At 71.7% G+C, this 112,181-nt stretch carries 101 protein-coding genes and 4 pseudogenes (2 of these 105 cut by a window edge); 71 read left to right on the forward strand and 34 right to left on the reverse strand.

All coding sequences use genetic code 11. The annotated features are described in order from the left end of the window. The 12 genes in view from ACIHFE_RS27545 to ACIHFE_RS27600 are tightly spaced (at most 8 nt apart) and all read left to right on the forward strand, a layout consistent with a single transcriptional unit that may run on beyond the window. Window positions 1–321 carry the 3' end of an O-antigen ligase domain-containing protein gene (locus ACIHFE_RS27545; RefSeq protein WP_400110679.1) on the forward strand. The gene continues 945 nt to the left of window position 1, outside the view, so the window shows 321 of its 1,266 coding nt (coding positions 946–1,266); its start codon lies beyond the left edge, outside the window; the stop codon is at window positions 319–321. An 8-nt stretch (window positions 322–329) separates the two neighbouring features. Beyond that, window positions 330–1,571 carry a glycosyltransferase gene (locus tag ACIHFE_RS27550; protein WP_400110681.1) on the forward strand — a complete coding sequence of 414 codons (1,242 nt, stop codon included), beginning with the start codon at window positions 330–332 and terminating at the stop codon, window positions 1,569–1,571. Continuing rightward, the gene (locus tag ACIHFE_RS27555; protein ID WP_400110683.1) at window positions 1,568–2,803 is read left to right on the forward strand and encodes a class I SAM-dependent methyltransferase; all 1,236 of its coding nucleotides are present in this window, start codon (window positions 1,568–1,570) and stop codon (window positions 2,801–2,803) included. The genes ACIHFE_RS27550 and ACIHFE_RS27555 overlap by 4 nt, the downstream gene beginning before the upstream one ends. Beyond that, window positions 2,800–3,594, forward strand: coding sequence for a glucose-1-phosphate cytidylyltransferase (locus ACIHFE_RS27560; protein ID WP_400110685.1), 795 nt, complete (start codon window positions 2,800–2,802; stop codon window positions 3,592–3,594). Before ACIHFE_RS27555 ends, ACIHFE_RS27560 begins: the two co-directional genes overlap by 4 nt. Further along, window positions 3,591–4,238 (forward strand): PIG-L deacetylase family protein, encoded by a 648-nt coding sequence (locus ACIHFE_RS27565; protein WP_400110687.1) that lies wholly within the window; start codon window positions 3,591–3,593, stop codon window positions 4,236–4,238. The genes ACIHFE_RS27560 and ACIHFE_RS27565 overlap by 4 nt, the downstream gene beginning before the upstream one ends. 3 nt (window positions 4,239–4,241) lie before the next feature. Continuing rightward, on the forward strand, window positions 4,242–5,267 hold the full coding sequence (locus ACIHFE_RS27570; protein ID WP_400110689.1) for an NAD-dependent epimerase/dehydratase family protein: 1,026 nt from the start codon (window positions 4,242–4,244) through the stop codon (window positions 5,265–5,267). After that, window positions 5,255–6,538 carry a DUF4910 domain-containing protein gene (locus ACIHFE_RS27575; protein ID WP_400110690.1) on the forward strand — a complete coding sequence of 428 codons (1,284 nt, stop codon included), beginning with the start codon at window positions 5,255–5,257 and terminating at the stop codon, window positions 6,536–6,538. The genes ACIHFE_RS27570 and ACIHFE_RS27575 overlap by 13 nt, the downstream gene beginning before the upstream one ends. Further along, entirely contained in the window at window positions 6,535–7,836 is a 1,302-nt protein-coding gene (locus ACIHFE_RS27580; RefSeq protein ID WP_400110692.1) for a hypothetical protein, read from the forward strand. Before ACIHFE_RS27575 ends, ACIHFE_RS27580 begins: the two co-directional genes overlap by 4 nt. After that, window positions 7,833–8,780, forward strand: a complete 948-nt coding sequence (locus ACIHFE_RS27585; RefSeq protein ID WP_400110694.1) for a glycosyltransferase family 2 protein — start codon at window positions 7,833–7,835, stop codon at window positions 8,778–8,780. The genes ACIHFE_RS27580 and ACIHFE_RS27585 overlap by 4 nt, the downstream gene beginning before the upstream one ends. Beyond that, on the forward strand, window positions 8,777–9,997 hold the full coding sequence (locus ACIHFE_RS27590; RefSeq protein ID WP_400110695.1) for a polysaccharide pyruvyl transferase family protein: 1,221 nt from the start codon (window positions 8,777–8,779) through the stop codon (window positions 9,995–9,997). Before ACIHFE_RS27585 ends, ACIHFE_RS27590 begins: the two co-directional genes overlap by 4 nt. After that, window positions 9,994–10,545, forward strand: coding sequence for a dTDP-4-dehydrorhamnose 3,5-epimerase (rfbC, locus tag ACIHFE_RS27595; RefSeq protein WP_400110697.1), 552 nt, complete (start codon window positions 9,994–9,996; stop codon window positions 10,543–10,545). Before ACIHFE_RS27590 ends, rfbC begins: the two co-directional genes overlap by 4 nt. Before the next feature lie 7 nt (window positions 10,546–10,552). Next, a complete protein-coding gene (locus ACIHFE_RS27600) occupies window positions 10,553–11,887 on the forward strand; it encodes a glutamate-1-semialdehyde 2,1-aminomutase (protein ID WP_400110699.1) in 1,335 nt (444 codons plus the stop codon). A 7-nt stretch (window positions 11,888–11,894) separates the two neighbouring features. Here the strand turns inward: ACIHFE_RS27600 and ACIHFE_RS27605 are convergent, their stop codons facing one another. Both ACIHFE_RS27605 and ACIHFE_RS27610 read right to left on the reverse strand, forming a co-directional pair. After that, a complete protein-coding gene (locus ACIHFE_RS27605; RefSeq protein ID WP_400110702.1) occupies window positions 11,895–12,551 on the reverse strand; it encodes a phosphatase PAP2 family protein in 657 nt (218 codons plus the stop codon). A gap of 40 nt (window positions 12,552–12,591) precedes the next feature. Continuing rightward, complete coding sequence (locus ACIHFE_RS27610; RefSeq protein ID WP_400110703.1) at window positions 12,592–13,014, reverse strand: secondary thiamine-phosphate synthase enzyme YjbQ; 423 nt, start codon at window positions 13,012–13,014, stop codon at window positions 12,592–12,594. 99 nt (window positions 13,015–13,113) lie between these two features. Between ACIHFE_RS27610 and ACIHFE_RS27615 the strand changes: the two genes are divergently transcribed. Further along, entirely contained in the window at window positions 13,114–14,346 is a 1,233-nt protein-coding gene (locus ACIHFE_RS27615) for a cytochrome P450 (protein ID WP_400110705.1), read from the forward strand. Window positions 14,347–14,366: 20 nt separating this feature from the next. Here ACIHFE_RS27615 and ACIHFE_RS27620 read toward each other — a convergent pair whose 3' ends face one another. Then, entirely contained in the window at window positions 14,367–21,689 is a 7,323-nt protein-coding gene (locus tag ACIHFE_RS27620) for an SDR family NAD(P)-dependent oxidoreductase (protein WP_400110707.1), read from the reverse strand. Window positions 21,690–21,897: 208 nt separating this feature from the next. Between ACIHFE_RS27620 and ACIHFE_RS27625 the strand changes: the two genes are divergently transcribed. The 5 genes from ACIHFE_RS27625 to ACIHFE_RS27645 all read left to right on the forward strand — a co-directional run bounded on the left by ACIHFE_RS27625 (window position 21,898) and on the right by ACIHFE_RS27645 (window position 26,615). After that, window positions 21,898–22,449: a gamma carbonic anhydrase family protein gene (locus ACIHFE_RS27625; protein WP_400110709.1), complete on the forward strand. Its 552-nt coding sequence runs from the start codon at window positions 21,898–21,900 to the stop codon at window positions 22,447–22,449. 29 nt (window positions 22,450–22,478) lie between these two features. Further along, window positions 22,479–23,195: a (Fe-S)-binding protein gene (locus ACIHFE_RS27630; RefSeq protein ID WP_400110710.1), complete on the forward strand. Its 717-nt coding sequence runs from the start codon at window positions 22,479–22,481 to the stop codon at window positions 23,193–23,195. A gap of 23 nt (window positions 23,196–23,218) precedes the next feature. Next, window positions 23,219–24,667: a lactate utilization protein B gene (locus tag ACIHFE_RS27635; protein WP_400110895.1), complete on the forward strand. Its 1,449-nt coding sequence runs from the start codon at window positions 23,219–23,221 to the stop codon at window positions 24,665–24,667. Beyond that, window positions 24,664–25,317 (forward strand): lactate utilization protein C, encoded by a 654-nt coding sequence (locus ACIHFE_RS27640; protein ID WP_400110711.1) that lies wholly within the window; start codon window positions 24,664–24,666, stop codon window positions 25,315–25,317. Before ACIHFE_RS27635 ends, ACIHFE_RS27640 begins: the two co-directional genes overlap by 4 nt. A gap of 119 nt (window positions 25,318–25,436) precedes the next feature. After that, window positions 25,437–26,615: an SGNH/GDSL hydrolase family protein gene (locus tag ACIHFE_RS27645; protein WP_400110714.1), complete on the forward strand. Its 1,179-nt coding sequence runs from the start codon at window positions 25,437–25,439 to the stop codon at window positions 26,613–26,615. A gap of 19 nt (window positions 26,616–26,634) precedes the next feature. Here the strand turns inward: ACIHFE_RS27645 and ACIHFE_RS27650 are convergent, their stop codons facing one another. Beyond that, window positions 26,635–28,440, reverse strand: a complete 1,806-nt coding sequence (locus ACIHFE_RS27650) for an ABC transporter ATP-binding protein (RefSeq protein ID WP_400110715.1) — start codon at window positions 28,438–28,440, stop codon at window positions 26,635–26,637. A 214-nt stretch (window positions 28,441–28,654) separates the two neighbouring features. Here ACIHFE_RS27650 and ACIHFE_RS27655 point away from each other — a divergent pair, with 214 nt between their 5' ends. After that, window positions 28,655–29,110 carry a MarR family winged helix-turn-helix transcriptional regulator gene (locus ACIHFE_RS27655; RefSeq protein WP_400110717.1) on the forward strand — a complete coding sequence of 152 codons (456 nt, stop codon included), beginning with the start codon at window positions 28,655–28,657 and terminating at the stop codon, window positions 29,108–29,110. 21 nt (window positions 29,111–29,131) lie between these two features. On the opposite strand, the gene ACIHFE_RS27660 is transcribed toward ACIHFE_RS27655, so the two are convergent. Together ACIHFE_RS27660 and ACIHFE_RS27665 are read right to left on the reverse strand one after the other, a co-directional pair. Continuing rightward, on the reverse strand, window positions 29,132–30,754 hold the full coding sequence (locus tag ACIHFE_RS27660) for a peptide-N4-asparagine amidase (RefSeq protein WP_400110719.1): 1,623 nt from the start codon (window positions 30,752–30,754) through the stop codon (window positions 29,132–29,134). A 131-nt stretch (window positions 30,755–30,885) separates the two neighbouring features. Beyond that, window positions 30,886–31,094, reverse strand: a pseudogene (locus tag ACIHFE_RS27665) (metal-dependent hydrolase); the annotation flags it as partial. 108 nt (window positions 31,095–31,202) lie between these two features. Here ACIHFE_RS27665 and ACIHFE_RS27670 point away from each other — a divergent pair. Continuing rightward, on the forward strand, window positions 31,203–33,716 hold the full coding sequence (locus tag ACIHFE_RS27670; protein ID WP_400110721.1) for a DEAD/DEAH box helicase: 2,514 nt from the start codon (window positions 31,203–31,205) through the stop codon (window positions 33,714–33,716). Here ACIHFE_RS27670 and ACIHFE_RS27675 read toward each other — a convergent pair. The 3 genes from ACIHFE_RS27675 to ACIHFE_RS27685 form a co-directional block, all read right to left on the reverse strand. Then, the gene (locus ACIHFE_RS27675; protein ID WP_400110723.1) at window positions 33,688–34,068 is read right to left on the reverse strand and encodes a DUF5825 family protein; all 381 of its coding nucleotides are present in this window, start codon (window positions 34,066–34,068) and stop codon (window positions 33,688–33,690) included. The genes ACIHFE_RS27670 and ACIHFE_RS27675 overlap by 29 nt on opposite strands. Window positions 34,069–34,132: 64 nt before the next feature. Next, window positions 34,133–34,495, reverse strand: a complete 363-nt coding sequence (locus ACIHFE_RS27680) for a roadblock/LC7 domain-containing protein (RefSeq protein WP_400110725.1) — start codon at window positions 34,493–34,495, stop codon at window positions 34,133–34,135. An 88-nt stretch (window positions 34,496–34,583) separates the two neighbouring features. Further along, window positions 34,584–35,369, reverse strand: coding sequence for an alpha/beta fold hydrolase (locus tag ACIHFE_RS27685; RefSeq protein WP_400110727.1), 786 nt, complete (start codon window positions 35,367–35,369; stop codon window positions 34,584–34,586). A 131-nt stretch (window positions 35,370–35,500) separates the two neighbouring features. Between ACIHFE_RS27685 and ACIHFE_RS27690 the strand changes: the two genes are divergently transcribed. The 4 genes from ACIHFE_RS27690 (at window position 35,501) to ACIHFE_RS27705 (ending at window position 39,445) form a co-directional block, all read left to right on the forward strand. Beyond that, window positions 35,501–36,028 (forward strand): PadR family transcriptional regulator, encoded by a 528-nt coding sequence (locus ACIHFE_RS27690; RefSeq protein WP_400110729.1) that lies wholly within the window; start codon window positions 35,501–35,503, stop codon window positions 36,026–36,028. Window positions 36,029–36,304: 276 nt separating this feature from the next. After that, complete coding sequence (locus ACIHFE_RS27695) at window positions 36,305–37,144, forward strand: alkaline phosphatase family protein (protein WP_400110897.1); 840 nt, start codon at window positions 36,305–36,307, stop codon at window positions 37,142–37,144. A 1-nt stretch (window position 37,145) separates the two neighbouring features. Further along, window positions 37,146–38,429, forward strand: a complete 1,284-nt coding sequence (locus tag ACIHFE_RS27700; protein WP_400110730.1) for an MFS transporter — start codon at window positions 37,146–37,148, stop codon at window positions 38,427–38,429. Further along, on the forward strand, window positions 38,426–39,445 hold the full coding sequence (locus ACIHFE_RS27705) for a TolB family protein (protein ID WP_400110732.1): 1,020 nt from the start codon (window positions 38,426–38,428) through the stop codon (window positions 39,443–39,445). The genes ACIHFE_RS27700 and ACIHFE_RS27705 overlap by 4 nt, the downstream gene beginning before the upstream one ends. Window positions 39,446–39,508: 63 nt before the next feature. On the opposite strand, the gene ACIHFE_RS27710 is transcribed toward ACIHFE_RS27705, so the two are convergent. After that, entirely contained in the window at window positions 39,509–39,691 is a 183-nt protein-coding gene (locus ACIHFE_RS27710; RefSeq protein ID WP_400110734.1) for a hypothetical protein, read from the reverse strand. Between the two features lie 183 nt (window positions 39,692–39,874). Between ACIHFE_RS27710 and ACIHFE_RS27715 the strand changes: the two genes are divergently transcribed. Then, window positions 39,875–42,670 carry an SNF2-related protein gene (locus ACIHFE_RS27715; protein WP_400110736.1) on the forward strand — a complete coding sequence of 932 codons (2,796 nt, stop codon included), beginning with the start codon at window positions 39,875–39,877 and terminating at the stop codon, window positions 42,668–42,670. Window positions 42,671–42,686: 16 nt separating this feature from the next. Here the strand turns inward: ACIHFE_RS27715 and ACIHFE_RS27720 are convergent, their stop codons facing one another. Beyond that, on the reverse strand, window positions 42,687–43,538 hold the full coding sequence (locus ACIHFE_RS27720; RefSeq protein WP_400110738.1) for a phosphatidylinositol-specific phospholipase C/glycerophosphodiester phosphodiesterase family protein: 852 nt from the start codon (window positions 43,536–43,538) through the stop codon (window positions 42,687–42,689). Between the two features lie 222 nt (window positions 43,539–43,760). Here ACIHFE_RS27720 and ACIHFE_RS27725 point away from each other — a divergent pair, with 222 nt between their 5' ends. Continuing rightward, window positions 43,761–44,984 (forward strand): phosphodiester glycosidase family protein, encoded by a 1,224-nt coding sequence (locus tag ACIHFE_RS27725; protein WP_400110899.1) that lies wholly within the window; start codon window positions 43,761–43,763, stop codon window positions 44,982–44,984. A gap of 161 nt (window positions 44,985–45,145) precedes the next feature. After that, window positions 45,146–46,552 carry a family 2B encapsulin nanocompartment shell protein gene (locus tag ACIHFE_RS27730; protein ID WP_400110740.1) on the forward strand — a complete coding sequence of 469 codons (1,407 nt, stop codon included), beginning with the start codon at window positions 45,146–45,148 and terminating at the stop codon, window positions 46,550–46,552. 7 nt (window positions 46,553–46,559) lie between these two features. On the opposite strand, the gene ACIHFE_RS27735 is transcribed toward ACIHFE_RS27730, so the two are convergent. After that, the gene (locus ACIHFE_RS27735) at window positions 46,560–46,754 is read right to left on the reverse strand and encodes a hypothetical protein (RefSeq protein WP_400110742.1); all 195 of its coding nucleotides are present in this window, start codon (window positions 46,752–46,754) and stop codon (window positions 46,560–46,562) included. Window positions 46,755–46,905: 151 nt separating this feature from the next. Between ACIHFE_RS27735 and lysX the strand changes: the two genes are divergently transcribed. Both lysX and ACIHFE_RS27745 read left to right on the forward strand, forming a co-directional pair. Then, window positions 46,906–50,247 (forward strand): bifunctional lysylphosphatidylglycerol synthetase/lysine--tRNA ligase LysX, encoded by a 3,342-nt coding sequence (gene lysX, locus ACIHFE_RS27740; RefSeq protein WP_400110744.1) that lies wholly within the window; start codon window positions 46,906–46,908, stop codon window positions 50,245–50,247. Further along, the gene (locus tag ACIHFE_RS27745) at window positions 50,244–50,561 is read left to right on the forward strand and encodes a DUF6000 family protein (protein WP_400110746.1); all 318 of its coding nucleotides are present in this window, start codon (window positions 50,244–50,246) and stop codon (window positions 50,559–50,561) included. Before lysX ends, ACIHFE_RS27745 begins: the two co-directional genes overlap by 4 nt. Before the next feature lie 47 nt (window positions 50,562–50,608). Here ACIHFE_RS27745 and ACIHFE_RS27750 read toward each other — a convergent pair. Both ACIHFE_RS27750 and ACIHFE_RS27755 read right to left on the reverse strand, forming a co-directional pair. Continuing rightward, window positions 50,609–50,707: pseudogene (locus ACIHFE_RS27750) on the reverse strand (IS5/IS1182 family transposase); the annotation flags it as partial. A gap of 11 nt (window positions 50,708–50,718) precedes the next feature. Continuing rightward, window positions 50,719–51,783, reverse strand: coding sequence for a LacI family DNA-binding transcriptional regulator (locus tag ACIHFE_RS27755; RefSeq protein ID WP_400110748.1), 1,065 nt, complete (start codon window positions 51,781–51,783; stop codon window positions 50,719–50,721). A gap of 149 nt (window positions 51,784–51,932) precedes the next feature. Here ACIHFE_RS27755 and ACIHFE_RS27760 point away from each other — a divergent pair, with 149 nt between their 5' ends. From ACIHFE_RS27760 to ACIHFE_RS27800, 9 genes are all read left to right on the forward strand, one after another. Beyond that, window positions 51,933–53,222, forward strand: coding sequence for an ABC transporter substrate-binding protein (locus ACIHFE_RS27760; RefSeq protein WP_400110750.1), 1,290 nt, complete (start codon window positions 51,933–51,935; stop codon window positions 53,220–53,222). Next, window positions 53,222–54,121 carry a carbohydrate ABC transporter permease gene (locus ACIHFE_RS27765; protein WP_400110752.1) on the forward strand — a complete coding sequence of 300 codons (900 nt, stop codon included), beginning with the start codon at window positions 53,222–53,224 and terminating at the stop codon, window positions 54,119–54,121. The genes ACIHFE_RS27760 and ACIHFE_RS27765 overlap by 1 nt, the downstream gene beginning before the upstream one ends. After that, the gene (locus ACIHFE_RS27770) at window positions 54,121–54,945 is read left to right on the forward strand and encodes a carbohydrate ABC transporter permease (RefSeq protein ID WP_400110754.1); all 825 of its coding nucleotides are present in this window, start codon (window positions 54,121–54,123) and stop codon (window positions 54,943–54,945) included. Before ACIHFE_RS27765 ends, ACIHFE_RS27770 begins: the two co-directional genes overlap by 1 nt. Before the next feature lie 16 nt (window positions 54,946–54,961). Further along, complete coding sequence (locus tag ACIHFE_RS27775) at window positions 54,962–56,185, forward strand: glycosyl hydrolase (protein WP_400110756.1); 1,224 nt, start codon at window positions 54,962–54,964, stop codon at window positions 56,183–56,185. Between the two features lie 305 nt (window positions 56,186–56,490). Beyond that, the gene (locus ACIHFE_RS27780; RefSeq protein ID WP_400110758.1) at window positions 56,491–56,979 is read left to right on the forward strand and encodes an RICIN domain-containing protein; all 489 of its coding nucleotides are present in this window, start codon (window positions 56,491–56,493) and stop codon (window positions 56,977–56,979) included. 116 nt (window positions 56,980–57,095) lie between these two features. After that, complete coding sequence (locus ACIHFE_RS27785) at window positions 57,096–57,641, forward strand: hypothetical protein (protein WP_400110760.1); 546 nt, start codon at window positions 57,096–57,098, stop codon at window positions 57,639–57,641. A gap of 24 nt (window positions 57,642–57,665) precedes the next feature. Continuing rightward, on the forward strand, window positions 57,666–59,651 hold the full coding sequence (locus tag ACIHFE_RS27790; RefSeq protein WP_400110762.1) for an endo-beta-N-acetylglucosaminidase: 1,986 nt from the start codon (window positions 57,666–57,668) through the stop codon (window positions 59,649–59,651). Window positions 59,652–59,701: 50 nt separating this feature from the next. Further along, on the forward strand, window positions 59,702–62,692 hold the full coding sequence (locus ACIHFE_RS27795) for an alpha-mannosidase (protein ID WP_400110763.1): 2,991 nt from the start codon (window positions 59,702–59,704) through the stop codon (window positions 62,690–62,692). Window positions 62,693–62,714: 22 nt separating this feature from the next. Beyond that, window positions 62,715–63,224, forward strand: coding sequence for a DUF523 domain-containing protein (locus tag ACIHFE_RS27800; protein ID WP_400110765.1), 510 nt, complete (start codon window positions 62,715–62,717; stop codon window positions 63,222–63,224). On the opposite strand, the gene ACIHFE_RS27805 is transcribed toward ACIHFE_RS27800, so the two are convergent. Continuing rightward, a complete protein-coding gene (locus ACIHFE_RS27805; RefSeq protein ID WP_400110767.1) occupies window positions 63,221–64,159 on the reverse strand; it encodes a glycoside hydrolase family 25 protein in 939 nt (312 codons plus the stop codon). The genes ACIHFE_RS27800 and ACIHFE_RS27805 overlap by 4 nt on opposite strands. Window positions 64,160–64,438: 279 nt before the next feature. Here ACIHFE_RS27805 and ACIHFE_RS27810 point away from each other — a divergent pair, with 279 nt between their 5' ends. Together ACIHFE_RS27810 and ACIHFE_RS27815 are read left to right on the forward strand one after the other, a co-directional pair. Beyond that, window positions 64,439–65,152, forward strand: a complete 714-nt coding sequence (locus ACIHFE_RS27810; RefSeq protein ID WP_400110769.1) for a hypothetical protein — start codon at window positions 64,439–64,441, stop codon at window positions 65,150–65,152. Window positions 65,153–65,332: 180 nt separating this feature from the next. Further along, window positions 65,333–66,259, forward strand: a complete 927-nt coding sequence (locus ACIHFE_RS27815; protein ID WP_400110770.1) for a MurR/RpiR family transcriptional regulator — start codon at window positions 65,333–65,335, stop codon at window positions 66,257–66,259. Between the two features lie 219 nt (window positions 66,260–66,478). On the opposite strand, the gene ACIHFE_RS27820 is transcribed toward ACIHFE_RS27815, so the two are convergent. Then, window positions 66,479–67,042: a CGNR zinc finger domain-containing protein gene (locus ACIHFE_RS27820; protein ID WP_400110772.1), complete on the reverse strand. Its 564-nt coding sequence runs from the start codon at window positions 67,040–67,042 to the stop codon at window positions 66,479–66,481. A 99-nt stretch (window positions 67,043–67,141) separates the two neighbouring features. On the opposite strand from ACIHFE_RS27820, the gene ACIHFE_RS27825 reads away from it, so the two are divergent. Further along, complete coding sequence (locus ACIHFE_RS27825; protein WP_400110774.1) at window positions 67,142–67,330, forward strand: hypothetical protein; 189 nt, start codon at window positions 67,142–67,144, stop codon at window positions 67,328–67,330. A 74-nt stretch (window positions 67,331–67,404) separates the two neighbouring features. On the opposite strand, the pseudogene tnpA reads toward ACIHFE_RS27825, so the two are convergent. Further along, window positions 67,405–67,814 (reverse strand): annotated as a pseudogene (tnpA, locus tag ACIHFE_RS27830) (IS200/IS605 family transposase); the annotation flags it as partial. A 28-nt stretch (window positions 67,815–67,842) separates the two neighbouring features. On the opposite strand from tnpA, the gene ACIHFE_RS27835 reads away from it, so the two are divergent. Together ACIHFE_RS27835 and ACIHFE_RS27840 are read left to right on the forward strand one after the other, a co-directional pair. Further along, on the forward strand, window positions 67,843–69,090 hold the full coding sequence (locus ACIHFE_RS27835; RefSeq protein ID WP_400110776.1) for an RNA-guided endonuclease InsQ/TnpB family protein: 1,248 nt from the start codon (window positions 67,843–67,845) through the stop codon (window positions 69,088–69,090). 59 nt (window positions 69,091–69,149) lie between these two features. Then, window positions 69,150–69,383: a carboxymuconolactone decarboxylase family protein gene (locus tag ACIHFE_RS27840; protein WP_400110901.1), complete on the forward strand. Its 234-nt coding sequence runs from the start codon at window positions 69,150–69,152 to the stop codon at window positions 69,381–69,383. On the opposite strand, the gene ACIHFE_RS27845 is transcribed toward ACIHFE_RS27840, so the two are convergent. Next, window positions 69,367–70,365: a zinc-dependent alcohol dehydrogenase family protein gene (locus tag ACIHFE_RS27845; protein ID WP_400110778.1), complete on the reverse strand. Its 999-nt coding sequence runs from the start codon at window positions 70,363–70,365 to the stop codon at window positions 69,367–69,369. The genes ACIHFE_RS27840 and ACIHFE_RS27845 overlap by 17 nt on opposite strands. 126 nt (window positions 70,366–70,491) lie before the next feature. Here ACIHFE_RS27845 and ACIHFE_RS27850 point away from each other — a divergent pair, with 126 nt between their 5' ends. Continuing rightward, the gene (locus ACIHFE_RS27850; protein ID WP_400110779.1) at window positions 70,492–70,875 is read left to right on the forward strand and encodes a tautomerase family protein; all 384 of its coding nucleotides are present in this window, start codon (window positions 70,492–70,494) and stop codon (window positions 70,873–70,875) included. Window positions 70,876–70,946: 71 nt separating this feature from the next. On the opposite strand, the gene ACIHFE_RS27855 is transcribed toward ACIHFE_RS27850, so the two are convergent. Genes ACIHFE_RS27855 through ACIHFE_RS27865 form a run of 3 tightly spaced genes read right to left on the reverse strand, consistent with a single transcriptional unit; the run spans window position 70,947 to window position 73,227 of the window. Further along, window positions 70,947–71,408, reverse strand: a complete 462-nt coding sequence (locus tag ACIHFE_RS27855) for a GNAT family N-acetyltransferase (RefSeq protein ID WP_400110781.1) — start codon at window positions 71,406–71,408, stop codon at window positions 70,947–70,949. Beyond that, complete coding sequence (locus tag ACIHFE_RS27860) at window positions 71,405–72,100, reverse strand: Clp protease N-terminal domain-containing protein (RefSeq protein ID WP_400110783.1); 696 nt, start codon at window positions 72,098–72,100, stop codon at window positions 71,405–71,407. Before ACIHFE_RS27860 ends, ACIHFE_RS27855 begins: the two co-directional genes overlap by 4 nt. A gap of 53 nt (window positions 72,101–72,153) precedes the next feature. After that, window positions 72,154–73,227 carry an alpha/beta hydrolase gene (locus ACIHFE_RS27865; protein ID WP_400110785.1) on the reverse strand — a complete coding sequence of 358 codons (1,074 nt, stop codon included), beginning with the start codon at window positions 73,225–73,227 and terminating at the stop codon, window positions 72,154–72,156. A gap of 68 nt (window positions 73,228–73,295) precedes the next feature. On the opposite strand from ACIHFE_RS27865, the gene ACIHFE_RS27870 reads away from it, so the two are divergent. Genes ACIHFE_RS27870 through ACIHFE_RS27880 form a run of 3 tightly spaced genes read left to right on the forward strand, consistent with a single transcriptional unit; the run spans window position 73,296 to window position 77,454 of the window. After that, entirely contained in the window at window positions 73,296–73,835 is a 540-nt protein-coding gene (locus tag ACIHFE_RS27870) for a DUF1697 domain-containing protein (protein ID WP_400110787.1), read from the forward strand. Between the two features lie 53 nt (window positions 73,836–73,888). Next, on the forward strand, window positions 73,889–76,597 hold the full coding sequence (locus ACIHFE_RS27875) for an alpha/beta fold hydrolase (RefSeq protein ID WP_400110789.1): 2,709 nt from the start codon (window positions 73,889–73,891) through the stop codon (window positions 76,595–76,597). Next, a complete protein-coding gene (locus ACIHFE_RS27880) occupies window positions 76,594–77,454 on the forward strand; it encodes an ABC transporter permease (protein WP_400110791.1) in 861 nt (286 codons plus the stop codon). The genes ACIHFE_RS27875 and ACIHFE_RS27880 overlap by 4 nt, the downstream gene beginning before the upstream one ends. A 229-nt stretch (window positions 77,455–77,683) precedes the next feature. Here the strand turns inward: ACIHFE_RS27880 and ACIHFE_RS27885 are convergent, their stop codons facing one another. Next, a complete protein-coding gene (locus tag ACIHFE_RS27885; protein WP_400110793.1) occupies window positions 77,684–78,148 on the reverse strand; it encodes an RICIN domain-containing protein in 465 nt (154 codons plus the stop codon). 450 nt (window positions 78,149–78,598) lie between these two features. Here ACIHFE_RS27885 and ACIHFE_RS27890 point away from each other — a divergent pair. Next, window positions 78,599–78,772: pseudogene (locus ACIHFE_RS27890) on the forward strand (SAM-dependent methyltransferase); the annotation flags it as partial. Window positions 78,773–78,827: 55 nt separating this feature from the next. On the opposite strand, the gene ACIHFE_RS27895 reads toward ACIHFE_RS27890, so the two are convergent. Beyond that, a complete protein-coding gene (locus ACIHFE_RS27895; protein ID WP_400110795.1) occupies window positions 78,828–79,748 on the reverse strand; it encodes an SDR family oxidoreductase in 921 nt (306 codons plus the stop codon). Window position 79,749: 1 nt separating this feature from the next. Beyond that, window positions 79,750–80,508 carry an SDR family oxidoreductase gene (locus ACIHFE_RS27900; RefSeq protein WP_400110797.1) on the reverse strand — a complete coding sequence of 253 codons (759 nt, stop codon included), beginning with the start codon at window positions 80,506–80,508 and terminating at the stop codon, window positions 79,750–79,752. Window positions 80,509–80,596: 88 nt separating this feature from the next. Here ACIHFE_RS27900 and ACIHFE_RS27905 point away from each other — a divergent pair, with 88 nt between their 5' ends. The 5 genes from ACIHFE_RS27905 to ACIHFE_RS27925 are packed head-to-tail and all read left to right on the forward strand — an operon-like array spanning window position 80,597 to window position 84,819. Further along, window positions 80,597–81,355, forward strand: a complete 759-nt coding sequence (locus ACIHFE_RS27905) for an enoyl-CoA hydratase family protein (protein WP_400110799.1) — start codon at window positions 80,597–80,599, stop codon at window positions 81,353–81,355. Then, window positions 81,352–82,206, forward strand: a complete 855-nt coding sequence (locus tag ACIHFE_RS27910) for a CoA transferase subunit A (protein WP_400110801.1) — start codon at window positions 81,352–81,354, stop codon at window positions 82,204–82,206. The genes ACIHFE_RS27905 and ACIHFE_RS27910 overlap by 4 nt, the downstream gene beginning before the upstream one ends. After that, on the forward strand, window positions 82,203–82,904 hold the full coding sequence (locus tag ACIHFE_RS27915) for a CoA-transferase subunit beta (RefSeq protein ID WP_400110802.1): 702 nt from the start codon (window positions 82,203–82,205) through the stop codon (window positions 82,902–82,904). Before ACIHFE_RS27910 ends, ACIHFE_RS27915 begins: the two co-directional genes overlap by 4 nt. Before the next feature lie 11 nt (window positions 82,905–82,915). Further along, entirely contained in the window at window positions 82,916–83,989 is a 1,074-nt protein-coding gene (locus tag ACIHFE_RS27920; protein ID WP_400110902.1) for an NAD(P)H-dependent flavin oxidoreductase, read from the forward strand. Further along, window positions 83,986–84,819, forward strand: a complete 834-nt coding sequence (locus ACIHFE_RS27925) for a hypothetical protein (RefSeq protein ID WP_400110804.1) — start codon at window positions 83,986–83,988, stop codon at window positions 84,817–84,819. The genes ACIHFE_RS27920 and ACIHFE_RS27925 overlap by 4 nt, the downstream gene beginning before the upstream one ends. Window positions 84,820–84,967: 148 nt before the next feature. On the opposite strand, the gene ACIHFE_RS27930 is transcribed toward ACIHFE_RS27925, so the two are convergent. Both ACIHFE_RS27930 and ACIHFE_RS27935 read right to left on the reverse strand, forming a co-directional pair. Then, a complete protein-coding gene (locus ACIHFE_RS27930; RefSeq protein ID WP_400110805.1) occupies window positions 84,968–85,690 on the reverse strand; it encodes a class I SAM-dependent methyltransferase in 723 nt (240 codons plus the stop codon). A 160-nt stretch (window positions 85,691–85,850) separates the two neighbouring features. Continuing rightward, window positions 85,851–86,177, reverse strand: coding sequence for a PCC domain-containing protein (locus tag ACIHFE_RS27935; RefSeq protein WP_400110807.1), 327 nt, complete (start codon window positions 86,175–86,177; stop codon window positions 85,851–85,853). Between ACIHFE_RS27935 and ACIHFE_RS27940 the strand changes: the two genes are divergently transcribed. The 3 genes from ACIHFE_RS27940 (at window position 86,134) to ACIHFE_RS27950 (ending at window position 88,650) form a co-directional block, all read left to right on the forward strand. Further along, window positions 86,134–86,628: a hypothetical protein gene (locus tag ACIHFE_RS27940; RefSeq protein WP_400110809.1), complete on the forward strand. Its 495-nt coding sequence runs from the start codon at window positions 86,134–86,136 to the stop codon at window positions 86,626–86,628. The genes ACIHFE_RS27935 and ACIHFE_RS27940 overlap by 44 nt on opposite strands. A 206-nt stretch (window positions 86,629–86,834) precedes the next feature. Next, window positions 86,835–88,043 carry a helix-turn-helix domain-containing protein gene (locus ACIHFE_RS27945; RefSeq protein ID WP_400110811.1) on the forward strand — a complete coding sequence of 403 codons (1,209 nt, stop codon included), beginning with the start codon at window positions 86,835–86,837 and terminating at the stop codon, window positions 88,041–88,043. Between the two features lie 370 nt (window positions 88,044–88,413). Then, window positions 88,414–88,650, forward strand: coding sequence for a hypothetical protein (locus tag ACIHFE_RS27950; protein ID WP_400110813.1), 237 nt, complete (start codon window positions 88,414–88,416; stop codon window positions 88,648–88,650). Between the two features lie 97 nt (window positions 88,651–88,747). On the opposite strand, the gene ACIHFE_RS27955 is transcribed toward ACIHFE_RS27950, so the two are convergent. From ACIHFE_RS27955 to ACIHFE_RS27970, 4 genes are read right to left on the reverse strand one after another with little or no spacing between them, the layout of a single operon-like run. Continuing rightward, window positions 88,748–89,530 (reverse strand): aminotransferase class IV family protein, encoded by a 783-nt coding sequence (locus tag ACIHFE_RS27955; protein WP_400110903.1) that lies wholly within the window; start codon window positions 89,528–89,530, stop codon window positions 88,748–88,750. After that, the gene (locus ACIHFE_RS27960) at window positions 89,530–90,717 is read right to left on the reverse strand and encodes an acetyl-CoA C-acetyltransferase (RefSeq protein WP_400110815.1); all 1,188 of its coding nucleotides are present in this window, start codon (window positions 90,715–90,717) and stop codon (window positions 89,530–89,532) included. Before ACIHFE_RS27960 ends, ACIHFE_RS27955 begins: the two co-directional genes overlap by 1 nt. A 13-nt stretch (window positions 90,718–90,730) precedes the next feature. Further along, entirely contained in the window at window positions 90,731–91,348 is a 618-nt protein-coding gene (locus tag ACIHFE_RS27965) for a TetR/AcrR family transcriptional regulator (RefSeq protein WP_400110905.1), read from the reverse strand. 17 nt (window positions 91,349–91,365) lie between these two features. Further along, entirely contained in the window at window positions 91,366–92,160 is a 795-nt protein-coding gene (locus ACIHFE_RS27970; protein WP_400110816.1) for an SDR family oxidoreductase, read from the reverse strand. A 45-nt stretch (window positions 92,161–92,205) separates the two neighbouring features. On the opposite strand from ACIHFE_RS27970, the gene ACIHFE_RS27975 reads away from it, so the two are divergent. The 6 genes from ACIHFE_RS27975 to ACIHFE_RS28000 all read left to right on the forward strand — a co-directional run bounded on the left by ACIHFE_RS27975 (window position 92,206) and on the right by ACIHFE_RS28000 (window position 99,775). After that, window positions 92,206–93,030: an enoyl-CoA hydratase gene (locus ACIHFE_RS27975; RefSeq protein ID WP_400110818.1), complete on the forward strand. Its 825-nt coding sequence runs from the start codon at window positions 92,206–92,208 to the stop codon at window positions 93,028–93,030. Then, window positions 93,030–94,154 carry an acyl-CoA dehydrogenase family protein gene (locus ACIHFE_RS27980; protein WP_400110820.1) on the forward strand — a complete coding sequence of 375 codons (1,125 nt, stop codon included), beginning with the start codon at window positions 93,030–93,032 and terminating at the stop codon, window positions 94,152–94,154. The genes ACIHFE_RS27975 and ACIHFE_RS27980 overlap by 1 nt, the downstream gene beginning before the upstream one ends. Continuing rightward, on the forward strand, window positions 94,151–95,191 hold the full coding sequence (locus ACIHFE_RS27985) for an acyl-CoA dehydrogenase family protein (RefSeq protein WP_400110822.1): 1,041 nt from the start codon (window positions 94,151–94,153) through the stop codon (window positions 95,189–95,191). The genes ACIHFE_RS27980 and ACIHFE_RS27985 overlap by 4 nt, the downstream gene beginning before the upstream one ends. Window positions 95,192–95,224: 33 nt before the next feature. Then, window positions 95,225–96,739, forward strand: a complete 1,515-nt coding sequence (locus ACIHFE_RS27990; RefSeq protein WP_400110824.1) for an FUSC family protein — start codon at window positions 95,225–95,227, stop codon at window positions 96,737–96,739. A 116-nt stretch (window positions 96,740–96,855) separates the two neighbouring features. Continuing rightward, complete coding sequence (locus ACIHFE_RS27995) at window positions 96,856–97,362, forward strand: MarR family winged helix-turn-helix transcriptional regulator (RefSeq protein WP_400110826.1); 507 nt, start codon at window positions 96,856–96,858, stop codon at window positions 97,360–97,362. 151 nt (window positions 97,363–97,513) lie between these two features. After that, window positions 97,514–99,775, forward strand: coding sequence for a heavy metal translocating P-type ATPase (locus ACIHFE_RS28000; RefSeq protein ID WP_400110828.1), 2,262 nt, complete (start codon window positions 97,514–97,516; stop codon window positions 99,773–99,775). A 283-nt stretch (window positions 99,776–100,058) separates the two neighbouring features. Here the strand turns inward: ACIHFE_RS28000 and ACIHFE_RS28005 are convergent, their stop codons facing one another. Genes ACIHFE_RS28005 through ACIHFE_RS28015 form a run of 3 tightly spaced genes read right to left on the reverse strand, consistent with a single transcriptional unit; the run spans window position 100,059 to window position 102,792 of the window. After that, window positions 100,059–100,553 carry a hypothetical protein gene (locus ACIHFE_RS28005; protein WP_400110830.1) on the reverse strand — a complete coding sequence of 165 codons (495 nt, stop codon included), beginning with the start codon at window positions 100,551–100,553 and terminating at the stop codon, window positions 100,059–100,061. Then, complete coding sequence (locus ACIHFE_RS28010) at window positions 100,550–102,100, reverse strand: ATP-binding protein (RefSeq protein WP_400110832.1); 1,551 nt, start codon at window positions 102,098–102,100, stop codon at window positions 100,550–100,552. The genes ACIHFE_RS28005 and ACIHFE_RS28010 overlap by 4 nt, the downstream gene beginning before the upstream one ends. Beyond that, entirely contained in the window at window positions 102,097–102,792 is a 696-nt protein-coding gene (locus tag ACIHFE_RS28015) for a response regulator (protein WP_400110834.1), read from the reverse strand. The genes ACIHFE_RS28010 and ACIHFE_RS28015 overlap by 4 nt, the downstream gene beginning before the upstream one ends. 155 nt (window positions 102,793–102,947) lie before the next feature. Between ACIHFE_RS28015 and ACIHFE_RS28020 the strand changes: the two genes are divergently transcribed. From ACIHFE_RS28020 to ACIHFE_RS28060, 9 genes are all read left to right on the forward strand, one after another. Continuing rightward, window positions 102,948–104,594 (forward strand): acyl-CoA dehydrogenase family protein, encoded by a 1,647-nt coding sequence (locus ACIHFE_RS28020; RefSeq protein WP_400110836.1) that lies wholly within the window; start codon window positions 102,948–102,950, stop codon window positions 104,592–104,594. A gap of 215 nt (window positions 104,595–104,809) precedes the next feature. Next, window positions 104,810–105,568, forward strand: coding sequence for a hypothetical protein (locus tag ACIHFE_RS28025; protein WP_400110838.1), 759 nt, complete (start codon window positions 104,810–104,812; stop codon window positions 105,566–105,568). A gap of 226 nt (window positions 105,569–105,794) precedes the next feature. Beyond that, entirely contained in the window at window positions 105,795–107,078 is a 1,284-nt protein-coding gene (egtA, locus tag ACIHFE_RS28030) for an ergothioneine biosynthesis glutamate--cysteine ligase EgtA (protein ID WP_400110840.1), read from the forward strand. Window positions 107,079–107,089: 11 nt separating this feature from the next. Continuing rightward, the gene (gene egtB / locus ACIHFE_RS28035; RefSeq protein ID WP_400110907.1) at window positions 107,090–108,400 is read left to right on the forward strand and encodes an ergothioneine biosynthesis protein EgtB; all 1,311 of its coding nucleotides are present in this window, start codon (window positions 107,090–107,092) and stop codon (window positions 108,398–108,400) included. Next, the gene (gene egtC, locus ACIHFE_RS28040; RefSeq protein WP_400110842.1) at window positions 108,400–109,140 is read left to right on the forward strand and encodes an ergothioneine biosynthesis protein EgtC; all 741 of its coding nucleotides are present in this window, start codon (window positions 108,400–108,402) and stop codon (window positions 109,138–109,140) included. Before egtB ends, egtC begins: the two co-directional genes overlap by 1 nt. 63 nt (window positions 109,141–109,203) lie before the next feature. Continuing rightward, window positions 109,204–110,178: an L-histidine N(alpha)-methyltransferase gene (gene egtD / locus ACIHFE_RS28045; RefSeq protein WP_400110843.1), complete on the forward strand. Its 975-nt coding sequence runs from the start codon at window positions 109,204–109,206 to the stop codon at window positions 110,176–110,178. Beyond that, the gene (locus ACIHFE_RS28050) at window positions 110,175–110,657 is read left to right on the forward strand and encodes a universal stress protein (RefSeq protein WP_400110844.1); all 483 of its coding nucleotides are present in this window, start codon (window positions 110,175–110,177) and stop codon (window positions 110,655–110,657) included. The genes egtD and ACIHFE_RS28050 overlap by 4 nt, the downstream gene beginning before the upstream one ends. Before the next feature lie 86 nt (window positions 110,658–110,743). Continuing rightward, window positions 110,744–110,959, forward strand: coding sequence for a dodecin (locus ACIHFE_RS28055; RefSeq protein WP_400110846.1), 216 nt, complete (start codon window positions 110,744–110,746; stop codon window positions 110,957–110,959). 1 nt (window position 110,960) lies between these two features. After that, entirely contained in the window at window positions 110,961–111,332 is a 372-nt protein-coding gene (locus tag ACIHFE_RS28060) for a VOC family protein (RefSeq protein WP_400110848.1), read from the forward strand. Window positions 111,333–111,391: 59 nt separating this feature from the next. Here ACIHFE_RS28060 and ACIHFE_RS28065 read toward each other — a convergent pair whose 3' ends face one another. After that, window positions 111,392–112,181, reverse strand: the 3' portion of a protein-coding gene (locus ACIHFE_RS28065) for a bifunctional cytochrome P450/NADPH--P450 reductase (protein WP_400110850.1). The gene runs 2,357 nt beyond the window's last position; only the last 790 of its 3,147 coding nucleotides appear in the window; its start codon lies off the right edge, out of view; the stop codon is at window positions 111,392–111,394.

Consider the following 112,181-nt stretch of genomic DNA (forward strand, 5'->3'; position numbering starts at 1 on the left):
CTGCCGATCGACAACAGCTGGCTGGCCGTCTACAACGAGCAGGGTCTGACCGGCGTCGGCCTGGTGGCGGCGATCATCATCGTGCTGGGCGGGATCGCGTTGCTGCGGCCGCCGTCGCTGTCGAGGGCCTGCGCGATCTTCCTGATCAGCTACTGCGCGATCGCGTCCTACACCGAGGCAGGGCTGGGCGATGCCTCGCCGTATCTGCTGCATCTGGCCGTGGCCGCCTCGCTGTTGGCGGCACCCGCCGAGGCCGCGCCCCTGCCGACGCCCGCAGTCCCTGGACGACAACTCCCGCGCTGGGCCAAGGACCGGAGGTGACCTCAACCATGCACGTTCTCGTGGTGCACAACCGCTACTCCTCGGCACAGCCGAGCGGGGAGAACAAGGTCGTCGACCAGGAGGTGGAGCTGCTGCGCGCGGCCGGCCACCGGGTCGAGGTGTTCGAGCGGCGCAGCGACGACATCGCCGCCCGGTCCCTGCCGGGCAAGGCCGCGGTGCCCCTGCTGGTGCCATGGAACCCGGCGGTCCGCGCGGAGCTCGCCGCCCGGCTCCGGACCGAGCGGCCGGATGTGGTGCATATCCACAATGTCTTTCCGCTTCTGTCGCCCGCGGTGCTGGCCGCCTGTGCCGACGCCGGCGTGCCCGCCGTGGCCACGCTGCACAACTACACCCAGGTCTGCCCGCCCGGCACGCTGCAGCGGGACGGCCGGCCGTGCACCGAGTGTGTCGGGGCGGCGCCGCTGCCCGCCGTCCGGCACGGCTGCTACCGGAACTCCCGGCTGGCGACGGTGCCGCTCGCGGTCAGTCTGTCGGTCAACCGGCGGCGGTGGTGGTCCGGCGTGGAGCGGTTCTTCTGCATCTCCGCGGCGCAGCGCGATGTCCTGGTGCGAGCCGGTATGCCGGCCGAACGGCTGGCGGTGAAGCACAACTTCGTGCCCGAACCGGGAGTCCGCCGAGCGGGCCCCGGCGAGCATCTGCTCTATCTCGGCCGGCTCGCGGAGGCCAAGGGCGTGCGGCTGCTCATGGCCGCGTGGGACGAGATCGCCGCGAGCGGCGGTGTAGGCGTGCCGCTGGTGATCGCCGGCGCGGGGCCGCTGGAGCGCAAGGTGACCGCCTGGGCGGCGGGCCGGGACGATGTGCGCTACGTCGGCCTGTACGACCAGGACCGGTGCCGCCGGGCCATCGCGCAAGCGGTCGCCGTGGTGGCCCCCTCAACCTGGCTGGAGGCGTTCGGCCTGGTGGTCGTGGAGGCGATGGCGGCCGGGGTCCCGGCCGTCGCCGCCGATCACGGCGCCTTCACCGAACTCGTCGAGGACGGGGTGACGGGACTGCTGCACCGGCCGGGCGAGCCCGCCTCGCTCGCCTCCTGCCTGCGCCGGATCACCACCGAGCCGGCCGCCGGCCGGGAGATGGGCCAGGCGGCCCGGCACCGTTACGAACAGGCCTTCAGCCCGGCCGTCGGGCTGGAGCGCCTGGTGAAGGAGTACCGCACCGCGATCGCGGGGCGGTCGGCACTGGCTCGCGGCGGGGACACCCTCGCGAGCAGGGGGGACAGGAACAGCAGATGACAGCATGCAGACTCTGCGGCTCGGAAGCGATGGCGAGCGTGGTCGACCTCGGGGCGACCCCGCCGTGTGAGAGCTTTCTCGCCGCGGACCAACTGGACCGGCCGGAACCGGCGTACCCGCTGCACCTGCGGGTCTGCACCGACTGCTGGCTCGCGCAGATCCCTCCGCTGATCACCCCGGAGGAAACGTTCACGCAGTACGCGTACTTCTCCTCCTACTCGACCTCCTGGGTGGAGCACGCGCGCACCTTTGTCTCCGACGCCGTACAGCGGGTGGGTCTTGGCCCCGACGCCTTTGTGGTCGAAGTCGCCAGCAATGACGGGTACTTGCTGAAGCATGTGGTGGACCGCGGGATCCGCTGCCTGGGCATCGAGCCGTCGGTGAACGTCGGTGCCGCCGCGCGGGACGCGGGTGTGCCCACGCTCACGGAGTTCCTGTCCCCGGCCACCGGCTCGGCCGTCCGCGCCGAACACGGCCCGGCGGACCTGGTCGTGGCCAACAATGTGTATGCGCACATCCCCGATGTGGTCGGGTTCACCCGGGGACTGCGTGCCCTGGTCGCCGACGACGGCTGGGTCTCCATCGAGGTGCAGCACCTGCTGACCCTGATCGAGGAGAACCAGTACGACACCATCTACCACGAGCACTTCCAGTACTACACGGTCGCGTCCGCGGCCCGGGCGCTGGCAAGTGGCGGACTCGCCCTGGTGGACGTCGAGTTGCTGCCCACCCACGGCGGCTCCATCCGGCTGTGGGCCCGTCCGGCCGAGGTGGCCGGCGAGCCGGCCCGGCAGGTGTCATATGTGCTGGACCGGGAGAAGGCCGCCGGGCTGCAGGAGCTGTCCGGGTACACCGAGTTCTCCGCCCGGGTGGCCAAGGTCCGCCGGGACCTCCTGCGATTCCTTGTCGAGGCGGCCGAGCGCGGCGAGACGGTGGTCGGCTATGGCGCCCCGGGCAAGGGCAACACCCTGCTCAACCACTGCGGCATCCGGCCCGATCTGCTGCCGTACACGGTCGACCGCAACCCCTACAAACACGGCAGGTTCACCCCGGGCACCCGCATCCCGATCCTGCCGCCCGAGCGGATAGCCGCCGACCGACCGGACTACATCCTCGTCCTCCCCTGGAACCTCCGGGCCGAGCTGGTCGAGCAGTTGTCCTTTGTGCACGCCTGGGGCGGCCGGCTGGTCTTTCCCATCCCGGAACTGAGCATTGTCGAGGTCAAGCGATGAAGGTCGTTCTGTTCTGCGGCGGTTATGGGCTGCGTATGCGCAACGGAGCCTCCGACGACATGCCCAAACCGATGGCGATGGTCGGCCCGCGGCCGCTGATCTGGCATGTGATGCGCTACTACGCCTACTTCGGGCACACGGAGTTCATCCTGTGCCTTGGATACGGGGCTCACCACATCAAGAACTTCTTCCTCAACTACGAGGAGACGACCTCCAACGACTTTGTGCTGCGCAACGGGCGGACCGAGCTGCTGTCCACCGATATCGCCTCCTGGACGATCACCTTTGCGCAGACCGGCATCGAGTCACCGATCGGGGAGCGGCTGCGCCGGGTGCGGCATCATCTGGACGGCGACGAGATGTTCCTGGCCAACTACGCCGATGTGCTCACCGACGCCCCGCTGCCGGAGATGATCGACCGGTTCGCCCGGCGCGACGCCGGTGCGTCGATGATGGTGGTGCCGCCGCAGTCCTCGTTCCACTGTGTGGACCTGGGCGATGACGGTCTGGTGGGGGGCATCACCGCGGTGAGCGAACTGCCGCTGTGGGAGAACGGCGGCTACTTTGTGCTCCGCCAGGAGGTCTTCGACCATATCCCGGAGAACGGGGACCTGGTCGCCGACGGATGCGCCCAACTGGCCAAGCGCGGCCGGCTGGTGGCGCACCGGCACCGTGGCTTCTGGAAGCCGACCGACACCGTGAAGGAGCGGGCCGCGCTCGACGCCGCCTACGCCCGGGGCGACCGCCCATGGGCCGTGTGGGAACGGGACAGCGCCGGAGCGCGGGCATGATCCGGCTCGGGGCCGGACGCCTGGACCGGATCGTCGCGGTGGGCGCGCACTGCGACGACATCGCCATCGGCGCCGGCGGCACGCTGCTGACCTTGTGCCTCGCGCGGCCGGGCATCCGCGTCGACGCGCTGGTGCTCTCCGGCGGCGGCAGCGGGCGGGAGCAGGAGGAGCAGGCCGCCCTCACCGCCTTCTGCCCGGGCGCCGAACTGCGCCTGACCGTACTCAAGTTGCCGGACGGCCGGCTGCCCGCGCACTGGGAAGAGGCCAAGGGCGCGGTCGAGGAGCTGCGTGCGGGGACCGAGCCGGATCTGGTGCTGGCCCCGCGCACCGAAGACGCGCACCAGGACCACCGCGGCCTGGCGCGGCTGATACCCACCGCGTTCCGCGACCACCTGGTACTCGGCTACGAGATCGTCAAGTGGGACGGCGATCTCGGCCGTCCGGTGGCCTACCAGCCGCTGTCGCCCGAGATCGCCGAACAGAAGGTGCGGCTGTTGCAGGAGCACTACCCCTCGCAGCGGCACCGGCCCTGGTACGACCGCGAGGCCTTCCTCGGGCTGGCGCGGATCCGCGGCATCGAATGCCAGGCGCGCTACGCCGAGGCCTTCGCCGTCACCAAACTCACTCTCAGTCTGGGGGAATGAACCTTGCGCGTGCTACTGACCGGACACCAGGGCTACCTGGGCACCGTGATGGCCCCGGTGCTCACGGCCGCCGGGCATGAGGTCGTCGGTCTCGACGCCGGCCTGTTCGCCGACTGCCTGCTGGGCCCGACGCCCGCGGACCCGTCCGGACACCGGGTGGATCTGCGCGACATCACGGCCCAACACATGGCCGGGGCGGACGCCGTGATCCACCTGGCCGCGCTGTCCAACGACCCGCTGGGATCGCTGGCGCCGGAGCTCACCTACGACATCAACCACCACGCGTCCGTGCGGCTGGCCCAACTGGCCCGCGACGCCGGAGTACGGCGCTTCCTGTACGCGTCGACCTGCTCGGTCTACGGCGCCGCCGGCGGCGACGACCTGGTGGCCGAGGACGCCCCGCTGCGCCCGGTGACGCCGTACGCGGAGTCCAAGGTACGGGTGGAGGACGACCTCCACGCGCTGTCCGACGGCGACTTCAGCCCGGTGTTTATGCGCAACGCCACCGCCTTCGGCTACTCGCCCCGGCTGCGCGCCGACATCGTGCTCAACAATCTGGTGGGCCACGCGCTGCTGTCCGGCGAGGTGCTGGTGCTCTCCGACGGCACTCCCTGGCGTCCGCTGGTGCACGCCGCCGACATCGCACGGGCCTTCGCGGCCGCGCTGACCGCGCCCCGGGAAGCGGTGCACGACCGGGCGTTCAACATCGGCAGCGAGGTCAACAACGTCACGGTCGCCGAGATCGCCGAGCAGGTCGCCGAGGCGGTCTCCGGCGCGAAGGTGGTGATCACCGGGGAGACCGGTGCCGATCCCCGCTCGTACCGGGTGGACTTCTCCCGGTTCCGTGCCGCGATACCCGGCTTCGACTGCGAGTGGACGGTACAGCAGGGCGCGCTTGAACTCGCCGACGCCTACCGGAAGTTCGGGCTGACCCGGGAGGACTTCGAGCGACGCTTCACCCGCCTCGCCGTACTGCGCGCGGCATCCGAGGCCGGCACCGTCGACGACACCCTGCGGTGGCGCCGGTGACCGCGGTCGGCGAAGAGATGCATGCCCTGGTGGAGCGGCTGTACCCGCTGTGCCGGAGCATCACCGGCGACGGTGTGCGCGCCACCCTGGAGATCGTCGACGAGTACATCCCGCTGCGGGTGCATGAGGTGCCGACCGGGACCCAGGTGCTCGACTGGACGGTGCCCCAGGAGTGGAACATCCGGGACGCGTATATCGCCGACACCGCGGGCAACCGGGTCGTCGACTTCGCCGCGTCCAGTCTGCATGTACTGGGCTACAGCGTGCCGGTGTCGGCGACCATGCCGCTGGCCGAGCTGCGCGCCCATCTGCACACGCTCCCGGACCACCCGAACTGGGTGCCGTACCGCACCAGTTACTACCAGCCGGAATGGGGGTTCTGCCTGGCGCAGGAGACCCTGGACGCGCTGCCGGACGGCGAGTACGAGGTGCGCATCGACTCCACCCTCGCGGATGGCCACCTCACCTACGCCGAGCACCTCGTCCCCGGGCAGGTCGCCGACGAGGTGATCGTCTCCTGCCATGTCTGCCACCCCGCGCTGGCCAACGACAACCTGGCCGGCATCGTGGTGGCGACATTCCTGGCGCGGGAGTTGGCGCAGCGGACGCCCTGGTACACCTACCGGTTCATCTTCGCGCCCGGCACCATCGGGGCGATCACCTGGCTGGCCCGCAACGCGGAGCGGATCGACCGGGTCAAGCACGGCCTCGTGCTGGCCTGCGCCGGCGACCCGGGCCGGCTGACTTACAAGCAGAGCAGGCGCGGCGACGCGGAGATCGACCGGGTGCTGCGGCATGTGCTGCACGCCTCCGAACGCCCGCATCACATCGCCGAGTTCACTCCTTACGGCTATGACGAGCGGCAGTTCTGCTCGCCCGGGTTCGATCTCGGCGTGGGCTCGCTCAGCCGGACCCCGTACGCCGGCTATCCCGAGTACCACACCTCGGCGGACAACCCGGCCTTTGTCTCCCCGGAGGCGATGGCGGACACGCTCGCCGTCTGCCGCGAGGCCTTCGCCGTGCTGGACCGCAACCGGCGGTACACCAACCTCAGCCCCTATGGCGAGCCGCAGTTGGGCCGGCGCGGGCTGTACGACTCGCTCGGTGGCCGCAGTGACGCCAAGCAGGCCGAGATGGCCATGCTCTGGGTGCTCAGCCTCTCCGACGGCGAGCACAGTCTGCTGGATGTCGCCGAGCGGTCCGGGCTGCCGTTCGACACCGTCGCCGCCGCGGCCGACGCCCTGCACGGCGCCGGACTGATCAAGGCATGACACCGATGACCACCAGGAGGGAGACCCGGGCCGGACACGCCCGGCCGACCGGCAAGCGGGCCATGGTCGGCCGGCTGTCCTGGGGACTGGCCGACCAGGCGGCCTCCAGCATGAGCAACTTCGCGGTGGGGATCTATGTGGCACGCTCGCTCGGGCCGGCCGCGTTCGGCGCGTTCAGCCTGGCCTGGGTGACCTACGGCGTGGTGCTCAATGTCTCCCGCGGGCTGGCCACCGACCCGCTCGTGGTGCGCTTCAGCGGCGTGCCGGACGCCTCCTGGCGCTCGGCGGCGGCCCGGTCCTCGGGTACTGCGCTCGGCGTCGGTGCCACCATCGGCGCGGCATGTCTGCTGGCCGGCCTTGCCCTGGGCGGCAGCGTGGGGCCCGCGTTCGCCGTCCTCGGCGTGGTGCTGCCGGGGCTGCTGCTGCAGGACGCCTGGCGGTTCGCCTTCTTCGCCGCCGGCACCGGGCGGAAGGCGTTCGTCAATGACCTGGTGTGGGGCGTCGCGCTCGTTCCGGCCCTGGTGGCGGCGGCCCAGGTGGGCAGCGTGGCCGCTTTCGTACTGGCCTGGGGCGTGTCCGGCGCGGTGGCCGCGGGGCACGGCTGCTTCCAGTCCGGCATCCGGCCCCGGATGAGCGGAGCGCGCGGGTGGCTGCGCGAGCAGCGCGACCTCGGGTACCGGTACCTGGTCGAGAACGTCAGCCTCAGCGGCGCGAGCCAGCTGCGGGCGTATGGGCTCGGCGTGATCGTCGGGGTCAGCGCGGTGGGCGCGGTGCGCGGCGCCGAACTGCTGCTCGGCCCCTTCCTCGCCCTGCTGATGGGGCTGTCGCTGGTCACCGTCCCGGAGGCGGCCCGGGTGCTGCGGCGGGCCCCGCATCAACTGGGCAGGTTCTGCCTCCTGCTGGGCGGCGGGCAGGCCGTTGCCGCGCTGCTCTGGGGCGGGGCTCTGCTGCTGGTGCCGGACCGGCTCGGCGAGCTGGTCCTCGGCAGCGTCTGGCACTCCGCCTCGCAGCTCATCGTGCCGGTCACGTTCTCCGTCACGGGCGCCGGCCTGGGCACCGGCGCGGCGGCCGGGCTGCGCGCGCTCGGCGCGGCCCGGCGCAGCCTGCGCAGCCAGCTGTTCGCCTCCACCTGCTATGTCGGCGGCGGGCTCGGCGGGGCCGCCGTGGCCGGCACGGCCGGCTCGGCCTGGGGCGTCGCCACCGCGACCGTCTGCGGCTCGGCCGTGTGGTGGCTGCAGCTGCGGTCCGCCCTGCGCGAGCGCCACCGGAACCCCATCCCCGAAGTGAGGACGTCATGACCGCCCACCCCCGGCTGAGCATCGGCCTGCCCGTCTACAACGGCGAGGAGTACCTCGCCGAGGCGCTCGACGCCCTGCTCGGCCAGACCTACCAGGAGTTCGAGCTGGTCATCTCCGACAACGCCTCGACCGACGGAACGCAGGACATCTGCCGCGAGTACGCCGCGCGGGACCCGCGCATCCGGTACCTCCGGCTGTCCCGGAACATCGGCGCCGCGCCGAACCACAACTATGTGTTCACCCAGTGCCGTGGCGAGCTGTTCAAGTGGGCCTCGCACGACGACCTGTACGCCCGGGACCTGCTGCGGCGCTGTGTGGAGGCGCTGGACGAGCGGCCGGAGGTGATCCTCGCGCACTGCGGCCAGGCGGTCATCGACGGCGACGGCCGGCTGAAGGTCCCCTACGAGTACGGGCTCGCCACCGACTCGCCGCTCGCACCGGAGCGCTTCCGCAGTTTCCTGTTCGAGCCCGGTGGCGACGACTTCTACGGGGTGATGCGGGCCGACATGCTGCGCCGGGTGAGGCCGCACAACAGCTACCACCACGCGGACCGCACCTTCGTCGCCGAGATCGTCCTGCACGGGCCCTTCCACCAGGTGCCGGAGCTGCTGTACTTCCGCCGCGACCACCCCACCCGCGCCGAGCGGGCGAACCCTTCCAAGCGCTCCCGGTGCGTCAACCTGGACCCGCGCCGGGCAGGCCCGCTGCACCCGACGCCCCGGCTGCTCGCCGAGTATGTCTGGGGCTTTGTCGCGGCGATCCGGCGGGCGCCGTTGTCCCCGGCCGACCGGCGCGCGTGCTTCCGGCACCTGGCCGCCTGGATGGCCAGCCGCGCCCGGCCGGGCGCCGGCGAGCGGGTGGAGGACCGCGCCCCCGTCGACCCGGGCCGGCTCACCGTCTCCGTCGACGCCCTCGTCGCGGGCCGTGAGGGGCGGAGGGCATGAAGACCGCGACACATGTGGGGGTGTTCGGCCTGCTCGGCTCCGGCAACCTCGGCAACGACGGGTCCCTCGAGGCGGTGCTCGACTACCTCCGCGCCGAGCACCCGGAGGCGGTCGTGGACGCGCTGTGCGGCGGACCTGAGGCCGTCACGGCCCGGTACCGGATCCCCGCGACGCGGCTGCACTGGTACCGCGGGGAGTACCGGACCGCGTCACATGCGGGCGCGATCGCCGCCAAGGGCCTGGGCAAACTCGTCGACGCCGTCCGCACCGCGGCCTGGGTGCGCCGGCACGATGTGGTGATCGTGCCGGGGATGGGCGTCCTGGAGGCCACGCTGCCGCTGCGGCCATGGGGCTTTCCCTATGCGCTGTTCCTGCTCTGCGCGACCGGCCGGCTGTTCGGCACCCGGGTCGCGCTGGTCGGCGTCGGCGCCGCCCCGATCGGCGACCGGCCGACCCGGGCCCTGGTGCGCTGGTCGGCGCGGCTGGCCGCGTACCGGTCGTTCCGGGACGCCCCATCCCGTGACGCGATGCGGGAGATGGGCGTGGACACCGCGCGCGACAAGGTCTACCCGGATCTCGCCTTCGCCCTGCCGACGCCGCCGGCGAGCCCGCACTCGGACTCGCCGGACCCGGTCTGTGTCGGCGTCATGGACTTCCACGGTGGCAACGACGACCGCGCCCGGGCCGAGGAGATCCACCGGCGCTACCTCGACGGGACAACTCGCCTCGTCCGCGCGCTGGTCGAGGACGGCAGGCCGGTCCGGCTGGTCACCGGCGACGCATGCGATGCGCCGGTGGTCGCCGCGATCCTCGACGCGGTGGACTCACCGCTGGTCACCGCCGCCGAGGCGGCCTCGCTGGCCGACCTGATGAAGGAGATGGCGGCCGCCGGCACCGTGGTGGCGACCCGCTACCACAACCTGGTCTGCGCGCTGAAGGCCGGCACGCCGACGCTCGCCCTCAGCTATGCGGCGAAGAGCGACGCGCTCATGGCCCGGATGGGGCTGGGCGCGTACTGCCACCCCGCCCGCGAGGTCGACGCCGACCGGCTGCTGGAGCAGTTCCGCTCGCTGGAACAGCGATCGGCGAAGCTGCGACAGACCCTCACCGAGCGGAACCTCACCGCCACCCGGCAACTGGAGCACCAGTTCACCGCCTTGACCATGGCCCTGTTTCCGACAACCGACCACGCCCACCATGGGCAGGAGGCTCGATGAAGGCGACCGAAGTCCCGGAGATCGACGGCGCATACCTCTTCGAGCCGACGCCCTACGCCGACGAACGCGGCTTCTTCTGCCGCACCTTCGACGCCGATGTGATCCGCTCGGTGGGCCTCGACCCGGACACCTTCATCCAGGACAGCCTGTCCCGCTCGGCCCGGGGCGTGCTGCGCGGCCTGCATCTGCGCTCCGGCGCCGGCGAGGCCAAACTGGTGCGGTGCTCCTACGGGAGGATCTTCGACGTTGTCGTGGATCTGCGGACGGACTCTCCGACCTACCGCAACCGGGCCTTCTTCGAGCTGTCCGGCGAGACACAGCTGACCCTGTACATCCCGGCGGGGTGCGCGCATGGCTTCCAGGCCCTGACCGAAACCGCCGACACCTCGTACCGGATCGACCGCCCGCACGATCCGGCCGAGGATGTGACGATCGCCTTCGACGACCCGGAGCTCGCCATTCCATGGCCGCTCCCGGTCACATCGATGTCCCAGCGGGACCGCGAGGCGCCGAGCCTCGCCAAGGTCCTTCCATATATGGAGAGTTGAGGTCGGCGTGGCCACCCAAGACACCGAAGAGCTCAGCCTGCCCCGGTCGCGGCAGGCGAACGAGCGGCTGCACGCCCTGATCCCCGGGGGCGCGCACACCTACGCCAAGGGCGACGACCAGTACCCCGAGAACCTGGCCCCGGTCATCAGCCATGGCCGCGGTGCCCACGTATGGGACATCGACGGCAACCGCTATATCGAGTACGGCTCCGGCCTGCGGTCGGTCAGCCTCGGCCACGCCCACCCACGGGTGGTCGAGGCGGTGCGGCGGGAACTCGACCGTGGCAGCAACTTCGTCCGGCCGTCCATCGTGGAGGTCGAGGCCGCGGAACGCTTCCTGGCCACGGTGCCGACCGCCGAGATGGTGAAGTTCGCGAAGAACGGCTCCGACGCCACCACCGCCGCGGTGCGCCTCGCCCGCGCCGCCACCGGGCGCCCACGGGTGGCCATCTGCGCCGACCATCCGTTCTTCTCCGTCGACGACTGGTTTATCGGCAGCACGCCGATGTCCGCCGGCATCCCGGCGGCGACCACCGAGCTCACCGTGGCGTTCCCTTATGGGGACCTGGCCGCCACGGAGGAGCTGCTCACCCGCTACCGGGACGAAATCGCCTGCCTGATCCTGGAACCCGCCTCCCACACCGAGCCTCCGCCCGGATACCTCGCCGGCCTGCGCGAACTGGCCGACCGGCACGGCTGCGTACTGATCTTCGACGAGATGATCACCGGCTTCCGCTGGTCCGAGGCGGGCGCCCAGGGCCTGTACGGCGTCGTCCCCGACCTCTCCACATTCGGCAAGGCGCTGGGCAATGGATGCGCCGTCTCCGCGCTGGCCGGGCGCCGCGATCTGATGGAGCGGGGCGGGCTGCGTCACTCCCACGACCGGGTGTTCCTGCTGTCCACCACACACGGTGCGGAAACGCACTCGCTGGCAGCCGCGATGGCCGTGCTCACCACCTACGCCGAGGAGGGCATCACCGCACGGCTGCACGCCCTCGGTGAGCGGCTGGCCGCCGGTGTCCGCGACGCCGCGGCCGCCATGGGCGTCGGCGACCACATCGTCGTCCGGGGCCGGGCCAGCAACCTGGTCTTCGCCACCCTCGACGAGAACCGGCAGCCGTCGCAGCGGTACCGCACCCTGTTCCTGCGCCGGCTCCTCGCGGGCGGAGTGCTGGCCCCGTCGTTCGTGGTGAGCAGCGCGCTCGGCGATGCCGACATCGATCAGACCGTGGAGGTGGTGGCCCAGGCATGTGCGGTGTACCGGAAGGCACTGGACGCCGCCGACCCCACTCCCTGGCTGGCCGGCCGACCGGTGAAGCCCGTCTTCCGCCGCCTGGCATGACCTGACATCAGCGACCCTTCCGCCAACCTGCATCAGCCATCCGGTCGACCAGCCACGCGGTCCCCGGTACCACCGCCAGCGCGGTGCACCAGCCGCCGAGGACGTCGGTCGGGTAGTGCGCGCCCAGGGCGACCTGCGTCCAGCCCATGGCGGCGCCGGCGACCAGCGCCACGGCGAGCACCAGCAGTGTGCCGGCCGTCCTGCCGAGGCCGAGCCGGCCGGTCGCCGGCAGCGCCACCGCCAGGGCGAGCGCGGTGACAAAGGCGGTGTGCCCGCTCGGGTAGGACAGGTACCCGCCGTGGATGGTGCGTCCCGCCAGGTGCTTGAGCAGCGTCGCCGTCCCCACGGTCATACCGACGCCGACCACGGTGAGCACCGCCGCGCGAGGATGCCGAAGCAGCAGGCAGCCCGTCACAGTGGCCACGACCACCACCACCGACCCGGCGGGCTCTCCCAAGTAGTCCATGGCCAGGGCAACTTGCCGCCATGGCGACCGCACCCCGTCCACCGCCGGCTGGATCCACCCGTCCACCATGCCGGGCTTGCCGTCGCCGGCATACCGCAGCCCCAGCACGACGACCACCAGCGCGGCGAGGCCCGCGATCAGCCCGAATCGCGCACGCAGCGACGGGGACAGCACCGCGGTCCCCGGCCGTCCGGTCATCCGCCCACCACCACCGCCAACACCGCATGACACAAGGCAGTCATGCCAGGAAGCTCAACCGCACCTGACGGTCCGGATTATCGACATTCGTGTCGACCAGACAGACCGACTGCCAGGTGCCCAGCTCCAGCCGCCCGCCCACCACCGGCAGCGTCGCATGCGGCGGCACCAGGGCCGGCAGGACGTGGTCCCGGCCGTGGCCGGGGCTGCCGTGGCGGTGGCGCCACCGGTCGTCGGCCGGCAGCAGTTCATGCAGGGCGGCCAGCAGGTCCTCGTCGCTGCCCGCGCCGGTCTCCAGCACCGCCACCCCGGCCGTGGCATGCGGGACAAACACATTGAGCAGCCCGTCCCGGCCCCCGGCCGCCTCGTGCAGGAAGGCCTCGCAGTGCCGGGTCAGGTCGTAGACGGTCTCGGCGGATCCGGTGGTGATCCGAAGTACCCGTGTGTGGAAGGTGTCGCTCATGCCGCCATTGTCATACGAGGTCACCCGACGGGGTGAGAGGTGGGCACCGGAGTTCGCCCCGGGTAGGTCTTGATGGGGGGCCTGGAAGGGAGTACGGCCATGACCATCGGTTCCACGCCGGCGGAGGTGATCGCGGTCGATGTGGCCCGGGACTTCTGGGACCGGCTTCCCTTCGACGTCCGGGGTGCGGAGTACCACGCCGACCCCTACCGGTTCCAGGAGCGGTTGCGGGCCGATGGCCCGGTGCTGCGGCTGGCCGGGGAGGTGGTGGTGGTCACCGGCTACCGGGAGTGCCTGGCGGTGCTGGGCGATGAGCGCTTCGGCTTCGGGGCGCTGAACACCGGCGCCCAGTCGTTCCTGATGGTGGATCCGCCCGAGCACCGGCGGCTGCGCACCCGGATCGCCGCACCGTTCACCGCCCGGGCGGTGGCGCGGCTGCGGCCGGCCATCGAGCACCGGGTGGCCGGGCTGCTGGCCGGCGTCGACCGCTCCGGCGAGGTCGATGTGATCGCCGGGCTGGGCGCACCGCTGGCCCTGGATGTGATCTGTGCCCTGGTGGGCGTTCCGCTGGATGAGCGCCCGCAGTGGATCCAGGCGCTGTCGATGATGGCGGCCGGCTTCGACCCGGAGGCCCTTCGGGACGCCGCCACCAGTGACCGGGTCAACTGCGCCCGGCTGGACTTCGCCCGCTATCTGCGCGGGCTGATCGAGCAGCGGCGGGCCGCCCCGGCCGGCGACCTGGTCAGCGCCCTGGTCCGGCCGGGCCCGGACGGCTCGGTGCTGACCACCGAGCAAGTGACCACCGCCGTGGGGCAGTTGGTGGTGGCGGGCTATGAACCCGCGGTCGACCTGATCGCCAATGGGCTGTACGCGCTGCTGTGCCACCCCGGCCGGCTGGCCTGGCTGCGGGCCGGGCCGGAGCACACCGCGGCGGCGGTGGAGGAACTGCTGCGCTATGACCCGCCGATCCAGCTGCTGACCCGGGTGGCGCTGCGCGACGCGGTCATCGCTGACCTGCCGGTGGCCGAGGGCACGGTGGTGGGCCTGCTGACCGGAGCCGCCAACCGCGACCCCCGTCTGCACACCGAGCCCCACCGGCTGGATCTGACCCGGGCGCCCCAGCATCTGTCACTGGGCTGGGGCGAGCACTTCTGCCTGGGGGCCAAGCTGGTGCGCGTCCAGGCGGAGGCGATGCTGGGCGCCCTGGTGCGCTGCCACCCGGTGGCCACCGGGGAACCGGTGCGCCACAAGCCCACGCTGATCAGCCGTGGGCTGGAGCGGCTGCCGGTGGTGCTCACCGCGGATCCGGCGGAGGACGGCCGCTGGTTCTAGCGGCCGTCCCGCCGGCCGGGCTACCGGGCCCCCGCCCCCAGCCGGCGCACACACCGCTGGGCCAGGTCACCGACCGTGGCACTGTTGATGATCTCCACGGCGGGCAGGTTGCAGCCCAGCCGCCGGTGGATCGCCGTCATCAGCTCGGCCCCCATCAGGGAGTCCAGGCCCAGCTGGGCCAACGGCCGCTCGGCGGTGAGGAGTTCGGGCGAGGTCTGCAGAATGCCGGCCAGGATCTCCACCAGCACCCCGGTCACCGCGGCCAGCGCCTCCTCGGGGGTGGCCCGGGCCAGCAGCAGCGCCAGTTCCCGCTCGCCCGCTCCGTCTCCGTCCTCGCCCTCCGGCCGTACCAGGGCGAAGCGGGGCGCGGCCACCGCGCCGCTGCCGTGCCGGACCTGGGCCCAGTCGATGCCGGCCAGTGTCACCACCCCGCCGGCCCCCTCGGCCAGCAGCCCCTCCAGGGCGTCCAGCGCCTGCCCGGCGGGCACCGGGGCGAGCCCGATCCGGGTCATAAAGGCGTCCAGCCGGTTGCGCGCCACATGCCCGGCGTCGCCCAGTGCTCCCCAGGCCACCGCCAGGGCCGGGCGTCCCGCCCGGCGGCGGGACCGCACCAGGGCCTCCACCATCAGGTTGGCGGCCGCGTAGTTGGCCTGGTTCTGGTTGCCGAACAGAGCGGAGACCGAGGAGTAGACCACGAAGAAGTCCAGCTGCCGCTCCCGGGTGAGCCGGTCCAGCAGCAGCGCTCCCCCGGCCTTGGGGTCCAGGCTGCGCCGCAGCGCCGGCTCGTCCAGGCCGGTCAGCGGCCGGTCGTCGAAGACCGCCGCGGCGTGCACAATGCCGCGCAGCGGGTGCTGCTCGGTGTCCGCCGAGGCCAGCAGCGCGGCCATGGCGGCCTCGTCGGTCACATCGGCCGCATGGGCGGTGGCGGTGACGCCCAGGCGGTTCAACTCCTCCAGCAGCGCGGGGGCTTCGGGGCTGTCCGCGCCCCGCCGCCCCACCAGGCACAGCCGGCGGGCGCCGCGCTCGGCCAGCCGGCGGGCGGTGGCGGCGCCGAAGCCGCCCAGCCCTCCGGTGACCAGATAGGTCGCCCGGGGGTCCAGCCGCAGTGGGCCGGGCTCCCGCCGCACCGGCGGGGCGGTGGCCAGCGAGATCACCACCTTGCCGATGTGCCGGGAGTGCTGCAGCGCCTCGAACGCCTCGGCCACCCGTGCCGCGGGGTAGACATGGTGGGCGATGGGGCGGTGGACCCGCTCCCGTACCCGCTCGGCGACCTCGGCGAACTCGGCCGCCACGGTGCCCGGCCGTTCCCTGGCCAGCTGGGCCAGGTCCGCCGCACAGAAGGTGAGGTTGTTGAGGAAGGGGCCCATGGGCAGCCGGCTGTCGGCATACAGGTCGCGCTTGCCCAGTTCGATGAAGCGGCCGCCGGGCCGGAGCACCTCCAGTCCCCGGCTGATGGCCTCGCCGGCCAGGGAGTTGAGCACCACATCGACGCCGCGGCCGCCGGTGAGCTCCCGGATCCGGTCGGCGAAGCCCAGGGTGCGGGAGTCCAGGACGTGCCGGACGCCCAGCAGGCGCAGCAGTTCGCGCTTGGCGGGGGTGCCGGCGGTGGCGATGACCTGGGCGCCGGCCTGCCGGACGTAGTGGACGGCGGCCAGTCCCACGCCGCCGGCGCCGCCGTGCACCAGCACCGTCTCGCCGGGCGCCAGCCGGGCCAGGTGGTGCAGGGCGTGGTGGACGGTGAGCAGCACCACCGGCAGGGTGGCGGCGGCGGTGAAGTCCAGTTCGCCGGGGATGCGGCCGACGGTGGCGGCGGGCAGTGCCACATGGGAGCGCAGGGTGCCGGAGCCAAAGGCGAACACCCGGTCGCCAACGGCGAGTTGGGTGACCCGGGAGCCCACGGCGGTGATCACTCCGGCGCATTCCATCCCGGCCCGCTGCCCGCCGTCCTCGGGGTCCAGCGGTACGGACCCCAGTGCCTGGAGGACATCCCGGTAGTTGAGGCCGGCCGCGCGGACCTCGACCACCACCTCCTCCGGTCCCGGTTCGGGCACCTTTGCGGGGACCCAGTCCAGGCGGTAGGAGCGCCCGGGGTCGCTCAGCCGCAGGGCGAACGCCGGTGCGCCGGCGGCGGGCCGGGGGTCGTGTCCGGGGCGGAGCCGGGTGACGAACCGTCCGGCGGCGCCCAGCAGGACTTCATCCTCCTCGTCCGGGCCGGTGAGTTCGGCGGCCAGCCGGTCCGCGTCCGTCTCCACCCGGCCGGCGGGCTCCAGGGAGATCCGGCGGACCCGGATGTCGGGGTGTTCGGCGGCCAGGCAGCGGGCCACGCCCCAGGCCGCGGCGGTCGCCGGGGCGGTGGGCGGTTCGGGGGCGGGCAGTGCGCCGGTGGGCGGGGTGACCAGCCAGAGGGTGAGTCCGGTGCGGGGCCCGGCGGCCATGGCCAGCGCGCGCAGCAGCGCGGTGTGGCCGGCCGGGTCGTCGGCGCCCAGCAGCAGGAGTACGTCCGGCCCTTCGGGGGCCCTGGCCAGCTGGGTGGACCAGTAGTCGGCGTCGGTGCTCGGCGCGACCTGGTGCACCCGGCCGCCGGCCGCGGCCAGCCGTTCGCCGACCACGGAGGCCAGGGCGGCCCGGGACGGCTCGGCGGCGATCAGCCAGCCGCCGGACAGTCCGGGCGGCTCGTCGGCCGGCCGGTCGTGTTCCGGCCGTCCGGCCAGCAGCACCGTGCCGCCCGCCTGTTCGCCAAGGACCACCGGGTCCTGCCAGCCGCCCTCGGCCAGCAGCCGCCGCCAGCCGTCGGCGGTGGGCAGCGGTCCGTCGGGGCGGGCGCCGGTGTCCTGGCGTTCCCAGTAGGCGGGCGGCAGCGCGGTGAGCAGGGCGAGCGGTGCGGGGTCGTGGGGGGCCACGGCCAGCAACTGTCCGCCGTCGTCCAGCAGTCGGGCCAGGTGGCCCAGGGCGCGCGGCAGGTCGCGGGTGGCGGTCAGCGAGCCCACCGCGATCACCAGGTCGAAGTCGCCTTCGGTCCAGCCCTGTTGGGCCGGGTCGCGGTCGGGGTCCAGGACCCGGTAGGAGATGAAGTCATGGCCGGTGAAGCGGCGTTGGGCGCGGGGGAAGCGGGCGGCGGAGCGGTCCGCGTAGACATAGCGGGTGCGGTCCGGCGGCAGCAGGGGCAGCAGGCAGGAGGTCGCGCCGCCGGTGCCGGCGCCCAGTTCCAGGACGCGCAGCGGCCGGCCGGCGGGCCAGTGGCGCAGCAGCCGGTCCAGTACCGCGGCGGCGGCCCGGTTGGCGTAGCCGCTGAGGGGGCCGTCGGTGCGCAGTTCCTCCAGCAGCGGCCGGTTGGTCTCGGCGGCCAGCAGTTCGGCCGGGTCACGGTGGCCGCGGAGCACTTCGACCAGCTGGACGGTGACGGCGGCGAGCAGGGCGAGTTCCACGCCGAGGCCGGGGCACTCCTCGGCGGCGGCCCGGAAGCGCTCCAGTGGTGCGGCCCGGCGGAGCAGCCGCCAGCCGCCGTCCACGGGTTCGGCCAGGCCGTGCTCGTGCGCGGTGCGCAGCAGCAGTTCCAGCAGTTCGTCATAGCCGGGCGCGGTGTGCAGGTCGGCGACGGTGAAGGTGCCGGTGCGGTCGTCGCCCAGCAGGGCGGCCACGGCGGCGGCGCCGAAGTGGGCGGTCAGCTCGCGCAGGACGGCCGGTGCCCGGTGGTCCGCGTCCAGCCGGGCGAGTTCTCCGGCGCAGGCCGCGGCGGTTTCGGCGGGCGGGGGCAGCGGTGCGGGTGTGGTGGCGGGTCCGGGGCGGGGGGCGGCGCGGGCCACGGTGGTGTGGAGCAGGCCGCGGCGCGCGTCCTGCTCGAAGCGGCGCAGCCGGCAGCCTTCCATGCTGAGGCAGACCAGTCCGCTGGGGGCCAGCACGGTGATGTCCCACAGGACCTCGCGGTCGGAGCGGGCGCGGGAGCGGACATGGATATGGCCGCCGGCCGGCATCCGCCGCCAGGCGCGCAGCCGGGCCACGGACACCGGTACGAAGGGCACCCCGTCCTCCGCGATGTCCTCCAGCAGTGCGGCACCGGCCTGCAGGGCGCCGTCCAGCAGCGCGGGGTGGGCTTCATAGCCGGTCTCATAGCCGGTCTCAGGCCCGCCCGGGGAGGCGGTGGCGGCGTATTCGGCGAGCACTTCGCCGTCGCCGGTCCGCAGTCCGCGCAGCACCTGGAAGGCGGGGCCGTAGCGCAGGCCCGTGCGCCGGGTCAGCCGGTAGTGTTCCTCGGCCGTGCGGCGGCGGGGCAGGCCGGCGGTGATCCGGTCCAGGTCGGCGAGTTCGGGCACCGGTGCGTACAGGCGGCGCAGCCGGGCGCGGGCGTGCTGCTGCCAGGGGGCGTCCGGCTCGCCCCGGCCGGCGATATGGATCAGGCCGTCGTCGGTGGACAGGGCGGTCTGCAGCTGGACTTGGCGGTCCTCCTCGCCGAAGGGCAGGACCAGAGGGGTGGTCACGGTCAGGTTGGTGATCTCCAGGGCGGCGTCCATCACCCGCCGTCCGGCGGCCAGCATCATCTCGATATAGCCGGCGGCGGGCATCACCGCGCTCTGCCCGATCCGGTGGTCGGTGAGATAGGGCGCCCGCGCGGGGTCGAAGGGGCCGTGCCAGACGGGTTCGGCGACCGCGGCCCGCTCGCCGAGCAGGGGGTGGTCCACGGTGCCGTCACCGCAGCCGCCGGCCCAGGCGGTGGGGGCGGCGTTCCAGTGGGCCTCGCGCTGCCAGGGGTAGGGGGGCAGGTCCACCACCCGGCCGGGGCGGGGGAAGAAGGCCCGGTGGTCATGGCGTACGCCGCCGGCCAGCAGCCGGGCCGCGGCGGTGTGCACCGCCTGCTGTCCGGGGTGCTCCCTGGAGAGCGTGGGCAGGACCAGGGCCTTGCCGGTGAGGCGTCTGAGGTAGCCACAGAGCACCGGGTGCGGGCCGATCTCCAGGTACATGTCGCAGCCCAGTTCGGTGAGTTGGGCCACGGCGGCAGCGAACAGCACCGGGCGGCGGAGGTTGTCCCACCAGTAACGGGCGTCCAGTTCGGTGCCGGAGAGCACGGTGCCGGTGGTGGCGGAGGCGTACGGCACCTGGGCGCGGCGTGCCTTGAGGTCGGTGAGGTCGGCCAGCAGGGTGTCCTCCAGGCCGTCCATGGCGCGGCTGTGGAAGGCGTGGTCCAGGGCGAGCCGGCGGAAGAACAGCCCGTGTTCCGCGCAATATTCGCCCAGTTCGGCCAGGGCGTGCCGGTCTCCGCTGATGGTGACGTCCCGGGCGCTGTTGATGCCCGCGATCTCCAGCCGGCCGTGGTGGGGTTCCAGCAGACGCTGGGCGTGGGCGGGGTCCGTGCCCAGCGCGGCCATGCCCCAGTCGCCCACGGTGGTGGCCTGGGCCCGGGAGCGGGCCACCACCACCCGGGCCGCGGTGGCCAGGCCGAGCGCGCCGGCCGCCCAGGCGGCGGCCATCTCGCCGGAGCTGTGGCCGGTGACGGCGGCCGGGGTGATGCCCTGGGCGCGCAGCATGGCCACCAGGCCCACCTGGACAGCGAACTGCAGCGGCTGGGCCACATCGGTGGTGTCCGGCCTGCCGGGGGTGGCCAGTTCCTGCCGCACCGACCAGCCGAGCAGGGGCCGCAGCGCCGCGTCGGCCTCGGCCACGCCGGTGCGGAACTCCGCGTCCTCCCTGAGGAGTTCGGCTCCCATGCCGGTCCACTGGGCGCCGTTGCCGGAGAAGACGAAGGCCACCGAGCCGCGCGGGGCGGCGGGGGTGGCCTCGGCGGGCTCCCGGGCGGCCAGTTCGCGCAGCCGCCGGGCGGCGGTGGCCGGGTCGGGGGCCAGGACCGCGATGCGCTCCTGATGGCGGCCCCGCCGGCGGCCGGCGGTGTAGGCCAGGTCGTAGAACTCCTCGGGCGGGCAGCCCTCCAGCCGGTCGGCCAGCCGCCGGGCGGCCTCGGCGGCGGCCTGCTTGGTACGGCCGGAGACCAGCACCGGCAGCGCCTGGCCGGGCGGCGGCTCGGCGGGCGTGGCCACCGGGGGCGGGGAGGCCAGGACCACATGGGCGTTGGCGCCGCCGAAGCCGAAGGAGTTCACTCCGGCCACCGCCCGGCCGTTGGCGGTCGGTTCCAGGGGGCGGGTGTCGGTGGCGGGGGCCAGGCCCAGCGCCTCGAAGTCGATGTCCGGGTTCAGCGGCAGGGCGTGCAGATTGCCGGGCAGCCGGCGGTGGCGCAGCACCTGCAGGGTTTTGAGCAGGCCGGCCATGCCGGAGGCGGGTTCCAGGTGGCCGAGGTGGCTTTTGACCGAGCCCACCGGCAGCGGCCGGCCGGGGGTGCGGCGGCTGCCCAGGGCGCGGCCGACCGCGCCGCACTCCACCGGGTCGCCCACCGGGGTGCCGGTGCCGTGCATCTCCAGATAGACCAGTTCGTCCGGCTCGATGCCGGCGGCCGTGTAGACCTCGCGGAGCAGGGCCTCCTGCGCCTCGGGGCTGGGCTGGGCCAGGCCGGGGGTGTGTCCGTCAGTGTTGACGCCGCTGCCCAGGATGAGGGCCTGCACCCGGTCGCCGTCCGCCAGTGCCGCCGCCAGGGGTTTGAGCACCACCAGGCCGCCGCCCTCGGCCCGTACATAGCCGTCGGCCCCGGCGGAGAAGGGGCGGCAGCGGCCGGTGGGCGAGAGCATGGACGCCTTGGCGAAGCCGACGAACTCGAAGGGGCTCAGCAGGATGTTGACGCCGGCGGCCAGGGCGAGGGGGCTGCGGCCGGTGCGCAGTGCCTCGCAGGCGTGGTGCAGGGCCACCAGCGAGGAGGAGCAGGCGGTGTCCACGGCCAGGCTGGGTCCGCGCAGGTCGAGGAAGTGCGAGACCCGGTTGGCGATATTGCAGGAGGCGCCGCCGGTCATGGTGTAGGCGTTGGCCGAGCGGGGGTTGAGGCCCTGCAGGAAGGCGAAGGACTGGCTGGAGGCGCCCACATAGACCGCGGCCGGTGAGCCGGCCAGGGTGGCGGGGTCGATGCCGGCGTTGTCCAGGCCCTCGACGGCCATCTCCAGCAGCAGCCGCTGCTGGGGGTCCATCCGCACCGCTTCGCGGGGGGAGAGGTTGAAGTAGCCGGCGTCGAAGCCGCGCACATCGTCCAGAAAGCCGCCGGCGAGGGAGTATGCCTTGCCCGGGCGGCGGGGGTCGGGGTCGAGCCAGCGGGCCGCGTCGAAGCGGTCCGGTGGTACCTCACCGATCAGGTCGCGGCCCGCGCACAGGGCCTGCCACAGCTCTTCCGGGCTGGTGATCCCGCCGGGGAGCCGGCAGGCGGCTCCGACGATGGCGATGGCATCACTGGCGCTGGCATCAGAGGAGGGCAGCATGGAAAGACTCCTCACGGTGGAATGCCGATATTTCGCTTTCAGGGGCTCATGCTAGGGGCGACTGTCGGAATATTCGGCCGAATGTCCGCAACACGGCACGGACAGCCCAAAGAACGTGGCCAGAGAACTTGGCACTCCATTAGCCCGGGGAATCGGTACGACCATGAAAAGTATTTCCGCACAAGAGATTTCCGCGGCGCGGATTCCGGTGCCGGCGCTTGCGGGCGTCCTGGTGGTTCCGGTTCTGGGCCGCCGGCCGGAGACCGACCCGTCGGCCTTTGTGGCGCCGACCGCCGTACTGGTGGGCCCGGTTCTGCTGGCGGCGCGTTCCAGCGTCTGGTACCAGGCGGTGCTGCGGGCCGATGGCGACGAGATCCGGGTGGGCGAGTCCAGCAATGTGCAGGACGGGGTGGTGGTGCACACCGATCCGGGGGTTCCGGTGCGCATCGGTGCCCGGGTGACGGTCGGCCATCACGCCACCCTGCACGGCTGTGTGGTCGAGGACGATGTGCTGATCGGCATGGGGGCCCGGGTGCTCAACGGTGCGCGCATCGGCGCGTTGAGCGTGGTGGCGGCGGGCACCGTGGTGCCGGAGGGGCGTGAGGTGCCGCCGCGCTCGCTGGTCGCCGGTCCGCATGGCGCGGTGGTGCGGCCGGTGACCGAGGAGGACATCGCCCTGATCGGGGTGCACGCCCAGAACTACCTCGGCCTGGCCAGAGTGCACCGATCTTCCCTGGCGCCGGAGCCTGCGACAGGATGACGGCGGCCGGTCACCACCGAGGAGGGCCGATGCGCGTCGCGCTGTTCGTCACCTGTGTCAATGACACGCTCTGCCCGGGCACCGGGCGGGCGACGGTGGCGCTGCTCAACCGCCTGGGCGTCACCGTGGAGTTCCCGCCGGAGCAGAGCTGCTGCGGCCAGCCCTTCCTCAACAGCGGATACCGCAGCCGCACCGGGCCGCTGGTGCGCCGGTACACGGAGGTCTTCGGCGGCTATGACCACATCGTCACCCCTTCCGCTTCCTGTGCCGCCATGGTCCGTGAGCAATTCCCGCGGCTGGCCGGTGACTTGACGGCCCGGGTGGCGGCCCGGACCCATGAGCTGTCCGAATTCCTGGTCGATGTGCTGGGGGTGACGGAGGTCGGCGCGTATTTCCCGTACCAGGTCACCTATCACCCCACCTGTCATGGCCTGCGCGCCCTGGGTCTGGGCGACCGGCCGCGGCGGCTGCTGGAGAAGGTACGGGGCCTGGAACTGCGGGAGTTGTCCGGAGCGGAGGAATGCTGTGGATTCGGCGGCACCTTCTCGGTGAAGAATCCCGCGGTGTCCGCCGCGATGGGCGCCGACAAGGCGCGGGCCGTCACCGCCACCGGGGCGGGCGCGGTGTGCGCGGTGGACAACTCCTGTCTGCTGCACCTCGGGGGCACCCTGGCCCGCCAGGGCTCGGCGGTGCGCCCGGTGCACCTGGCCGAGATCCTGGCGAGCACGGAAGGAGATCTGTGGTGAGGACCCAGCGGACCCACCTGGGCATGCCGGCCTTTCCCGAGGCCGCCGAGCATTCCACCCGGGACCTGCGGCTGCGCGCCAACCTCCGGCACGCCACCGGCCTCATCCGCGAGCGGCGGGCCCGGGCGGTGGCCGAACTGGCCGACTGGGAGCGGCTGCGGGCGGCCGGCGCCGCCATCAAGGACCGCACCCTGCGCCATCTCGACCACTATCTGCTGCGGCTGGAGGAACGGGTCACCGCCGCCGGCGGCACCGTGCACTGGGCGGCCGACGCCGCCGAGGCCAACCGCATCGTCACCGGCCTGGTACGGGCCACCGGCGAGCGCGAGGTGGTCAAGGTCAAATCCATGGCCACCCAGGAGACCGGCCTCAATGAGGCGCTGGCCCGGGCGGGCATCCGGGCGTACGAGACCGACCTGGCCGAGCTGATCGTGCAGCTCGGCGATGACACCCCCTCCCACCTCCTGGTGCCCGCGGTACACCGCAATCGCACCGAGATCCGGGACATCTTCCGGGAGCGGATGGGCCATTGGGGCCGCCCGGCACCCGAGGGACTCGGCGACCGGCCCGCCGAACTGGCCGAGGCCGCCCGGCTGCACCTGCGGGAGAAGTTCCTGCGGGCCAGGGTGGGCATCTCCGGGGCCAACTTCATGGTCGCCGAGACCGGCACCCTGGTCGTGGTGGAGTCCGAGGGCAACGGCCGGATGTGCCTCACCCTCCCGGAGACCCTGATCTCGGTGGTGGGCATCGAGAAGACCGTGCCCACCTGGCAGGACCTGGAGGTGTATCTGCAACTGCTGCCGCGCTCCTCCACCGCGGAGCGGATGAACCCCTACACCTCCATGTGGACCGGCACCACCGAGGACGACGGGCCGCGCCACTTCCATCTGGTGCTACTGGACAACGGGCGCACCGACACCCTCGCCGACCGGGTGGGGCGGCAGGCCCTGCGCTGCATCCGCTGCTCGGCCTGCCTGAATGTCTGCCCGGTCTATGAGCGGGCCGGCGGCCATGCCTACGGCTCGCCCTACCCGGGGCCGATCGGCGCCATCCTCACCCCCCAACTGCGCGGCCTGGCCTCCCCATTGGAGGAGTCGCTGCCCTTCGCCTCCACCCTCTGCGGGGCCTGCTACCAGGTGTGCCCGGTGGCCATCGATATCCCCCAGGTGCTGCTGCATCTGCGGGAGCGGGTCGCCGAGGGCGGGGAGGCCACGGTGCGGGGCACCCGTACCGTGATCAGGCCCGCCCGCCGGCACGCCCTGGAACGGAGGCTGATGGAGACCGCCGCCTGGACGCTGGACCATCCCGGGCTGCTGCGCCGGGGCCAGCGGCTGGCCGCCCGCACCCGGCGGCTGCACCCCAGGCGGCTGCCCGGCCCCGGACGGGCCTGGACCGAGAGCCGGGAACTGCCCACGGTGCCACCGGAGTCCTTCCGCGACTGGTGGGCGCGCACCCGGGGCGGTGCCCGGTGAGCGGCTATGGCAGCCGGGAGCGGATCCTGGCCCGGGTGCGGCGGGCGCTGGCGGATGTGCCGGCCCATGAACGGCCCGGCGACCACCCGGTGCCCCGGGACTACACCACCGTGCACGGCACCCGGACCCCCGAGGAGACCGTCGACCTGCTGGCCGGGAACCTGGCAGACTACCGCGCCCGGGTGCACCGCACGGACACCGCGGGACTCCCCGCGCTGCTGGCCGCCCTGCTGGCCCGGCGCGGAGCCCGCCGAGTGGTGGTACCGGCCGGGCTGCCGCCCCAGTGGCTGTCCAGGGCGGTGGTGGAACCGGTCACCGACTCCCCCGCCCTGACCCCCCGGGAACTGGACGCCATGGACAGCGTGGTCACCGGCTGCGCCCTGGCCATCGCGGAGACCGGCACCGTGGTCCTGGACGCCGGCCCGGACCAGGGGCGGCGCCGGATCACCCTGATCCCCGACCACCATCTGTGTGTGGTGCGGGTTCCCGACCAGGTGGTGGACTCGGTGCCGCAGGCGCTGCGCCGGCTGTCCCCCTCCCGGCCGCAGACCTGGATCTCGGGCCCCTCGGCGACCAGCGACATCGAAATGGACCGGGTCGAGGGGGTGCACGGTCCGCGCACCCTGGAGGTGCTGCTGGTCAACCCCTGAGGGTGACCCCGCCGTTGGTACGCACGGCCCGCGTACGCGGCACAGGTGTCTGGGTGGGGCATCCGCGCACCGGCAGGCTGAAGCCGACAACGCAGTTGAGGCGAAAGAGGCTTCGGACGATGACGGTCAACACGGTGGACGCGCTGAACTGGTCAAGTGCCTGGTCAGCGGCGGTGCAGCGGCCCAGCAGCGGCTTTGCGGAGAACTGGGCGGAGCGCGGCTTTGACCACCACTCGGTACGGCAGGTGGTACGGCTCACCGGCGGCGGTACCGCGCTGCGCATCCGGCTCTCCAACCGCTATGGGGCGGAGCCGCTGACGGTCCGGTCCGCGACCGTGGCCCTGAGCGCCGGCGGCGCGGCCGTGAAGCCAGGCACGGTAAGGGAGTTGGCCTTCGCCGGTGACGCCTCGGTATGGATACCGGCCGGGGCCGAGACCATGACCGACCTGGTGGAACTCACGGTGGAGCCCTTTGCCTCGGTGGCGGTGACGCTCTACTTCGACGGCCCCACCGGCCCGTCGACCTTCCATGCCCAGGCGTGGACGGACAGTTACCGGGCGGCCGGTGATCACACGGCGGACCCGGGCGGGGAGCACTTCGCCGAGGTCACTCGCTCCTGGTACTACCTCTCCGATGTGGAGGTGGCGGACGTGGGGCCGGTCCAGGAGGCGGTGGTGGCCTTCGGTGACTCCCTCACCGATGGCTTTGGCAGCACGGTGGGCACCAACCACCGTTATCCGGATGCCCTTGCCGAGCGGCTGGCCGCCTCGGGACGGCGGTGGGCGGTGCTCAACCAGGGCATCGGCGGCAATCTGACGCTCCATGACTCCCCGTGGTTCGGGGAGCGGGGACTGGGCCGCTTTGAGCGGGACGTCCTGGCCAAGCCGGGGGTTCGCTCGGTGATTGTGCAGCTGGGTCTCAATGACATCGGCTTCAGCGAGGTCGATCTGCCGACCTACCGGCCCAACCCCGAGGTGTCCCCGGAGCAGTTGATCGCCGGGTACCGGGAACTGATCGAGCGTGCTCATGCCCGTGGGGTCCGGGTGATCGGTGCCACCATCACTCCTTTCAAGGGCTCGGAGTACTTCACGGCCCGGGCCGAGGCCAAGCGCCTGGCGGTCAATGAGTGGATCCGTACCTCGGGTGCCTATGACGCGGTGGCCGACTTCGCCGCGGTGCTGGCCGCCCCCGGTGACCGCGAACTGCTGAACCCCGCCTATGACTTCGGTGACCGCAAGCACCCCGGTGACGCGGGCTTCCGGCTGATGGCCGAGGCGGTGGACCTGGCCGCGCTCTGATCCAGGCCCCGGCGGCCCGCTATCCCACCGTGGCCAGTTGGGCATCCCGGCGCAGCAGCGCGGCATAGCGTCCGTCCTCGGCGAGCAGTTGGTCATGGGTGCCGGACTCGGCGATCCGTCCGGCGTCCAGGACCACGATCCGGTCGGCATCGCGGATGGTGGAGAGCCGGTGGGCGATGGTGAAGGTGGTGCGCCCGGCGGAGAGTGCGTCAATGGCCTGCTGGACGGCGTACTCGGTGCGGGTGTCCAGGGCGGAGGTGGCTTCGTCCAGGATGAGGATGGGCGGGTCACGCAGGATGGTGCGGGCTATGGCCAGGCGCTGTTGCTCTCCGCCGGAGAAGCGGTGGCCGCGCTCTCCGACCAGGGTGTCATAGCCCTGGGGCAGGGCGGCGATCCGGTCGTGGATCTGGGCCGCCCGGGCGGCGGCCCGGAGTTCCTCGTCGGTGGCGTCGGGTTTGGCGAAGCGCAGGTTGTCGGCGACCGAGGCATGGAAGAGGTAGGTCTCCTGGGAGACCACGCCGACCGCCCGGGAGAGGGTGTCGAAGTCCAGCCGGCGCACATCCACCCCGTCGATCAGCACCCGGCCCCCGGTGACGTCATAGAGCCGGGGAACCAGATGGCTGAGGGTGCTCTTACCGGATCCGGTGGGCCCGACCACGGCCAGGCTGCCGCCGGCCGGGACGGTCAGGTCGATCCCGGTGAGGGTGGGCGCGGCGGATCCTTCGGGGTCATAGCTGAACTCGACGTCCTCGAAGCGGACTTCGCCACTGATCCGTTCCAGCCGCACCGGCCGCTCGGGTTCGGCGATCTCCACCGGGAGGTCCAGATATTCGAAGATGCGCTGGAAGAGGGCGAGCGAGGTCTGGATGTCCACTCCGGTGCTCAGCAGGCCCACCGTGGGCCGCAGCAGGCCCTGTTGGAGGGAGACAAAGGCCACCAGCGTGCCCAGGGAGAGTCCGGGGCCGCCGAAGGTCAGGGCCATGCCTCCGGACCAGTAGAGGACGGCGGGCATGGCGGTCATCACGATGCCGATGACGGACATCCGCCAGCGGCCGGCCATCCCGGCCCGCACCTCCAGACCGGCCAGCCGGTCGGACTCCTCGGCGAACCGGGCGGTCAGCGAGTCGGCCCGGCCCATGGTGCGGCCGAGCACAATGCCGCTGACCGACAGCGACTCGGCGACCATGGTGGCCATCGCGGCCAGCTGCTTCTGCCGCTGCGAGGTGATCTTCTTGCGTTCCCGCCCCACCCGGTGGCTCAGCCAGCAGAACAGCGGCAGAAGCAGCAGGGAGACCGCGGTCAGCCGCCAGTCCAGGGCGAGCATCGCCGCGATGGTGGCCACCACGCTGGTGAGGTTGGAGACCAGTGAGGTGGCGGTGGAGGTCACGGTGGACTGCATGCCGCCGATGTCATTGGCGATTCGTGACTGGATCTCCCCGGAACGGGTGCGGGTGAAGAAGGCCAGCGGCATGCTCTGCAGCCGGGCGTAGACCCCGGTGCGCAGGTCGTGCATCACCCGCTGGCCGACGGTGGTGGAGATCAGCGTCTGGAGCACGCCGAAGACGCTGTTGACCACGGCGGCGGCGATCATGCCCAGGGCGAGCAGGGTCAGCAGCCCCGTACGGCGGTGCGGGATGGCCGTGTCCAGGATCTCGCGCAGCAGGAACGGCGAGGCCAGGCTCACCAGCGAGGAGGCGGCGACCAGCGCCCCCACCAGGGCGAGCCGGCCTCGATAGGGGCGGAACAGCCGGAGAATCCGCCGCACCTGGGCGGGCCGCTCCGGATCGGCGCGGGTGGGAGTGGAGTCGGTGGAATGAGGGCGCATGGCTCCTTCAATGCGATCGGGTTCAACGCGTGGGGTTCAACGCGTGGGTTCAACGTGGGTTCAACACGGTGGGGTTCAACGCGGTCGGGTTCAACGCGGTCGGGCAGCTTCCATCGGGCGGCGGGCCCACGGAACCCCTGAGCATCGAACCATGCAGAGCATAGCTCACTGTTACCTATACTCACAATGGACTTGGTCCTGATAGCCTGGGCCCATGACCGTCCCCGACCCGTCCGCCCAGGTGGCAGAGCAGTTGCTGCGGCTGACCCGCAAGCTCCACCGGGCCCAGAAGCGCTATCTGGACCCGATCGGCATCACTCCCGCCCAGTCCCGGCTGTTGCGCGCGGTGTCCCATCACGATCAGGCGAGCGGGGCACCGCGGATGGCCGATCTGGCCGAGCGCCTGGAGGTGGTGCCCCGGGCGGTCACCACCCTGGTGGACGCCCTGGAGGCGAACGGCGCGGTGCGCCGGGTGCCGGATCCCGCCAACCGCCGGGTGATCCGGGTGGAGCTCACCGAGGACGGCCGGCGCACCCTGCGGGCGCTGCGCGAGGCGCGCCGCTCGGCCGTGGAGGAGATCCTGGCGCCACTGACCGCCGAGCGCCGTGCCGCGCTCGGCGGTCTGCTGACCGAGTTGCTCGGGGGTGGGCCGGTTCCGTGCGGTGACTGATGCCGCCGGGCCCGCCCGCCGTCAACAGCCCCGGCGGTCCTCCGTCAGCTGCCCCTGGACGGTGGCCAGGGTCCGGTCGTAGCAGGCGCCGGGGCCGAGCAGCCGGTAGCGCTCCTGGGAGACTCCCCTGGCGTGCCGCTGCTCCCGGGGGACGTTCTGCATATAGGACGCGTTACCGGCATAGGTGTCGTCCAGCCGGCTCCAGTCGAGGCGCTTCCCCGCCCGCATGGTGCGCAGGTCCGCCTGGTCCCCCATGGTCAGCACGGTGCGCAGCCGGTTGTCCGGATCCACGGTGGTGACGCCCTCCATGCGGTACTCGCGGTGGGCGGTGCTCACCGTGGCCGGTCCGCGGCCGGCGACGGTGACGGTCTGGTCGTCCGTCCAGCGGGCTCGCAGTCCGTCCGTGGTCTCGCCGTCCTTCCAGCGGTGCAGCGAGGTGTCGCTGACCCGGCGGCCGACCGTGGTGGTGACCCGGCCGTGCGAGGTCTTGAGGTATCCGCTGACGGTAAGCGCGTGCTCGGCGCCGGCCGTCACCCGGTGCCGGGGGCCGGCCCGATAGTCGGCGGTGTCGCGCGGGGCGGTCTCCTGGTGGCCGGTGAGCGCACCGGTGACCACGGCGGCCTTGGCGTCCTGCCAGACCAGGACATTGACCGGGGTGTCCCAGCCGCTCTGCCCCTTGGGCACGCCGGCCACCGACACCGATATCCGGTGCGGCTTGCCGTCGTTCAACTGGCCGGCGAACGGGGTGAGATCGAACTCCACCGGTTTGACATCGAAGGCCCGCGGGCCCGGGACGACGTACCACAGGAAGGGGTTGGACCAGCCGCCGGTCCACACCGTGGGGTAGGGGGCGGCGATCCCGGCCAGCCGTCCGTCCACCGAGACCCGCACCTCACGGTGCGGGCCGTCCTGGGACTTGCAGGAGTAGGGCGCGTTCTCCGGCACGGCCAGGTACCAGAACTCCTCGCAGCCGCCGCCGGATCCGGTGGCATAGACCTCGGCGAGGATCCGCTCGCTGTTCCGCGGGGTGCTCAAGGTGCCCTCGTAGGACGCCCCTTCGCTGTGCGCGCTGCCCAGGGTGAGTACCCGGTCCGGCGTGTGGGCGGGCCGGGTCCGGCCCTCGGCGGCGTAGAAGGTCAGGGTGGCCTTGACCTTGATGACCCCGGTGTAGGTGGCGTCCACGACGTTGCCGATCAGCATCTCCACAGGCTGTGCGGAGCGCAGGGTGGGCGCGTAGCGGGTGACGTCCTTCTCCACATGCCAGGCGACGCCCTTGGGCGAGGGCTCGGGCGTGGAGGTGCGCAGCACTTCCACGCCGCCGATGTGCAGATAGCCCAGCCGGTCGTACTGCCGCCCGGCGACCGAGCCGTCCAGCCGCAGCACGACCTTGTTCCAGTGGTCGCCGCAGCCCTTGGGCGGGGTGTAGGTGGCGCGGTAGGGGGTGTAGTCGCGGAACTCGGTCTGCGCCACGGTGACTTGGCAGGAGGTGGTGTGCGGTACGGACACCGGCGGGCCGGCGGTGACCGGGTCGTGCCAGGAGGTGCCGAACTCCGTGGGTGGCGGCGGGGTGGCGGCGGCCGCCGGGTGGATGCCCAGCGCCAGCCCGAGGGCCAGGGTGCTCAGCGCGATCAACAGTCGTCTCATGCGCCAGGAGTGAACCGCGTTACGCCGCGCCCTGCTAGAGCGACTCTTGGCCAGCCGGGCGCCCCATGCCTCGGACCAGGTCCAGCGCGCCCAGCCCGCACACGGCGCCGAGCACGATGAACACCGGGGTGAGCACCTTCGCCGGCACCGATCAGCAGGGCCCAGAGCGCGGTGTGCGTCAGGGTGCGGTGGCCGCCATTGCGCCGTGGATCGCCATGACCCGGGTGGCCCGGTAGACGGCGAGCGAGAGCCGGTCCACGATAGCCAGGCCGCCGCGCCGGACAGCGAGTGCGCCGGTCCCATCATGGTGGTCCACCCCTTTTGCCGGCTTGTGCCGTATGGCGTCCCATGTTTCTGACGCCGGTTCGGCAACTCAGCGTAACCCCCGATGATCATCGACTGACCGGCCGGTTGTCCGACCGGGGGGCGGGCCAGGCAGTATGGAGGCGTGACCCTTATCGATCAGATGCCGAGCCATGCCGACCCCGATGCCCTCTTCGAGGCATTCTCGACCTGGGCCGAGGAGCGGGGCATCTCGCTGTACCCCGCGCAGGAGGAGGCGCTGATCGAGGTGGTCTCCGGGGCGAATGTGATCCTTTCCACACCGACCGGTTCCGGCAAGAGCCTGGTGGCGGCCGGCGCCCACTTCACCGCGCTCGCCAACGACCAGGTGACCTTCTACACCGCCCCCATCAAGGCGCTGGTCTCGGAGAAGTTCTTCGACCTGTGCAAGCTGTTCGGCACCGAGAACGTCGGCATGCTCACCGGCGACGCCTCGGTCAACGCGGACGCCCCGGTGATCTGCTGCACCGCTGAGGTGCTGGCCTCCATCGCGCTGCGGGACGGCAAGGACGCCGATATCGGCCAGGTCGTGATGGACGAGTTCCACTTCTATGCCGAGCCGGACCGTGGCTGGGCCTGGCAGATCCCGCTGCTGGAGCTGCCCCAGGCGCAGTTCATCCTGATGTCCGCCACTCTGGGCGATGTCTCCCGGTTCGAGGAGGACCTCACTCGCCGTACCGGGCGGCCCACTTCGGTGGTGCGCTCGGCCACCCGTCCGGTGCCGCTGTCCTATGAGTACCGCAGCACCCCGCTCACCGAGACCCTCACCGAGCTGCTGCAGACCCGCCAAGCCCCGGTCTATATCGTGCACTTCACCCAGGCGGCCGCGGTGGAGCGGGCGCAGGCGCTGATGAGCATCAATATGTGCTCGCGCGAGGAGAAGGACGAGATCGCCAAGCTGATCGGCAACTTCCGGTTCACCACCAAGTTCGGCCGGAACCTGGCGCGTTTCGTCAAGCACGGCATCGGGGTGCACCACGCCGGCATGCTGCCCAAGTACCGCCGCCTGGTGGAGCGGCTGGCCCAGGCCGGTCTGCTGAAGGTGATCTGCGGCACCGACACCCTGGGCGTGGGCGTCAACGTCCCCATCCGCACGGTGCTGTTCACCGCGCTGACCAAGTACGACGGCCAGCGGGTGCGCACCCTGCGGGCGCGGGAGTTCCACCAGATCGCGGGACGGGCCGGCCGGGCCGGCTTCGACACCGCGGGCTTTGTGGTGGCCCAGGCCCCGGACCATGTCGTCGAGAATGAGAAGGCACTGGCCAAGGCGGGCGACGACCCCAAGAAGCGGCGCAAGGTGGTGCGCAAGAAGGCGCCCGAGGGCTTTGTCAACTGGACCGAGAACACCTTCGAGAAGCTGATCGCCTCCGAGCCCGAGCAGCTCACCTCCCGCTTCCAGGTGACCCACGCCATGCTGCTGTCGGTCATCGCCCGCCCGGGCAACGCCTTCGAGGCGATGCGCCGGCTGCTGGAGGACAACCACGAGCCGCGCCGGAACCAGCTGCGGCACATCCGCCGGGCCATCGCCATCTACCGCTCGCTGCTGCACGGCGGCGTGGTGGAGCGGCTGGACAAGCCGGACGCCGAGGGCCGTATCGTCCGGCTGACGGTGGACCTGCAGTCGGACTTCGCGCTCAACCAGCCGCTGTCCACCTTCGCCCTGGCCGCCTTTGAGCTGCTCGACCCCGAGTCCCCGTCCTACGCCCTGGACATGGTGTCGGTGGTGGAATCCACCCTGGACGACCCCCGGCAGATCCTGGCCGCCCAGCAGAACAAGGCCCGGGGCGAGGCGGTGGCGGCGATGAAGGCCGAGGGGGTGGAGTACGAGGAGCGCATGGAGCGGCTGCAGGACATCGGCTACCCCAAGCCGCTGGAGGAGCTGCTCACCCACGCCTATGACGTCTACCGCAAGAGCCACCCCTGGGTGGGCGACCATCCGCTCTCCCCCAAGTCGGTCATCCGCGATATGTACGAACGCGCCATGACCTTCACCGAGTTCACCTCCTTCTACGACCTGGCGCGCACCGAGGGCATCGTGCTGCGCTATCTGGCCAGTGCCTACAAGGCCCTGGACCACACCGTGCCGGCCGACCTGAAGTCCGATGACTTCGAGGACCTGATCGCCTGGCTGGGCGAGATGGTGCGCCAGGTGGACTCCAGCCTGCTGGACGAGTGGGAGCAGCTGGCCAACCCGGAGGAGGAGACCGCCGAGCAGGCCCAGGAGCGCGCCGACCAGGTCAAGCCGGTCACCGCCAACGCCCGGGCGTTCCGGGTGCTGGTGCGCAACGCCCTGTTCCGCCGGGTGGAGCTGGCCGCCCTGGACAACCTGGCCGAACTGGGCGAGATGGATGCCGAGTCCGGCTGGGACGAGGAGCGCTGGGCCGAGGCCATGGACGCGTACTGGGAGGAGTACGAGGACCTGGGCACCGGCCCCGACGCCCGCGGCCCCAAGCTGCTGCGCATCGAGGAGCACCCGGAGGACGGCCTGTGGCGGGTCCGCCAGACCTTCGCGGACCCCAATGGCGACCATGACTGGGGCATTTCGGCCGAGGTCGACCTGGCGGCCTCGGATGAGGAGGGGCGTGCCGTGGTCAAGGTGACCTCGGTGGGGCAGCTGTAGCGTCCGGCCCGGAGCGGCCCGGTCCCGCGCGGTCCACCGTGTAGCGGCGCAGTTCGCCCCAGCGCCGGTCACGGATCTGGATGAATCCCGGGCCCTGCCGCCAGACGCACCGGCCCAGATAGTGGTCGTGGCGCCGGCGGGCCGGCAGTTCCGCGCCGTCGGGCGGGCCCAACAGCTCACCCGGCGGCTGGAGATGGCCCAGGGACCGGGCGGACGGGGTGCCGGGTCCCAGCCGTACGCGCCAGTCGACGCAGATGGCGTGTGCGGTCAGCTCCCTGATCAGACAGGGCGTCCGGACGGCGGCCTCGGGGCGGGAGTGGTCGGTGAGGTCGGTCAGGCCGGGGAACTCCACCCCGGCCCGCCACCGGCCGCCAGTTGAGAAATCGGCTTCCGTATTCCCTGTTCTGCCGCCCGGATCATTCCTCGCCCGGGTCCACCAGCACGGTCATCTCAAAGGCGATCTGCCCGATGTCCGCCCCGGAGCCGCCGAGTACGCACAGACAGCTTCCATCGCCGGCCGCGGTGACCAGCAGCACTCCCCCGTCGAACTCCACCATCGTCTGCCGCACCCGTCCCGCCCGGAACTGCCGCCCGGCACCCTTGGCCAGGGCCTGCAACCCGGAGGCGACGGCGGCCAGATGCTCGGCGTCCTCGCGTTCCAGGCCGGTGCTGGCGCCGGTCACCAGACCGTCGTCGGACAGCACCAGTGCGTGGCGTATCCCCTCGATCCGCCGGGTCAGATCGTCGAGCATCGGACCGAGTTCCCTGTCGAGCGCCATACGTCGCCGCCTCCCCGTTTCGCGGTTCCCGAACTGCCGTGCAAGCCTTGCTCACCGGCGACCCGTCGGCAACCCGGCCACCGGCCGGTCAGCCCGCCGGCACCGCCGATGCCGCCGGCACCGCCTCTCCCCGCACGGCGGCGGCAAAGGCCTCGGGATTGTCGAACATCACGTTGTGGCGGGCTCCCGGCACGGTCTCCACCTCCACTCCCGCCGCCACCAGCTCCCGCCGGCCGCGGAGTTCACCGCTGAGCTCGCCCTGCAGATACCGCCGGGGTATCCGGGTCCGCAGCAGCATCTGCCGCATCGTGGGCCGGGTCGCCCGCACCAGGTGCACCGCGCTGCGGTGCAGGGCCACCGGGGCGGCCAGCCGCATGGTGGCCCGCCACAGCGGCCCCACCCGCTCCAGGGTCCGCGCATAGCCGTCGCGCAGGAACTCCTCCTCGGAGTACGCCGCGATCCCGCTGCTGCCCGAGGTCACGGCCGGGTTGGGGTCCAGATTGGCCTCCGCCAGCAGCAGGCGGGCGACCAGTTCGGGCCGCCGGTGGGCCAGCACCATGGCCACCGCCCCGCCCATGCTGTGCCCGATCAGCTCGGCGCCGCGCACCCCGGCCGCGTCCAGGGCCGCCGCCAGCGCGTCGGCGTGTTCCTCCAGGGAGTAGCCGAAGTCAACCGGCCGGTCGCTGATGCCATGACCGGGCAGGTCGACAAAGAGCGAGCGCCGCCCGGCCAGTTCGGGGCGCGCCGCGATATGGGCGAAGTACACCGGCGAGGAGGAGCCCAGTCCATGGACGTACACCCGGGCCGGCCCCTCCCCCGCCGTCTCGGTCCACCGCACACAGGCCCCCTCGGGGCCGAACTCCGCCTGGTACACGCCCGCTCTCCTTCCGGTGATGTCCCGCTGATGTCCTGCTGACGTCCCGCTGATGTTGCGCGCCGCCACAATACATCGATGTCGATGTATTCCGATGGCGAGGTACCACGGGCCTGAGGTTGAATACCGGCATGCTGGAACTCGCCATCCTGGGCTTCCTCTACGAGACCCCGCTGCACGGCTATGAGCTGCGCAAGCGCATCGCCGCCCTCACCGGGCACGTCAAGCCGGTGGCCGAGGGGTCGCTCTACCCCGCCGTCAAGCGGCTGGAGAAGGCCGGGCTGCTGGCGCGGGAGACCCAGCCGGGAGCGGGCGCGGCGCCCCGGCATGTGCTGAGCCTGACCGAAGCCGGCCGCGCGGAGCTGCGCCACCGCCTGGCCCGGCCCGCCGAAACCGACATCTCCGATGAGAACCGCTGGTTCACCGTGCTGGCCTTTCTGCGCCACCTGGCGGACCCGGACGCCCAGGCGGCCGTACTGGAGCGGCGGCTGGCCTTCCTCAGTCAGCCCGCCAGCTTCTTCTACGCCGGTGACCGCCCGCTGCGCGCCGAGGAGATCGAAGACCCCTTCCGGCGCGGGGTGCTCACCATCGCCCGTGCCACCAGCCGCGCCGAACTCACCTGGCTGCGTACCACTTTGGAGACCCTGCGGGCGCGGTGACCCGGCGCACCGGTGTGCGCCGCGGGTCCGGCTCCCGGGCGCCGGGCACACTTGGACAACCGCGAAGGCGTGTCACCAACCGCTCGGCCACCCTTTCCCTTTCCGTCACCCTGAAGTCGTGTACATGCCAGTCCAGCCGCCCTACGCTGCCAGCGCACCACACGGAGAGACACCCCGGAAGAGCTGCCGCCCACCCCCACGTACGGAGGACCCGTGCCCGCCGCAGCCATCGACCACCCCGCCCCGCGCAGACCTCGCCGCCGCCGGATCGGCGCCATGGCCACGGCCCTGGGACTCGCCGCCACCTCGCTGGGCCTCTGGGCCTCCAGCTCCTCGGCATCCCCGGCCGCGGCCGTCCCCACCCCGGACCATGTGGTGGTGGTCGTCTTCGAGAACCACGCCTATGACCAGGTCGTCGGCTCCTCCAGCGCCCCCTACATCAACTCCCTGGTCAAGGGCGGCGCCAACCTCACCCAGTCCTTCGCCGAGACCCACCCCAGCCAGCCCAACTACTACGCGCTGTTCTCCGGCGACACCCAGGGCGTCACCGACGACAGCTGTGTGGACATAGGTTTCAGCGACGCCCCCAACCTGGCCTCCGAACTGGCCGACGCCCACCAGAGCTGGGGCAGCTACAACGAGTCGCTGCCGTCGGAGGGTTCCACCACCTGCCGCAGCGGCAACTACGCCCAGAAGCACAACCCCTGGTTCGGCTTCAGCAATGTACCGCTGCAGAGCGCGCACACCTTCGACGCCTTCCCCAGCGACTACAGCCAGCTGCCGACGGTGTCCTTCGTCGTCCCCAACCTCTGCAACGACATGCACGACTGCTCGGTGTCCACCGGCGACAACTGGCTCAGGAACAACCTCAAGAGCTATGCCGACTGGGCGCAGAACCACAACAGCCTGCTGCTGCTCACCTTCGACGAGGACAACCGGCTGAGCGGCAACCGCATCCCCACCGTCCTCTACGGCCAGCCGGTCAAGGCCGGTTCGTCCACCGACACCACCTACAACCACTACGACGTGCTGCACACCCTTGAGGACATGTACGGCACCGCGCATGCCGGAAACGCCGCCAACGGCCAGGACATCACCGGCATCTGGAACAACTGACGTGTATCTCGCGGACAGCCGCGGCACCCCTGACAGCCCCGACACACCTGACACCCCTCATACCGCCGGCCGGGCCGCTGGGCCCGGCCGGCGGGCCGTCGTCCCGGGCGCGGTGCTGGTGCTGGGCACCGTCAGCCTGGTCACCGATGTCTCCTCGGAGATGGTCACCGCCGTCCTGCCGCTCTACCTGGTCGGCGAACTGGGCCTGACCCCACTGGGGTTCGGCCTGCTGGACGGCGTCTACAACGGCGTCAGCGCCCTGGTGCGACTGCTCGGCGGCCGGCTCTCCGACCGCCGCGGCGGCCACAAGGCGGTGGCGGCGGTGGGCTACGGCCTGTCCGCGCTGTGCAAACCACTGCTGCTCACCGTGCACAGCCTGCCGCTGATCGGCGCGGTGCTGGCCGCCGACCGCACCGGCAAGGGGCTGCGCACCGCGCCCCGGGACGCCCTGATCTCACTGTCCTGTGCACCCGCCGCCCGGGGCCGGGCCTTCGGCGTGCACCGGGCCATGGACACCGCGGGCGCGCTGCTGGGCCCGCTGGCCGCCTTTGTGATCCTGCGCATCGCGGCCGGCGGATATGACGCCGTCTTCACCGTCAGCGGCTGCGTCGCCGCGCTGGGCGTGCTCATCCTGCTGCTCTTCGCCCCGGGGCGCACCGCCCGGACCGGTCCCGTCCCGGAGTGCCAACCCCGGCCGGTACGGGGCCTGTTGCGCCTGACGGCCGTACGGCGGCTGACCGGCTGCGCGATGCTGCTGGGGCTGACCACGGTCAGCGACTCCTTCCTCTATCTCACCCTGCAGCGCCGGCTGGAGCTGTCGGAGTCCTGGTTCCCGCTGCTGCCGCTGGGCACCGCGGCCGCCTTTCTGCTGCTGGCCGTGCCGCTGGGCGTGGTCGCCGACCGGATCGGCCGGCGCCGGCTGTTCCTCGCCGGCCATCTGGCCCTGCTGGCGGCCTACGGCCTCCTGATCACCTCTCCCGGCGGCTCTCCCGTGCTGGCCGGCGCGGTGCTCACTCTGCACGGCGCCTTCTATGCCGCCACCGATGGAGTGCTGGCCGCCGCCACCGCCGACGCGGTGCCCGAGCAACTACGCGGCAGCGGCCTGGCGGTGGTGCAGACCGGGCAGGCGGCGGCCCGCTTCCTGTGCTCCCTCGCCTTCGGCGCGGCCTGGACCGCCTGGGGCGACCGCACCGCGCTCACCACGGCGGCGGCGGGCCTGGCGCTGTCCGCCGCGCTCAGCATCCCGCTGCTGCGCCCCAACCCCACACCGGAGCAGGCCCGTTGACCCGAACCCACCGCATCCTGATCCTGCTGACCGCGGTCCTCGTACTGGGCGCGGTGGCCATCGGCGCCACCCTGCACGCGGCCGGGCGGGCGGCCGAGAAGGACCGCCCCCAGGCGGGCGGCCCCGAGGTCCGTTCCGGCGCGGTGGTGCTGGACGCCCCGGGCCGCGCCGTCTTCCGCAATATGGCCTGGGGCCCGCACCGCGACCAGCTGACCTCGGTCCCGGCCGGTGATCCGGGCGGGGTGCGCACCGCCTCCGGGGTGCGCTGTCTGCGCTTCCACTCGGCCGGCGGGACCGGGGTGTGCCTGCAGGCGGTGCACGGCAAGCTGCGGGACGGCTACCGCGCGCTGGTGCTGGACGCCCGGTTGCGCACCACGCACCGCTACGGCCTGTCGGGCATCCCCACCCGGGCCCGGGTCTCGCCCAGCGGCCGCACCGTCGCCTGGACGGTCTTCGTCAGCGGCGACTCCTATGCGGGCACCTCCTTCTCCACCCGGACCTCCATCGCCGACGCGCGCTCCGGGGACCTCGACCGCGATCCGGAGAGCTACCGCTTCCTCCTGGACGGCCGCCCGCACCACGCCCCGGACCTCAATGTCTGGGGCGTCACCTTCGCCGATGACAACCGGTTCTTCGCCACCGTGGCCACCGGCGGACAGACCTATCTGGTGCGCGGCGACCGGCGGCAGCGGACGCTGAGCTCGCTGCACCGGAATGTGGAGTGCCCGTCCCTGTCCCCGGACGGAACCCGGGTGGCGTACAAGAAACGGGTGGCGGGCGCCTCCTCGGACGCCCCCTGGCGGCTGTACGTCCTGGACCTGCGCACCCTGCGGGAGACGGCCACCGCCGAGGGGCGCAGCGTGGACGATCAGGCGGTGTGGCGGGACGGCCGGACCCTGGTCTACTCCCTGCCCGGCGCCTATGGCTCCGATCTGTGGACGGTGCCGGCGGACGGCTCCGGCCGGCCCCGCCTGCTGACCAGGGCGGCGCTTGCCCCGGCCTTCCCGGCCGGCTGAGCGGCTATGGCCGGTCCGACAACGAGAACCGGCAGGAACCGGCGAGAACCGGCAGGCGACGCGCTACCGGTCCAGCTCCTTACGGGCCACCCTGCGCAGCCGCTTGCGCTGCGAGGGATCCAGCAGCAGATAGGCACCCACCGGTACGCCCACCATCACCAGCAGTCCCACCCAGAAGCCCACCAGCCATATCAGCACCACGCCCGCCGTCACGCCCGCGACGGCGACCTTCGCCCCATTGCTCATCGGACCGCACCTCCTCGCACGACCGCGCACCGCGCTCTCGCTCTTCCCCAGCACAACGCCGGGCCGCCGCGCCCGGTTCCCGGCCGGCCCGGGGCCCGGAGCGGGCAGGGCGGTCGGGTACCCTCGACCGCCCCGGCCCCGGCCAGTCGAGTTCGAGGATCGCTTCGAGGATTGCGCAGCACCGTGACACCACCCCCTGCCGCAGCGCCCTCCGACCTCGCCCGCCTCGCCCGCTCCTCGGCCACCTTCCTGCCCGGCGACCCCACCCGTACCGGCCGTATCGCCTTCTGGCGTGCCGATGGGCAACCGCCACTCCCCGGCGGACCCTCCGAGGAGCTGACGGTGGTGGTGCCGGACGGCACCCCGGTCACCACCATCGCCGTGCCGGCCACCGTGCTGCCGGTGCGCGAGGCGCTGCCCGTGCTCACCCGCGCCCGCGCCGTCGGCGCCGGCGCCGACGAGGCGGCCGTCTTCTGGGGCACCGTGGCCGTCCTCGCCCTGCAGCTCGCCGCCCGTGGCCGGCTGTTGCCCGCGACGCCGGCGGAGCTGCGCCGGATCCGCGAACTGGCCGAGGCCATGCCGCCCGCCGCGCACGCGGTTCCGCTGCCGGACAGCGACCCGCCGCTGCTGCCCGAGCCGGAGCCGCTGGTACGCGCCTTCCTGGACGCGGTGACCGGCGGCCTGCCACGCGGTTCGGCCACCCAACTCACCACGGCGGGCCGGGCGTTCACCGCACCCGAGCCCCGTCGGCTGCCCGAGCAGCGCCCCCGGGCCGGCAGCCCGGCCACCGGTGCCAGGGTGCGCCTGTCCCTGCGCATCGAGGCCCTGGGCCCGGACGGTGACCGGCCGCGTCTGCGGGCCGTGGCGCAGGTGCACAGCCTGGCCGACCCGGCGCTGGTGGCGGACGCCGCCCTGGTGTGGTCCGGCCGCACCATCCTGGGGCCCGGCGCGCGGGCCGGCGCCCTGTCGGCGCTGCGCCGTGCGGTACACGCCTGGCCGCCGCTCGCCCCGCTGCTCTCGGCCGCGGTGCCCGACGCCCTGGAACTGGCCGACGAGGAGGTGGGCGAGCTGCTCGGCCCGGCGGCCGCCGCCCTGGACGCGGTGGGCGTGGAGGTGCACTGGCCCAGGGAGTTGGTCCGGCCGTTGACCGCCCGGGCGGTGGTCGGCTCGCCCGGGGACGACCGGGAGCCCGGCCGCCCCGCTCTGCTGTCCGCCGATGCCCTGCTCACCTTCCACTGGCGCTTCGCGGTCGGCGGACTGGAGCTGACCCGCGCCGAGCTGGACCGGCTCGCCGAGGCGGGCCGGGCGGTGGTGCGGCTGCGCGACCAGTGGGTGCTCCTCGACCCGGCCGCACTGCGGCGCGCCCGCGCCCGCAAGGAGCGCAGGCTCACCCCGGTGGAGGCACTGCGGGCCGCGCTCACCGGCCATGCGGAGACCGAGGACGGCCGGCTGGTGGCGGTGGAGGCGACCGGCCGGCCGGCCGCCCTGCGCGATCTGATCGCCGACCCCGCCGGCACCCGCCGGCCGGTGCCGCCGCCCGCCACGCTGGCCGCCACCCTGCGCGACCACCAGCTGCGCGGCCTGTCCTGGCTGCACCGGATGACCTCGCTCGGCCTGGGCTGCTGCCTCGCCGACGAGATGGGCCTGGGCAAGACGGTCACCCTGATCGCCCTGCATCTGCACCGCCAGAACCTGCCGGACGCGGCGGGGCCCACCCTGGTGGTCTGCCCGGCCTCGCTGCTGGGCAACTGGCAGCAGGAGATCGAACGATTCGCCCCCGGCACCCCGGTGCGCCGCTTCCATGGCACCGCGCGCACCCTGGACGGCCTGGCCGACGGCGAGTTCGTGCTCAGCACCTATGGCACCATGCGGCGGGACGCCGAACGGCTGGCGGGCGTCGAGTGGGGCCTGGTGGCCGCCGACGAGGCCCAGCACATCAAGAACCCGCACTCCGCGACCGCCCGGCGGCTGCGCACCATCCGGGCCGGGGCCCGGGTGGCGCTCACCGGCACCCCGGTGGAGAACAACCTCTCCGAACTGTGGGCCATCCTGGACTGGACCACCCCAGGGCTGCTGGGCACCCTGGACTCCTTCCGCCGGCGCTACGCCCGGGCCGTGGAGAGCGGCGCCGACCCCGCCGCGGCCGGTCAACTGGCCGCGCTGGTCCGCCCGTTCCTGCTGCGCCGCCGCAAGAGCGACCCGGGCATCGCCCCCGGACTGCCACCCAAGGCCGAGACGGACCACACGGTGGCGCTCACCCGGGAGCAGGCCGGCCTCTACGAGGCGGTGGTGCGCGAACTGCTGGCCGAGGTGGCGGGCACCGACGGCCTGCGCCGCCGGGGCCTGATCGTCAAACTCCTCACCGCCCTGAAGCAGATCTGCAACCACCCGGCGCAGTACCTCAGGGAGAAGCCGGAGAACGGCCCCCGGACGGACGGCCGTTCGGGGAAGCTGGAACTGCTGGACGAGCTGCTGGACACCTTCCTGGCCGAGGACACCGGTGTGCTGGTCTTCACTCAGTACGTCCGGATGGCCCGGCTGCTCCAGGCCCACCTGGACGCACGCGGGGTGACCACCGCGCTGCTGCACGGCGGCACCCCGGTGACCCGCCGGGAGGAGCTGGTCCGGCGCTTCCAAAGCGGTGAAGTCCCGGTGTTCCTGCTGTCCTTGAAGGCGGCCGGCACCGGCCTGAACCTCACCCGGGCCGGGCATGTGGTGCACTTCGACCGCTGGTGGAACCCGGCGGTGGAGGCCCAGGCCACCGACCGGGCCCACCGCATCGGCCAGACCCGGCCGGTACAGGTGCACCGCCTGGTCACCGAGGGCACCGTGGAGGACCGCATCGCCGAGCTGCTGCGGTGCAAACAGGCCCTGGCGGACGCGGTGCTGGGTCCCGGCGAGGCCGCCCTGACCGGGCTGACGGACCTGACGGACACCGAACTGGCCGAGCTGGTGGTCCTGCGGGGGACGGGCCGGTGACCGGGCACGCCGCCGCTCAGTGCGCGCGCAGGAACGCCTCCAGTCCGGCCAGGTCATCGGTGTTGAGGTAGTCCACCCCGGCTGCCAGCAGCTCACGCCAGAGCGCGTCCCGGGCCGGGCCCGGCTGGTCCGGGGTGGCCCAGAACCGCACCTGCCGGCCCGCCGCATGGGCCTTGCGCACAATCCGGCGCAACTCGGCCCGTTCCCGGGCGGGCATCGGCCCCACTCCCTGCCAGCTGAAGTGCTGGCCCCAGTTGTCGCTGATCAGCGGGCAGAAGGAGGCGGGCGCCCGGCCGTCGAGGTCGGTGAGCCGCCCGTCGTAGAAGCCATAGCGCACCCGTTCCCGTTCCATCGGCCCGCGGGCTCCCCGGTCGCCGGAGATCACCGCGGTCAGGGCGCCCCGGTGCACCCGCCCGCCGGAGTACACGGTGAACATCGAGCGGTAGCGGTGCAGGTGCCGGGCCAGTTCCCGGTAGGTGGGCGCGCCGGGCGACTTGATGTCCACCAGTAGCTGCACGGTGAGGTCATAGCCGCGGTAGACCCGGCCGCCGTTGGCTCTGACCCGGCGCAGCAGCGGATCCAGGTAGAGGGACTCCAGGGTGCGCCGGGGGTCGAGCTTATCGGCGTCATGCCCGATCAGCAGCTGGTCGCCGACCAGCCAGATGTCCGGCTCGATGCTGTTGAAGCCATGCGACAGGGCCTCGGTGAGCGGGTGCTGGTGCTCATAGTCGTTGTGGGCGTGGGCATGGCGCAGCGGGGGTTTGCCGCGGCCGGTGGCGGAGTCCTCGGCGAAGGCGGGTGTCGCGAGGGTGCCGGCGAGGGCGGCTCCGAGGCTGAGGACGGCGGCGCGGCGCGTACAGGCGGTCATGGGAATGCCTCCGGGTCCGGTGGATGAATTCACCTGGGCGGTACCTGCTGCTGACGTTGAGTATCGAGGTCCGCAGGGCCATTCGACAGAGCCGGGAAAAGAGTTGCCCCAATCGACGCCGGAGCGTTCCCCGGCGTTTTTTCTGGGCATGATGAAGGCCCGTGTGCCTGAGCGAAGTTGACGTTTCTTCTGGGGTTCACAGTGAGTAGACGCGAATACCGCGTGCGCGCGGTGCTGACGGTGCTGGTGACCTGGTTTTCCCTCATGGGGAGCGGGGGCACCTCCTGGGCCGCCGTCCGGGATGTCCCGGCGGTGCGGCTGGGTGCCGCCGGCGCGGTGGCCCCGGGGGTCACCTACCGGGAGTTCTCCCTCCAGGGCGGGCACGGCCCGGTGCGGGGGCATCTGCTGACGGTCGATCTGCGCAGCCGGCGGGTCTCGGTGGACCTGCTGTATCCGGGGGTGGTGGGGGCGCGCGCCAAGGTGTCCCAACTGGCCGACCGGCAGCGGGCGGTGGGCGGGGTCAACGGCGACTTCTTCAATATCTCCGAGGAGCAGCATCCGGGGGTGGCGGCCACCGGGGCCCCGGTGGGTCCGGCGGTCGCCTCCGGGCGGGCCCTGAAGGCAGCGGTGCCGGACGGCCAGCGCTTCGGTCCGGCCATGCCCCAGGGGGTGACCACCGAGGACGTACTGGCGGTGGGCGGCAACGGGGCGGGCCGGCTGGACCGGCTGTCGCTGGAGGGGGTGGTGCGCACCGAGGAGGACGACGAGCTGCCGCTGGCCGGCTTCAACCAGTACGCGCTGCCGGTGGACGGGGTGGGCGCGTACACCCCGGCCTGGGGCGGCGTCTCCCGGCTGCGTGCCACCTGTGGCACGGACACCGACCGGGCCGCGCCCTGCAGCCGTGACACGGTGGAACTCACCGTCCGGGACGGCCGGGTGACCTCGCTGCACGAGCGTCCGGGCGCCGGCCCGATCCCGCGCGGTTCGGTGGTGCTGGTGGGCCGCGAGCAGGGGGCCCGTGACCTGCGCCGGCTGGCGGTGGGCGACGCGGTGCGGGTGGAGGAGCGGCTGCGGTCCCGGCATTCCGGGGCGCTGCGCTGTGCCCTGGGCGGTTTCCCCATCCTGCGTGGCGGCCGGGCGCTGGGCGGGCTGGACGGCACCACCGCCGCGGTGCGCACCGCGGCCGGGCTGGCCGACGGCGGGCGGCGGCTGTATCTGCTGGCGCTGGACGGGCGTGCCGAGTACCGGGCCGGGCTGACGCTGGCCGAACTGGCCCGCACCATGCGGAAGATCGGGGCGGTGGACGCCTTCAACCTGGACGGCGGCGGCTCCAGCACCCTGGTGACCCGGAGCGCGCACAGCGCGCACGCCACCGTGCGCAACCATCCGTCGCATGGTGACGAGCGGGCCGTGGCAAACGGGATCGGCGTTTTCGTCCGTTCTTGAATCCAGCCCGGTTACCCCACACTTTCGAGTGATGTTTCCGGCTGAATTGCGCTGCTAGCTTCGGAATTTGTCGGCCGGTCGCGAATTCATCCGGTCAACTCCTCGCGCCGTCTGCGCAGTTTTCCGTCGTGCACCACACAACAGATGGGTGAACACCACTTATGACCACGGCAGTGGAGCCGGAGAACACCGCACCCGAGAGCCGGTCACAACTCAGTCTGGGCACGGACGCGGCACGCCAGTTGGCGACCACCACCAAGTCCACTCCGCAGATGCAGGGCATCTCCTCGCGCTGGCTGCTGCGTGTGCTGCCCTGGGTGCAGGTGTCCGCGGGCACCTACCGGGTGAACCGGCGGCTGAGCTACACCGTCGGCAATGGCATCGTCGAGTTCATCGCCACCGGCACCGACATCCGGGTCATCCCCGCGGAACTGGGCGAACTGCCGTGTATGCGCGGCTTCGAGGAGCCCTCGGTGCTCCAGGCGCTGGCCGACGGCTGTGTGCAGCGGCAGTACGCGGCGGGCGAGTCGCTGGTGGAACGGGGCCGCCCGGCGGACGAGATCTTCCTGATCGCGCACGGCAAGCTGACCAAGAAGGGCGCCGGCAAGTACGGCGACGAGACGCTGCTGGCCACGCTGGCCGATGGCGACTTCTTCGGTGAGCGGGTCCCGCTTGAGCCGGACGCCGAATGGGACTTCACCGTCCGGGCGGTGACCCGCTGCACGGTGCTGGCCCTGCCGCTGCGCACCTTCCAGGAGATCGCCGAGCGCTCCCCGGAACTCCGGGCGCACCTGGAGGGTTTCGCGACCCGTCCGGCTCCGGCGGCCAACGCCCGGGGCGAGGCCGATATCGCGGTGGCCTCGGGGCATGCGGGCGAGCCGGTGATCCCCGGCACCTTTGTGGAGTACGAGCTCAAGCCACGGGAGTACGAACTGAGCGTGGCGCAGACGGTGTTGCGGATGCACACCAGGGTCGCCGACCTCTACAACGAGCCGATGAACCAGCTGGACCAGCAGCTGCGGCTGACCGTGGAGGCGCTGCGCGAGCGCCAGGAGCACGAGATGATCAACAATCCGGAGTTCGGGCTGCTGCACAATGCCGACCTGGGGCAGCGCATCCACACCCGCAGCGGTCCGCCCACCCCGGACGACCTGGACGAACTGCTCTCCCGGCGCCGCAAGACCGAGTATCTGCTGGCCCATCCGCGCACCATCGCCGCCTTCGGCCGGGAGTGCAGCAACCGGGGCCTGTATCCCCGGAGCATGGAGGTCATGGGCCATCCGATGCGCTCCTGGCGCGGGGTGCCGCTGCTGTCCTGCAACAAGATCCCGGTCAGTGAGGGGGGCACCAGCTCCATCCTCGCCATGCGCACCGGGGAGAAGAACGAGGGGGTGATCGGTCTGCACCAGACCGGCATCCCGGACGAGTACCAGCCCAGCCTCAATGTGCGCTTCATGGGCATCGACGAGCACGCCGTCTCGTCCTACCTGGTGAGCGCCTACTACTCGGTGGCCATCCTGGTGCCGGACGCGCTGGGCGTACTGGAGGACGTGGAGGTCGGCCGCTAGCGCCCGGTCACGGTTTGACGCCGCTGACCAGCGAGGCGGTGGCCGACAGACCGTTGGAGATGGTGGGCGCGATGCTGGTGTTGGCCAGCAGGAAGCCGAGCAGGACGCAGACCAGTGCGTGCGACATCCGCAGTCCTCCATTGCGGAGGAAGACCACGGCCAGGACCACTAGCAGCAGAACCACGGAGACCGAGATGGCCATGGCATACCTCCCAGGCGAAGCAGCGGTGGTCCGCCAAGTCTCGCGCATCACCGGACACCGGCCCGGCAGCCCGCATACTCCGTTCGGGTATCTATTCACCGATTCGGATGCCCGGCGGGCGTACGCTCCCTGGCCTGCCTAGGCTGACGGAATGATCCGCACAGTCCGGGAGCGTACGCCCGCCCCGGTGCACGGGGCTTCTCACAGGCCGGCGGAGGACGGTGATCCGGGCTCGGCCTGGCACCGTCTGCTGCACCGGGTGCCCAATGGCTTCGCGCTCTTCTTCGGTCTGCTGGGCCTGTTCTGCGCCGTCACCTCGCTGATCCCCCCGCTGCGGCGGGGTGCCCACCCGCTGACCGACACCCTGGACAACCTCACCGTCCCCACCGCCCCCAACCTGGCCTATGCGGTCTTCCTGCTGCTGCTGGCCACCGCCATGGCGGCCCGCAAGCGGGTCACCCTCTGGTTTGTTCTGGTGTATCTGGGGCTGCTGGTACTGGCCGATGTGCTGCTGCTGGCCGTTGGCTACTGGGACACCATTCCCTCGCTGGTGCTGTCGGTGCTGGCGATGGCGCTGCTGATCCTGGCCCGCGGGGAGTTCTACGCCGAGGTGCGGCACGGCGCCTTTCTGCGTGCCCTGCTGGTGCTGGCGGCCGGGCTGGCCATCGCGGTGCTGCTGGGCTGGGGGCTGGTGGCGCTGTTCCCCGGCTCGCTGGAGAAGGGCGCCGGGAACCGGCTGCTGTTTGTCGCCAACAAGGTGTGCGGCGGCCTGGTCAGCGCCCGGCACTTCCCCGGCCACCCACCGCACTGGGTGTACTTCCTGCTGGGTCTGCTGGGCGCGCTGGCCCTGCTCAACGCGACCATGACGCTGTTCCGTTCGCAGCGTCTGGAGGCCGCGCTGCACCAGGACGAGGAGGAACGCATCCGCGCCCTGCTCGCCCGCTACGGGGGCCGGGACTCACTGGGGTACTTCGCCACCCGCCGGGACAAGGCGGTGGTCTTCTCCCCCAGCGGCAAGGCGGCCGTCACCTACCGGGTGGAGGCCGGGGTGTGCCTGGCCTCGGGCGACCCGCTGGGCGACCCCGAGGCATGGACCCCGGCGATCGAGGCATGGCTGGCGCTGGCCGGCCGCTACGGCTGGCAGCCGGCCGTGATGGGCGCCGGCGAGACCGGCGCCCGGGCCTACGCCCGTTCCGGCCTGGGCGCCCTCCAGCTGGGTGACGAGGCCATCCTCCAGGTGTCCTCGTTCAACCTGGAGGGCCGGGAGATGCGGGTGACCCGGCAGGCGGTGCACCGGGTGGAGCGCACCGGCGCCACGGCCCGCGTCCGCCGCCACTCGGCACTGACCGACGAGGAGATGGTCGAGGTCATCCGCCGGGCGGACGCCTGGCGGGACACCGAGACCGAACGCGGCTTCTCCATGGCACTGGGCAGGCTGGGGGACCCGGCCGACGGCGACTGCCTGCTGGTGGAGGCGCTGGACGCCCAGGGCAACATGATCGCCCTGCTGTCCTTTGTGCCCTGGGGCCCGGACGGGGTCTCCCTGGACCTGATGCGCCGCGACCGCGCCGCGCCCAATGGGGTGATGGAGTTCATGGTCACCCAACTGTGCGCCCAGGCCGGGCGGTTCGGCGTCAAACGGATCTCGCTGAACTTCGCGGTCTTCCGGTCGGCCTTCGAGGAGGGCGCCCGGATCGGCGCCGGGCCGGTGCTGCGGCTGTGGCGCCGGCTGCTGCTGTTCTTCTCCAAGTGGTGGCAGCTGGAGGCCCTTTACCGCTCCAACGTCAAATACGACCCCGAGTGGCATCCCCGCTTCCTGTGCTACGCGGACGCCGGCGCCCTGGCCCGGATCGGGCTGGCCTCCGGCATCGCCGAGGGCTTTGTCTCGGTGCCCAGCCTGGGCCAGCTGTGGGGACGCGGCCGGGCCAAGGGCCTGACCCGCCTGCCGTCCACCGCCGGACTGCCCCCGCTGTCCGAACTGGGCCCGGCCCCCGGGGCCGTCGCCGAAGGAGGGGACGAACTGGCCGGACTGCCCGAGCAGGTGCGCGTCCGGCGGCACAAACTGGACCGGCTGCGCGCCACCGGCATCGACCCCTACCCGGCGCAGGCCCACCGCACCCACACCCTGGCCGCCATCCGCACCGCCCACACCGGGCTGCCACCCGGGATCCGCACCGGCGAACGGGTCACCGTCACCGGCCGGGTGCTGCTCAAGCGCAATCATGGCGGGGTGCTCTTCGCGGTGCTGCGCGACTGGTCCGACGACCTCCAACTGACCCTGAGCCGCGAGGAGTTCGGCGACAATCCACTGCGCGGCTTCGCCGCCCGCACCGATCTGGGCGACCATATCGAGGCCGAGGGCCAGGTGGGCACCACCGACCGCGGCGAACTCACCGTGTTCGCCACCCGGGCCCGGATCATCGCCAAGTGCCTGCGCCCGCTCCCCGACAAACGCCGCGGCCTGAGCGACCCGGAGGCCCGGGTGCGGATGCGCTATGTGGACCTGGCCGTCAACCCCGACGCCCGGCGCACCCTGCGCGCCCGCAGCGCCGCTGTGCAGGCACTGCGCCAGGGGCTGCTGGACCGGGGCTATCTGGAGGTGGAGACCCCCATGCTCCAGCAGGTCCACGGCGGCGCCAACGCCCGCCCCTTCACCACCCATATCAACGCCTACGACCTGGACCTCTATCTGCGCATCGCCCCCGAGCTCTATCTCAAACGGCTGTGCGTGGGCGGCCTGGAGAAGGTCTTCGAACTCGGCCGCACCTTCCGCAACGAGGGCGTCTCCTACAAGCACAACCCCGAGTTCACCATGCTGGAGGCGTACCAGGCCCTGGGCGACTACCAGGTGATGCTGGACCTCACCCGGGAACTGATCCAGGAGGCGGCCGTCGCCGCCCATGGCTCGGCGGTGGCCGTCCACGGCGGCGTGGAGCACGACATCTCCGGCCACTGGCCGGTGAAGACGGTCTACGGGGCGGTCAGCGAGGCCCTCGGCGAGGAGGTCGGCCCGGACACCCCGGCGGCCGCGCTGCGCCGGCTCTGCGACATGGCCAGGGTGCCGCACCGGCCGGAGCACACCCGCGGCGACATCGTGCTGGAACTCTATGAGCGCCTGGTGGAGGAACGCACCACCCTGCCCGTCTTCTACCAGGACTTCCCCACCGACGTCTCCCCACTGACCCGCCCGCACCGCCTGGAACCACGCCTGGCCGAACGCTGGGACCTGGTGGCCTTCGGCACCGAACTGGGCACCGCCTACTCCGAGTTGATCGACCCGGTGGAACAGCGGCGCCGCCTGACCGCCCAGTCCCTGCGGGCAGCGGGCGGCGACCCGGAGGCGATGGAGCTGGACGAGGACTTCCTGCGCGCTCTGGAGTACGCCATGCCGCCGACCGGCGGCCTGGGCATCGGCGTGGACCGGCTGGTGATGTTCCTGACCGGTCTGTCGATCCGGGAGACCCTGCCGTTTCCGCTGGTGCGGCGGCTGTGAACTTGGCCCGGCTCGGCACAGATGAGGAAGCGGGCCTGTTGCGCCGTTACCTGGACCAGGCCCTGCTTCTTCCACGCGCCGTGAACGAGAACGACAGCCGGCAATGCCAGCGCCAGGCCATGGGGACGCTTCTTTATCTCGACGGCGTGCTCGGCACCGGCTATGCGCGGCCGTTGCTCGCGCCGGGCGGCTTGTGGGAACAGTGGTCCGGCGAGGAGGGCACGAACTCCTTGGAAGCGGCGCGGGAGAACGTTGCGCAGTTGGTGGCTTTCGCCGCCGGCGAGGATCCTCTGGCCGGCATGCGGGCGCGATGAGTGTCTTCGCGAATCGACAGACCCCGAGCGTGGGTCACCGGATGCGGTGGCTTCCGGGGGCGGGTGTCCCAGCGGTAAAGAGTCCAGGCGCGTCGGATGAGGCATCGGACGGTGCTGATGACGCCGGCCAGGGCGATGAAGAACTCTGGCGGACGCCCTAGGACTTGTCGGAGCGGCCGTAGCCAGGCGGCGCGGCCGTCGACTCGCGGGCCGTCAGCCGCGGTGTCGGCTGCCGCACCTGCCGGGACGGTGCCCCGTCCAGCAGCGCGATGAGCTCCTCGGCGGCGCGCCGGCCGAAGGCGGCCGTGTCGCGGGACAGTGCGGTGAGCGCGGGGTGGGCGGTGCGGCAGAGGATGGAGTCGTCCCAGGCGACGATGGACAGGTCGCCGGGTACCGACAGGCCGCGCTGGGCGGCGACGGCCAGGCCGGCTACCGCCATGACGTCGTTGTCGTAGATGATCGCGGTGGGCGGGCGCGGCAGGGCCAGGACGCGGCGGGTGGCTTCGGCGCCCTGGGCGTCGGAGTAGTCGGTGGGAACGGACATCACCTCGGGCAGGCCACGGTGTTGGGCCTCGGTGCGCAGGGAGTCGATGCGCCGCCGGGTGTGGGCGAGGCCGGCCAGGCCGGCGATATGGACGATGCGCCGGTGGCCCAGGGTGTGCAGATGGTCGGTGATGGCGGCCATGGCCCCGGTGTCGTCGGCCCAGAGGTTGGAGACCGCACCGGCCAGATCGTCCGGCTCTCCGGGGGCGCCGATCAGCACGGCGGGCAGGCCCAGTTGGGCCAGCAGGGCGGGGCGGGGGTCGCGGTCTCTGGGGTCGACCACCAGCAGTCCGTCCACCCGGTGCTCGGCCCACCAGCGGCGGTAGACCGCGCACTCCGCGTCCAGGTCCTCCACCACCTGGAAGAGCAGGCCCAGCCGTCGTACGGCCAGTGCCTCCTGTACCCCGGTGACCAGTTGGAGGAAGAAGGACTCCACGCCCAGGGTGCGTGCCGGGCGGGCCAGCACCAGCCCGATCGTGGCCGAGCCCTCGCCGGACAGGGCCCGGGCCGCGGTGCTGGGCTGCCAGCCCAGTTGCTCGGCCACCCGGCGGATCCGCTCGCGGGTGGCCGAGGAGACCCCGGGCCGGCCGTTGAGCGCGAAGGACACCGCGCTCTCCGAGACACCCGCCCGACGGGCGATGTCCTTGATCGTCGGGCGACGTGCCGGTAGGCGGCGCATGGGCTGATCTCCTATAGCGCTTTAGTGGCCAACACACTAAAGCGCATTAGCCTTTGACGGAAGTGTTGACGTGACTCCCTTGCCGGGTGCACCTTTTGGACCGCCCCTCCTGGCCCGACGAAGGGCCCGACCGAAGGAGCTCTCCGGCCATGCCCACGTCCAGAAGAGCAACCCTGTTATCCGCCGCGCTACTTGCGATCTCCCTCACCGCCTGTGGTTCCGGCGGCGATGACGAGGGCGGCTCCGCGGACGGCAAGGCGAGTGGTCACATCACCTTCCAGACCTGGAACCTGCGCGCAAACTTCAAGGATTTCTTCGAGGGGCTGATCCGCGACTTCCAACGGGAAAACCCGGATGTGAAGATCAAGTGGCTGGACCAGCCGGCCGACAACTACGCCGACAAACTCAGCGCCGACGCGGCGGCCGGCACCCTGCCCGATGTCGTCAATGTCACCCCCGACCTCGCCTATCCACTGGCCAAGGCCGGTGTGCTGATGAACCTGGACCAGGAAAAGGCGGCCGCCCGCTTCAAGGATGAGTACACCCCGGAGTCCTGGCAGGGCAACTCGCTTCCCGGGCTGAACGGTTCCTATGCGTTCCCCTGGTACCTCAACACCGGCCCGCTCTTCTACAACAAGAAACTCTTCCGGGATTCCGGGCTCGATCCCGACCGGCCGCCGCACAGCTATGCCGAGCTGTTCGCCGTGGCCAACGCCATTTCCCATGGCTCCGGCGGCAAGGTGGCCACCCTGGGCGGCATTCCATCCATCGAGGACTTCGGCCGCTATGGCGTTCCGCTGATGAATGCCAGGGCCACGGCGTTCACCTACAACGACCCCAAGGGCGCCGAACTGGTCAGCAAATACAAGGAGTTGTACCGCAGTGGCGGACTCGATCCGCAGGCGCTCACCAATACCCCGGACAAGGTGGGCCAGAAGTTCCTTGAGCAGAAGGTCGCCATGAATCCGGGCAGCGCCCATGACCTGGCCAACTTCCGTAAGAACGCGCCCACGCTCTACCGCGACCTCGGCATCACCGACGCCCCGAACAACAACGGCAAACCCAATATGTATGTGATGGGGCTGGCCGTGAACAGCCACAGCGGGCACAAGGCCGCCGCCGTGGCGTTCGCGCACTTTGTCACCGACCGCCGGAACCAGGAGGCGTTCGCGCACAAGGTCGCGGTCTTCCCCAGCACCAGGGGCTCCCTTGAGGACCCGTACTGGACCAGGGAGGACGGCACCGATGACGGACGGGTCCGGGTGGCCTCGGCCAGGATGCTGAAGGGCGCCGTCAACTACACCCCGGTGGTGATGAGCGACGAGATGAAGACGATCCTGCGCAATGAGATCGCCAAGGCGCTGCAGGGCGAGAAGTCGCCGCAGCAGGCGCTGGACGATGCGGTGGCACGCAGCAACAAGCTGCTCAAGCAGGGCTGATGCCCATCATGACCGCCGCTCCCGGACGCGTCCGCACCCACCGGTCCGCCACACCCTGGCTCTTTCTGCTGCCCGGACTGGGCGTGGTCAGCGTCTTCAGCCTCTATCCCTTCGTCAGCACCGTGGCCCGGGCGTTCACCGATGCCCGCACCCTGAGCCCGGGCCACTGGGTCGGGCTGCGCAACTTCCACGACATGCTGCACGACGACCAGTTCTGGACCGCGCTGGGCAACAGCGCGCTCTACGCGGTGCTGGTGGTGCCCTGCACGGTGCTGCTGCCGCTGCTGCTGGCCCTGCTGGTGGAGCGGCGGCTGCCGGGCATCGGCTTCTTCCGCTCCGCCTTCTACCTCCCGGTGGTGGCCTCCATGGTGGTGGTCGCCCTGATCTGGGAGTGGATGCTGGACGACCGGGGGCTGGTCAACGGCATCCTGCGCCTGCTGGGCGCCGGCCGGGTCGACTTCCTGGGCGACTCCTGGCTGTTGCTGCTCAGCGCCATGGCGCTGACCGTGTGGAAGGGCCTCGGCTACTACATGGTCGTCTATCTGGCCGCGCTGGCCAACGTCCCCCGCGAGCTGCATGAGGCGGCCGCCGTGGACGGGGCCGGGGCGCTGCGCCGGTTCCTCAGCGTCACCGTGCCCGCGCTGCGCCCGACCATGGTGCTGGTGGCCGCGCTGTCCTCGGTCGCCGCGTTCAAGGTGTTCTCCGAGGTGTATCTGCTGGCCGGGCCCACCGGGGGCCCGGCCGGCCGGGACACCACCCTGGTGATGCTGGTGCAGCGCACCGGCACCGGCCTCAGCGGCCGCACCGGCTATGCCTCCGCCCTCTCCCTGGTCGTCTTTGTCATCGCCCTGCTGCTGATGCTGCTGGTGCTGCGCGCCAACCGTAAGGAAGACCGCTGATGCGCGGGACACTGCCCAAGGCGCTGCGCTATCTGCTGCTGCTGGCCGTACTGGCCCTGGCCGTCGGGCCGTTCCTCTGGCAGCTGTCCACCTCCTTCAAGGGCACCACCGAGGACATCTACACCTCGCCACCCCGTCTGCTGCCCCGGCACCCCACCACCCACAACTACAGCGAGGTGGCGGACATCATCCCGGTGTGGCACTACGCGCTGAACTCGCTGAAGGTGGCCGTGGTGAGCGTGCTGACCAATCTGGCCGGTGCCTCGATGGCCGGATACGCACTGGCCAGGCTGCGCTTCCGGGGGCGCCGGGTGGCCGTACTCACCTTTGTCCTGGCCCTGTTGGTGCCGCTGGAGTCCATAGTGATCGCGCAGTTCACCATGATGCGCGAGCTGGGCATCAACAACACCCTCACCGCCGTGGTGCTGCCGGGGGCGGTGGGTGCGCTCAATGTCCTGCTGATGCGCAACGCCTTCGCCGCCATCCCGGTTGAGGTGGAGGAGGCCGCGGTGATCGACGGGGCCAACGCCTGGCAGCGGTTTCTGCGCATCGCCCTGCCCTCGGTGCGTGGCACGCTGGCGGTGGTGGCCGTCTTCGCCTTCATGGGCGCCTGGGACGACTTCCTCTGGCCACTGATCGTCCTCTCCGACTCGGACCGCTTCACCCTGACCGTCGGCCTGAACTTCCTGCATGGCACCTTCCAGCAGAACCCGCGGCTGGTCGCCGCCGGGACCGTGATCGCCGTCGCCCCGCTGGTGGTGCTGTTCGCCTGCCTGCAGCGGTACTTCTTCCGGGGCGTCGGCGAAGGTGCCGTCAAGAGCTGAAGGGATCCCCGTAAGCATGCGCTTCGGTGTCAACTACACGCCGTCCAGGGGCTGGTTCCATCACTGGCTGGACTTCGACCTGGACGACATCCGTGCCGATCTCGACTCCATCGCCGGTCTGGGCCTGGACCATATCCGCGTCTTCCCGCTGTGGCCGCTGTTCCAGCCCAACCGCACCCTGATCCGCCCCCGGGCGCTGGAGCAGCTCGGCCGGCTGGTGGACGCCGCAGCCGAACGCGGGCTGGACGTCGGGGTGGACGGTCTGCAGGGCCACCTGTCCAGCTTTGACTTCATTCCCTCCTGGACCACCACCTGGCACCGCCGCGACCTCTTCACCGATCCCGAGGTGATCGACGGCCAGGAGTGCTATCTCACCGCGCTCGGAAAGGCGTTGGCCGGCCGGCCCAACTTTCTGGGCCTTGGCGTCGGTAATGAGGTCAACCAGTTCTCCGGCGACCCGCACCCCGCTCCCGACCGCATCACCCAGGAGCAGGCCGGACACTGGCTGCGGCGGATGCTGGCGGCCTGTGAGCGGGGGGCGCCCGGGCTGCCGCATGTGCACGCCTCCTATGACGTGGCCTGGTATGACGGCCGGCATCCGTTCACTCCCGCCCACTCGGCGCGGCTCGGCGCGATGACCGCCGTGCACTCCTGGGTGTTCAACGGCACCGCCCAGCGGTACGGGCCACAGGGTGCGGCCACGGAACTGCATGCCGCCTATCTGATCGAGCTCTCCAAGGCATGGGCGGACGACCCCGACCGCCCGGTCTGGCTCCAGGAGGTCGGCGCCCCGGCCCCGCACATTCCGCCCGAGCGGGCGGTGGCCTTCACCCGGGCCACCTTGGCCAATGCGGCGGACTGCCCGGGGCTGTGGGGCATCACCTGGTGGTGCTCCCATGATGTGGACCGGTCACTGGCCGACTTTCCCGAACTTGAGTACGACCTGGGGCTGTTGACCAATGACCATAGGGTCAAGCCGGTGGGCGCGGAGCTTGCCCGCTTCATCCGCGAGCGGCGCCCGGCCGTGGTGGAACCCCGGCGCACGGCCCTGCTCCTGGATGCCGGGGATCCGGAGACGGCGCCGGGGCGCGGGGTGTGCGCACCGGGCGGGGCGTTCTTCTCGTCCTGGATGCGGGTCGCCTCCGGCGGCTCACGGGTGGGGGTGGTGCTCGGTCAACGGGCCCGCGACGCAGGGTACTTGGCCCGTCGGGGGATCGAGGAGGTGGTCGCGGTTGGGTAGGGCGGGGTTTCCGCCGGGTCCGGCGACCGGGAGACTTTCGAACTCCCTTGCGTCCCAGGGGGGTTGCCTGCATATCCTTGCCGAATCCCACACTCACCGATAGCCTTGACCGGCTCCGCCGCACCAGCCACCACCTGCGCGATCTCCTGGTAGTCCTCGGGCAGCACACCGAAGTGTGCGGCACCAGCAGCACCCCGCCCGCCCCGGACGCCTGCGTGGCGCGCTCCAACTCCTCAGCCTCCCCTACCCGGTCGGCCTCGATGAACTGACCGTGACCAGCAGGTATTCAGCAGCAGGAGTCGGCCATGCTACGAAAGCTCACCCCCGCCTTGTCCGCCCTGGCACTCGGGGCCGTCCTCGCGGTCCCCACGCCCGCCGCAGCCGCGCAGGGCCCGGATCTGCGGACGCGTATCAACGAGAACAAATGCGCGGACATCTACAACTTCGACAACAGCAACGGCGCCCCGCTGGTCGTCTGGGACTGCAACGGCCGGGACAACCAGAAGTGGGGTGGCGCGACCAGGCCATGGGAGATCCGCAGCGCCTGGAACGGCAAATGCATGACCTTTGTCCAGGACCGCAACACCGACTCCGGCTGGCCCCGGATGTTCGACTGCAACGGGGGCATCATGCAGCAATGGATCTACGACTATTCGTCGGAGACCCTGTGTACCAAGCGGAAGCCCTGGAGCTGCCTGATGCTTCCGTCGGGAAACACCAACAACGGCCACCGTCTTATGGTGTGGCCCAAGCACACCCCGCCCGACCCCGTACACCGGTGGTACTTCCACTAGCGTCCACCGGCCGGTACTGACAGCACCGCTGAACCACCACACAACCAGCCCAGTTCAATCACAGTGAGAAGGGGTCGGAAATGCGGATTTCAAGAGCTTCCCGGTACAAGCTCGCGGTGGCCGCCGTACTTGTTGCGACGACCGGTTTCACTCCTGTAACGACGGCGTACGCCGCACCGAGCCCGGCCGTGGCAGCACCGGTGACCTCGGTGGCACCGCCCCGCGACCTCAGCTACCACTACAGCTATCACCTCAACATCAACTGGCCGCAGAGCGAACTGCTCACCGCCACGTCGTTGATGGGCATCGTTGCCAACGACTTCGGCCACCTGTTTCCCTTTGGCGGCAACTGCACTTCGTTGCCCGCGGTCGGCGGAGTGTGCCACCTGATGTCGGCCGGCCACAACAACCCGGTACAAGTTGTGGGCCGGACCCCGACCAGTTTCACCTTCAAGTCCCTTCCCGGCCACGCGGAAGGAGCCGGACGGTACATCACCTTCACCTTTATCCGAACCGGCACCAGTGGGCCGGGGATCGCTCATACCCTGAGCGTCCACGCCTGGGGCCCATGGACACCGGCGGCCGCGGCGACCGTTTCCAGCGGTCTGGCCCGAAGCATCTGGCAGCAGTTCGCGACCAATATCGGTAACGCATTTCACTGATCAGGCGTCGGTGAAGCCATTCCCATGCCTACCCGAAGATCCCTGCTGAAGGGCGCTGTTCTCGCTGCCATGGCGGTCCCGGCGGTGGCGCGGGCCGCCGAGGGCAACGGCCTTCAGCCGTATGCCTCTTACTGGTTCCCCGGCTCGCTGCCCGGCGGCAGCCCGGCCCCCGGCGTGCGGTGGCGGAGCCTGGCGGGGTGGCGGCCGCAGGACGATCCCGATCTGCCGTTCAACCGCTCGACCACCCCGCTCGCTCCCCGCTTCACTCCCCCGCCCGGCAATCCCACGGCGCACCCCCACCAGGGGCGGGTCTCCGCGCTGGTCTCCTTCGCACCCACGTCCGCCAACCCTTCCCAGGGTTCGGACACCGCCGACTACTACGCCCTCACCAACTGGTCCTACCTCGACGAACTGGTCTTCTGGGGCGGCTCTTCGGGGGAGGGCCTGATCCTGGCGCCCAATGCCCCGGTCATCGACGCCGCCCACCGCAATGGCGTCCCCGTCCTCGGTACCGTCTTCCTTCCGCCCACCGCCTTCGGCGGGCAGCTGTCCTGGACGCGGGAGCTGGTGCGGCGGGCCGCGGATGGCCGCTTTCCGCTGGCGGACCAGCTGATCCTGGTCGCCCGTTCACATGGCTTCGACGGCTGGTTCCTCAATGCCGAAACCGATGGCGGCGACCGTGAACTCGGCGCCTCCATGCAGGAGTTCGTCCAGTATCTGCACACCCGGGGGCAAGGGCTGCGCATCACCTGGTACGACGCCATGGCCATTTCCGGCGATATCGCCTGGCAGAACGAGCTCAATGAGCTCAACACCCCGTTCTTTCGGGCCGCCGGCTCCCTATTCCTCAACTTCGACTGGACCCGTGCCGGGCTGGCCTCCTCCGCGCGGCTCGCGGAGAGTCTGCACCGGGGGCGTTATGAGCTCTGGGCCGGGGTCGATGTCGAGGCGCGCGGCTGGGACACCTCTGTCGACTGGGATGCCATCGCCCCGCCCGGTAACACCCCTCACACCACCTCCATCGGCTTCTACCGCCCCGAGTGGACCTGGAAGAGCCTTTCGGCCAATGACCGTTCACCTTCCGCCTTCCACCGCCGGGACGACCGTTTCTGGGCCGGTGATCCCTCCCTCGCCTCCTGGCGCCCGCCCGCCGCGATCGTCGCCGACCGTTCCACCGTCACCTGCCTCCCCTTCGCCACCACCTTCAACACCGGCCATGGAACGGCCTGGTACGAGGACGGCGGCCGGGTGCCATCCGGCCCCTGGAACCAGCTCGGTCTGCAGGACCGGCTGCCCGCCCGCCGCTGGTCCGTCCGTACCGCGGGCGAGCGACCGGATGTCGGCTTCGATTTCGGCGCCGCCTGGCACGGGGGCAGCAGCCTCCTGGTCAACGGCCGGCTGGCCGCTCCCACCACCATCGACCTCTACTCGACCCGGCTGCCGCTGTCCGCGGCCACCGTTGTCGTCCTCACCCACCGCGCGGACCCCGGCTCCACCGCCGTACTGGCCGAACTCATGGTCGGCGCGGGCGGAAAGACCGTCTATCTGCCCCTCGGCAGACTCAATGGGCACAACTGGACCACCACTGCCATCCGCCCGCAGCCCCAACTGCGTGGCGCCACCGCCATCGATGCCCTGGGCATCCGGCTGACCGCCCCGGCCACCGGTGCGGTCAGCTGGCGGCTGGGCGCGCTGGCGGTACGGGACACCACCCCATCCGCCCCCGGCGCGCCGGGTCCCGTACGCCTCACCGCGGCCGCCCGCAATCCCGACGGCTCGGCGGCCCTCCGCCTGGCCTGGGGCGCGCCACCCGGCCCCGTGCGCCACTACGAGCTGCGGCAGTCACTCCCCGGCGGCGGGTTCCGCTTTCTCGGCGGCACCTGCGGGCATGCCTACTACGTCCCGGCGCTGCACCGTACGGCCGGTGAGGCGGTCACCCGCCTTCAGGTGCGTGCCCTGGACGAGCTGTATGTCCCCTCGCCGCCCGCCGCCTTCGACCACCACTGGTAACGCACCGCCTGCCGGCGCACCACCGAGCCCCTCCCGGTTAGGACATCCCGATGCACAACGACCGCAGCATCCTCGAAGCCCGCCTCAAGCGGGTGCTGGACGAGCGCATCCGCCCCGCCGTGTATCCCGAGTCGGTGCCGCTGGCCGTCTCGGTGTGGCAGGCCCCCGGTGAGCCGGTCCCGGTGGCGGAGGGCCTGGCCGCCCCGCGCACCCCGGTCGAGGCGGGTGCGGCCTGGGGTCCTGCCTGGGGCACCAGCTGGTTCACGGTGCGCGGGACGGTCCCGGCGGCCTGGGCGGGCCGTACCGTGGAGGCGCTGCTGGACCTGGGTTTCGACGACAATATGCCCGGCTTCCAGTGCGAGGGCCTGGTCTACCGGCCGGACGGCTCACCGGTGAAGGGCCTCAACCCGCGCAACCAGTGGGTGCGGGTGGCCGATCCGGCGGCCGGCGGCGAGGAGGTGCTGCTGCATATCGAGGCGGCCGCCAACCCGGTGGTCCTGGACTACCACCCCTTCCGGCCCACCGGACTGGGCGACCGCGATACGGCCGGGACCGAGCCCCGCTACCGGCTGGCCCGCATGGATCTGGCCGTCTTCGACCGTACGGTGTGGGAACTGGTCCAGGACCTGGAGGTGCTGGGCCAGTTGATGACCGAACTGTCCCCGGACTCGCCCCGCCGCTGGGAGCTGCTGCGCTCCATCGACCGCGCCTTGGACGCCGTTGACCTCCAGGACGTCCCCGGCACCGCCGCCGGCGCCCGCCGGCTGCTGGCGCCCGCCCTGGCCCGGCCCGCGCATGCCTCCGCCCACCGCCTCAGCGCCGTGGGGCATGCCCATATCGACTCGGCCTGGTTGTGGCCGCTGCGGGAGACGGTGCGCAAGGTGGCCCGTACCACCGCCAATATGACCGCGCTGCTGGAGGACGAGCCGGAGTTCGTCTACGCCATGTCCCAGGCCCAGCAGTACGCCTGGATCAAGGAGCACCGGCCGGAGGTCTACGCCCGGGTCAAAAAGGCGGTGGCCGAGGGGCGTTTTGTTCCGGTGGGCGGGATGTGGGTGGAGTCCGACACCAATATGCCCGGTTCGGAGGCGCTGGCCCGCCAGTTCGTCCATGGCAAGCGGTTCTTCCTGGAGGAGTTCGGGATCGAGACCGAGGAGGTCTGGCTGCCGGACTCCTTCGGCTACTCGGCCGCGCTGCCCCAGCTGGTGAAGCTGGCGGGCGCCCGGTGGTTCCTCACCCAGAAGATCTCCTGGAGCCAGAGCAACAAGTTCCCGCACCACACCTTCTGGTGGGAGGGGCTGGACGGCACCCGGGTCTTCACCCACTTCCCGCCCATCGACACCTACAACTCCCAGCTGTCCGGCGCCGAGTTGGCGCATGCGGTGCGCAACTTCCAGGAGAAGGGCGGCGCCACCCGCTCCCTGGCCCCCACCGGGTGGGGGGACGGCGGCGGGGGCACCACCCGGGAGATGCTGGCCCGCGCCAAGCGCCTGGCCGATCTGGAGGGTTCGCCCCGAGTCCGCTTCGAGAAGCCCGCCGCGTTCTTCGAGCAGGCCCGGGCCGAGTACGGCCATGCCCCGGTGTGGGTCGGCGAGCTGTATCTGGAGCTGCACCGCGCCACCCTGACCAGCCAGGCCCGCACCAAGCAGGGCAACCGCCGGGCCGAACACCTGCTGCACGAGGCCGAGCTGTGGTCCGCCACCGCCACCGTGCGCACCGGCGCGCCCTACCCCTATGAGCGGCTGGACCGTCTGTGGAAGACCGTGCTGCTGCACCAGTTCCACGACATCCTGCCGGGAACCTCCATTGCCTGGGTGCACCGGGAGGCGGCCAAGACCTACGCCCGGGTCATGGCCGAACTCGAGTCGATCGTGGGCGAGGCACTCACCGCCCTCGCCGGCTCCGGCGAGGGCACCCTGGTCTTCAACTCCGCACCGCACCGCCGGGGCGGCGCCCCGGCCCATGGCGCCGCCCCGGCCGGCACCTGCACACCGGCCCCGGCCACCGCCCGGCCCCGCCCCGACGGCGGCTATGTCCTCGAAAACGGGCTGCTGCGCGCCGAGATCGACCGGCGCGGTCTGGTGGTCTCCGCCTATGACAAGGAGACCGGCCGGGAGGCCGTCGCCCCCGGCGGTGCCGCCAACCTCCTCCAACTCCACCAGGACTTCCCCAATATGTGGGACGCCTGGGATGTCGACCCCTTCTATCGCAATACCGTCACCGATCTCACCGAGCTGGACTCCCTCCAACTCCTGGACGGCACCGTCCACCTCACCCGCTCCTTCGGCAACTCCCGCGTGACCCAGCGCATCAGCCTGCCCGCCGGTTCCCAGCGCCTGGACATCCACACCGAGGTCGACTGGCAGGAGACCGAGAAGTTCCTGAAGGCCGCCTTCCCCCTGGACGTCCACACCGACCGCATTGCCGCCGAGACCCAGTTCGGCCACCTCTACCGCCCCACCCACACCAACACCAGCTGGGACGCGGCCAAGTTCGAGGCCTGCGCCCATCGCTTTGTCCACCTTCAGGAACCCGGCTGGGGCGTGGCCCTGGTCAATGACTCCAGCTATGGCTATGACGTCACCCGCACCGGCACCACCACAACCGTCCGCCTCTCCCTCCTGCGTGCCCCCCGCTTCCCCGACCCCCACACCGATCAGGGTGTCCACCACTTCCGCTACGCCCTGGTGCCGGGTGCCGAACCGGGTGACGCGGTGTGCGAGGGCTACCGTCTCAACCTGCCGGAACGCCGGGTGCCGGGCGGCACCCCCGTCGCTCCCCTGGTGCGCGTCGACAATGACGCCCTGGTCGTCTCCGCCGTCAAACTGGCCGACGACGGCAGCGGCGATGTGGTGGTCCGCCTCTATGAATCCCTGGGCGGACGGGCCCGGGGAGTGCTGTCCCCGGGCTTCGCCATGGCCTCGGCCGGCGTCTGCGACCTGCTGGAGCGGCCGCTGTCCCCGGCCGAGCCCATCGACGGCGAACTCCGGCTCGTCCTGCGGCCGTTCGAGATTCTGACCCTGCGGCTGCGCCGGGCCTGACGGGGGACGGTAGCCTGCGGGCGTGGAACGGATCCTGGTGAGCGCCTGTCTGCTGGGCAGCCGGGTGCGCTATGACGGCGGCGCGAAGCCCATGGACGATGAGCTCATGGCGCGCTGGCGTGCCGAGGGGCGGGTGGTCGCGTTCTGCCCCGAGACCGCCGGCGGCCTTCCCGTGCCCCGTCCGCCGGCGGAGATCGTCGGCGGGGACGGCGCGGCGGTCCTGGACGGCACCGCCCGGGTCCGCACCGCGGCCGGCGAGGACCTCACCGAGCAGTTCCTCCGCGGCGCCGGGCGGGCACTGGAGGTGGCCCGTGAATCCGGTGTCCGGGTCGCGCTGTTGAAGGAGTCCAGTCCGTCCTGCGGGAGCCTGCGGATCCACGACGGAGGCTTCGCCGGAACGCGCGTCTCCGGCCATGGCGTCACCACCGCGCTGCTCCGGCGGGCGGGTATCCAGGTCTTCGACGAGCACCGGATCCGCGAGGCGGCGGCCTGTCTGCGCGGGCTCGAACCCCCCGCCCGCGGCTTGCCCTAGGCGACCTGCCGTCCGACGAGGTACCCCACCAGCGGCACCGTGGAGTGGATCCGCACCTTGTCCACCGACCCGTCGGACGGCAGATCCACCAGTAACTTCGAGCCCCCGACCGTGACCCGGGCGGCACCGGCCGGGCGATCCCAGGCGCCGCCCTCCCGGTGGAAGGCGGTGGTCACCTGGCCGTCCGCGCCCTGCGGCGTCAGCGCCACCCACATCGCCGCATTGCGGGCCCCGCCCTGTGGGGCGTCCAGGGTGCCGGCCGGCTCCACCGGCAGGTCGAATTCGGTGTTGGCGGGCACGGTGAAGAACGCGAGCATCTCTTCCTCCAGAAGCCGGGTGGTGGGGGTCCGGTGCCGGAACGACTCGGCCCAGGACCGGAGTTCGGCGGTGCTGCCGAGGTGGCAGTAGTCCCGGTCCACGCCGTTGTCGCCGTACTGGTGGAACATCCAGGCGGCCCGGATCCCGGGATCCCCGGCCCGGCGCCCGGCGGTGGCGATCCACAGGAAATCGCCGTAGTAGGACGTGGTGTCGACATTGCGCCAGTAGTCGAGGTTGCAGTACATGCCGACGCCGTTGTGCGGCAGCCGCGCCTTCACATACCGCAGCCATGCCTCCTTGTAGGCGGCCTGGTGCGCGCGCGGAACCCTGCTGTTGGCGTCGTCATAGCCCTCCCAGTCCAGTACGGCCAGGTCCCCCGGCTTCCAGTTGACCTGCGCCAGGAAGTAGTCCGCCTCGTCGCCGGGCCGGTTGGCCATCTGCGGATAGTGGTAGCCGCCCCAGACCAGCCCATGCGCCTTGGCGTGGTCGCGCTGCGCCACCCACTTGGGGTTGATGTACGACAGGCCCTCGCTCACCTTGACGAAGGCGAACGAGAGCCCTCCGGTGCTCGGCCTCGACGACTGGTAACTGGCCCAGTCCTGGCCCCAGATACCCATCTCCGCCCTCCTCCCATGCCGGTGCGGTGCCCATAGCTTCGACCGGGCCGGAGAGGTTGCCAAGGCGGAGGTATATGTTCCGCTTGAGCGGCCCGGTGCGGCCCGGCAAGCACTCTGTGCGAAATTCCCGGTCCGGTAACAGCGCAGGACCCATGATCCACAAGCCCTGAACATCCGGTACCTTGATCCGCTGTCAGCGGGTGTCGCACCGACGACCGCTGCCTTCCATGCGCCGGACAACACGGCGCGGCACTGTCACCATTCGGGGGAAGATCAATCGTGCGTTCTCTGCGCATCATCCTCGCGGCCGGCGTCCTCGCGCCGCTCGCCCTGACCGCCACCGCGTGCGGTCCCAAGAACGACGACAAGTCCGGCACCACGGCCACCAGCGCTCCGACCGGAGCCGCCGCCAAGCCGCTGACTCAGGACCAGCTCGTCAAGGCCCTGCTCCCCGTCAAGGACCTCCAGTACGACGAACACCGGTCGTCCCTGGGCCCGACCAAGGCGGAGTTCAAGCTCACCGCGGACAAACCCGCCTGCCAGCCCCTGCTCGACCTGTCCGACATCCGCAACGCGGCCACCCCGCCGTCCTCCTCCGCCACCGGCGCGTACTACGGCACCAACGGCCGTGAGTACACCGACATCCAGCTCACCCAGTTCGGCGCCGGCCAGGCGGCCAAGGCCATGACCTCCGCCGAGTCCGCACTCGGATCCTGCGCGGCCTTCAATGCCACCGCGCCGGGCCACGCCGGCACCAAGGTCACCTTCAGCAAGGCCACCTTCAAGGCGACCGGTGATGCCACGCTGGCGCTCACGGAGACCCTCAGCTCCCCCGAGTGCGGCGAGGGCCCGTGCGAGACGCGCAGCTATGTCGTCGTCCGCACCGGCGATGTGCTGACCGTGATCTGGAACTCGGCCCTCAAGGACACCGGCATGCCCGAAGAGGGCATCGTCAACAAGCAGCTCGACAAACTCCGCGCCGCCGCCAAGTAGGACCGGTATCCGGGCGGCGCACGGGCGCCCCTCAGGGGCGCGGGACGGCGCGCTCATGCGGCTCCGCCGCGTGGGCGCGACCAGGCATCGGCGGCCGGATGTCCACCGAGCCGAGCTCGCTCCTGGCACTCGTGCCGGGTGGGCTATGTTGAGCGGAAACGGTGAGAAGGAGGCGCACTGGTGCCATCGGGGCAGCAGCGGGCACGCGCGCGGTCATCCGCGATCACGCCGGGCGGGCAGGCTTCCGAGGCGGAGCCGCTGCCCGCCGAGAAGGTGCGTGCTCTGTTCGGTGGCCATCGGCTGTCTCCCGCGCAGCGGCGCATCGCGCAGTACATCACCGATCACCTCACCGAGGCCGCGTTCTTGTCGATCACGGACCTCGCGGAGCGCGTGGGCGTCAGCCAGCCGTCGGTGACCCGCTTCGCCATCTCCCTGGGCTTCAACGGCTACCCCGCGCTGCGCGAGGCCCTGCAGCCCCTCGCCCTGAGCGCGGCCGCCGGCGTCCCGGAGGTCAGGCAGGAGGGCGGTCGCAATGAGCTGCAGGCGGCCGTGGACGCCGAGATCGAGAATCTGGAAAGCCTGCGCCGGACCTTCGCCGACACCGACCGGGTGCTGGACCTCGGCCGTGAACTGGCCCGGTCGGTCCCGCTGACGATCCTGGGCCTGCGGATCTCCCTCTCCCTGGCGGAGTACTTCGCCTACGCGGCCAAGCGCATCCATCCCGACGTACGGCTGGTCTCCCGGGGCGGCAGCGTCGCCTACGACGCACTGCTCCAGTCCCGGGAGGCGGGCGGAACCTGGGTACTGGCCTTCGCCATGCCCCGGCACGCCAACGAGACCCTGGCAGCGATGCGGGCCGCACGCAGCACCGGGCTGCGCGTCGCACTGATCACCGACCAGACACTCGGGCCCCTGGTGGACGAAGCCGATATGACGCTCACCGCCGGCACCGGCTCACGACTCGTCTTCGACTCCTACGCCGCACCGGGCATCCTCTCCGCCGCCCTCCTCCAGGCCATGGCCGACGCCGACCCCGAACGCACCCAGCTGAGGCTGGAGAAGTACGAGCAGGCCGCCGAACAGCACGACTTCTTCCTGCAGGACTGACAGGCCGCTGCCGCGAGCAGCCTGCATGAATTTTTTCATGTCCTTGCATATTCGACGGTATATATGTTTACTGCACGTGGCGTCTGCGCCAAGAGGACGAACACCAAGGGGCGACACCCTCCTCATCGCCCCGCCCGTGTTCCGTTCGGGTAGTCCACTCCCCCTCGGACACCCCCCGGCGGCCCGGTCTACCCCCTGGGCCGGGCCCGCCGGCAACTCCTACTCCGCGGCGCTACGGCGGGCACGCAGAGCGCGCACCCTGCCACGGCTGGCGCAGGCCGGGGACGGGCACCAGCGGCGGCGGCCCGGCGGGTCGCTGAAGACACCCCGGCAGTCGTCCTCCGGGCAGCTCTTCAGGGCCAGCCGGTCGGAGCCGGTCAGCTGGTCCACGGCCTGGCGGGCGATCCGGGCGAGGGCATGTGCCGTGGTGGCCGGCGGCTCCCGGCGCAGCCGGCCGTCCAAGGCCAGCCGGACCGGATCGTCGTGTCCAGCCAGGAAGGCGGCCAGCCCGGCGACGGCGTCCGGGGGCGGTGGCTGCTCGGCGACGGTGGCCAGCGCCAGCGCGCGCAGGGTCTCGCGCAGCTCCCGCGCCTGGCGCAGCTCCCTCTCGTCCGGCGCCCGGACCGGAGACAGCTCGCAGCGCTCCAGCCACTCGGCGAGCCGGCCGGGGGTGGGCAGCCGCTCCACCGGGGCCGCGCTGAAGGTACGGCCTTGAGTGGCAAGGAAGTTCAGCCAGGTGGCACCGCAGTCGAAGCGGAAGGCGAACTTATCTTCTTTGACCATGGAAAAAGGGTAACGCCTCAGCCGTTACTTCAGCTATCGTCATGACGTAACGCCCAAGGCGTTACACCCCTTGACCGCCGACAATTCGCGGAGTGAGCCATGACGACATGCCAGCCCCTGTCCGAGCAGCTGACGCAGGCACGGCTGGACCGCGAAGAGGCCTACCGGCTACTGGACGTACTCCAGGACGAGGCCACCCAGCAGACCACCCTTCCCGGCCTGGAGCGGATCGCCCCCGGCTTCGCCGACTGGGTCATCACCGCGCTGTTCGGCGGCACTTACCGGTGATCTTGCGTGAAAGCCCCGGCGTTCACGCCGGGGATGAAACGCATCTCAAGACTGCTCTGACCCGCAGGCTGGAGCGGACGCTTTTGCTGCTCGATGTACTGGCGGACGATCGCCAACGGCGCTCCGCCACATGAGGCTGAGAAGTACGAGGGCGACCACAAGTGCCCATGCATGACGGCGCGGTTGATCCGGCCGGTGAACTCCTGCCGTATCCGGCGAGCGGAAATTCCCTTGAGGCTGTTGACCAGCTTGAGACGGCAGCCTTCGGCGGGTAGTTGATCAGCAGGTGGACATGATCGCGTTCGCCGTTGAACTCCTTCAGCTCCGCCTCGAAGTCCTCGCACACCTTGCGCGTGATCTCTTCGCAGCGCGTCAGTTTCTCATCGGTGAACATTTGGCGCCGGTGCTTCGTCATGAAGACCAAGTGCACATGCATCGCTGAAACCATGTGTCTTCCACGCCTGTAGTCGTTCTCCTCACCCATGACGCCAACCCTGGATAGGATCCTGGGTGTGCAGCTGCGCTACAACTACCGGGCCTACCCGGACGCTTGCCAGCGCCGTGCGCTGGCCCAGGCGTTCGGGTGCGCCAGAGTGGTGTGGAACGACTGCCTGCGCGACCGGAAGGAAGCACACGCGGCAGGGCTGCCGTATGTGACGTCGGCCGAGTTGTCGCGGCTTCGTATCACCCAGGCCAAGCGCACCGCCGAACGCTCCTGGCTCGCCGAGGTGTCGGCGGTCGTCCTGCAACAGTCCCTGCGGGACCTGGATGCCGCCTACAAGAACTTCTTCGACAGCCTCAAGGGCAAGCGGCAGGGCCGCAAGGCCGGTCCGCCCCGCTACAAGTCGAAGAAGGACACCCGGCAGTCGATCCGCCTCAACACCAACGCCTTCTCCGTCCAGGACGATGGCACGGTGTACGTGGCCAAGGTCGGCAACCTCAAGGTGACGTGGTCCCGCCGGCTTCCGGCCGCGCCCACGTCCCTGACCGTCACCAAGGACAGCTGTGGCCGGTACTTCCTCAGCTTCGTCGTGGACACCGAGGCAGACATCCTCCCCGAGCTGGACACCGAGGCCGGTATTGACCTCGGTCTGTCCGCGTTCGCGGTCCTCTCCGACGGGACGAAGATCAGCGCCCCGCGTTTCCTGCGCCGGGCCGAGAAGAAACTCAAGCGCCTCCAACGGGAGTTGTCCCGCAAGGCCCAGGGATCGAAGAACCGGGCCAAGGCCCGTATCAAGGTCGCACGCCAGCACGCCAAGGTGGCCGACCGGCGCCGGGACTGGCACCACAAGGAATCCACGAAGATCATTCGCGACAACCAAGCGGTGTATGTGGAGGACCTCGCGGTGTCCGGCCTCGGCCGCACCCGGCTCGCCAAGTCCGTGCACGACGCGGGATGGTCCGCGTTCGTCCGGATGCTGGCGTACAAGGCGGTCAAGCACGGCCGCGCCTTCGCCAAAGTGGGCCGGGCCTTCCCGTCCTCGCAGATCTGCTCGGCCTGCGGATTTAGGGACGGCCCCAAACCCCTGCACATCCGCGAGTGGACGTGCAGCGCATGCGGCACCGTGCACGACCGCGACCACAACGCAGCCCGCAACGTCCTCCTCGAAGGACGCCGCATCGTCGCCGCCGGACGGGCGGAGACCCTAAACGCCTCGCAGAGCGCCGGTAAGACCAGGACGAAAGTCCCGGCACAGCGCGGTGAAGCAGGAAGCCCCAGGAAGGGTCAGACGACCCAGGCCGGAATCCCTGGCCTTTAGGCCAGGGAGCATGTCAACAACGCGACGGCCTCTCCCTGCGTGACCGGCAGCTCCTCAACCTGGCCGCGCTCACCGCCGTCGGCGGCGTCGACCCGCAGCTGTCCGGTCATGTGAAGACCGCGCTGCGGGTCGGGATGACCCACCAGGAGGTCATCGAGAGCTTTGTGCACCTGGCGCCCTATATCGGCGTACCCAAGGCACTGGCCGGCCTGCGGGTCGCGGTGAGCGCGCTCGACGAGGCAACACTCGATGGGGCAACACTCGATGGGGCACCGCTCAGTGAGACACCGTGACCACGATCTTGCCCACCTGGGCGTTGGACTCCAGGTAGCGGTGCGCCTCGACGATCTCGTCCAGTTCGAAGGTGCGGTCCACCACGGGCCGCAAGGCGCCCGAACGCAGCCCGGAGGCCACAAAGGCCTCCGCCCGGCGCAGCCGCTCGGGCCGGTTGGCCGTCTCCAGCATGGTGTAGGTGCGCATATTCAGTGCGGGCATACCGAGTTCGAGCCCCGGATAGGGGGTCGGCGTACCGCTGAGCGCGCCGTACACCAGGAGCGTGCCGTCGTCGGCGACCACCTTGGCCAGATCTGTCACCCCCGGCCCGGCGACGGCGTCGAAGACCAGCTCGGCACCGCGGCCGCCGGTCGCGTCCAGCACCCGCTCGACCATGTTCTCCGACTCGGTGACGATCACCTCCGCCGCGCCCTGCTCCAGCAGCGCCTCCTTCTTGGCGGCGGTGCGGGTCAGGGCGATCGCTCTGGCGCCGACCCGCTCGGCCACCTGGAGAGCGGCCAACCCCACGCTGCTGGACGCGGCGTTGAGCACCACCGTGTCCCCCGCGCGCATCCCGCCGGCCTCCACCAGGCCGCCATAGGCCGTCACATAGGGCATCCACACCGCCGCACCCTCGACCGCGCCCAGCCCTTCGGGACGGTGCAGTACCGAGGCCGCGGGCACGATGGCCCGCTCGGCGTAGACCCCGTACTCCTCCTGTGAGAACCCGGGCACGGTGCTCACCGGCTGCCCGGGCCGCAGCCCGCTGACGCCCTCGCCGACCGCCTCGACCACCCCGGCCGCCTCGGTACCCAGCCGGGCCGGGAATTGCTTGACCGGCACGATGTAGTGGCCGGAACGGAACAGGACTTCGGCCCGGTTCAGCCCGATGGCATCCACCCGGATACGCACCTCGCCCGGCCCCGGGTCCCCGACTTCCACATCCTCCAACCGCAACACCTCGGGGCCGCCGAGCTCATGGAACAACACCGTTCTGGACATCGCGCCGTCCTTCCGCCTTGGGAGTGATGATCCACTCAACCCCGGAGTCCGGTCGTCCATTCCGGCAAGCCTTCTGTACCTACTAGTATGTACGCGATCCGGCCGCCGCAAAGGAGACCTATCGCCATGCCACTTGTCCGCATTGACGCACTGAAGGCCGACCGCGACCGGCTCCACGCCCTCGGCCGAGCCGTCCACGACGCCTTCGCCGAGACCATCGGCACACCGCCCAACGACCGCTTCCAGGTGCTGGCCGGCCATGACGGCACCAACAGCACTCTGTGCTACGACAATTACCTGGGGGTGCCGCGCGACGAGGGCCTGGTGGTCATCGCCATCACCATGCGTTCGGGACGCACGGCCGCGCAGAAGAAGGCGCTGTACCGGCGGATCGCCGAGTACGCCCAGGAATACGCGGGGACCGACCCGCGCAATGTGTTCATCACGGTGACCGAGAACGAGTCCATTGACTGGTCGTTCGGCTATGGGCTGGCGCAGTACGCCCTATGAGCCATCGCCCGGGTGCGCCGAGGGGACGGTGCCGGGCACATGGCCCTGGCACCGCCCCCAACCCCGCCCCGCTACAAGGGCATTCGGTAGCGCTGGCGGGAGCCGCCCTCGGGGCCCGGGGGTTCCGGTCCGGCCGGGGTGAAGCCGAGTCGTTCATAGAAGACCCGGGCACCGCTCTCCCGGGCATCCGGGTGGTCCGCGCCGAAGGTCACCACCTCGACCGTGCCGGGCGGGCGGACGAACCGGTGCACCGCGTCGGCCAGCAGGGCCCGGCCGATGCCCCGGCCCCGCAGCTCCTCGGCCACCACCAGCCAATGCACGTGGTACACAGGCGGTTTGACGCCGAAGAGCAGGGCGCCCAGCGGTCCGGCGCCGGCCTCGGTAGCGGCGACCAGGGCCGTGCCACGGTGGATGTTCTTCTCCACCGCGGCACGGAATCCGGGGTCCGCCACCATGGGACCGAACCACTGCTCCACCTGCCCGGCCAGGCCCAGGAAGCCCGGAAGATCGCGTGGTTCAGCGAGCCGGATCATTCGTCTGCCGTGATCTCCGCCAGCTTTTGCACGACAAAGGCCTCGGTGGCCTCCTTGGTCAGACCAAGGCCGCTGAGCAATCCGGCGCCGTCCTCGAACTCCAACAGGGCCAGCAGGAGATGCTCGGTGCCCACATAGTTGTGCCCCATCCGCAGCGCCTCCCGGAAGGTCAGCTCCAGCACCTTCTTCGCCCCGCCGTCAAAGGGGATCAGCGCGGGTACCCGCTCGGCCGCGGGCGGGAGCTGGCCGATGACCGCCTGGCGGACGGCCTCCAGCGACAGGCCCTGCGCGGTGATCGCCGCCGCACCGAACCCCTTGGGGGCGGTCAGCAGGCCCAGGATCAAGTGACCTGGCATCGTCAGGTCGTTGCCGGCGTTGCGGGCCTCCTCCTGGGCGGCGGCCACCACCTTCCGGGCCCGGGGGGTGAAGCGGCTGAAGCCCTGACTCGGGTCGATGTCGCCGGGGACAAAGCGCTTCTGGGCGGCCTGCCGGGTGACCCCCATGCTCTTGCCGATGTCGGTCCAGGAGGCTCCGGAGCGCCGGGCCTGGTCCACGAAGTGGCCGATCAGATGGTCGGCCAGTTCACCGAGGTGTTCCGCGGCCAGTACCGCGTCGGTGAGTTGGTCGAGGGCGTCGGGATGAACCTTCTTGATGGCCTCGATGAGATCGTCGAGCCGCACTGAAGTGGTCATGAGGCAACCATAGGTTGACAGTTGAGGGGTGTCAACCTGTAGTTGACACCTGTTCAGGCGCCCAGCGAACGCATCAACATCGGGAAGGATGCCACCAGTTCACGCTCCCAGTACGACCAGGCATGGGCGCCCCGGGAGGCACAGACGGTGGCCGGAATGCCCAATTGGGAGAGCCGGTCGCGCAGTTGCCGGTTCATTCCGTGCACGGCCGCCTCCAGGAGGTCGTCCCCGCCGTGGACAGGCGGGTCCACACAGCGGGACGGCGAGGGCGCGGGGTCGCCCCATGCCCAGCCCGGGCCGGAGTCGGTGCCGTCGCCATAGGAGAGGTACAGGGGTGTTCCCGCCAGCCGACGGGCCTGGTACAGGGGGCTGTTGCGCTCCCACAGGGCGCGCTGGCGGACGTCCGCCGGATCGGTGGTGTCAAAGGGATAGCCGGGTTCGCCCCAGATGCGCCGCCAGTCGGCCAGACAGCTCAGGGCGGCGAGCTTGACCGCGTCCGGCCCGCTGAGGCCGCCGTCCGGGGACTTGTAGAGCGGGTTGGCCGCACCGCTGTAGGAGGCGACCGCGCGGAACACGCCGGGGTGCGCGGCGGCCAGCTTCAGCGCGCCCAGGCCGCCCATGGAGAGCCCGGCGACGGCCCGGCGCGGGCCGGCCCGGTAGTCGCGCTCCAGCAACGGGCGCAACTCGCCCAGCAGATAGGTCTCCCAGGCGGGGGCGCCGCCCCGGCCGAAGTTCCACCAGTCGCTGTAGCCGCCGCAGCCGCTGGTCTCGGGCATCACCACCATGACCTCCCGGCCGGCCGTCAGCCGCTCCACATGGGTCTTGGTGGTCCAGTCCAGATGGCTGCCGCCGCTGCCGTGCAGCAGCCACAGGGTGGGCCAGGTGCGCCCGGCGGTCTTGGACCAGCCCTTGGGCACCAGCAGCCGCACCCATTTCACCGGGGCGTCCAACTCCGGGGCGGCGACGGCGAGGTCCAGGATCCGCTCGCTGATCTTCACCTCCGTCACCACCCGGGCCGCGCCGTCCGCCGCCCGTGCCGTCCCCGCCCCGCCGGCGGCCGGCACCACCAGCAGCGTGAGCAGCAGCGCCAGTACGGCCGGCGGGGTGCGCGGCACGCTGCCTGCCATATGACCAGCCCCTTCGATCGGTGACCCGCGGCGATCTGTGGTGACCTGGGTCATATTAGGGTGAGGCGGTGACAACGTATGTGGCGCTGCTGCACGGCATCAATGTGGGCGGCAAGAGGCGTGTTCCCATGCAGCTCCTGCGCGAACTGCTCACCGGCCTCGGTGGTACCGCCGTGCGTACCCATCTCAACAGCGGCAACGCGGTGTTCACCCATGCCGGCGCCGATGCGGAGGAGCTCTCGCAGGCTCTGGAGCGGGCGTTGGCGGACCGGCTCGGGTTTCCGGTGCGCTGTGTGGTGCGTGCGGCGGCGGACCTGCGGCGGGTCATCGACGCCAATCCCTTCGCCGACCGGGAGTTCGAGCCCGGCCGGCTGGTGGTGACCTTCCTGTCCGGTCCGGTGCGGCGGGACTCGGTGGCCGGCCTCGATCCGGCGGCCTGTCTCCCCGATGTGTTCGTGCTGGGCGAGCGCGAGGTGTATCTGCTCTGCCCCGACGGTCTGGGGGACTCCCGGCTGGCCCGGGTGCTGGCCCGGCGGCCGTTGGCGGAGGTGGCCACCGGGCGCAACTGGAACACCGTGTGCAAGCTCGCCGAGCTGGCCGGAGTCTGATCCGGGGGACCGCGCCGCCGGGCCGTCCGGCGGCGCGGCTTACCCTTGCCCGCATGAAGTTGCCCCGCATCACCGTGCGCCGCCCTGGGCGCGGGCGACTGGCGGCCACCGTGGCCGCGCTCGCCGTGCTGGCCGGCGCGGGCACCTGGGGGGTGGCCGCGTCATCGTCCGGCCCTCCGGCCGTGCACCGGGAGGACCGGTTCCTGACCATGCCGGAGAGCCCGGGCTCCAAGGCCACGGTCCGCATCGACACCTCGTTCTTCACCGCCGGTGACTCCGGGCGCCGTCCGGCCGTGCTGCTGGGGCATGGCTTCGGCGGCAGCAAGGCGGAGACCCGCGGTCAGGCCGAGGAGCTGGCCCGGGACGGTTACGCCGTGCTGACCTGGTCGGCGCGCGGTTTCGGCGCCTCCACCGGCCGCATCGGGCTCAACGCGCCGGACGGCGAGGTGGCCGATGTCAGCCGGCTGATCGACTGGCTGGCCAAGCGGCCCGAGGTCCGGCTGGACAAGGCCGGGGACCCACGGGTCGGCATCGCGGGCGCCTCCTACGGCGGCGCGCTGGCCCTGCTGGCGGCCGGGTACGACAAGCGGGTCGACACCATCGCCCCGCAGATCACCTACTGGAACCTGGCGGACTCGCTCTTCCCCAACGACGTCTTCAAAAAGCTGTGGTCCGGCATCTTCTTCACCACCGGCTCCACGTCCACCTCCACCTCCGCCCCCACCTCCACCGCAGCCGGCGGCCGGACCGGCTGCGGCCGCTTCGAGCCGGTGCTCTGCGAGATGTACCAGCGGGTGGCGGTGGCCGGACGGCCGGATGCCCAGGCCCGTCAACTCCTGGAGCAGCGCAGCCCGTCCGCCGTGGCCGGCCGGATCAGGGTGCCGGCGCTGATCGTGCAGGGGCAGAGCGACTCGCTCTTCCCGCTGGACCAGGCCGATCAGGCGGCCCGGGCCATCACCGGCAACCACGCGCCGGTGGCGGTGGACTGGGTGGCCGGCGGCCATGACAGCGGGTACGGCGAGCAGGACCGGATCGCCCAGCGCACCCGCGCCTGGTTCGACCGCTATCTCAAGGACGACCATGGCGCGGACACCGGCCCGGTGTTCCGGGTGAGCCGGACCGGCGGCATCGACACCACCGCCGGCAAGCCGCAGTTGCGCGGCGCGAGCGACGACAGTTATCCGGGGCTGCGCCATGACACCCGTCCCGTCCCGCTGGCCGGCCGCGAGCAGCGGTTTTCCAATCCGGCGGGCGCCGGGCCGCCCGCGGTCTCCGCGCTGCCGGGGCTGGGCGGGGCTGCCCAGCTGTCGGGCCTGGGCCTGGGGGTGTCCCTGGACTTCCCGGGCCAGTACGCCCGCTTCGACTCCGCCCCGCTCAAGGAGGGCGTCCAGGTCACCGGTGCGCCGGCGGTCAGGGTGAAGGTGGCCTCGGACAGCGGCGAGGCGGTGCTGTTCGCCAAGGTCTATGACGTGGGCCCGGACGGGCGGCAGCAGCTGCCCGCCCAGCTGGTGGCCCCGGTGCGGGTGTCCGACGCCAAGGACGGCCGGGAGGTGGAGCTGCGGCTGCCCGCGGTGGACCATGTCTTCGAGGCCGGGCACCGGATGCGCCTGGTGCTCTCCGCCACCGACCTGGGCTATGCCTCTCCGGTCCAGCCGGCCACCTACACCGTCTCCTTGGCGGGCGGCGGGCTGAGTGTGCCGACCGCGCCCGGGGTACGCACCGGCTCCTCGGCGCTGCCCTGGTGGACCTGGGGTATGCCGCTGGGTGCGGTGGCGGTGGCGGCGGCACTGCTGCTGACCGGGCGGCGGCGCTCCGCCGCGCCGGCCGCGCCGGATCCCGCGCTGGCCGAAGTCCCCTTGCAGATCACCGGCCTGACCAAGCGGTACGCCAAGTCGGCCGACCGGTACGCGGTGGCGGATCTGTCGTTCCGGGTGGGGCGTGGCCAGGTGCTGGGGCTGCTGGGTCCCAATGGCGCGGGCAAGACCACCACGCTGCGCATGCTGATGGGCCTGATCCGTCCGGACGGCGGTGAGATCCGGGTGTTCGGGCATGCCATCCGGCCGGGCGCGCCGGTGCTCTCCCGGGTGGGGGCGTTTGTGGAGGGCTCGGGCTTTCTACCGCACCTGTCGGGCCGGGCCAATCTGGACCTGTACTGGCGGGCCACCGGCCGCCCGGCCGAGGACGCGCATCTGGACGAGGCTCTGGAGATCGCCGGGCTGGGGTCGGCGCTGGACCGTGCGGTGCGCACCTACTCCCAGGGCATGCGGCAGCGGCTGGCGATCGCCCAGGCGATGCTGGGGCTGCCGGATCTGCTGATCCTGGACGAGCCGACCAACGGTCTGGACCCGCCGCAGATCCGCGAGATGCGGGAGGTGATGATCCGTTACGCGGCGGCCGGCCGTACCGTGATCGTCTCCAGCCATCTGCTGGCCGAGGTCGAGCAGAGCTGTACGCATCTGGTGGTGATGGACCGGGGCCGGCTGGTGACCGCGGGTCCGGTGGCGGAGATCACCGGTTCCGGGGACACCCTGCTGGTGGGGATCCAGGGCGAGGTGTCCGAGGTGCTGGCCGAGAAGGTGGCCGCGCTCCCGGGCGTGGGCTCGGCGGTGCCGGCCGAGACGGGCCTGCTGGTCCGGCTGGACGGCGTCGGCCCGCCCGAACTGCTGGCGGAACTGGTCCGGTTGGAGGTTCCGGTGTGCAGTGTGGGTCCCCACCGAAGGCTGGAGGACGCCTTCCTGACCCTGATCGGAGGTTCGGCATGAGCACCGTCACCGCTCCGGAGTCCGCGCCCGGCTACCGGGCCCGGCACACGCTTCCGCTGCGGGTGGAGGCCGCCCGGCAGCTGCGGCGCCGGCGCACCCTGGTGGTCGGGGCGGTGCTGGCCGTGCTGCCCTTTGTCCTGATCGCCGCGTTCGCCATCGGCGGGCATGACGGTGCGCGGGACGGGCGGGTGTCGCTGATCGACACCGCCACCGCCTCCGGGGTGAACTTCGCGGCCACTGCGCTGTTTGTCTCGGCGGGCTTTGTGCTGGTGGTGCCGGTGGCGCTGTTCTGCGGTGACACGGTGGCGGCGGAGGCCGGCTGGTCCTCACTGCGCTATCTGCTGGCCGCGCCGGTGCCGCGCACCCGGCTGCTGCTGAGCAAGCTGGTGGTGGCGCTGGCCTTCAGCGCGGTGGCCGTCGCCCTGCTGCCGCTGGTGGCCCTGGCGGCCGGCACGGTCGCCTACGGCTGGGGCCCGCTGCACATCCCCACCGGCGGCACCCTGCCCGCCGGCACGGCGGCCGCCCGGCTGGCGGCCATCACCGGCTATGTCCTGGTCGGCCAACTGGCCACCGCGGCCCTGGCGTTCTGGCTGTCCACGGTGACCGACGCCCCGCTGGGGGCGGTCGGCGGCGCGATGGGCCTGACCATCGTGGGCAATGTCCTGGACGCGGTCACCGCGCTGGGCCACTGGCGCGACTTCCTGCCCGCCCACTGGCAGTACGCCTGGGCGGACGTCCTCCAGCCGCATGCGGAGTGGGGCGGGATGGTCAAGGGGGCGGCGGTGTCGGCCAGTTACGCGGTGGTGCTGTTCGCGCTGGGGTTCCGGCATTTCCGCGGTAAGGACGTGGTGTCCTGAGCGGCGGTCCTTTGGCGGCGGGGATGTTCTCCGCCGCCAAAGGACGCGGGGCGGCCGCGCCAGGCGGCTCCGCCGCGTAAAGCGCGATCCGGCCGGCGACGGGCCCAGGCGGGTCAGCCTTTCGGCACCCGGGCCCGGCTGATATCAGCCCCGGCCAACGTCATTTCAGTTGGCCGTTGTCAACCGCTTGAATTACCGTTGCCGCTGACGCGGCGTACGGAAAGCCGGTTCAGAACCAGAGCTGATACTTGTTGCCGTCGTTGCACTCATGCATATAGACGGAACTGCCGTTGCTGTCGAGGCATTCATGGGTCTGGCGGTTCACCAGCTTCCAGCCGTTGCCGGTGTCGACCTCGTCCCAGCGCTGGAAGTTATTGCCGCTGCAGCGCTCCATGTACACATCGTGGTCGTAGTAGGCCGTCATGCAGTAGTTGGAATCCGCCACGTGCTTCTCGAGCCAGCTCCCGTCGCTCTGGGCCACGTCGTGCCAGCTGGTCCAGCGATCCGAACTGGGGCTACCGATCGTGACGTCGTCCGGGTGGTTGTTCTTCCAGCTCACCCCCAGGGGCTTGTCATCCATCTTGTGGATCCAGTGCACATCCGCGTCGGCGTGCGCCGCCGTGGACAGTCCCAGCACCAGGGCCGGCGCGAGAGCCATGGTGCCAACCGCCTGAGCTATCCGCTTGATACGCATGTGTAATCCCCCAATGTGCGATTTCAACAGACCAGTTGAGCTGGACGACTTTTCGGCATCCGGCGTCAGACGCTATCCGCGCCCACTTCACACCGACAAGGTGATTAACACCACAGGCCGGGAAAGGGAATTGAGAAATCCGATTCCCCTGCGGCAGGTGGATTTTCCCTCAACGGCACGCCGGGCGCGGGCAATTCGGACCGATGCAGGCCGGCGGCTCGGCACCGATTGCCGGCCGCTGCTCTGAATTCAAGGATCCATGTAATCCGTCGGATGGCGAGTACCCGGCCGGGCAGCAGCCCCGTCGCCGCTCCCGGCCGGAGGCATCAGCCGGGTGCCGTCGCCGCTGGTGGTAAATGCGTCGGCAGTGCCCTTCGGCGCCCGGCGGAGTGGCTGCCCGTGACGAGCCGTGAGATATGGAGCCGTGCGACCGCCGACCGCTACGACGCCGACGGCCGCTACCGCCGCGGCAGCTCCCGGCACCGGTACGCCTGGCCGGCGGAGCTCGACCTGATGGCACGGATCGCCGGGCTGGAGCCGGAACGCCGGGTCGCGGACTGGGACGGGGCGCCGTTCACCCAGGACTCCACGAAGCACATCTCCGTGTGGCGCAAGCCGAGTTGACATCTGTCGAGTTCAACTCGCCTGCGCCCACGAAGGCCCGCCCCGCCGTGGGGCGTCATGGAGCACCCCCGGCCCCATAAACCGGCCGCGCCGCCCGCGCCCCCGCCAGCAGGCGCCGTACCTCCGCACCCGCCTCCGCCGGGGTCCAGCGGTCGCCCTTGTCGGAGATGGGGCCGGGGTGCCAGCCCTCCATCACCGCGATCCGGCCGCCGTCGGCCTCCAGGACCTGGCCGGTGACCCCGGCGGAGCCGGCCGCGCACAGCCAGACCACCAGCGGGGAGACGTTCTCCGGGGCCATGGCGTCAAAGGTGCCGTCCGGCGGGGCGGCCATCGAGCCGGCGAAGACCTGCTCGGTCATCCGGGTCCGGGCGGCCGGGGCGATGGCATTGACCTGGACGCCATAGCGGGCGAGTTCGGCGGCGGCGACCAGGGTGAGGCCCACGATGCCGGCCTTGGCGGCCGCGTAGTTGGCCTGGCCCACGCTGCCCGAAAGCCCCGCGCCGGAGGTGGTGTTGACCACCCGGGCATCCGGCGTCCGCCCCGCCTTGGCCTCGGCGCGCCAGTATGCGGCGGCCTGCCGCAGCGGCAGGAAGTGCCCTCTGAGGTGGACCCGGATCACCGCGTCCCAGTCCTCCTGGTCCAAGTTGACCAGCATCCGGTCGCGGACGAACCCGGCGTTGTTGACCAGGGCGTCCAGGCGCCCGAAGGCGTCCAGCGCGGTGGTGATCAGCGAGGCGGCGCCCTCGGCGGTGGCGATGTCGCCGGTGTGGGCCACGGCCCGGCCGCCACGGTCCCGTATCTCGGCGGCGACCCGGTGGGCCGGGTCCGCCGAACCGCCCTCGCCCCCGGGGCCGGTGCCCAGGTCGTTGACCACCACGGCGGCGCCCTCGGCGGCCAGGGCCAGCGCATGGGTACGGCCCAGGCCGCGTCCGGCGCCGGTGACCACGGCCACCCGGCCGGCGCAGATTCCGTTCATCTCAACCCTCCGTCGACGGCGGGACATTGGCGGCGGCCAGGAACGCGGGGCGTTCCCCGCCGCCGTGCAGCAGCAGGCCGGCGCCGGTGATATAGGCCGCCCGCTCGGAGGCCAGGAAGACCGCCGCCTCGCCCACCTCGTCCGGCTCGGCCAGGCGCCCGGCCGGCACGGTGCGGGCGACGGCCGCGACGCCCGCCCGGCCCCCGTAGTGCGTCTGCGCCGCTTCGGTGCGCACCATGCCCAGGACCAGGGTGTTGACCCGTACCAGCGGGGCCCACTCCACGGCCATGGAACGGGCCAGGTGCTCAAGTCCCGCCTTGGCCGCGCCATATGCGGCCGTGCCGGGTGAGGGCCGGGAGCCGCTGACGCTGCCGATCATCAGGATGGAACCGCCGCCGGGCTGGGCGGACATCAGCCGGTGGGCGGCGATCGAGGTCAACAGGGGGGCGGTGAGGTTGAGTTCCAGGATCCGGGCATGGCGCTCGGGCGGGGCGGCGTCCAGCGGGTGGTACGGCGTGCCGCCGGCATTGTTGACCAGGACGTCCAGGCGGCCGTACTCGGCCGCCACTTGCTCCAACAGGGCCTGGACCTCGGCCGGCCGGCGGACATCGGCGGGCAGATAGCGGGCGGCACCCACCGGCTCGGGCGGCGGATGGCGGGCGCAGATCACCACCTGGGCGCCCGCCCGCAGAAAGGCCCTGGCGATGCCCGCGCCCACCCCGCGCGTTCCGCCGGTGACCACCACCACCGCACCGTCCATCGGATACCTCCCGCGACGGCCGCTCCGCTGCTACCGTCACCTCAACAGCACCTAACAAACGTTTGGTGGAAAGGTAGCTGATTCCCCGATGGGTGTCTCCCTCGCACACCCCGAACCGGGCATCGCCGTGATCACGGTGGACTATCCGCCCGTCAACGCCCTTCCGGCAGCGGGCTGGTACGCGCTGGCGGAGCGCCTCCGGGCGGCGGGCGCGGATCCGGAGATTCGCTGTGCGGTCCTCGCCGCGGCGGGCCGGGGTTTCAACGCGGGTGTGGATCTCAAGGAGTTGCAGCGGGACGACGGCCATCGGGCCCTGCTGGCCGTCAACCACGGCTGCGCGGAGGCGTTTTCGGCGGTCTACGACTGCGCGGTCCCGGTGGTCGCGGCGGTACAGGGCTTCTGCCTGGGCGGCGGTGTCGGCCTGGTCGGCAACGCGGACGCGGTGGTGGCCGCCGAGGGCGCCACCTTCGGCCTGCCGGAGCTGGACCGGGGGGCGCTGGGCGCCGCGACCCATCTGGCCCGGCTGGTGCCCGGACATCTGCTGCGCACCCTCTTCTTCACCGCCCGCACCATCAGCGCCCAGGAGTTGCTGCGGCATGGCGCGGTGTGGCGGGTGGTGCCCGAGGAGCAACTCGGCGCGGCCGCCCTGGCCCTGGCGCGGGAGATCGCCGCCAAGGACGGCACCCTGCTGCGGCTGGCCAAGGCCGCGCTCAACGGCATCGACCCGGTGGACGTACACCGCAGCTACCGCTACGAGCAGGGCTTCACCTTCGAGGCCAACCTCGCGGGGCTGGGCGACCGGCACCGCCGGGCGTTCATCGAGAAGCGCGAGGGGGATGCGCCATGACCGCCGACAAGAGGATGACCGCCGATGAGGCCGTGGCCCGGCTGCGCAGCGGGATGACCCTGGGCATCGGCGGCTGGGGCGCCCGTCGCAAACCCATGGCGCTGGTCAGGGCGTTGCTGCGGTCGGACGTCCGGGACCTGACCGTGGTCACCTACGGCGGCCCCGAGGTGGGGCTGCTGGCGGCGGCCGGCCGGATCCGCCGGCTGGTCACCGCCTTTGTCACCCTGGACTCCGTTCCGCTGGAACCGCACTACCGCGCCGCACGGGAGCAGGGCCGCCTGGAGCTGACCGAGCTGGACGAGGCCATGCTGATGTGGGGGCTGACGGCGGCCGCGCACCGGCTGCCCTTCCTGCCGGTACGGGCCGGGCTGGGCTCTGATGTGATGCGTGCCAACCCCGCGCTGCGCACGGTGGTCTCGCCGTACGAGGACGCGGAGGAGCTGGTGGCGGTGCCGGCCCTGACGCTGGACGCGGCCCTGGTCCACCTCAACCGGGCCGACCGGCGGGGCAACGCCCAGTACCTGGGGCCGGACCCCTACTTCGACGACCTGTTCTGCGAGGCGGCCCGGGAGGCGTATGTGTCCTGTGAACGCTGTGTGGACACCGAGGAGTTCGCCGCCGCGGGCGGCCCGCAGTCGCTGCTGGTGCAGCGGCACTGTGTCACCGGGGTCATAGCGGCGCCGGGCGGGGCGCACTTCACTTCCTGCGCGCCGGACTATGAACGCGACGAGGCGTTCCAAGCGGCCTATGTGCGCGCGGCCCGTTCCGGTGACCTGCTGGACCGGCTGCTGACCGGGGACGAGGCGGACTACCGGGCAGCGGTGGCGGCCACCCGCCGAGGTGCGGCATGAGCCGGGCCGAGGTGTGTGTGGTGGCCTGCGCCGAGGCATGGCGCGGGGACGGCGAGATCCTGGCCGCCCCGATGGGGCTGATCCCGGCCCTCGGAGCACGGCTGGCCCGGCTGACCTTCGCCCCCGAACTGCTGCTGACCGACGGGGAGTCGCTACTGGTCACCGCGGACGGCACGGTGGAGGGCTGGCTGCCCTACCGCCGGCATCTGGCCCTGGCCATGGGCGGCCGGCGGCATGTGATGATGGGCGCCGCCCAGCTGGACCGCCACGGCAACCAGAACATCAGCCGCATCGGCGACGCCCGCCGCCCGCTGCGCCAGCTGCTCGGGGTGCGCGGAGCGCCCGTCAACACCCTCAACCATACGGTTAGTTACTGGATCCCCCAACACTCACCCAGGGTGCTGGTGGAGCGGGTGGACATGGTGTGCGGCGTGGGCCACGACCGGGGGCGGGCGGTGGACCTCCGCCGGGTGGTGACCGACCTGGCGGTACTGGACTTCGCCACCCCGGACCGGACGATGCGGGTCCGTTCCCTGCACCCGGGCGTCACCGCCGAGCGGGTACGGGCGGCCACCGGCTTCCCGCTGGACGTGCCCGACGGCATACCGGAGACCCGCCTGCCCACCGAGGATGAACTCCGCCTGATCCACGAGGTGCTGGACCCGGCGGGGCTGCGCGAGCGGGAGGTGGCGCGGTGAACACACCGGTGCTGGACACCGCGTTGACCCGGCTGACCGGGGTGCGGCACCCGGTGGTGCAGACCGGAATGGGCTGGGTGGCCGGTCCCCGCCTGGTGACGGCGGTGGCCAGGGCGGGCGGGCTGGGCGTCCTGGGCTCGGCGACCATGTCCGTGCCCCGGCTCCGGGCGGCCATCCGGGAGGTGAAGGAGCGCACCGACCGGCCCTTCGGGGTCAATCTGCGCGCGGACGCGGGCGATGCGGGCGAACGGGCCCGGCTTCTGATCGCCGAAGGGGTACGGGTGGCCTCCTTCGGCCTCGCCCCCTCAAGGGAGTTGATCGCCCGGCTCAGGGACGCCGGGGTGGTCGTCATTCCCACGGTGGGGGCCCGGCGGCATGCCGAGAAGGTGGCCGCCTGGGGCGCGGACGCGGTACTGGTCCAGGGCGCCGAGGGCGGCGGGCACACCGGCGAGGTGGCCACCACGGTGCTGCTGCCCCAGGTGGTGGACGCGGTGGACATCCCGGTGGTGGCGGCCGGCGGCTTCCATGACGGCCGGGGCCTGGTGGCCGCGCTGGCCTATGGGGCCTGCGGCATCGCCATGGGCACCCGCTTCCTGCTCACCGCCGACAGCACGGTGCCCGCCCCGGTGAAGGACGCCTATCTGGCCGCCGGCGCCAGGGATGTGATCGTCACCCGCAAAGTGGACGGGCTGCCGCACCGGATGCTGCGCACCCCCTATGTCGCCTCCCTGGAACGGGCCGGCCGCGCCTCGGCGTGGTGGCGGGCGGTACGGCAGGCGGCCGCCTTCCGCCGGGTCTCCGGCCTGGGCTGGGGCGAGTTGCTGCGCGACGGCCTGGCCATGCGACGGGCCCGGGAACTGGGCTGGGCCCAGGTGCTGTTGGCGGCGAACACCCCGATGCTGCTGAGGGCGGCCATGGTGGAGGGACGTACCGATCTGGGGGTGATGGCGGCCGGTCAGGTGGCCGCCGTGATCCAGGATGTGCCGTCCTGTGCGGAGTTGATCGAACGGATCGTGGCGGAAGCGGCGGGAATTCTGCGAGGCTGGCCGTCCTTGTCCGTATCCGTCGATCGGAGATACGCGTGAGCGACGCCCGCGCCCTATGGCAGTTGTTCGAACCCATCCATGCGGTCACCTACTTCGCGCCGGAGGCGAAGGACGCCTTTGAGAAGGCGGGGCTGCGCGGCTTCTGGCGCGGGTACTTCGCGGGCCGCGCCGCGCCGTTGGGCCCCGTCGGCCCGGAGCCGGTGACGGCCTCCTTCCTGAGCTTCGCCCCCGGAATGGTGGCCCGGGCGCTGCCCTCGGTCTGGGAGATCACCTCCCCCGGGCAGGCCCTGGAAGCCCGCCGGCTGGGCGCCCGGGCCACCCTGGCCCGGCTGCTGGCCGGCCGGGAGCGGGAGGTGGAGAAGGCCGCCGGCCTGCTGGGTGAGCGGGTCCGCGAACTGGACTGCGGAGGCCGGGTGCTGGCCGCCGCCAACGCGGCGCTGGGCCTGCCGGTCGATCCGCTGGACCGGCTGTGGCAGGCGGCCACGCTGTTGCGGGAGCACCGTGGGGACGGCCATGTGGCGGCGCTGATCGCCGCCGGGCTGGACGGCTGCGAGGTGCTGGTGCTGCGGGCCGGGATCGATGTGCCGCGCCCGATGCTTCAGCCGAACCGGGGGTGGACGGACGAGGAGTGGGACGCGGCGGCGCGGCGGCTCGTGGAACGGGGGCTGCTGGGCGTGAACGGTACCGCGACGGACGCGGGGCGGGAGTTGCTCGCGGACGTCGAGGATGCGACGGACTTGGCGGCGGGGCGGCTTTGGCAGGGCTCGGCCGCCGGGGAACTCACCGAGCTGCTGCGGCCGTTGGGGGTTGCCTGTGCGGCGGTGTTGCCGGATCCCAATCCGATGGGGTTGCGGCTTCCTTCCGCTTGAGGGTGCCGTGGCGTTGCCCGTTTGTGGCGATTGTTACCTGCACGTAGAGTGCAGTAGCGAGGGAGTCCAAGTCAGCCTTAACACACCAGCATTGGGCTCCCTTGTTCTGCGTTGGCACGGGACGAGTGTGGTTGGTACCGGTTCGTGGTCAAGCGCGTCGGGCGCGAATGGCCAGGAACGGTGGTAGTCCCGCCCTGTGGGGTTGCACGGCCATCACTTGGTCACTCGGGGATGGCTCGGCGACGGTTTCCAGGGTGAACCCGTGCCGGACCAGAGCCGTCAGGTACGTGGACAGCGTCCGGTGCTGGTTGCCGGCCCGGCGGGCGCCTTCAGGGTTGTCCGAGCGCCAGAATCCTTCGGCAAGGTAGTCCCCGACTACCCGTCGGACCGGCCCGTCGGTGGCCTGTGTCCAGGCCGCGTGCGGTGCTTCGAAGCACGGGTGCGGGACCGTGAAGGCAAGCGAGCCCCGTGCCGTCAGCACGCGCCGTACGGCCGCGAGCGCGGCATCGAGGTCGGGCACGTTGTTCAAGGACAGCCCGGCGGTCACCCAATCGACCGACTCGGCGGCGACCGTGCTCAGCACGCACCCGTCATCGACCGCGTAGGCCACCGTGCCGGGCCCGCCAGCCCCAGCCGCGCGGGCATGTTCGATCATCCGCGGTGAAAGGTCGATGCCCGCGACGGAGGCCCCACGGGCGGCTACTGCGCGGGCGATGACGCCTTCCCCGCAGCCGAGATCGAGAACGCGGCACCCATCGAACTCATCGGGCAGGAGCCTGAGCAGCACGTCGCAGTTGAACTCGTGCATGGCGGAACCGGTCTGCAGCAGCCCCGCATACCAGTCAGCGATAGTGTCCCAGGAGTCGGTCATCAAAACCCGGACACTACTCGCTCCCACCAGGACACCACCGACTTTCAGCCCCACCTCAGCCCTTGGAATCAATCATCCAGGCCCTGGCGAACCTCAGGGGAGATGAAAATGCTCGGCGAAGACCTCAATTTGTCCCGGAACCCGTCCATCTGAGGCCACTTCAGCAGGATTGGACGTACGCCCGCACGAACCAGTGGCCAACCTCTGCACGATGCATGTGACCCGCTAGGCCCCGATCGCCCTCCGCCATGGTGGCGTGAATATGCACCACGCCATCCGTGATTTCACCCGCACCATGCAATTCGGCGGGTAGGGCATAGTCCGTGATCACGTCGGCTGATGCGTCGTTTGCGGGCATGGTCGAGATCGTGAAGGAATCTACAGCGCCGATCAACGTCACGATGGCGCCATTTGTGATTCCAAGTTCTTTGACCCGGCGGGCAATGGTTTCCACCATCTCCGCGTTCTTGACCTCAATCACATGCACGAAACTGCTCCTTGCCGACGAGGGGACTGATATCCCGGAGCATGACAGCAGAGCACCAGCGGGCGCCAGCATCTCTCGAGTTTGTCACCTCATCGGAGAACCGCCTCGCCAGAAAGGTTGCTCTTGTGGGCATAGAGGGAGGGTCCGTCCTCGCCCTGGCCCCACACACCCCCCGCTGCTCCAGCTCAACCAGGGCTGGACGGACGAGGAGTGGGCCGCGGCGGCACGACGGCTCGTGGAACGGGGCCTGTTGACCACGGATGGCACCGTGACCGACGCCGGTCGGCGGTTGCTGGCCTACGTCGAGGACGCGACGGGCTTGGCGGCGGAGCGGCCTTGGCGGGGTTCGGCGGCGGGCGAAGTCGCCGAGCTGCTGCGGCCGTTGGCGGTCGCCTGTGCGACGGTGTTGCCGGATACCAATCCGATGGGGTTGCGGCTTCCTGCCGCTTGAGGGCTGACGTGCGGACCCGAGGGGGCGTGAGCTGGCCAGCGTGGCCCCGGGCCCATCCTGGGAACGTGGTACCAGTTCCACTTGGGGACCCAGAGATCCCGTTCTAATAGGGCAGTCAACGGCCCCCGGATTGGAGGCCGTTGACTGTTCCGCTGATGTCGATCAGGAGTACCGTTCTGAGTGTCCAGGTCAGAACGGAGTCCAGTATGGCGCACAACGCGGAAGACCACATCGGCGCTCGGATCGCGGATTACCGTAAGCTACGTCAACTTACGCAAACTGGTCTGGCTCAACGCGCCTACGTGGCCCGAGGCACGATCGCCAAGGTTGAGGCCGGGCTAACCCCCGCAACTCCTGCCATTGTGGCTGCGGTTGCCCGGGTACTGGAAGTTGACGTGGCTGTCCTCAATGGGCAGCCTTACCTCTCGGAAATGCAACAGGATAAGCTTGACCGCCTGATCACTCCCCTAGCAGAGGCTCTGGACATGTACGACCTGGGCCCGGACCTGGATATCACCCCACGGTCGATGAGTGAAATTTCCTCCGAAGTCGAACAGCTCTGTGCGAATGCTTGCGCAACGGAGTACAAGGGTGTCGGTGTGAAACTCCCTGGCTTGTTGAGCGAGTTGAACACGGTTGTGAGCTTGACTCCCGAGCGTTCCACAGACCGGCGTGATGCGACGGCGTGCCTAAGCTGGTGCTACTGGGTGGCTTACGAATTCGCCTACCGTCTGGGGTATCACCAACTAGCGGCAATTGCTCTTGAACGTATGGGGTGGATGGCGGAACAAGCTCAGGATCCACTCCTTATGGCCATCAGGCTGAGTAAGCGAAGTAGCATGCTGCTACGTCGGGGTAACAATCAGATGGCACTCAAAGTACTAGACCGAGGACACCATCTGGTGTCGCAATGCGACGAATCAGGCTCCACTGCGGCTTTGGCGGTAACGGGAACGTTGCATCTGGCGGGAGCCATCGCCGCTGCACAAGCAAAGGATTCGGACGCAGTGGGCGGAAATCTTGAGTTGGCGCGCAAGGCTGCCAAGCAAATCGGTCGCGACGTGCCCCGTGTTTACTGGGCATCGTTTGGCCTGACAAACGTCACCCATTACGATGTGGCCACAGCAGTGGAGCTTGGAAAGCTTGGGGCAGCCATGAAGTCCGCAAAGGAACTACGCTTTCCGCCGGATCATCCCAAGATGCGCGTCGGTCGATACCATATTGAGATGGCGCGAGCGTACTCACAAATGGGTAAGGCCGAAGCGGCAGAAAAGGCACTGCATCGAGCAAGAGAAGTTGCCCCGCAACAAGCTCGGTATCACCCCCTCATGCGGGAGACGATCGCTGTGCTCGTCCGCCGCCAGCGTCGAGCGCCGCAGGGACTCGCGTCGCTCGCTTCCTGGGTGGGCATGTAGACCATGGTTACGGCTCCAGTGTTCCCGGTTCGGGAACACTGGAGCCTTCCGGCGTCGGCAGGCTATGGGGGCAAGCCGAACTGGCCACAGCCCAGACCCCGGCGACCGTGGTAGCGGTCCCGGGGCGTGGCCACGCTGACAAGGAGCGCGACATTCTCAACCGTATCCGCCAATGGCTCAGGCGAGCCAGGCAATCCCACCAAGCCACCAACAACCCCGCCCCGGCCCCACACACCGCCCCCACCGCCTCCGCCCCCCAGCGGCCCGTGCAGCGGCAGTGCGGATGCGGCCAGCCGCCGCTCAGGCCCCGCAACGGCATCCACGCCGTCATCACCGCCCACGGCATCAACTTGCGGGCAGGAGAGGGACGATGACCCGCACCATGTTCCGGTTCGCCCGTTGGCGCATCATGTCAACCAAGATCCCTGGCAACCCACTGATCTCGTACGAGATGGAGTGCATGGGCTGCGGTGAACGATCCGGCACGTACCCGGACTTCGAGGACTGCCGCAACTGGGCGTTCACACACAGCGGACGCAACCAAGAACACGGCGGCACCTACCGCGAGATCGTCCACCGGTACTGGACGGCCAACCTGATCGATTGACCGGCACCGCCAAAGAGCCCTGCCGCCACATGGCAGGGCTCATCCCTTGACTCCGGCATCTGATGAGCCAAGAGGGAAACAGCACGGCACCGTTACCTCACAGGTTCGCCAGCGCCTCCCCCGGCACCGCGGCGTACGCCGCGCTCAGCTGCTCCAGCACCACATCATCCGTGGCGAACCCCAACTCGTCGACACCCGCGATCGCCCGCACCCCGATAGCCGCATTGGTGGCGAAGGCGGCCCGCATGGTGCCCAGGTCCGAGACCTCCAACGGGGCTTCGACACAAGGGTGATGACGCCGCAATAGCGCCATGGTGACCCCGGGCAGAACCTCCGCCTCCGGCCACACCACCGCCCCGTCCGCGTCCACGAACCCCACATTCCAGGTACCGCCCTCGGTCACCAGCCCCCCGGGCCCCGTGAACAGCGCATCATCGAAACCGGCCAACTGCGCGGCCCGCCGCGCATGCAGCGTGCCGAAGAGCCCGGTGTGCTTCACGGCCGGGGCGTCACGGACATACGACACGGTCTTGACGCGCAGCGGGGGCAGCGGCAAGGTACCAGCCGGCCTGGTGGTGACCAGGATATGCGGGTCGGCCGGCCCCGCTGGATGCCCCAGATCCAGACCGGGGTCGAAGACGGTCACCCGGACCGCGATCGAGCCCCCGCCCCCCGCCGCCCGGGCGAGGCAGGCCCGTACCCGGTCCAGGTCCAGCTCGGCACCGAACACGGCCCGGCAGTCGCGGGCCAGGCGCTCCAGGTGGAGCGCCAGCCCCCGCACCCGCCCGTCCTCCACCCGCAAGGTGGTGAAGTGACCGTAGTTGGTCAGGGCAAGGGCCTTGAGCGCCTCGGGATCGGCAGAACGTCCGTTGAGTTCCATCACCTCGCCAGTGTGGCAGTGGAGGGCACGGACACCCGCTCCACAATCGTCACATTGGCCTGCCCGCCCCCCTCACACATCACCTGCATCCCAAACCGGCCACCCCCGCGCTCCAGTTCATACAGCAGCGTGGTCAGCAGCCGCGCCCCCGTGGCTCCCAGCGGATGCCCGAGTGCGATGGCCCCGCCGTTGACGTTGACCCGGTCGGGGTCGGCACCGGTCTCCCGGAGCCAGGCAAGCACCACCGGGGCGAATGCCTCATTGATCTCCACCAGGTCGATATCATCGATGGTCAGCCCGGCCCGTTTGAGGGCGTGGGCCGTAGCCGGGATGGGTGCGGTGAGCATCCGGATGGGGTCCTCGCCGCGCACCGCCAGCTGGTGGATCCGGGCACGGGGCGTCAACCCGTGCTCGGCCATGGCGCGTTCCCCGGCGATCAGGACGGCCGCGGCGCCGTCGGAGATCTGTGAGGAGACGGCGGCGGTGAGCCGTCCGCCGGGCAGTACCGGGGCGAGTGCGGCCATCCGCTCCAGGGAGGTGTCCCGTCGCGGGCCCTCGTCCACCGCGAGTTCCCCGTAGGGCACGGTCTCGGCCCGGAAGCGTCCCTGGTCGATGGCGCGTACCGCTCGCTGGTGGGAGCGCAGGGCGTACTCCTCCATCTCCCGGCGGGAGATGCCCCATTGCCCGGCGATCAGTTCGGCACCGTGGAACTGGCTGACCGGGCGGTCGCCGTAGCGGGCGCGCCAGCCGGCCGAGCCGGCGTAGGGTCCCTCGGTCAGCCCCAGCGGTTCGGCGGCCCGGCGGGCGGCATAGGCGATGGGGACCATGGACATGTTCTGCACCCCGCCGGCCACCACCAGGTCCTGGGTGCCGGAGAGCACCGCCTGGGCCGCGAAGTGGACGGCCTGCTGGGAGGATCCGCACTGCCGGTCCACGGTGACACCGGGCACCGACTCCGGCAGTCCGGCGGCCAGCCAGCTGGTCCTGGCGATGTCCCCGGCCTGTGGGCCCACCGTGTCCAGACAACCGAAGATCACGTCGTCCACGGCGGCGGGGTCGATGCCGGTGCGGTCCAGCAGCGCGCGCAGGATGTGCGCCCCCAGGTCGGCCGGGTGGACGGCGGCCAGTGCGCCGCCCTTGCGGCCCACCGGGGTGCGTACCGCTTCGACGATGAATGCCTCGGCCATCAGGGGCTCCTAGCTACTGGGTTCGTATGGCCATGCCGTCCAGGACCATGGACAGGTACTGCCGGGCGATCTCCTCCGGGCCGAGCCGGCCGCCCGGCCGGTACCAGGACGCCGCCACCCACACCGTGTCGCGCAGGAAGCGGTAGGCGAGCGGGGCGTCGAGGTCGGCGCGGAACACGCCCTGGGCGACGCCGCGTTCCAGGGTGCCCAGCCACACCCGCTCGAACTTCTCCTGGGATTCGGCGAGATAGCCGAAGCGGGGCAGGTCCGCCAGGTGCCGGGCCTCCTTCTGGTAGACGGCGACCGCGGCCCGGTGGCGGTCGATCTGCCGGAAGGACTCGGTGACCAGGGCCTCGATGGTCTCCCGGGGCCCCAGGCGGGCGGCGAGCACCGTCTCGTACCCGGCCCACAGCTCGCCCAGAAAGGTGGCCAGGATCTCGTCCAGCATCGACTCCTTGGAGTCGAAGTGGTAGTAGAGGCTGCCCGCGAGCATGCCCGCCTCATCGGCGATCCGGCGCACGGTGGTGGCGCGGTAGCCCTGGGCGGCGAACACCTCGGCGGCGGTGGCAAGGAGCTCACGGCGGCGCCCGGGCGCACTGGCGGCGGTTTCGGTCTTTTTGCTGGTCGGCACGGTGTCATTGTCGTCGGTCACGCGTGCTGGCTGCTGACCGAGACCGTCTCCCCGGTCATATACGAGGAGTAGCCGCTGGCCAGGAAGACGATCACGTTGGCCACCTCCCAGGGCTCGGCGGACCGTCCGAAGGCCTCGCGGGCGGTGAGTTCGGCCAGCAGGCCGGGGGTGGTGACCTTGGCCAGGTGCGGATGGACGGCCAGGCTGGGCGCCACCGCGTTGACCCGCACCCCATAGGCGGCCGCCTCCACCGCCGCGCAGCGGGTCAGCGCCATCACCCCGGCCTTGGCGGCCGCGTAGTGCGCCTGGCCGCGCTGGGCCCGCCAGCCCAGCACCGAGGCGTTGTTGACGATCACGCCGCCGGCGCCGCCGGCCCGCATCCGCCGCAGCGCGGCCCTGGTGCAGCGGAAGGTGCCGGTCAGGGTGATGCCGATGACCTCCTCCCACTGGGCGTCGGTCATCTCGGTGAGCTCCGAAGTGCCGCCCAGTCCGGCGTTGTTGACCAGGACGTCCAGCCTGCCGTGCCGGTCCCCGGCCAGGTCCAGCAGGGCGCCGACGGCGCCCTCGCGGCGTACGTCGCAGGGCAGTCCGGCCACCCGGTCGTCGCCGAACTCCCCGGCCAGTGTGGTCACCGCCTCCGCCAGCCGGCGGGTGTGCACATCTCCGAGGACGACCCGGGCACCTTCCTCCAGGAAACGGCGGGCGGTCGCGCCGCCGATGCCGGTTCCGGCGGCGGCGGTGATGACCGCGCTGCGGCCCAACAGCAGCTGATGGCCCGGGAGATAGGGGGGCGCCTGCTCGACGCTGCTCATGATGGCACGTTAACCTACCAAACACTTGTTAGGGAAGGATCGGCGATGACAGTCCGCTATGAGCGGCGCGGCCCGGTCGCGACCGTCACCATGAACCGGCCCGAGTACCGCAACGCCCAGAATTCCGCGATGACTTATGCCCTGGACGGCGCCTTCGGCCGGGCCGCCGCCGATGACCGGGTGAAGGTGGTGGTGCTGGCCGGGGCGGGTGAACACTTCTCGGCGGGCCATGACATCGGCTCCCCCGGCCGGGATGCCCATCTGCCCTTTGAGCGGCGGGCGGGCCTGTGGTGGGACCACTCGGACAAGAGCGGCGCGGAGTCGCGTTTCGCCCGGGAGTCGGAGGTCTATCTGGGTATGTGCCGGCGCTGGCGGGAGCTGCCCAAGCCGCTGATCGCCGCCGTCCAAGGGGCCTGTGTGGCCGGTGGGTTGATGCTGGCCTGGGTGTGCGATCTCATTGTGGCCGCCGAGGATGCCTTCTTCGCCGACCCGGTGGTGCGGATGGGCATCCCGGGAGTGGAGTTCTTCGCCCACCCCTGGGTGATGCCGCCCAGGATCGCCCGGGAGTTCCTCTACACCGGTGACCGGATGAGCGCCCGCCGCGCCTATGAGCTGGGCATGGTCAACGCGGTGGTGCCACGCGCCGAACTCACCGAGCGCACCGCCGCGTTGGCCGGGCGGGTGGCTCGGATGCCGCGGATGGGGCTGGCGCTGGCCAAACGGGCGGTCAACCAGGCGGAGGACCTCCAGGGGCTGCACTCCGGTCTGGACGCGGCCTTCGCGCTGCATCACCTGGCGCACGCGCATAACGCGGAGACCTCGGCGGACCCGCTGGGCGGGATGGATGTGCGGGCCATGAAGGAGTCCTGATGGACCTGGAACTCACCGCGGCGGAACGGGAGTTGCGCGATACGGCCCGGGACTGGCTGGCCGGGAACGTACCGCGCGTCCCACTGGAGCCGCTGGACTCCGAGCGGGGCTTCGCCCAGCACCGGGCCTGGGAGCGGACCCTGCACCGGGCCGGCTGGGCGGTGCCCTCCTGGCCGGTGGAGTACGGCGGGCGGGGGTGCTCCCCGCTGGAGTGGCTGCTGTTCGAGGAGGAGTACCACGCGGCGGGCGCGCCCGCCCGGGTCGGCCAGAACGGCACCCAGCTGCTGGCCCCCACGCTGTTCGCCCATGGCACCGAGGAGCAGCGGGCCCGGGTGCTGCCGGCGATGGCGAGCGGCGAGACGGTGTGGGCCCAGGCGTGGTCGGAGCCGGAGGCGGGATCCGACCTGGCCGCGCTGCGTTCGGTGGCGGTGCGCACCGAAGGCGGCTGGCTGCTCAGCGGGCAGAAGACCTGGTCCTCGCGGGCCGCCTTCGCCGACCGCGCCTTCGGCCTGTTCCGCAGCCATCCCCGGGCCGAGCGCCGGCACCTGGGGCTGACCTATGTGATGTTCCCGCTGGACGCGGCGGGGGTGACGGTACGGCCCATCGCCCGGCTGGACGGCCGTCCGGCCTTCGCCGAGATCTTCCTGGACGAGGTCTTCATACCGGACGCGGATGTGGTGGGCGAGCCCGGCCGGGGCTGGCGGGTGGCCATGGACACGGCGGGCAGTGAACGGGGGCTGATGCTGCGCTCCCCCGGCCGTTTCACCGCCGCCGCCCGGCGGCTGGCCGGGCTGTGGCGCGCCGGCGGCGATCCGGCCCTGGGCGAGCGGGTGGCGGATGCGCTGATCCGGGCGCGCGCCTACCGCCTGTACGGCTATCAGCGGGCCGAGGGGGGCGGGGCGGCCGCCAGCCTGACCAAGGTCTTCTGGTCGGAGCTGGATCTGGCCCTGTATGAGGCGGCGTTGGAGCTGCTGGGGCCCGAGGGTGCGGCGGCGGACGGGGACGGGTGGGCGGCGGGGCACACCTTCGCGCTGGCCGGTCCGCTGTACGCGGGCACCAATGAGATCCAGCGGGACATCATCGCCGAGCGGCTGCTCGGCCTGCCGAAGGGACGCCGCGGGTGAGGTTCGCGCTGGACGCGGAGCAGCGGGAGTTCGGACGGAGTCTGGCCCGGATGCTGGCGGCCGCCGGCCCGCCGGAGGTGGCCCGGGCCTGGGCGCGCGGGGCGTACGGTCCGGGCCGGGCGCTGTGGCGACGGGCCGCGGATGCCGGGGTGTTCGCCCTGGCGGCGCCGGAGAAGTACGGCGGCCTGGGCCCGCTGCCGGTGGAAGTGGCGGTGGCCTTCGAGGAGTTGGGGCGCTTCGCGGTGCCGGGTCCGCTGGTGGAGACGGTGGCGGCGGCGGTGCTGCTGGCGCGGCTGGATGCGGCGGGCGCGGCCGGGGAGTGGCTGCCCCGGGTGGCGGCCGGGCGGGCCCTGCTGAGCCTGGCGGCGCCCGGGTCGGGGGGCTTCGCGCTGGACGCGGACGCGGCCGACGCGGTGGTGGTGGCCGGGGAGGCGGAGGTGTGGCTGCGGGCGGGGCGGGGCGAAGGGGGCGCACCGCCCGCCGGTGGCGGGTCCGGTTCGCCGCTGGACGCGACGCGGCGGCTCCTCCGCCCGTCCACCGCCGGCTCGCTGCTCGCCGTCGGATCCGCCGCCCGGGAGGCGATCGGCGAGGCCACCCGCTGGGCCGCCTTCGCCACCGCCGCCCAGGCCCTCGGTGTGGGGCGGGCGTTGCTGGACCGGACCGTCGAATACGCCCGGCAGCGGCACCAGTTCGGGGTGCCCATCGGATCGTTCCAGGCGGTCAAGCACCGGCTGGCGGATGTGCTGATCGGCCTGGAGTTCGCCCGGCCGCTGGTGTACGGGGCCGCGGTGGCGCTGGCCACCGCCCCCGATCGGGCGGACGCGGATGTGGCGGCGGCCAAGGCGGCCGCCTGCGAGGCCGGGTACGCGGCCGCCCGGGCGGCGCTCCAGGTGCATGGCGCCATCGGCTACACCGCCGAGTACGACCTGTCGCTGTGGATCGGCCGGGCCCGGGCGCTGCGCTTGGCCTGGGGCACCCCCGGGGAGTGCCGCCGCCGGGTCCTGGCGGAACCGTTCCACGATCAATTTCACCAGTAAAACACTTGCTAACTTCTTGCTAGCCTCATGGGTATGGCAAAGCCCCTCCCGCTGCGCGGCCTGCTCCGGCTGAACCCGCCCGCCGATATCTGGCACAAGCCCGCTCTCAGCGCGGCGGCCGCCCTGGCCGTCCCCGATCTCACCCTGCTCGCCCTGGACCGCCTCGACCTGGCGCTCTACACCTCCGCGGGCGCGCTGTGCGCCCTCTACGGCCATGACCGGCCATACCGGGCCCGGGCCCGGATGCTGGCCGGGGTGGTGCTGGCGGCGGTGGCCGGGATGGGCCTGGCGCTGGCCGGCGCGGCACTGGTGGCCTCGCCCGCGGTACGGGTGGCCCTGGCGGCGGTGGTGGCGGCCGCGCACCGGACGGGCTGTGACGCGGCCCGGGTGGGGCCGCCCGGCAATATCGTGCTGACCTTTGTCACCGCCACGGCCTTCTTCGTCCCCCAGCACGCCGGGGAGATACCCGCCCATCTGGGGCTGGTCCTGCTGTCGGGCGCGCTGGCCTGGCTGGTCTGCATGGCACCCGGCCTGGTGCGGCCGCATGGGCCGGAGCGGATCGCCACCGCCCGGGCACTGGAGGCGGCTGCCCGGCTGCGGTCCGCCGGTCCGGCCGGCGGGACGCGAGCCCGTCATGCACTGCTCACCGCGATCGGCGCCGCGCGGCGGACCACGGCCGCCTCGGCGGTGCGCACGGTGCTCGGTCCACTGCTGGACGAGGCCGAGTCGGCGCTGGCGGGCGGCGCGGCGGAGCCTTGGGCGGCGGAGTCGCTGCGGGAGCGGGCCCGGCTGCTGCGCGGCGGCGGGCCGCTGCCCGGGCCGGCGGCCACGGTGTCCGCCGGCCCCGTGGCGGGCGCGGGCCGCCCGCCACGCCTCGCGTGGCCGTCGCCCGCCATCGGGATCCGAGTGGCGCTGGGCGGCTCCGTCGCCGGATGGACGGCACTCGCCCTGGGCATGGGCCATCCCTACTGGGCGGTGGTGTCCGCCGCGTCCGTATGCCAGGCGCACACCGGTCTGTCCTGGCAGCGCGGGGTGCAGCGGGTGCTGGGAAACCTGCTCGGCCTGGCGGTCTTCACCGCCCTGCTGCCGCTCGCCCGCACCGGTGCGGTGGCCCTGGTCCTGGTCACCCTGGCGCTCCAGGTGGCGGCGGAGGCGACCATCACGCGCAACTACTGGCTGGGCAGCGTCTGGGTGGCGCCGATGGCCCTGTTCCTCGGCGAGTTCGCCACCGCCCACCCGGCCGGGCCACTGGCGGCCGACCGCTGGCTGGACACGGTGGTGGGCGCGGTGCTGGGCCTGATGGCCTGTGTGCTGGTCACCAACCGGCGCGCGGCCCGCAGGGTGGAACGAGCGGTGACCCGGCTGCGCGCGGCGGGCCGCACGGCCGACGAGGAACCGGGTGCACGGCAGCAACTGGCCGGTGCGCTGGTGGAGTTGCGGGAGGCGGTGGAGGTGGCCGCCGGTGAGTGGTGGGTCCCCACGCCCATGGAGGCGGTGTCGACGGTGGAGCGGGAGGGCCATACGCGGCTGGCGCGGCTGGTCAGCTGACCCCGGTGGGCGGACGCGCCCCCGTGGGACGTAGGGCGCCCACCTGCTCACCCGGCACCTGGAACCCGGCAGAATCGAGCCGGACCCCCCTCATCCGACCACAGAGGACCGACCCCGTGACCGAGGACATCGTCGCGCGTGTGCTGCGCCAGTGGGAGCAGATTCACCCAGGCCTGGACACCGCCCCGATGGCCGTGATCGGCCGGCTCAACCGCTGCTCGGCCCTGCTCCAGCAGGCGACCGACGCCCCGCTGGCCCGGGAGGGGCTCAACCGGTCCGAGTTCGACCTCCTCGGTACCCTGCGGCGCATGGGCCGGGAGATGACCCCGGGACAGCTGGCCCGGGAGACCTTCGCCTCTGGGGCGGCGGTGACCAAGCGGCTGCGGGTGCTGGAGGAACGCGGCCTGGTCTCCCGGCGGGCCGACGACCGGGACCGCCGGGTGGCCCATCTCTCGCTCACCGACGCCGGCCGGGAGCTCATCGACCGGCTGATCCCCCAGCAGCTCGGCTATGAGCGATCCCTGCTGGCCGGCCTGGGGGAAGACCGCGGCGCGGAACTGGCACAGATCCTGTCCGAGCTGCTGGTCCTGCTGGAAGGACGGCTGGGCGGCCTCCAGCCCTGAGACACCGGGCCGGCACCGGGCCCCGCACATACCCCCCAGGGGTAACCACTCACTCTTGCGCCGCCATACACCCCGGGGGTATACATGTCTCAGCGAGATACCCCCCGGGGGTATGAAACACATACCCCGCCCTCCACCCGAGGAGCAGCGAATGACCACCGCGCCCCCCAGCACCACCGGCATCGCCGAGGTCGAACTGGCCATCGGCGGCATGACCTGCGCCTCGTGTGCCGCCCGAATAGAGAAGAAGCTCAACCGGATGGAGGGGGTGACCGCGACCGTCAACTACGCCACCGAGAAGGCCAAGGTGAGCCATCGCGCGGACATCACCGTGGCCGACCTGGTCGCCACCGTCGAGGCCACCGGCTACACCGCCGCCCCGCCCGCCCCGGCCCGTACCGGCGCCGACGAGCCGGCCGGACCGGCCGGGGCCGCCGACGAACTGACCCCGCTGCGGCAGCGGCTGGTGACCGCCGTGGCGCTGGCGGTGCCGGTGGTGGTGCTGGCCATGGTCCCCGCCTGGCAGTTCACCTACTGGCAGTGGCTGTCCCTCACCCTGACCGCCCCGGTGGTCACCTATGCCGCCTGGCCCTTCCACCGCGCGGCCGTCACCAACGCCCGCCATGGCGCGGCCACCATGGACACCCTGATCTCCCTGGGCACCTCGGCGGCCTTCCTCTGGTCGGTATGGGCGCTGTTCTTCGGCGACGCGGGGATGCCGGGCATGCGGCACCCCTTTGAGCTGACCATCGCCCGTGGCGAGGGAACGAGCAACATCTACCTGGAGGCGGCCGCCGGGGTGACCGCCTTCATCCTGGCCGGGCGCTACTTCGAGGCCCGCTCCAAGCGGCGGGCGGGCGCGGCGCTCAAGGCCCTGCTGGAACTGGGCGCCAAAGAGGTGACCGTGCTGCGCGGCGGGCACGAAGTACGCATCCGTACCGAGGAGTTGGCCGTCGGCGACCGCTTCCTGGTCCGCCCCGGTGAGAAGATCGCCACCGATGGACGGGTGGTGGAGGGCAGTTCGGCCGTGGACGCCTCCATGCTCACCGGTGAGTCGGTACCGGTCGAGGTGGGGGTGGGCGACGCCGTCACCGGCGCCACCCTCAACGCCGGTGGCCGCCTGGTGGTGGAGGCCACCCGGGTGGGGTCGGACACCCAGCTGTCCCGGATGGCCAAGCTGGTGGAGGACGCCCAGAACGGCAAGGCCGCCGCACAGCGGCTGGCGGACCGGATCTCCGGGGTGTTCGTCCCCGTGGTCATCGCCCTGGCCCTGGGCACTCTGGCCTTCTGGCTGCTCAGCGGCACCGGGCTGACCGCCGCCTTCACCGCCGCCGTGGCCGTACTGATCATCGCCTGCCCCTGCGCACTGGGCCTGGCCACCCCGACCGCGCTGATGGTCGGCACCGGCCGGGGCGCCCAACTGGGCATCCTCATCAAGGGACCCGAGGTGCTGGAGACCACCCGCGGCGTGGACACCGTGGTGCTGGACAAGACCGGAACCGTCACCACCGGCCGGATGACCCTGCTGCGGGTGCACACCGCCGCCGGGGTGGCGGAGGACGAAGTGCTGCGCCTGGCCGGTGCGTTGGAGCACTCCTCGGAGCACCCCATCGCCCAGGCGGTGGCCGCCGGGGCCGCCGGGCGGGTCGGCGCGCTGCCGGTCCCCGAGGACTTCGCCAACCAGCCGGGGCTGGGGGTGCAGGGCATGGTCGACGGCCATGCGGTGCTGGTGGGGCGGGAGAAGCTGCTCCTGGAGTGGGCCATCCGCCTTCCCGAGCCCCTGGTGCGGGCCAAGGAAGAGGCCGAGGCGGCGGGGCGCACCGCGATCGCCGTGGCCTGGGACGGCCAGGCCCGGGCCGTACTGGAGGTGGCCGACGCGGTCAAGGACACCAGCGCCGAGGCCATCCGCCGGCTGCGCGGCCTGGGGCTCACCCCGATCCTGCTGACCGGCGACAACCAGGCGGTCGCCCGGGCCGTCGCCGCCGAGGTGGGCATCGAGGAGGTGATCGCCGAGGTGATGCCGCAGGACAAGGTGGCGGTGGTCAAGCGCCTGCAGGAGCAGGGCCGTTCGGTGGCCATGGTCGGTGACGGGGTCAACGACGCCGCCGCACTGGCCCAGGCGGACCTGGGGCTGGCCATGGGCACCGGCACCGACGCCGCCATCGAGGCCGGTGACCTCACCCTGGTCCGCGGCGACCTGCGGGCGGCGGCGGACGCCATCCGGCTGTCCCGCCGGACGCTGGGCACCATCAAGTCCAACCTGTTCTGGGCCTTCGCCTACAACGTGGCCGCCCTGCCGCTGGCCGCCTCCGGCCTGCTCAACCCGATGATCGCCGGTGCGGCGATGGCCTTCTCCTCGGTGTTCGTGGTCGGCAACAGCCTGCGGCTGCGCGGCTTCCGCGCCCTGGACTGACGCCGCGTTTACCGGCCATGGACGGTCCGCACGCACAACGAAACGGGACCAAGGGGCGGATCCGCTGGGATCCGCCCCTTGGACCCGTTCGTCAGTCGCTTCCGGGCGCCCTGTCAAGGGCGCGGGGCCGCTGCGTCGTGCGGCTCCGCCGCGTGGGCGCGACCGGCCACAGACAGCCCGCACCCGAATCGCATCCGGCATTGGCACGGCCCGGGAACCGTCCGGCGCGACGGGCCTCCCCGGGCGGCGAGTTGCCCACACCGGGCCCGTACCGGGCGCCCCGTCAGTCCTTGTCGCAGGTCTCTCCGGACAGCGTCCTGCCCGCCCCGGACAGCGTCACCTTCACCTCACCGGCCGGCGGATTCCCCGGCATCGCGCTATGAGCAGCGGTACACACCAGCTGGACACGGGCGTTGGGAGTGAAGCGGGTGGGGTCCGCGGTCATCCGGATCAGGACGCGGTCCCCACTGGTGACCACGCTGACCGGACCGGTCTTGGGCACCTCGCTGTAGAAGCCGCGCAGCCGCTCCGCCTCGCTGGGGCCGGCCAGCAGCAGCGGGACCGCGTCCTCCGCGCCCAGGCGGCCGGCGGTGGTCCGGGAGACTCCGAACACCCCGCCCGGATAGGCCCAGTAGAGCCGGACCTGGTTGACCGGGGCGCCGGGGCGCTTGACCCCGGTGGCGGGGCGGCCGAAGTCAATGGCGTCGGTCCGGTCCACGCCGCAGCCGGCCAGCGCGCCCAGCGCCAGCACCGCGGCCAGTGCCCGTACCGCCCTCACTCCTCCTCACCCCCGGTGTACAGCGGCAGGTCCACGGTGAACACGGCTCCTCCTTCGGGCCCGTTGGCGGCCCGGATGGTTCCGTTGTGCAGGCGCACATTCTCCAGGGTGATGGCCAGGCCCAGTCCGCTGCCCTCGGAGCGGACCCGGGCGGCGTCCGCCTTGTAGAAGCGGTCGAAGACATGGGGCAGGACCTCGGGGTCGATGCCCTCGCCGCGGTCGGCGACCTCGATCAGCAGGCGCGGACCGGGCCCGGCGGACTCGGCGTGCCCGGCAGGCGAGACGGGCCCGGCAGACGTGACGTGCCCGGCAGGCGAGGCCGGCTCGGCGCGCACCGAGACCCGCACCGGTTCCCCGCCGTGCCGCAGGGCGTTGCCCACCAGGTTGGCGACCACCACATCGATGCGGCGGGGGTCCAGCCGGGCCCGTACCCCCTCGGGGAGGTCGGTGTGCACCCGGTCCTGCCAGCCGCGGGCCTGCAGGGTCTTGCGGATGGTCTCGCGGACGTCCACCTCGTCCAGGTGGAGGGCGGCGGCGCCCGCGTCGAAGCGGGAGATCTCCATCAAGTCCTCGACCATGCGGGCGAGTTTGCCGGTCTCCTCGCTGATCAGGCGGACCGCGTAGGCGGTGTCGGGGTCCAGGCCATCGGCGTCCTCGTCCAGCACATCCACCACGGCGGTCATGGCGGCCAGCGGGGTGCGCAGTTCATGGGAGACATCGGCGGCGAAGCGGCGGGCGTTGGCCTCCATCCGGCGCAGTTCGGCGACATTGCGCTCCAGCGCCTCGGCCATGCCGTTGAACGTCCGTGAGAGGTCGGCGAGTTCATCGCGGCCGGTGACCTTGAGCCGGGTGTCCAGCGCGCCCTCGGTGATCCGCTGGGTGCCGCGGCGCAGTTCACGGACCGGGCGCAGCACTCCGCCGGCCGCGATCAGGGCGGGGATCACCGAGAGTCCCACGGCGGGCAGCGCACCGTTTTGCGCGGCCTGGACCAGGGCCCGCACATTGACCTCGTCGTTGCGCAACGGGAGCCGGGCGTAGACCTCCAGGCCGGAGGACTGCTCGCTGCCGCCGTAGGTGACCGGCAGGCCGATGGTGAGCCAGGGCTTGCCGTTCAGGGACACCCGTTGCACGGCGGCCCGGCCGCGCTTGACCAGCTTGGCCAGGCCGGGCTCGATGACCTGGGCGGTGCCGCCGGCGACGGAGCCCTGTACCGGTCCGTCCTGGTAGCGGACATGGATGACCCAGTGCTGGGCCTCACCGGCGCGTTCGATGTTCTGAGCGAAGGTGCGCAGGTCCGCGGCGGAGGGCGGGAAGCGCAGGTCGGGTGACTGCGAGCTGACCTGGGCGCGCAGGGTGTCGACGGCGGTGTCCTGGGTGTGCTGGAGGATCGCGGTGCGGGCGGCCCGGAAGGTCAGGGCCGCGGTGGCGAACGCGCTCAGCGCGGCGACCAGCAGAAAGGCGACGATCAGCCGGGCGCGCAGGCCGCTGGCCAGGGTGCGCAGGGACAGCCGCCGCACCACCGAGCGGACGCGCGCCGGCTTTCTCACAGCGGCCCGAACCGGTAGCCGAACCCGCGCACGGTCTGGATGTACTTCGGGGAGCGGGTGGAGTCCTCCACCTTGGTGCGCAGCCGCATCACACAGGCGTCCACCAGCCGGGCGTCCCCGTGGTAGCTGTGCTCCCAGACGTGTTCCAGCAGCTGCTGGCGGCTGAAGACCCGGCCGGGGGTGGCGGACAGATAGAGCAGCAGCTTCATCTCGGAGGGGGCCAGCGCCAGGTCCTGGCCGTTCTTGGAGACCAGCAGGCCGGCCCGGTCGATGGTCAGGTCGCCATGGGTCTCGGCGGCCTGGGCGGGGGCCGGTTCGGCGCCGTCGAGGGGGGCGGCGCGGCGCAGCACGGCCCGGATGCGGGCTTCCAGCACCTCGCCGCGGGCGGGCTTGACGATGTAGTCGTCGGCGCCGGCCTCCAGGCCCAGGACGACATCGATGTCATCGCCCCGGGCGGTGAGCATGATGATGGGGATCTGCTGGGTGGCGCGGATACGGCGGCAGACCTCGAAGCCGCTGGTGTCGGGCAGCATCAGATCGAGCAGCACCAGATCGGGCCGGAAGGCGCCGAGAGCGGCCAGTCCGGCCTCTCCGGTGGCCGCCGCCTCGACCTGGTGGCCGCGGCGGCGCAGGGTGAGGGTGACCCCTTCCCGCACGGCCCGGTCATCCTCGATCAGAAGCACGCGTGACATACCGACAGTATCGATCGGGTAAGCACAGGATTGCGCCATCCGCCTGTCACTCGGCGGAACTGTCACCGATTCCTCATATTCCGGGGCGGGTGTAGCCGACGAGGATAATGACCGGCACCCGATTGTCCGTACCCCGTCAAACGGAGGTCGTCGACGTGAGTGCCACCCATGAGGTCTTCAACCAGGCCCCACCCCTGACCGGATTCACCACCGCCGATGATCCGGCGCTGCTGGAGGCCCTGCGGCGGGACGGTGGGGACTGGGGCGAGGCGGAGGTACGGGACCTGGGCCGGCGGGCCGGCTCGGCGGAGGTCCAGGAGTGGGCGCGGCAGGCCGAGGCCGCCCCGCCGGTGCTGCACACCCATGACCGCTATGGCCACCGGATCGACGAGGTGGAGTTCCACCCGGCCTGGCACCGGCTGATGGCGGCCGCCGTCGCCAGCGGGCAGCACGCCGCCCCCTGGGCCGACGGGCGGCCGGGCGCCCATCTGGTGCGGGCGGCGAAGTTCTATGCCTGGGCCCAGGCCGAACCCGGCCACGGCTGTCCGATTTCCATGACCTATGCCGCCGTGCCCGCCCTGCGCACCCAGCCCGAACTGGCCGCCGCCTACGAGCCGTTGCTGGCCTCCCCCGTCTATGACTACGGGCTGCGCCCGCCGCTGGGCAAGCGGGGTCTGATCGCGGGGATGTCGATGACCGAGAAGCAGGGCGGCTCGGACGTCCGCGCCAACACCACCACCGCCGAGCCGGCCGGCGACGGCACCTATGTGATCACCGGGCACAAGTGGTTCACCTCGGCGCCGATGAGCGATCTCTTCCTGGTGCTGGCGCAGACCGCCGAAGGGCTGACCTGTTTTCTGATGCCCCGGGTGCTGCCGGACGGCACCCGCAACGCCATGCGGCTGCAGCGGCTGAAGGACAAGCTGGGCAACCGCTCCAACGCCTCGGCGGAGATCGAGTACGAGCGGGCGGTGGCCTGGCCGGTGGGCGAGCCCGGGCGCGGGGTGCGCACCATCGTGGAAATGGTCAATATGACCCGGCTGGACTGTGTGCTGGGCTCGGCGGCCGGCATGCGGGCCGGACTGCGCCAGGCCCTGCACCACACCCGGCACCGCCGGGCCTTCGGCGCCGAGCTCATCGACCAGCCGCTGATGCGCAATGTGCTGGCCGACCTCGCCGTGGAGTCCGAGGCGGCCACCGTGCTGGCGATGCGGCTGGCGGCGGCCCTGGACCGTTCGGAGGCCGGGGACGCCGCCGAGGGGGCGCTGCGCCGGCTGGGCCTGGCGGCCGGCAAGTACTGGGTGTGCAAGCGCGGCAGCACCCATGCCGCCGAGGCGCTGGAGTGCCTGGGCGGCAATGGCTATGTGGAGGACTCCGGGATGCCGCGGCTGTACCGGGAGGCTCCGCTGCTGTCCATCTGGGAGGGCTCGGGCAATGTCGCGGCGCTGGATGTGCTGCGCGTGCTGACCCGTGAACCGGCCGCCCTGGACGCCTACTTCGCCGAGGTCAGCGCCGCCGAGGGCGCCGACCCCCGGCTGGACGCGGCCCTCGCCCGGCTGCGCCGCACGCTAGCCGCCCTCGGTGATCCGGTCCATGCCCAGCTGATGGCCCGTGTCCTGGCCGAGCAGCTCACCCTGGTCCTCCAGGGCAGCCTGCTGGTGCGGCACAGCACACCGGCCGTGGCGGACGCCTTCTGCGCCTCGCGGCTGGGCGGGGAGTGGGGGCATGCCTTCGGCACCCTGCCGCCCGGCGCCGACCTGGCGGCCGTCCTGGAGCGGGCCACCCTCAAGGACGCCGGGTAAGCCCGCGAAGCCGGGTAAGCCCTCGAAGCCGCCGGGTAAGCCGGATATGCACAGACTGACCGTTATTCATCAGATCGGAGGAACGTAGCGGGAGCGGCTGGTCAGCGCCCTCGGGGGACCACACCATCTCAAGTCGTGAGCGCATGGCCTGGAGGACGTGCGAGGCCCCGGCCCGCGGCCCCGGCCCCGTCCGCCCGACCTCCGGAGGGTTTCCCATGTCCGAATGGCTGGTTCTGGCCATCGCTATGGCCGCCGCGATCGCGGTCGTCCTGGGCGTCACACTGCTCAGAGAACACCGGCGCGCCAAGGGCGCCCCGGAGGCCGGGGACGGCCCCGACGTCATGGAGTACATGACCATGATGATCGGCGTGGTCTATGCCATTGTGCTGGGCCTGGCCATCGCCGGGGTCTGGGAGGCCCGCAACTCCGCGCAGGCCACCGTGCTGGCGGAGGCCCAGGCTCTGCACGAAGTGCATGAGCGCGCCCAGGCCTTCGCCCCGGCCGCCCGGGACCGCATCCGCCAGGACGTGGACGCCTATGTCAGCCAGGTGGTGCACAAGGAGTGGCCGACCATGGTCAGAAAGCAGCAACTGACCGACCAGGGCACCAAGTTGCTGGACAAGCTGCGCACCGATGTCACCTCCTACACCCCGCAGAACGACCATGAGAGCCAGTCCTACCAGCCGATGCTGGACCAGGTGGGCGCGGCCAACGGGGCACGCAACGCCCGGGCCCAGAACGCCGACGACACCCTGCCCGGGGTGGTGTGGTTCGGCCTGATCGGCGGGGCGCTGGTCGCGGTGGGTCTGGTCTACACCCTGCGCATCCGGCGCTCGCCGCGCGAGCTGCTGCTGGCCGGGCTCTACACCGGCCTGATCGCCTTCCTGCTCTTCCTGATCTGGGACTTCAACGCGCCCTTCGGCCGTGAAGTCTCCGATCTCACCGGCCCGTTCACCGAACTCTTCCCGGTCTGAACCGGACAGAACCCGACCGAACCGGCCGCTCCCGGTCCGACCCGGCCTGCCCTCCCCTCCCCCGCCCGCCCGGGGCCCTTCCAGGGCCTCTGGCGGGCGCGGCAGGTCCTGGCCACACTGGAGCTGAGCCCCGGTGACCGGTTCCGGTCCCCGGAGCGGCTCCTGCCGAGTGTCCGCGGCTGGTTGCGGGTACAGGCCAAGGGGCAATGACAGGAGGGCACCGAGCGTGACCGACGAAAGCAAGGTTTACGGCGACGGCTCCACCCGAACGGTCGGCGAGGCCGAGGCGGAGGCCCTGGTCCACGGCATCTGTTTCAAGACCGGCCCGCCCCGGCTGCTGGGGGTCGAGCTGGAGTGGCTCGTCCATGATCTGCACAACCCGGTCCGCCCGGTGGGGTCCGACCGGCTGGCGGCCGCCGCGGAGCGGCTGCGCACCCTGCCGCTGCGGTCCCTGCTCACCGTGGAGCCCGGCGGTCAGATCGAGTTCAGCTCCCAGCCCGCCGACTCCCTGACCGCCTGTGTCGAGGAGATCAGCGCCGATCTCGCCCTGGCCCGGGCCGAGCTGCGCGAACTCGGCCTCTTCCTGGCCGGCTACGGCAAGGAACCGTGGTCCCAGCCGGAGCGGGTGGTGCACAACGCCCGCTACAACGCGATGGAGGTCTACTACGACCGCTGGAACGGGGCCGGTCGCACCATCATGTGCCGCACCGCCTCCGTCCAGGTCTGTCTGGACGCCGGACACGAGGGGCCCGGGCCGCTCGGCTACGGCCGGCGCTGGCGGCTGGCGCACCTGCTGGGCGCCGTACTGGCCGCCGCCTTCGCCAACTCCCCGCTGCACCTGGGCCGTCCGGGCGGCTGGCGCTCGCTGCGGCAGGCCACCTACGCCAGGATGGACCCCGGCCGCACCCTGGCCCCGGCCGAGGACCTGGAGCCGCGCACCGCCTGGACCGAGTACGCGCTGGACGCCCCGGTGATGTTCATCCGCAACCAGGGCGCGCCCTGGGAACCGGTGTCCGGGCTGGCGCTGCGCGACTGGCTGCGCTCCGGCCATCCGCGCCCGGTCACCGCCGGGGACGTCAGCTACCACCTGACAACGCTCTTCCCGCCCATCCGGCCGCGCGGCCACCTGGAACTGCGCATGATCGACGCGCAGCCCGGGGAGGACGGCTGGGTGGTACCGCTGGCGGTGACGGCCGCCCTGTTCGACGATCCGGCGGCCGCCGAGACCGCGCACCGTGCGGTCAAGGCGCTGGCCGACCTCGCCGGCCGGGAACCCACCCCGCGCAATCCACTGTGGCGACGGGCGGCCCGCGACGGGCTGTCCGACCCCGACCTGCGGGCGGCCGCCCAGGTCTGCTTCGCGGCGGCCCGCGAGGCCCTGCCCCGGCTGGGCGCCACGGCCGGGGTGCTGGCCGCGGTGGACGAGTTCACCGCCCGCTATGTGGAACGCGGCCGCTGCCCGGCCGACGACCTGCTGGACCGGGTCACCGGCCGGGAGCTCCTGCCGTGACCGGCCACCCCATGGACCCGGAGGTCCTGCGGCAGCGTGCTGCCACCGCCCTGGCCACGGCCCGGGAGCGCACCCGTGCGCTCACCGGCTGTGTGGACGAACGCGAACTGACCGCCCAGCACTCGCCGTTGATGTCCCCGCTGGTCTGGGACCTGGCGCACATCGGCAACCAGGAGGAAATCTGGCTGCTGCGCGCGGTGGGCGGTCGGGACGCGCTGCGCCCCGAACTCGACTCCCTCTACGACGCCTTCGAGCACCCCCGGGCCCGGCGGGTCGCACTGCCGCTGCTGCCGCCCGGCCGGGCCCGCGCCTATCTGGACGAGGTACGGGGCCGGGCCCTGGACGTGCTGGCCGCGAGTCCGCTGACGGGCGGGCCGCTGCTGACGGCCGGCTTCGCCTTCGGCATGATCGCCCAGCATGAGCAGCAGCATGACGAGACCATGCTGATCACCCATCAGCTGCGGGCCGGTCCCGCCGTGCTCAAGGCCCCCGACCCGCCCCCGGCGCCCCCGGACACCGCCGCGCTCCCGGCCGAAGTCCTGGTCCCCGGCGGCCCGTTCACCATGGGCACCTCCACCGACCCCTGGGCACTGGACAACGAACGTCCCGCCCACCGGCGTTCGGTGGCCGCCTTCCATATCGACACCCTGCCGGTGACCAACAGCGCCTACCAGCGCTTCATCGAGGACGGCGGCTACACCGACCCCCGCTGGTGGCACCCCGAGGGCTGGGACCAGGTGCGCCGGCACGGCCTGACCGCCCCGCTGTTCTGGCACCGCGAGGGCGGCAGCTGGCTGCGCCGCCGGTTCGGGGAGCTGGAGCCCGTACCGGCCGGGGAGCCGGTGCTGCACGTCGGCTGGTACGAGGCCGCGGCCTACGCCGCCTGGGCCGGGCGGCGGCTGCCCACCGAGGCGGAGTGGGAGAAGGCGGCCCGCCACGACCCGGCCACCGGCCGCTCCCGGCGCTACCCCTGGGGCGATGCCGACCCCGCCTGGGACCATGCCAACCTCGGCCAGCGCCATCTGCGCCCGGCCCCCGCCAGCGCCTATCCACGGGGCCGGTCGCCCCTGGGCGTGGGGCAGTTGATGGGCGATGTCTGGGAGTGGACGGCCAGCGACTTCCTGCCCTATCCGGGCTTCACCGCCTTCCCCTACCGCGAGTACTCGGAGGTCTTCTTCGGCGGCTCCTACAAGGTGCTGCGCGGCGGCTCCTTCGCGGTGGACCCGGTTGCCTGCCGGGGCACCTTCCGCAACTGGGACCTGCCGGTCCGCCGGCAGATCTTCGCCGGTTTCCGCACCGCCCGTGACGCGGAGCACCCCTGATGTGCCGGCACCTGGCGGTGCTGGGACCCCCCTCCCCCATCGGGGAGAGCGTGCTGGCACCGCGGTACTCCCTGCTGCGCCAGTCCTGGGCGCCGCGCCTGCAACGGCACGGCACGGTCAACGCGGACGGCTTCGGCGTCGGCTGGTACGCCCCCGGTGACCCGCTGCCCGCGCGCTACCGGCGGGCCGGGCCGATCTGGGCCGATGAGTCCCTCGCCGACCTGGCCCGGGTGGTGCGCACCCCGGCCCTGCTGGCCGCGGTGCGCGACGCCACCGCGCCCGGCGGGGACGGGGAGGCCGCCGCGGCCCCCTTCGCCGAGGACCGCTGGCTGTTCAGCCACAACGGGGCGCTGACCGGCTGGCCGGAGTCGGCGGGCGCGCTCGCCGCCACCCTGCCGCCCGGTGCCCTGCTGCGTCTGGAGGCGCGCTGCGACTCGGCGTTCGTCTGGGCACTGGTGTGCCACCGGCTGCTGGCGGGCGCGCCACCCGGCCGGGCGCTGGCCGAGTCGGTGCGCGCCCTGGACCGGGCCGCCCCCGGCTCCCGGCTCAATCTGCTGCTCACCGACGGCTCCGCCATCACCGCCACCGCCTGGGGGGACACCCTGTGGTACCTGGCCGCTCCACCGGAGCGGGTGGTGGTGGCCTCCGAGCCGTATGACGACGACCCGGGCTGGACCGAGGTGCCCGATCACACCCTGCTCACCGCGGACCGCGGCGGCGTGGCCCTGCACGGGCTGTGACCCGCCGCGGCTCCCGGATCCTCCCACCCCCCTTACTCCCCCCTCGCTCAAGGAGCGCCGTACGTGAGCCAGTTCGCCCTCTCCCGCACCCTGCCGCTCGATGCCACCACCGCCGCCCTGCGCGAGGACGTGGCTCGCGGTCTGACCCACTCCCCCAAGCAGCTTCCGCCCAAGTGGTTCTACGACGCCCGCGGCAGCGAACTGTTCGACGAGATCACCCTGCTGCCGGAGTACTACCCCACCCGGGCCGAGCGCGAGATCCTGCTGCGCCGCGCCACCGACATCGCCCGCGCCACCGGTGCCCGCACCCTGGTGGAACTGGGCTCCGGCTCCTCCGACAAGACCCGCCATCTGATCCGGGCGCTGCCCGCGCTGGAGGCCTATGTCCCGGTGGACGTCAGCGAGTCGGCGCTGCGCGGCGCGGCCGCCACCCTGCGCGCCGAGCAGCCCGCGCTCGCGGTGCACGCCCTGGTGGCCGACTTCCAGCACGAGCCCGCCCTGCCCGCCACCCCCGGGCCCAGGCTGCTGGCCTTCCTCGGCGGCACCATCGGCAATCTGCTGCCCGCCGAGCGGTCCGCCTTCCTGGCCGGGCTGCGGGTCCAGCTGGAGCCCGGTGACGCGCTGTTGCTGGGCACCGACCTGGTGAAGGACGAGCGGGTGCTGGTGGCCGCCTATGACGACGCCCAAGGTGTCACCGCCGCCTTCAACAAGAACGTCCTGACGGTGATCAACCGCGAGCTGGACGCCGACTTCGATCCGGACGACTTCGACCATGTGGCGCTGTGGGACGCCCGCCAGGAGTGGATCGAGATGCGGCTGCGCGCCCGGGAGACCCTGGTGGCCAAGATCCAGGCCCTTGACCTGGCCGTGCACTTCGAGGCGGGCGAGGAACTGCGCACCGAGGTCTCCGCCAAGTTCCGCCCCGAGGGGGTACGGGCCGAGCTGGCCGCGGCCGGGCTGGAAATGACCCATTGGTGGACCGATGAGGCGGGACGGTTCGCCTTGTCCCTGTCCATGCCGGTTAGCCTCCCCGTGTGAACGAGGAGAAGCAACAGCAGCCCCACAGCGTTCCGGCCGGCTTCGAGCGCGGCACGGACGGGCCCAAGGTGATCGTCGTCGGGGTGGACGGCTCGGACAGTTCCTGGCGCGCCGCGGCCTACGCGGCGGGCCTGGCCCGCCGCCAGCACGCCCTGCTGGCCCTGGTCTACGTCCAGCCGGTACTGGCCGGCGGCGCGGCGCTGGGCGCCCCGGTGATGGAGATGACCGAGGAACTGGCCGATGAACTGCTCGCCGAGATCCGCGCCACCAGCGAACGGCTGCACACCGTCCACCGGGTCCGCTGGGAATTCCACACCTTCCGGGGCGACCCCTACGGCGGCCTGGTGCGGGCCGCCGACGAGCTGAAGGCGGACGCGGTGGTGGTCGGCGCCTCCGAGCAGGCCGGGCACCGCCTCGTGGGGTCGGTGGCGGTACGGCTGGTGAAGGCGGGGCGGTGGCCGGTGACGGTGGTGCCCTAGGGGCGCGCCCCGGACCCGGACCCGGGGCGTGACCCGTACGCCACTCCGTGCGCGCGCTCCGGCCCGGGCTGCGGCACGGTGGAGGCATGTCCAATCACACCTACCGGGTGACCGAGATCGTCGGCTCCTCGGATCAGGGCGTGGACGCCGCCATCCGCAATGGCATCGCCCGCGCCGCCCAGACCCTGCGCGAACTGGACTGGTTCGAGGTGACCCAGATCCGGGGCCACCTGGAGAACGGTGCCATCGCCCATATCCAGGTGGGACTGAAGGTGGGGTTCCGGCTGGAGGAGGCGGGCTGAGTTGTTCCGGGACACCAGGGCGTTCAGCGGGTTCGCCGTGGACGACCTCGACGAGGCCGCCCGGTTCTACGGCGAGACGCTGGGGCTGGCCGTCTCGGAGGAGCACGGCTTGCTCCGGCTGCATGTGGCGGGCGGCACGCCCGTGCTGGTCTATCCCAAGGCGGACCATGTTCCGGCGACCTTCACCGTGCTCAACTTTCCGGTGCCGGACATCGAGGCCGCCGTGGACGAACTGGGCCGCCGCGGGGTGACCTTCGAGCGCTATCCGGGCCTGGAGCCGGATGCGAAGGGTATTTTCCGCGGCGGCGGTCCTCTTATTGCCTGGTTCACCGACCCGGCGGGGAACGTTCTGTCGGTGCTCCAGGAGGATTGATTTCGGGTGCGGGCTGTCAGTGGCTGGTCGCGCCCACGCGGCGGAGCCGCATCAAACGGCTACCCCGCGTAGACGTCCTCCACATACCGTCCCTCGTCGGTCAGTTGCCGCAGCCACTCGTCCGCGGCCAGGGCGGTGGCGCCGGTGCGGTGGGCGTACAGGTCGCGCAGGGCGGCGCGGACGCCGGGTGCCATGCGGGCGCCGTCGCCGCAGACATAGACGCTCGCCCCGGCCTCCAGCAGGGACCACAGCTCGGCGCCCTCCGCGGCCATCCGGTGCTGGACGAACGGGCCGCCCGGGCCGGGGTGTTGGCTGAAGGCGGGGCGCAGCGAGATGGCGCCGGCGTCCTGGGCGGCCCGTAGTTCGGCGGCGTGCAGATAGTCGGCGTCCGGGTCGTCACAGCCGAAGTACAGCAGTGCGGGCGCGAGTTCGGCGCCGGTGGCCAGCAGTGCGGTGCGGTCGGCGATGGCGCCCCGGAAGGGGGCCAGGCCGGTGCCGGCGGCGATCATCACCACGGGGCGGGGCCGGTGGTGGTCGATGCGGAAGGCGTCCCGGCAGGGCTGGAGCCGGGCCGGCACGGTATCGCCCGGGCGCAGCCCGGCCAGGTGACCGGGGCCGGTGCCGGGGCGGCCGGTGGGCAGCGAGACCATCAGGTCGATATGGCGGGCGTCCACGGCGGGCGAGGAGGAGATGGAGTACTGGCGGGCGCGCATCGGCGGCAGCAGGTCGAGCAGGGTGGCCGCGCCCAGGGTGCCGTGCAGGGCCGGGTGGTCCTCGATCAGTTCCAGCGTGGTGCGCGGGTCGTCGCCGGACACGGCGCGCAGGGCGGCCTGTTCGGGCGGGCAGGGG

The sequence above is a fragment of the Streptomyces sp. NPDC052396 genome, from assembly GCF_044593195.1.
Classification (GTDB): Bacteria; Actinomycetota; Actinomycetes; order Streptomycetales; family Streptomycetaceae; genus Streptomyces.

Excerpts from the sequence above, each read along its gene's own strand:
- ACIHFE_RS27760 (WP_400110750.1), top strand. The coding sequence starts at position 51,933 with ATGCCCACGTCCAGAAGAGCAACCCTGTTATCCGCCGCGCTACTTGCG.
- ACIHFE_RS27930 (WP_400110805.1), bottom strand. The coding sequence starts at position 85,690 with ATGACCGACTCCTGGGACACTATCGCTGACTGGTATGCGGGGCTGCTG.
- ACIHFE_RS27895 (WP_400110795.1), bottom strand. The coding sequence starts at position 79,748 with ATGAACGGAATCTGCGCCGGCCGGGTGGCCGTGGTCACCGGCGCCGGA.
- ACIHFE_RS27860 (WP_400110783.1), bottom strand. The coding sequence starts at position 72,100 with ATGACCACTTCAGTGCGGCTCGACGATCTCATCGAGGCCATCAAGAAG.
- ACIHFE_RS27695 (WP_400110897.1), top strand. The coding sequence starts at position 36,305 with ATGGCCACGGCCCTGGGACTCGCCGCCACCTCGCTGGGCCTCTGGGCC.
- ACIHFE_RS27820 (WP_400110772.1), bottom strand. The coding sequence starts at position 67,042 with ATGGTCAAAGAAGATAAGTTCGCCTTCCGCTTCGACTGCGGTGCCACC.
- ACIHFE_RS27610 (WP_400110703.1), bottom strand. The coding sequence starts at position 13,014 with ATGAGCGACACCTTCCACACACGGGTACTTCGGATCACCACCGGATCC.
- ACIHFE_RS28000 (WP_400110828.1), top strand. The coding sequence starts at position 97,514 with ATGACCACCGCGCCCCCCAGCACCACCGGCATCGCCGAGGTCGAACTG.
- ACIHFE_RS27730 (WP_400110740.1), top strand. The coding sequence starts at position 45,146 with ATGACCACGGCAGTGGAGCCGGAGAACACCGCACCCGAGAGCCGGTCA.
- ACIHFE_RS27900 (WP_400110797.1), bottom strand. The coding sequence starts at position 80,508 with ATGGACGGTGCGGTGGTGGTGGTCACCGGCGGAACGCGCGGGGTGGGC.
- ACIHFE_RS27630 (WP_400110710.1), top strand. The coding sequence starts at position 22,479 with ATGCGCGTCGCGCTGTTCGTCACCTGTGTCAATGACACGCTCTGCCCG.
- ACIHFE_RS27765 (WP_400110752.1), top strand. The coding sequence starts at position 53,222 with ATGCCCATCATGACCGCCGCTCCCGGACGCGTCCGCACCCACCGGTCC.
- ACIHFE_RS27755 (WP_400110748.1), bottom strand. The coding sequence starts at position 51,783 with ATGCGCCGCCTACCGGCACGTCGCCCGACGATCAAGGACATCGCCCGT.
- ACIHFE_RS27565 (WP_400110687.1), top strand. The coding sequence starts at position 3,591 with ATGATCCGGCTCGGGGCCGGACGCCTGGACCGGATCGTCGCGGTGGGC.
- ACIHFE_RS28055 (WP_400110846.1), top strand. The coding sequence starts at position 110,744 with ATGTCCAATCACACCTACCGGGTGACCGAGATCGTCGGCTCCTCGGAT.
- ACIHFE_RS27710 (WP_400110734.1), bottom strand. The coding sequence starts at position 39,691 with ATGAGCAATGGGGCGAAGGTCGCCGTCGCGGGCGTGACGGCGGGCGTG.
- ACIHFE_RS27975 (WP_400110818.1), top strand. The coding sequence starts at position 92,206 with ATGACAGTCCGCTATGAGCGGCGCGGCCCGGTCGCGACCGTCACCATG.
- ACIHFE_RS27880 (WP_400110791.1), top strand. The coding sequence starts at position 76,594 with ATGAGCACCGTCACCGCTCCGGAGTCCGCGCCCGGCTACCGGGCCCGG.
- ACIHFE_RS27615 (WP_400110705.1), top strand. The coding sequence starts at position 13,114 with ATGACCATCGGTTCCACGCCGGCGGAGGTGATCGCGGTCGATGTGGCC.
- ACIHFE_RS27555 (WP_400110683.1), top strand. The coding sequence starts at position 1,568 with ATGACAGCATGCAGACTCTGCGGCTCGGAAGCGATGGCGAGCGTGGTC.
- ACIHFE_RS27905 (WP_400110799.1), top strand. The coding sequence starts at position 80,597 with ATGGGTGTCTCCCTCGCACACCCCGAACCGGGCATCGCCGTGATCACG.
- ACIHFE_RS27970 (WP_400110816.1), bottom strand. The coding sequence starts at position 92,160 with ATGAGCAGCGTCGAGCAGGCGCCCCCCTATCTCCCGGGCCATCAGCTG.
- ACIHFE_RS27825 (WP_400110774.1), top strand. The coding sequence starts at position 67,142 with ATGACGACATGCCAGCCCCTGTCCGAGCAGCTGACGCAGGCACGGCTG.
- ACIHFE_RS27960 (WP_400110815.1), bottom strand. The coding sequence starts at position 90,717 with ATGGCCGAGGCATTCATCGTCGAAGCGGTACGCACCCCGGTGGGCCGC.
- ACIHFE_RS27560 (WP_400110685.1), top strand. The coding sequence starts at position 2,800 with ATGAAGGTCGTTCTGTTCTGCGGCGGTTATGGGCTGCGTATGCGCAAC.
- ACIHFE_RS27645 (WP_400110714.1), top strand. The coding sequence starts at position 25,437 with ATGACGGTCAACACGGTGGACGCGCTGAACTGGTCAAGTGCCTGGTCA.
- ACIHFE_RS27635 (WP_400110895.1), top strand. The coding sequence starts at position 23,219 with ATGCCGGCCTTTCCCGAGGCCGCCGAGCATTCCACCCGGGACCTGCGG.
- ACIHFE_RS27940 (WP_400110809.1), top strand. The coding sequence starts at position 86,134 with ATGGTTTCCACCATCTCCGCGTTCTTGACCTCAATCACATGCACGAAA.
- egtC (WP_400110842.1), top strand. The coding sequence starts at position 108,400 with ATGTGCCGGCACCTGGCGGTGCTGGGACCCCCCTCCCCCATCGGGGAG.
- egtB (WP_400110907.1), top strand. The coding sequence starts at position 107,090 with ATGGACCCGGAGGTCCTGCGGCAGCGTGCTGCCACCGCCCTGGCCACG.
- ACIHFE_RS27620 (WP_400110707.1), bottom strand. The coding sequence starts at position 21,689 with ATGCTGCCCTCCTCTGATGCCAGCGCCAGTGATGCCATCGCCATCGTC.
- ACIHFE_RS27720 (WP_400110738.1), bottom strand. The coding sequence starts at position 43,538 with ATGACCGCCTGTACGCGCCGCGCCGCCGTCCTCAGCCTCGGAGCCGCC.
- ACIHFE_RS27955 (WP_400110903.1), bottom strand. The coding sequence starts at position 89,530 with ATGGAACTCAACGGACGTTCTGCCGATCCCGAGGCGCTCAAGGCCCTT.
- ACIHFE_RS28025 (WP_400110838.1), top strand. The coding sequence starts at position 104,810 with ATGTCCGAATGGCTGGTTCTGGCCATCGCTATGGCCGCCGCGATCGCG.
- ACIHFE_RS27945 (WP_400110811.1), top strand. The coding sequence starts at position 86,835 with ATGGCGCACAACGCGGAAGACCACATCGGCGCTCGGATCGCGGATTAC.
- ACIHFE_RS27775 (WP_400110756.1), top strand. The coding sequence starts at position 54,962 with ATGCGCTTCGGTGTCAACTACACGCCGTCCAGGGGCTGGTTCCATCAC.
- ACIHFE_RS27855 (WP_400110781.1), bottom strand. The coding sequence starts at position 71,408 with ATGATCCGGCTCGCTGAACCACGCGATCTTCCGGGCTTCCTGGGCCTG.
- ACIHFE_RS27795 (WP_400110763.1), top strand. The coding sequence starts at position 59,702 with ATGCACAACGACCGCAGCATCCTCGAAGCCCGCCTCAAGCGGGTGCTG.
- ACIHFE_RS27990 (WP_400110824.1), top strand. The coding sequence starts at position 95,225 with ATGGCAAAGCCCCTCCCGCTGCGCGGCCTGCTCCGGCTGAACCCGCCC.
- ACIHFE_RS27550 (WP_400110681.1), top strand. The coding sequence starts at position 330 with ATGCACGTTCTCGTGGTGCACAACCGCTACTCCTCGGCACAGCCGAGC.
- ACIHFE_RS27580 (WP_400110692.1), top strand. The coding sequence starts at position 6,535 with ATGACACCGATGACCACCAGGAGGGAGACCCGGGCCGGACACGCCCGG.
- ACIHFE_RS27850 (WP_400110779.1), top strand. The coding sequence starts at position 70,492 with ATGCCACTTGTCCGCATTGACGCACTGAAGGCCGACCGCGACCGGCTC.
- ACIHFE_RS27590 (WP_400110695.1), top strand. The coding sequence starts at position 8,777 with ATGAAGACCGCGACACATGTGGGGGTGTTCGGCCTGCTCGGCTCCGGC.
- ACIHFE_RS27805 (WP_400110767.1), bottom strand. The coding sequence starts at position 64,159 with ATGGGTATCTGGGGCCAGGACTGGGCCAGTTACCAGTCGTCGAGGCCG.
- ACIHFE_RS28015 (WP_400110834.1), bottom strand. The coding sequence starts at position 102,792 with ATGTCACGCGTGCTTCTGATCGAGGATGACCGGGCCGTGCGGGAAGGG.
- ACIHFE_RS27865 (WP_400110785.1), bottom strand. The coding sequence starts at position 73,227 with ATGGCAGGCAGCGTGCCGCGCACCCCGCCGGCCGTACTGGCGCTGCTG.
- ACIHFE_RS27680 (WP_400110725.1), bottom strand. The coding sequence starts at position 34,495 with ATGGCGCTCGACAGGGAACTCGGTCCGATGCTCGACGATCTGACCCGG.
- ACIHFE_RS27735 (WP_400110742.1), bottom strand. The coding sequence starts at position 46,754 with ATGGCCATCTCGGTCTCCGTGGTTCTGCTGCTAGTGGTCCTGGCCGTG.
- ACIHFE_RS27875 (WP_400110789.1), top strand. The coding sequence starts at position 73,889 with ATGAAGTTGCCCCGCATCACCGTGCGCCGCCCTGGGCGCGGGCGACTG.
- ACIHFE_RS27770 (WP_400110754.1), top strand. The coding sequence starts at position 54,121 with ATGCGCGGGACACTGCCCAAGGCGCTGCGCTATCTGCTGCTGCTGGCC.
- ACIHFE_RS27585 (WP_400110694.1), top strand. The coding sequence starts at position 7,833 with ATGACCGCCCACCCCCGGCTGAGCATCGGCCTGCCCGTCTACAACGGC.
- ACIHFE_RS27655 (WP_400110717.1), top strand. The coding sequence starts at position 28,655 with ATGACCGTCCCCGACCCGTCCGCCCAGGTGGCAGAGCAGTTGCTGCGG.
- ACIHFE_RS27790 (WP_400110762.1), top strand. The coding sequence starts at position 57,666 with ATGCCTACCCGAAGATCCCTGCTGAAGGGCGCTGTTCTCGCTGCCATG.
- ACIHFE_RS27780 (WP_400110758.1), top strand. The coding sequence starts at position 56,491 with ATGCTACGAAAGCTCACCCCCGCCTTGTCCGCCCTGGCACTCGGGGCC.
- ACIHFE_RS27910 (WP_400110801.1), top strand. The coding sequence starts at position 81,352 with ATGACCGCCGACAAGAGGATGACCGCCGATGAGGCCGTGGCCCGGCTG.
- ACIHFE_RS27605 (WP_400110702.1), bottom strand. The coding sequence starts at position 12,551 with ATGACCGGACGGCCGGGGACCGCGGTGCTGTCCCCGTCGCTGCGTGCG.
- ACIHFE_RS27980 (WP_400110820.1), top strand. The coding sequence starts at position 93,030 with ATGGACCTGGAACTCACCGCGGCGGAACGGGAGTTGCGCGATACGGCC.
- ACIHFE_RS27845 (WP_400110778.1), bottom strand. The coding sequence starts at position 70,365 with ATGTCCAGAACGGTGTTGTTCCATGAGCTCGGCGGCCCCGAGGTGTTG.
- ACIHFE_RS27950 (WP_400110813.1), top strand. The coding sequence starts at position 88,414 with ATGACCCGCACCATGTTCCGGTTCGCCCGTTGGCGCATCATGTCAACC.
- ACIHFE_RS27660 (WP_400110719.1), bottom strand. The coding sequence starts at position 30,754 with ATGAGACGACTGTTGATCGCGCTGAGCACCCTGGCCCTCGGGCTGGCG.
- rfbC (WP_400110697.1), top strand. The coding sequence starts at position 9,994 with ATGAAGGCGACCGAAGTCCCGGAGATCGACGGCGCATACCTCTTCGAG.
- lysX (WP_400110744.1), top strand. The coding sequence starts at position 46,906 with ATGATCCGCACAGTCCGGGAGCGTACGCCCGCCCCGGTGCACGGGGCT.
- ACIHFE_RS27885 (WP_400110793.1), bottom strand. The coding sequence starts at position 78,148 with ATGCGTATCAAGCGGATAGCTCAGGCGGTTGGCACCATGGCTCTCGCG.
- ACIHFE_RS27690 (WP_400110729.1), top strand. The coding sequence starts at position 35,501 with ATGCTGGAACTCGCCATCCTGGGCTTCCTCTACGAGACCCCGCTGCAC.
- ACIHFE_RS27650 (WP_400110715.1), bottom strand. The coding sequence starts at position 28,440 with ATGCGCCCTCATTCCACCGACTCCACTCCCACCCGCGCCGATCCGGAG.
- ACIHFE_RS27915 (WP_400110802.1), top strand. The coding sequence starts at position 82,203 with ATGAGCCGGGCCGAGGTGTGTGTGGTGGCCTGCGCCGAGGCATGGCGC.